Genomic DNA, 115,087 nt, shown 5'->3' with positions numbered 1-115,087 from the left:
AAGCGGGGTTCGATCTACGGCGAGGCACGACGACCGTGTGACGCCCATCGGGGCATTCATCCGGCGCACGAGCATCGATGAGATCCCGCAGCTGATCAACGTCCTGCGCGGCGAGATGTCAATCGTCGGCCCTCGCCCGCATGCTGCCGCCAGCCAAGCGGAGAAGCGGTATTTCTGGCAGATCCACGAGCTCTATTGGCAGCGGCACTGCCTGAAGCCAGGCCTAACCGGGCTCGCGCAGGTGCGGGGGCACCGCGGCGCGACCGAGCAGACAAAGGACCTGACCGATCGGGTGCAATCGGATCTGGAGTACATCGCCGGGTGGTCGCTCATGCGCGATTTCCGGATCATTCTGAAAACCTTGCGCGTGCTCACGCACGACAAAGCCTACTGATCGCGGCGAAAGCCGCTTTCGGCTTCGGCTAGTCTTGCGGTACCGAGAACGAGCCGGTCACTCTTCCTTCCGAACTTCCGGGCGAACCGGCCGTGCCCGAGGCCCTTCCATCCACGCTCGACACGCCGCTTTGCAGGTCGATCGTAAGGCGTCCACCGTTGAGCGTGTCGGTCCCGCGCCGCAGGCTCACATCGCCCGCCATCGTGATGATGCGCCGATTGAAATCGTAGATCGCCACATCGCCCGTCGCGCTCTCGTTTCCGCGCGTGACCCGCACGCCGCCGGTTGCCGTGATCCGCTGGATGTCGAGCGAGCCGTCATCCGTGAAGTTCACCAGCATCCGGTTGGATCGCACCGTCAGCCCCGCCTGCGTCACGATGACGCCTCCCGACAGAGTCACGCGGTTCTGGCGGTCCTGCAGTTCTATCGAACCTGCATCGTAAGTGACCGGCGCATTGGTGTTGTGCGATGCGATGCCCTGCGCCTGCAGCCCGATACCGCCCGCTACCGCCAGTGTCAGGGCAAACCCGCCCGCCATCCAGCCAAAGGCGATGCTGCCGAGAGGCTTTGTTGTCATCACGGTTTTCTTCATCGCTGTCATGGAATCCTCAATTCGCCGGGGATCATCTGCAACCGCGCATTTCCATCGAGTGTAATCGTGCGTTCTTCAAGATCGGCGCGCATCGTGTCGGCGGAGAAGCTTCCCGCCGGGACCGCGCCTTCGACGCCGTCATCGCCGCGCATCGTGCGCTCTTCGAGGTCGACCGAAACGCCGCGAGCCACCATCGAATAGCCATCGGCAGCCTTCAGGACCACCGCGCCGCTGATGTCGACGATCTCCTCATTGATGTCGTAGACACCGCCGGGCGCGCTGATGCGGGCCGGACCATCGGAGAGCAGCATTTGCGCGATCAGCTCATCCATGCGGACCAGTCCTTCGACGCTGGATCGCTGGACGGCCTCGCCTGCGCTGATCGAGAACGGCCGACCTTCATCGTCACGGCCGCGATACATCGCATTGTCGACGCTCAGTCGCTCATTGATCACGGCGACCTTGTTGCGGTCGAGCAGGAAGCTGACTTCGCCGCGCGGGCTCAGCGGCGTGATCACCATCAGCGCGGCTAGCACCCCTACTCCGACGGGCAGGGCGCGGGCGAGGAACCCGATCAGCTTGTCATGCGAGCCGCCCGGCGCGGCAAAGCGCTGCCGCTTGCTGCGCAGCTCCTTCGCTTGGCTGGTTTCGATGCGGCGCTTGATGACCATGACGGGACGGAGTGGACTTTCGCAGGCGATCAGGAGTGGTTGAAGATGTCGTGCTCGGCCCAGCCGGCAATGTCGAGTTCGGCGCGTGTCGGGAGGAAGTCGAAACACGCCTGCGCAATATGCATGCGCCCTTCGCGTTCGAGCCGTGTCTTCAGCTCATCACGCAAGCGGTGGAGGAAGCGCACATCGGATGCGGCATAGTCGCGCTGCGCATCGTTCAGTACCGGCCCGCCCCAGTCGGAGCTTTGCTGCTGCTTCGAAATGCTTTCACCCAGCAGTTCGTCGGTGAGGTTTTTAAGCCCGTGCCGGTCGGTGTAGGTCCGCACCAGCTTGCTCGCGATCTTGGTGCAGAACACCGGCGCTGCCATCACGCCGAGATAGTACGAGATCGCGGCGAGATCGAACCGCGCGTAATGGTACAGCTTCGTGCGGCTCGTATCGGCAAGCAGCGCGGTGAGGTTCGGCGCTTCGTACTCGCTTCCCGGGGAGAAGCGCACGAGGTGCTCATCGCCGGTCCCGTCGCTGATCTGGACGACGCAGAGCCGGTCGCGGTGAGTGATGAGGCCCATGGTCTCGGTGTCTACGGCGAGCGCGGCGGTTCCTTGAAGGACGCCTTCGGGCAGGTCTTCTTCGTGAAAGTGTACGGCCATATGCCTCTGCCCTACGCCACATGGGGATAGAGGGAAAGGGGCGAGTGGCGCGCCGCGCCCCCGCCGGTCTATGCTGCGACCCGCATGGCCCAGGACGACATCCCCGAAAGCTGGCGCCCGGCGCTTGAGCCGGCGCTGCAGACTACCGAAGCGCGCAAGCTTGGAGGCTGGCTGCGTGCCCAGGAGGATGCCGGGAAGACCGTGTTTCCGCCGCGCGGGGAGCGCCTGACCGCGCTGGCGCTGACCCCTCTGGAGGACGTACGCGTCGTCATCCTCGGGCAGGATCCCTATCACGGGCCGGGACAGGCGCACGGGCTGGCATTCTCGGTCAAGGACGGGGTGAAGATCCCGCCATCTCTTCGCAACATCTACAAGGAACTGGAGAGCGATCTCGGCATCGCGCAGCCCGCGAGCGGCAACCTGTCGCGCTGGGCGGAGCAGGGCGTGCTGCTGCTCAACAACACGCTGACGGTCGAGGCGGCGCAGGCGGGCAGCCATGCCGGGCGCGGCTGGGACGCGATCACCGATGCCGCAGTCAGGGCTGTGGCCGAACGCGGCGAGCCGACCGTATTCATCCTGTGGGGCAGCCACGCGCGCAAGAAGGCAGGGCGCGTGGCCGCGTTGGGATCGGCGAGCCATCACCTTGTCCTCACCAGCCCGCACCCCAGCCCGCTTTCGGCGCATTCCGGCTTCTTCGGATCGCGTCCTTTCAGCCAGGCGAACGCCTTTCTGGAGGCGCATGGTCGCGGCGCGATCGACTGGTCGCTGTAGCGAGCTTGCAGCGCAGGCGCGGACAATGTGCGCGTGGAGATATGGACCGCGCATCCCATACCTTTGGAAAAAACCGTCCGACCCCTCGCGCGCCCGGAAAAGCGCGGTTTTGGCCCGATCGGGCGGTGCGAAAGTGTCAGTTTCCATGATCGCAGTGTGACTTTCCAAATCCGTGTGCGCGGCACATGCCCGCCCGCTCATTCAGGCAGCGCGGAAAGGCGCGATCACCTTGCCCTGCGCGCACCGCTGTAGGAAAGTGCCGATAGGGAGCGACGCCGATGGCCGAAGACGATGCCAGAGCCGCCTTGCGCGCACGGGTGGCCGAGCTGGCCGAGAAGGGCCGCGTTTCGGGGGTCTGGTTCTGGGGTGAAAGCGGAAGTTACTGCTAGTAAAATGTCCCGCTCATATAGCCATGCCTCAAATGGAAGGCACTTGCGCCATTATCACGGGCTGATGTGCACCGGTTTCATCCGGCGAGAGTTTTCTGACGTCTATGAAACCGATCAGCATCAGGATCTTGCAAACTTCCTCGATAGTCACGGCGCGATAGCGGCTCACGAAATGTGAGTTGGACCAGCCGGAGGCGGTTTCTCTGCAGATGTGAAGGTGTAGCTCGTATCGTCGATCATCAAGCCAATCCCAGACTTGAAACACAATGCGCTTCTCATTCTCCAAATGATGAATGCGCGGCGGAGTAAAACTAGGCTTATCCTGAAGAAGTGGCGCGTAGTCCCTTACGCTGAGCGCCAATTTACCTCCGGGCTTCAAGCAACGCTTCATTGCGCTGAGCGCATTGGCTATCTCTTCATCCGAGGCGAGATGAGGTATCGCGTTGTCCATGCATAAAATTACATCATATTGTCTGTGACCAACTTCAGACAACGAGCGCATGTCATCCACCCATAGGTCAATTTCTAGTTTGCGCTGCTCAGCTTCGCGCTTTGCGCGCTCAATTGCGCCTTGGGAGATATCGCACCCATCAACAGTGTAGCCCATACTCGCCAAGCCCAAGACTTGGGAGCCGATGCCGCATGCGCAATCGAGTATTTGGCCAACGGCATCAGGCGGCCCAATCAGATTGGCGACGCAATTGCTTTGGGTGTAAATCCAACGCTCCCAGTCCTCGAAGATCAGATGGTACTGAGAAGATAGCTCATCATAAAAGGATTGGACTTCGTTCATTCTTCGCCTCTTGTGCTGCACAGCCCAAGCCCGACCACCGCTTTTTCCATTGCCAAAGCGCGGCAAGATTTATGGTTGAGGTGCTCGCCGAAGCAACACAATCCGGACAACACCGGAACCGAAGGCGACGATAAGCAAGGGTACGTTTATCCAGCTGCCGCGCTCAGGGTCAAGCAAGCGAGATACATGCGCCATACAAAACAGGAACCAGAGGTACCAACTGCATACGGTCGGCATCATTCGTGATGCACTCGCAATTCTCTTTCGGATCAAATCTGTAGCTATCCAGCCAAGCGCTACGAGCCCGGCCACTAGTGTCCCGAGTGCTGGCGTAAGCTCAGGAGGCTCCCCCAGAACAATGAAATATGCCACCACACAGATCATGTGCACGATGTGCGCCAGAACAAAGCTTCCCCATACTAGGGAATAGTGATTGCGCCCGAATTTGATCGTCTCAGCAACGAATGCGAACGCAAAAAGGACCAGGGAAATGCGCGCAGTGATGCGCGTTGCGACAGCAACAGTTTCAAACTCCATGGATGATCCCTTCATCCTTCCGGTAAGTTGCGCAGCCTCGGTGTACCCAGCATGCTCAAGCTAAGCCCTAGTGCTTTGTCTTCATAAGGGCCAGATGGAGCCGATTTGGTATCGCCTTGCCCCCGCATGTTCGCTACTCACCACAAATTTCAGACATTAGACGCCAATTGTCAGACGACCGCTTTCGGACACTGGTCCGGCAACTTGCAATGACCGGGATTAGGGTCGCAAGCAGACGCCTGTCGTTTTGAAACTCGTCGATAAGCATATCAGGCACTGATCCGAACGTGCGAGCATTTAGTTGGACGCTTTCACCCGCCCTGTTTGCCCAACACCGAAAGCACGAAATCGGTGCGCTGCTCGGGCGGAACTTTGGGCACTTCCACATGGGCAATGCCAAGCTGTTCGAGATCACGCTTGAGCGTGGCTGCCTCTTCGAGCGCGGCTTCGATCGGGAGCTGCCGATCTTCGGTCTTTTCGTAAATCTCAGGCCATGGCGGAACGTAAAACACTGGCTCCGAATAGGGGAAGGGCTGCGGCAGAAGCTCTTTCAGGTCCACCCTCCGGCGCGAAGCGAGGCCGGACAGGGCATCGAAGACACCGCGGTCGAAGAAGGTGAGATTTTCGCTTTCACGTGCCGCTTCCAGATCACTTTGGGCAAGCTCGAGCGCGGCGGTGATAAAGCCATCGAGATTGTCCCACGGCTTTGGCCCGTCCGCGCGGATCACTCGCAAACCCGGCTCCTCGATCACCGTATGGCCGCGCCGGGCAAGCACTCCGAGCAGCGTCGTCTTGCCTCCGCTCGAAAAGCCGGTGATGAGGATATTCCTTGCGATTATGCCCCTCGCCTCAAAACCTCGTCGAGAGCCGCATGCCGAGCAACACGCCGGTATCGTCGCTGCCGATGGCGCCGTTTACCACCTGCGCGTTGGCGGTCAATTCGAAGCGCTCTGCAAAGCCCAGCGTATAGAACACTTCCACGCCCTCCTCGTCTTCCAGATCGAGGAACAGCGCGACGTCATCGACCAGCTCGTCCGTCAGTGAATAGCGGAAATAGGCCACCCCGAAACGGTCCTGCGGGCGGAAGCGGGGGTTGCCCGCAATCCCGAAATATCCGCTCCAGTCGAGGAAAGTCGGATCGCCATCGGACAGCTGGAACCGCGCCAGCAGACCCCACCCCTTGCCCGGCGCCTCGGGATAGACCGAGAGGAATTGATAGGCCGAAAGCGAAACCGCGAGCTCGTCTTCCGCATCGCCGAACTGGCCGTTCGGGAGCAAGGGGAGGGGCAGCAACTCCTCGTTCGGGGCCGAGCGGGTCGATCCTGCAAGACCGATCGAATAGAAGCCGGGCTTGTTACCGATCCGGGTGATCTTGGTCGCGGCGGCAAGGAAGGCGACACCGTCTTCGAACGCGGTTTCGAAACCGGTCCGCTCGAACTGCGAATCCGGGTCGAACACCCAGGCCCTGAAAACCCAGCCATTCTTGGTCGGAACGGTCAGGTGAGCCCCGATCATGGTGTTCGGAATGATCGCGGTCGGCGGAAGCGCAACGCCGAGGTTCTGGAAACCCGAATGCCCGTCGCTTCCCACGATGGGCAAGGCCCCGGCAATCGGCAATGTGTTGATCTTCCCGATTTGTAGACTGACGCCGGAGCTCCACTGTTTCCTGAGATGGATCGAGACGTCGAAATCGCCCTTTCCAGCGGGGCGGAACAGGGCGGTGTTGGTGGGGATGACGCCGATCTCGCCGTTCGAGTCCTCGCCCCAGGTGAATTCCGGCTGGATGTTGAGCGTGAAACTGTCGTCGAGCCCGAATAGGCTGCCCCCGATATCGACATAGGCGTCGGCCCGCCCGCTGTAGCGAACGATATCCGGCGCATCGCCCGCCACCGGGATATCGACGAATTGCGAGACCACGAACTTCGCTCTGAAGGAATCGGTCATCGCGTCGGGCATGGGTCCGCCGACGGGCATGGCGACGACATTGAGCATCGGTGCCGATGGACTGCTTGCTGCCTGCGAGACGGGGGATGCAGAGGTCGTCGCAGAAGCGAGCGAGAGCGACGGGCCCATCTGGTATTCGGCATCGGAGAGCAGATCATCGGGCGGGAGCGCGAACGAGCCATGCTCCACGCTCGCCTCATTTGTGTCTTCGCCGGCGAGCGCAGGGGCCGCGTATACCAGCGAAGCGGCTGCGAGCAGCGACCAGCGAGCGAAATTGCGAGATGCGCACGGGCGATCAGCCCCGCAATGAGGTGAAGCAATGGCTGCCATTATCCTGTCCCGTCCTGTCGGCGACGGAACGCGATTCCATCACCTTCTGTATGATTTTCAGTTATTTGCAGTCATTGGCTGCGGACTGCGCCGATAAGGCTAACAGATTGCGGGAGGGAGATTTTTCGAATTCGCGTGCGAATTTCTCTAAAACGATGCTGACCGGCAATTTATTGGTGTGGGGATGCAATCTTGGCGCTTGATTTGGGTGAAGCGCGGTCAGAATCCCGTCGTCAGACGCATGCCGACCAGCACCCCGGTATCGCGCGCGGCGATGGCGCTGTCGATGATCTGAGCGTTTGCGGTCAGCTCGAATGTGTCCGCAACGCCGAGTGTGTAGAACAACTCGACGCCCTCTTCGTCCTCCAGCCCGATGCGCGGGGCGAGGACATCGACCAGCTCATCGGTGAGCGAATAGCGGAAATAGCCGGCGCCGAAGCGGTCCTGCGGGCGGCCGCGCGGATTGCCGGATATGCCGAAGAAACCGCTCTGATCGAGGAAAGTCGGATCGCCGAGCGAGGTGTAGACTTGGCCGAAAAAGCCCCAGCCCTTGCCCGGCGCTTCGGGATAGACTTGCAGGAACTGGTACGCGGCTAGGATGGCTGCAAATTCTCCGCGGGTGTCGCCGAAAGTCGTGCCGGGCGGCGGGATCAGGACGGAAGGCAGATTGTCGGCGGAAATATCGTCGCGCGTCGATCCGCTGAGTTTCAGCGCATAGAACCCGGGCGCGCCGCCGATCTTCACCGGGACGGTGATCGAACCGAGGAAGCCGACCCCGCTCTCGAACGCGGTCTCGAAACCGGTGCGCTCGAATTGCGAATCCGGATCGAACACCCACAGCCGGAACAGCGCATCGTCGGTCGGCACGGTCAGCAGCGCGCCGGTGATGGTGTTCGGAATGATGGCCGATGGCGGCAGGGCAAAGCTGAGGTTCTGGAAACCGTAATGTCCGTCGCTGCCGACCACCGGAAGCTGTCCGCCCAGATCGAGCACGTTGACCTTGCCCACGGTCAGGTTCGTGCCGGAGCTCCATTGTTTGGAGAGGCTGACCGAGACATCGAAATCGCCTGCACCCTCACCGCGGAACAGCGCGGTGTTGCTCGGGATCAGGCCGATCACTCCGTTCGAATCTTCACCCCAGGTAAATTCCGGTCGGATGGTCAGCGTGAAGCTGTCGTCCAGTCCGAAGGCCCGCCCCTTCACATCGATATAGGCATCGGCCCGGCCCGCATATCGCAGCGTGTCTTCGGCATCGCCCGCGACAGGAATGTCCACGAATTGCGACGCGACGAAGCGCGCGTCGATCAGCTTTGGCGTCTCGGGCAGTTTCGCCGGAGCCTCCGTCACAATCGGGGCGGGTGTGTCGCCCTGCACAGGCTCCTGATGAGCAAAGACCTCGTCGAAAGCATCGGCAATGTGGATTTCGCCATCTTCGGCGCTGGCATAAGCGGGCGCCGTGCAGGCAAGCGCCAGCGAGCCCGCTCCAGCAAGACGCGCCGCGCGCAGAAACGATCTGCGAAATGTTGGTGAATGTGCGACCGTCATGTCCCCGCCCTGACAAGCGGTTGCGATCCAGCCCCCGCCACTTACTACAACATCCTGTCGTTGTTCTCGCCCATTCCGCGCCAGGAGGCGGGACGTCGGCGCTTTCAAGATGCGCGAGGTATATTCGGGCATCCACGCCCGGCAGGATTGTATTCACGCGACATTTGATGCGGAATAGTGCGATTCCGGTAACCCGGCACTAACCCTGTCGGCTTGAGTGAGCGGATCAGCGCGGCAATTCCGTCACGCCCATCAGCGCTTCATCGACGCTGCGCGCGCATTGACGGCCTTCGCGGATGGCCCAGACGACGAGGCTCTGCCCACGCCGCATATCGCCGCAGGCGAACACGTTCTCGGCGCTGGTGGCGTAGCGATCGGTATCGGCCTTCACATTGCCGCGTCCATCCAGTTCCACGCCCGATTGTTCGAGAAGACCGGCTTTCTTAGGACCGACAAAGCCCATGGCGAGCAGGATGAGATCGGCGGGAAGAGTAAATTCGTTGCCTTCTATCTCGCGCATTTCGTGCTTGCCGTCTTTACCGGAGACCCATTCGACCCGCACGCATTCTAGCCCGGTGACTTTCTCGCCGTCTCCGACGACGCGTTTGGTCAGAACCGCCCAATCTCGCTCGACGCCCTCTTCGTGGCTGGAGGAAGTGCGCAGCTTCAGCGGCCAGTCGGGCCAGGTCAGCGCCTTGTTTTCCTTTTCCGGAGGCTTCGGCATGATTTCGAGCTGCGTGACGCTTTTTGCCCCTTGCCGGTTCGACGTGCCAACACAGTCGCTTCCGGTATCGCCGCCGCCGATGACGACCACGTCCTTCCCGGTTGCGAGCAGGCTGCCGCGCGGGGCGGCGCGCACTTCGTCATCGCCGGCATTGCGCTTGTTCTGCTGGGTGAGGAATTCCATCGCGAGCCGAACGCCCGGCATCTCGGCGCCCGGGATCGAAAGCGCGCGGGCATCTTCCGACCCGCCGGAAAGCACGACCGCGTCGAAATTCTCCTCGAGGCTCTTGAACGAGACATCGACGCCGACCTCCTTGGAGGTTTTGAACGTCACGCCTTCGGCTTCCATCTGGACACAGCGCCGGTTGATCAGGTGCTTTTCCATCTTGAAGTCGGGAATGCCGTAGCGAAGCAGGCCGCCGACACGGTCGCTCTTTTCGAACACGGTGACGCTGTGCCCCGCGCGCGCGAGTTGCTGTGCGCAGGCGAGCCCAGCCGGGCCGGAGCCAACCACCGCGACCGATTTGCCGGTCTTTTTCTCCGGCAATTGCGGCGTAACCCAGCCTTCGTCCCATCCGCGGTCGATGATCGCGCATTCGATGCTTTTGATCGTCACCGGCTGGTCGACGATATTTAGCGTGCAGCTTGCCTCGCACGGGGCGGGGCAGATGCGGCCGGTGAACTCGGGGAAGTTGTTGGTCGAATGCAGCAGGTCGAGCGCGTTCTTCCAATCGTCTTCGTAAACGAGGTGATTCCAGTCCGGGATCAGGTTGTTCACCGGGCAGCCATTGTGACAATACGGAATGCCGCAATCCATGCAGCGCGAAGCCTGCCCGGCCAGCGTCGCGTTATCGGGCTGAACCACGAATTCGCGGTAATTGCTCAGGCGTTCCTTGGGATCGAGATAGTCGCGCTCGCGCCGATCCAGTTCCAGAAATCCGGTGTCCTTGCCCATTATTCGGCGGCCTCCATTTCGGCATCGCGTCGCTCGGCTTCAAGCGCCTCGAGCGCATTCTTGTAATCGCGGGGCATGACCTTCACGAACTTGCCCAATGCACTGTCCCAATCGCCGAGCAGCTTGCCAGCGACGGCGCTGCCGGTGTGCAGCTGGTGCCGCTCGACGAGGATGCGCAAGCGCTCGGCATCGTGGCGCAGCATGTCGCCCATGCCGAAATCATGGACCGAGCGCGGACGCTGTGCCGGGCGGCCTGTACCCTCTTCGCTATCCGCATCGCTTGATACCGGCACGAGATCGACCTGCGCGTGGTTCACCAACTCGCTGAAAGCGCCATCGGGATCGTAGACATAGGCGACCCCGCCGCTCATCCCGGCAGCGAAATTGCGGCCCGTTTTGCCCAGCACGACCACCACGCCGCCGGTCATGTACTCGCAGGCATGATCGCCAGCGCCTTCGACCACGGCGATCGCGCCCGAATTGCGCACAGCGAACCGCTCGCCCGCGACGCCATTGAAGAAAGCCTCGCCTGCAATTGCGCCGTAAAGCACGGTGTTTCCGACGATGATATTGCTGTCCGATTGGCGCGGCGCGCCTTCGGGTTGGCGAACGATGATGCGCCCGCCCGACAGTCCTTTGCCGACATAGTCGTTCGCATCGCCCGACAGATCGAGCGTGACGCCGTGGGCGAGCCATGCGCCGAAGCTCTGCCCTGCAACACCGGTCAGGTTGATGCGAATGGTATCGACAGGCAGCCCTTCATGACCGTGCGCCTTGGCGATCTCGCCTGACAGCATCGCGCCGACCGTGCGGTTCACATTGCGCACCTCGTAATCGAGCTGGACCGGCTTGGCCGCTTCGATCGCGTCCCTCGCATCCGCGATCAGCGCATTGTCCAGCGCAGCGCCGAGACCATGATCCTGCGTTTCGGTGTTGTGGAGCGGCGCGCCCTCTTCGACCGTCGGCACATGAAGCAGGCGCGACAGGTTGATCCCGCGTGCTTTCCAGTGACGGTGCATGCGTGTCATGTCGAGCCTGTCGACCCGGCCGACCATTTCCTCAACCGTGCGGAAGCCCATTTCAGCCATGATCGCCCGCAGTTCTTCGGCGACGAAGAAGAAGTAATTGATCACGTGCTCGGGCGTGCCGGTGAAGCGCTTGCGCAGTTCCGGATCCTGTGTGGCGACGCCGACAGGGCAGGTGTTGAGGTGGCACTTGCGCATCATGATGCAGCCAGCGGCGATCAGAGGCGCGGTCGCGAAACCGAACTCGTCCGCGCCAAGCAATGCGCCGATGGCGACATCGCGCCCGGTGCGCAGTCCGCCATCGACCTGCACTGCGATGCGGCTGCGCAGATCGTTGAGCAGCAGCGTCTGCTGCGTTTCGGCGAGGCCGATCTCCCACGGACTGCCAGCATGGGTGAGGCTGGTGAGCGGCGATGCACCGGTGCCGCCGTCATAGCCCGAAATGGTGACATGGTCGGCGCGCGCCTTGGAGACGCCCGCAGCGACCGTGCCGACACCGACTTCGGACACCAGCTTCACCGAAATGCGCGCATCGTTGTTCACGTTCTTGAGGTCGTGGATCAGCTGCGCGAGGTCTTCGATCGAATAGATATCGTGGTGCGGCGGCGGCGAGATCAGGCCGACGCCCGGCGTCGAGTGGCGGACCGCGCCGATCCGCTTGTCGACCTTGTGCCCAGGCAGCTGGCCGCCTTCGCCGGGCTTTGCACCCTGCGCCATCTTGATCTGGATGTCGTCGGAATTGACGAGATATTCGGTGGTCACGCCAAAGCGGCCCGAGGCCACCTGCTTGATCCGGCTGCGCATCGAATCGCCATTTTCGAGTGGCGTAAAGCGGAACGGTTCCTCCCCGCCCTCGCCGGTGTTGGAGCGGCCGCCGATGCGGTTCATCGCGAGCGCCATCGTCGAATGCGCTTCGTGGCTGATCGAGCCAAGGCTCATCGCGCCGGTGGCGAACCGCTTGACGATCTCGCTCGCCGGTTCGACCTCGTCGATCGGGATCGGTTCCTCGGCAAGCTTGAATTCGAGCAATCCGCGAATGGTGAGCAGGCGTTCGCTCTGCTCGTTCACCGATTTTGCAAATTCCTCGTAATTGCTCGCATCGTTGCCGCGCACCGCGTGCTGCAATTGCGCGACATTGGCCGGCGTCCACGCGTGCTCTTCGCCGCGCAGGCGGTACTGGTAGATGCCGCCGACATCGAGCATGCCCTTGTAAAGCGGGTTGTCGCCATACGCCTGCGCGTGGCGGCGCACGCTTTCCTCTGCGACCTGCTCCAGTCCGACGCCTTCGATCGTCGTCGCGGTGCCGGTGAAGTATTTCTCGATGAACTGGCTGGACAGGCCGACCGCGTCGAAAATCTGCGCACCGCAATAGGATTGGTAGGTTGAGATGCCCATCTTGGACATGACTTTGCGGATGCCCTTGCCGATGGCTTTGATGTAATTCTGTTCGACATCCTCGCTGGGCGTGTCTGCATGTTTGCGCGCGCGGATATCTTCGAGCGTTTCGAACGCGACATACGGGTTTATCGCCTCTGCGCCGTAGCCTGCGAGCACGCAGAAATGGTGCACTTCACGCGGCTCGCCGCTCTCGACGATGAGGCCGGTCTGCATCCTCAGACCCTGGCGGACGAGGTGGTGGTGAACCGCAGCCGTCGCCAGCAGCGCGGGCATCGGCACGCGGTTTTCATCCTGCGCACGGTCGGACAGGACGAGGATGTTGTGATCCTGCAGCACCGCTTCGGTCGCGGCCCAGCACATTTCCTTCAACGCCAGCTCGATGCCCTCGACACCTTGCGAAGCATCCCAGGTCGTGTCGATTGTCTCGCATCGGAACGCACCATCGACCACCGCCTCGACCGAGCGGATCTTCGCCAGGTCCTGATTGGTGAGGATCGGCTGCTTCACCTCGAGCCGTTTGTGCGTGCCCGCGTCATGGCCGAGCAGGTTCGGGCGCGGGCCGATCATCGACAGCAGGCTCATCACCAGCTCTTCGCGGATCGGATCGATCGGCGGGTTGGTGACCTGCGCGAAGTTCTGTTTGAAATAATCGTAGAGCAGCCGCGCGCGGTCGGACAGGACGGCGATCGGCGTGTCGGTGCCCATCGACCCGATCGGATCGTCGCCCTTCACCGCCATCGGTTCGAGGAAGCGCGAAATATCTTCCTGCGTGTATCCGAACGCCTGCTGGCGCTGCAGCAGGGTGGTGTGCTCTTCGGGAAGCTCGGACAGCTCGGGCTCGATATCGTGAATGTCTTCGAGCCGCACCTGCGCCTGTTCGAGCCACTTTGCGAATGGCTCGGACGTCGCAAGGTCTGCTTTCAGCTCATCGTCTTCGATGATGCGCCCCTGTTCGAGGTCGATCAGCAGCATCTTGCCCGGCTGGAGACGCCATTTGCGCACGATGTCCTCTTCGGCAAACGGCAGCACGCCGCTTTCCGAGGCGAGGCAGACGATATCGTCTTTGGTCACGCAGAAGCGCGCGGGGCGCAGGCCGTTGCGGTCCAGCGTCGCACCGATCTGGCGGCCATCGGTAAAGCACACCGCCGCCGGACCATCCCATGGCTCCATCAGGGCGGCGTGATATTCGTAAAAAGCGCGCCGTTCCGGGTCCATCAGCTCGTTGCCGTTCCAAGCTTCCGGAATCAGCATCATCATCGCATGGGCGAGGCTATATCCGCCTGCGATCAGCAGTTCGAGCGCGTTGTCGAGACAGGCAGTGTCGGATTGGCCGTGCGGGATGATCGGCCACATCTTGTCGAGGTCCGGACCCAGCAGATCGCTTTCCATGGTCCGGCGGCGGGCATTCATCCAGTTCACATTGCCGCGCACTGTGTTGATCTCACCATTGTGCGCGATGAAGCGGAACGGGTGGGCCAGCCGCCAGCTGGGGAAGGTGTTGGTCGAGAAGCGCTGGTGGACAAGGCCGAAAGCCGAAACGCATTCGGGATCGCTCAGATCGTCGTAGAAGCTTCCCACCTGCGTGGCGAGCAGCAGCCCCTTGTAAACGATGGTCCGGCTCGAAAAGCTCGGCAGATAGGTTTCGGTAAGGCCCGGCAGGCTGTGCTTTTCGGCAAGTTTGGCCAGCGGGTTCAGCGTCTGCTTGCGGATCGCGAGCAGCTTGCGCTCGAATGCGTCCTGATCGGCGCAGTCTTCGCCGCGCGTCAGGATCGCCTGCTGGATGACCGGCATCGACGCGATGACTGCATCGCCGAGCCCATCGAGCGTAGTCGGAACCTCACGCCAACCCAGCACCGGCTGGCCTTCTTTTGCGGCGAGCGTTTCAAAGCGTTCGGTTACGAATGCGCGCGCGGCATCGTCCTGCGGCAGGAAGCACATCGCGACCGCGTAATCGCCGGGCTGCGGCAGATCGATGTCGTGCTCGTCCGCCCAACGGCGGATCAGCGCATCGGGGATCTGCATCAGCAGCCCCGCACCGTCACCCAGAAGCGGATCGGCACCCACCGCGCCGCGGTGATCGAGCTTTTCCAGGATTTCGAGCGACTGCTCGACGATGCCATGGCTGCGCGCACCCTTGATATGGGCGACCATGCCTACTCCGCAGGCGTCATGTTCGTTGGCGGGGTCGTAAAGACCCTGGGAATTGGGCGATCCCATGGCGAGGTTCCGTTCTGTCTGATGCCTTAGCCCGGGTCCGCCGAGGGGGTCCATCGCGCAGGCAGAATGTCGAGCGCACCGGGCAGCGAGCCCGGACCGCGCTTCGTTCGCCCTTCTATTGCCGATGGATTTGCTCTTTTGCAACCGCGAAAAGTGAAGTTTTATTTCGCAGTGCCAAGCTAAGTCTATGCGTTTAATACGCAGATCGAGCGGGCCAGTCGCCGATCAGGCCGCTCCGCGCAGTTCCTGCAGCTTGGCGAGCGCGGTGCGCAATTCAAGTGCGCTGTCCTGCAAGCCTCCCGTTTCTGCCGAGACCATGGCGGTCCGGCCCCCGGAAAGCACCGTGAGCGCTTTCAGGGCCTCGGCTAGCGCTTCCTCGCGGCGATTCGGTGCAGTGCGAGCGCCCGTTTGCTGACGCTCATGAAGCGCGGCGGCGACACGTTCCACCATCTGGATCAGGCTGAGGTCATCGGTTGCTATACCGCGCAACTTCGAGATTGCGGCTTGAGGGCCGACACGGGCAGGTTCTTTGACAGCGACCCGCTCTGCTTCGGCGCTTTCGTTCACCGCCACAGGATCAGGTTCGGCCAGTGAGGATTCTTCCTCTGCCGCTTCTTCGACGACCGCTGGAGGAGGTTCGGCGACCGAGGGTTCTTCCTCCGCCTCCTCCTGCACCCAAACGGCATTGCGGCCCGGCAGTTCGGCAAATTCAGCGAGGCTCATCTCTCGGGGCGCTTCACGGGCTTCAAGATGGTCGACCGTGTTCTCGGTATCCTCGAAGTGTTCGCCCGCAGGCTCCGGGGCATTGGCGAGCAGCTCCGCTGGTTCCAACACTGCCGGTTCATCGAGTTCAAATCCGCTGCCTTCCGGCTCGATCGCCATGTGGTCTTCGAGAGCGAGTGGCTCGTCCAGCGCCGCGCTGCCCAGTTCGGACATCGGGTCGATGGGCTCGACTTGAGCGTTGAATGGCTGAACGCTGGCGGGATTCGGCTGTTGCGCAATCTGGCGCTTCACCGCGGCGGCGAACCCTGCTGCGAGAATAGCTCCCACGCAGGCTGCGAGCGCGGCGATGGCTAGGGGCGGCAGGCTTTGCAAGGCGCCGAGGCCGATATCGGCAACAGATTGCATAAGCAGCCCGCTCGGCACGACAAGCACGCTCAACGCCGAAACCAGAGCGCCCCAGACCGCCAGCATCGGCACGAACGCTGCGTGCGAAGCAACGGTTTGCTTTTCGCGCCTCTGCCACGCACCGTCCGATCCGGCGCGGCCTGCTGATACTCGTTGGAAAATACCCATTATGCCCCTGCTGCGTCCACGCCTGCTCTAACGCAGCTTGGTAAAGGCTTGGATAACGATGAATCGGTGCTGCGAAGCGCGATTCGCATCGTACTGCGTCAGCTTGGTCATGGGCGCGCGACGCCGCGTTCATCGCGTCGCCGGCCAGATTCCCATTTCGGTACCGAGCGATGCCGTAACGGCAGCGTCTCCGCCCGACCTGACGCATTGCATCAACCCGTCTCGCCTGCCATGTAACGCCCCATCTAACGCTTACGTAAACAGCCATCCGCTCCCAATGCGGCGCGGCGCACAAGAAACGAGGAGAGCTCAATGACCCCGCAAGAATTGGCCGAAAAGACCGGCGAAAATATCGGCACTAGCGAATGGGTCGAAATGAGCCAGGAGCGCATCAACCAGTTCGCCGATGCGACGGGCGATCACCAGTTCATCCACGTCAACGAAGAAGCCGCCAAGATGACGCCGTTCGGCGGCACGATCGCGCACGGCTTTCTCACCCTGTCCATGATGCCGTATCTCGGCGCGAACAGTGACACGCCCAAGATCGACGGCGTGAAGATGGGCGTGAATTATGGCGGTAACAAATGCCGCTTCATCGCGCCGGTCCGCGCGGGCAAGCGCATTCGCGGCCACTGGAAACTGCTCGAAATGGTCGAGAAGCGCCCCGGCCAGTGGCAGCAGACCTCCGAAGTCACGATGGAGATCGAAGGCGAGGACAAGCCTGCCCTGATCTGCGAATGGATCACGATGTATTTTGTGTGATCGCCACGGCTTTTGTCTGATCCTGCGCGGCTGACTTCGCAGCGCCGCAATTTACACTTATCGTCGCCGAAAATCCGGCGCCCCCGACACTGATTGAAAGGTATTTCTGATGTCACGCGATGCAGTCATCGTTTCCACCGCCCGCACACCTATCGGCCGAGCCTACAAAGGCGGCTTCAACGCCACTCCCGGCGCGACGCTTGGCGCGCTTTCGTTCAAACCCGCGGTCGAGCGGGCCGGTATCGATGCCGGAGAGATCGACGACGTGGTGTGGGGCGCGGTGCTGACCCAGGGCACGCAGGCGGGCAATATCGGCCGCCAGGTCGCGCTGCGCGGCGGTGCACCGGTGACGGTCGCTGCACAGACGATTGACCGCCAATGCTCGTCGGGCCTGATGGCAATCGCAACGGCTGCCAAGCAGATCGTGGTCGACAACATGGATATCGTCGTCGGCGGCGGTCAGGACTCGATCTCGATGGTCCAGACGCCGGAAATGCGCGTCGCGCCCGATCCCTCGCTAATTGCGATGCACAAGGACGTCTACATGCCGATGCTCGGCACCGCAGAGACGGTGGCCGCGCGTTACAACATCAGCCGCGAAGCGCAGGACGAATACGCGCTGCAATCGCAGATGCGCACGGCTGCCGGGCAGGAAGCAGGCAAGTTCGACGATGAGATCGTGCCTGTCACCACCACGATGATGGTGAAGGACAAGGAAACTGGCGAAGTCAGCCAGCAGGAAGTCACCATCACCAAGGACGAGGGCAACCGCCCTTCGACCACGCTCGAAGGTCTGCAGTCGCTCAACCCTGTGATGGGCCCGGACAAGGTCATCACCGCCGGTAACGCCTCGCAGCTGTCGGATGGTTCTTCGGCGAGTGTCCTGATGGAAGCGAAGGTCGCCGAGCAGAAAGGCCTCCAGCCGCTCGGTCGCTATGTCGGCATGGCGGTCGCGGGCACCGAGCCTGACGAAATGGGCATCGGCCCGGTCTTCGCGATCCCGAAACTGCTGAAGCAGACCGGCCTGAAGATGGACGATATCGGCCTGTGGGAACTCAACGAAGCGTTCGCCGTGCAGGTGCTTTACTGCCGCGACAAGCTCGGCATCGATAACGACATTCTCAACGTCAATGGCGGCTCGATTTCGATCGGCCACCCCTATGGCATGACCGGCGCGCGCTGCACCGGCCACGCGCTGATCGAAGGCAAGCGCCGCGGCGCGAAGTACGTCGTCGTCACCATGTGCGTCGGCGGCGGCATGGGCGCAGCGGGCCTGTTCGAGGTGTTTTGATCGTGAGATGACGGAGCGGATGGCCCGGCATCCGTAAGAGGACAGATATGACAGACAGGCGTTGGCCACGGCTCGATTACGCCGCCGACAAGGCGGTGATCGAGACGTGCCACGCTTATCTGCAGGTCATCGGCAAGCTGCCCACCCGTGCCCGCGTCTGGTGCAATCACGGCTGGCACGTGGCGCTGCGCGTCGTCCCTCGCGGTTTTCGAACATATCCCGTTGTCGCCGGTGAGCGCGATGCGGAATTGCTGTTCGATTGCATCGCGGGCGAAGTGGTTCTGGAAACCTCCGATGGATTCCGCTCGGCAATGCCCATTGCCGGCCAGACCGTCGCCGCATTCCTGGACGAGCTGCAAGCGCTCCTTTCACAAGGGGGTATCTCGACCGATATCTCCGGCGCTCCCAACGAAGTCGAAACCGCTGTTCCTTTTGCGAAGGACGAGCGCGTCCGGCGCTGGGATCCGAATGCAATTCGCCGTATCCATGCCGCCTTCCGCAGCGCGAACCGTGTCTTCGAGCATTTCCGCAGCGGGTTCGTAGGCAAGTCCAGCCCGAGCCACCTGTTCTGGGGCAGCTTCGATCTCGCCGTGACGCGCTTTTCGGGTCGCGAGGCGCCGCTTCATCCGGGCGGGTTTCCGAACCTTCCCGACCGTGTCACTCGCGAGGCTTACAGCCACGAAGTCGCCAGCGCAGGATTCTGGCTCGGCGGAGGAGGAGTGGAAGAGGCCGCCTTCTACGCCTACGGCTACCCGTCGCCCGATGGGCTCGCCGATGCCGAGCTGACGACGCTGCATGCCTATTGGCACGGCGACCTGGGCGAATTCATCCTCCCCTATGCGAGCCTGCTGGAAACCGACGATCCGGATGCGATGCTGCTCGGCTTCCTCAAGGAGACATATTCAGCGATCGCTACGGCGGCTGGATGGGACAGGGCAAAGCTGGAGATCCCGATCGGGGACTTCGGCGAACCCTATGATGTCGCCGGGCGCCGATAAGAATCATGACGGCTCGATACTTGCGGGCTCTCCCCGCGGCCTGACTATCGGGCGCTTTGGTGACCAGGCTTGGAGAGAGGCAAGCGTCGCGGCGCGAACTCAGCCATCGTCCACACAATTGGCGCCGCCGAAACAATCCTGCGTCGGCCATACTTCGCAAGGGGCTGATTTGACATAGAACCTCAGCAACACTAGCCATTGACTACAAGTGTAATCGCAGGAGAGTGAGTTTGAGGATTTTGTACGCAGCGGCGGTTGCGCTGCTCGGAAGTTGTCCCGCGGTGCACGCGCAGAGCGATGCGCCGCCGTCTCAGCCGAGCGCCGACGCGCTGCCGACGCTCGAGCGAATTCCAGAACTGATGGAAACATTCGAAGTTTCCGGTCTTGCTCTGACCGTGGTTCAAGACGACCGGATCTTGATCGCAAATGGCTATGGCGAAACCGAAGGCGGTGAGGCGTTCACGTCATCGACCTCATGCGGATTGTTCTCCGCGACCAAGGTCTTAGCCTCTCTAACTTATTCGAAGCTGCATCATGAAGGCCAACTCGATCTGAATGCGCCCCTCGGCGCGTATATCGAAGATGCGCCCTCTGCTTGGGAGAACATTCCTTTTTTCCGGCTGCTTAACCACACCTCAGGTATACCGATGGTCGTCAACAGAGAGGATTTTGGGACTTTTGCAGCCGATTCCTCTTCCACCAATCGTGACATCTACCGAAAAGTTCGCGATGAGCCGCTCGACTATGAGCCCGGCGAATTCTCGCGTTATCGCCAATCGGGCTACGCCATTGCCGAAATGATTCTTCTCGATCGCTTCGGGCAGGATTTTCGGATATGGTCGGCGATTACGTGGCTGGGCCCGCCGGGCTGACCGAGACGGCACATCCGGGCGCGCGCAATGCAGACCAAGCTGCGTTTCTCCTTAGCGCTGGCGGTTATCAAACCACCGCCGACGATATGGGTAAGCTGTTCGTGGCGCTCAACAAGCACGCCGTCATCGATCCCACCGTCTGGCAATCGATGTTGACCGACGAGCGTTATCGCGTGGACCATTATAGCCTCGGAAGCGTCATCGAGACCGAGAACGACATCTTGACAGTCGGCCATAGCGGCGGGGGAGCGCGCGCGAACATTCGCTATGCTCCCGATGAGCGGGTAGGCGTGATGGTATGCACGGATGATCGCAGCAACAATTCACTGGCAATCCACCTGGCAAGAATGCTCATATACGAAGCGATTTCCGGCGAAGTAGCCCCATTGCCGTCGCAAGCTCGGTCGAAATAACGCGGTACATCTGGGTAACAGGGGCTCAATCCAAGTGTGCGATCCCCACGAAATAGGAACGGTGCTGTTTTCGAGCGAAGCGCTCGACCAACGACCGCTTCGTTCGACGAACAGGCACACCTAAAAAGCTGGCCGACTACAATCGGCAGGGTCTTTTCTTTAGGGGAATCAATGATTCGCACGTTTCTGGCGCCCGTCGCCGCGCTCGCCGCTGTCACCGGAATGCTCGCGCCGCAGACAGCCTCCGCCAACCCGCAGCTGGCTTATACGCCCGGTGCCCGCGCCAATATGGAGGTGCTGGAGACGCGCCGGGTCCAGTCCGACCGCTTCGAATACGAGCATGCCGTCACCATCGCGCTGCCGGCGACTTACGCGGTGAAGCCCGATGCCCGGTATCCTGTCCTGTGGGTGCTCGACGATCCACTGATGACGCGCAGCGCCATCGCTGCGGTCGACCTACTGGTGGCGGGCAACATGATGCCCGAGGTGATCGTGATCGGCGTCGGCAGCCCGAGCGAGGATGGCCTTGCCGGTGTAGGCCGCAGGGTCATCGAATTCTCGCCGCCCGGTGAAGGTTTCGCGGCACCCGGTCTCAACCGCGAAGCGGTGCGTTCGGTCGCGCCTTTCCCGCCCTATCCTCATCGCGCCGAGGATTTCCTCGCTTTCCTTGCCGACGAACTGCGCCCGGAGCTTGCGGCGGAATTCCGCTTTGCCGATGACCATATCCTGCACGGCCATTCGCTCGGCGGACTGTTCGCGGGCTACGCGCTCTTCACCCGGCCAGATCTGTTCGATCGCATGATCATTGGATCGCCCGCAATGGCGAATGTGGGCGATGCCGTGTTCAAGCTTGAAGAGGTTTTTTCGCAGGAGAATGACGCGCTGCCGGTCGAGATTTTTGTTGGCGCGGGCGGCGAGGAAGGGAACGAATGGTTCCTGAACGCAGGCGGCATTCTGACAGGCACGGCGCGTTTTATCGAAACGCTCAATCTGCGCGGCTATGAAGGGCTATCGGTCACGAGCCGGTTCTACGATGGCGAGGACCATTACACGGTCGCGCCGCGCATCATCAGCGATGCGCTTCGAAGCTTCTATCGCGAGGAAGCCGCGGCCACCGGATCGACGTGGCCGCAGAAACCCTGATCAGGAATGCGCTGCGACGAACTCCTCGACCACCGGCGCGACCTTTGTGCGCCAGCGGCTGCCGTTGAAGATGCCGTAATGCCCTGCGCCTTCGGCCATGTAGTACCGCTTCTTGCTTTCCTTGAGCCCTGTCGCGAGCTTTAGCGCGGCGCGTGTCTGGCCGAGGCCGGAAATATCGTCGCGCTCGCCTTCGATTGCGAGCAGCGCAGTGTCGGTGATCTGCGTCAGGTCAACGATCTCTCCCTTGTGGCGAAATTCGCCATTGGGGATCGAGTGTTTCTGGAACACCTCTTCGACCGTCTGGAGATAGAATTCCGCCGTCATGTCGCACACGGCGCGGTATTCGTCGTAGAAATCCTTGGTCGCTTGCGCGCTGTCCTGATCGCCGGCGGTGAGGTGTTTGTACATCTCGTAATGGCTCATCATGTGGCTGCGCAGGTTCATGCTCATGAACGCCGACAGCTGCATCCAGCCGGGATAGACCTTACGCCCCGCGCCGCGATATTTCATTGGCACAGTCGCGATCACCGAATTGCGAAACCATTCGATCGGACGGTTCATCGCGTGGTCGTTGACCGAGGTTGGGCATTCGCGGGTGTCGATCGGGCCGCCCATCATGGTGAGCGTCGCCGGAGCCGCGGGTGATTTGTGCTGGTTGAGCAGCGCGGTCGCGGCAAAGGCGGGGACCGATGGCTGGCATACGGCGAGCATATGCGGGCGTTGGCCGGGCTCCTGCGCCTCGATATACTCAAGGAATTCCATCAAGTAATCGATGTAAGTGTCGAGGTCGAAATCCCCTTCGTGCAGCGGCACCGTCTTCGCGTCGGCCCAGTCGGTGATGTAGACCTCATACTGTTCCAGCATCCGCCTGACAGTGCCGCGCAGCAGGGTCGCATAGTGGCCGCTCATCGGGGCGACGATCAGCATTTTCGGCCGGTTGTCGCTCACACCGTCGAGGCGGAAGCGCTTGAGATCGCCGAACGGGCGGTTGACGACGGTCGCCTCGATCACCGGATAGACTTGACCGCTGGTTTCCACTTCGGTGATGCCGAAGGCTGGTTTACCGTAATCCGCGGTTGCGTGGGCGAACACGTCGAGCGCGCTGGCCGTCAGAGGCAGCGAGCCCATCTTGCCGAACGGATTGGCCGGGTTGGTCAGGATCGACGAACTGATCGACGCCCACGAGCTGACGCTGTTCATCCAGCTGCGCTGTATTTCATAGGCGTGGTAAAGCATTCTGGGCCCCTTTCGGCTCGAACCGCACATGCTGCGGTGAGCTGTAATACGCCTTCGAAGAGGCGTGCGTTACATGACAGATGGGCCTTTTGCCCGTATTGTGCAACGCACAACGGAGCTGCTGGGGCCATTAAGCGGGGGACCTGTGTGCTTTTTGCACGTGAAATTTATGCAGGTCGTGGCTAGATCGGCGTCGAAATGAACGCGCAATCTTCCCCCGAAAGCGAAATCGAGGAACAGGACGCAGCCAATTCGCCGCGCAAGCCGCGATCGCTGGCGCCGCTGCGCATGGTCTATCGCGAGGCGGCGAAGTACCCGCAACAGGTCGCGCTTGCCCTGATCGCTCTGGTCGTGACCGCTGCGGGCACGCTCGCCATTCCTGCTGCCTCGCAGCTGATCGTCGATCGCGGGTTCGGCGGAGCAGGCGGAGAGGCTGGGGATATCGGCCGCTGGTTCCGGTATCTGCTTGTCATCGTCGTCGTGATTGCGCTGGGTACGGCGGCGCGGTTCTATTTCGTGAGCTGGATCGGCGAGCGGGTGGTGGCGGACATCCGGCGCAAGGTGCACCGCAACCTGCTGCGCATGTCGCCGTCGTTCTACGAAGAGAACAGTCCCAAGGAAATCTCCAGCCGGATGACCTCGGATACAACGATTATCGAGACGGTGGTGGGGACGACCGTTTCGGTGGCTCTGCGAAACATCTTCCTGGGCATCGGGGGGACAATCTACCTGTTCTGGCTGCTGCCCAGCCTCACCATCTGGCTGGCCATCGGCATCCCGGCGGTGATCCTCCCGATCGTGATTTTCGGACGCCGGATACGAAGCATCTCGCGCGATAACCAGGACCGCGTGGCGGATGTCGGCGCGATGGTTACCGAAGTGCTGGGCGCGATGAAGATCGTGCAGAGCTTCGGTCAGCAGGACCGCGAGGCGGGCCGGTTCGGCGATGCGGTCGAGCGGACGTTCGAAACCGCGCGTCGCAGGATCATCCTGCGCTCGGTCATGACGTCGATCATAATCCTCGCGATCTTCGGCTCCATCGTCCTCATCCTGTGGCGCGGGGCGGAGGGGGTTGCCGCGGGCGAGATAACCGGCGGCACGATCCTGTCCTTCATCATCGGCGCGATGATCGTTGCAGGCGCATTTGGCGCGCTGACCGAAGTGTATGGAGAGCTGCTGCGCGGAGCGGGCGCAGCGAGCCGCCTCGCTGAACTGCTCGAGGCCAAGCCGAGCATCGCACCGCCTGCTCGCCCGCAGAGCCTGCCACAGCCGCCGCGCGGCAGCCTGTCGTTCCGCAATGTCACTTTCCGTTATCCCGCGCGGCCCGAAACGCCCGCGCTCAAGGACTTCACGCTAGAAATCGAACCGGGTGAGACAGTGGCGATCGTCGGTCCATCGGGGGCCGGCAAATCGACGATCTTCCAGCTGGTCGAGCGGTTTTACGATCCGCAGCTCGGCACGATCCGGCTCGACGGAGTGGCGCTGACAAAGGCGGACCCTGCCGATATCCGCGAGCGGCTGGCGCTGGTTCCGCAGGACGGCGTGCTCTTCAGCGCCGATGCACGAGACAATTTGCGCTATGGCCGCTGGGACGCGAGCGACGAGGACATCTGGGAAGCCGCGCGCGCCGCCAATGCCGAGGGGTTCCTGCGCGACCTGCCAAAAGGTCTCGACACCTATCTGGGCGAAGGCGGCACGCAGCTTTCTGGCGGCCAGCAACAGCGCGTGGCCATCGCCCGCGCACTGCTGCGCGATGCGCCGATCCTGCTGCTCGACGAGGCCACCAGCGCTCTCGATGCCGAAAGCGAACAACTCGTCCAGCAGGCGCTCGAGACGCTGATGCAGCAGCGCACCACGCTCGTCATCGCGCATCGCCTGGCAACCGTGCGCGCGGCCGATCGCATCGTGGTGCTGGAAGATGGCGCAATCGTCGAGCAGGGCAATCACGCAGAGCTTTCGGCCAAGGGCGGGCTCTATGCGCGGCTGGCAAAGCTGCAATTCGCCGCCGATGAAGCTGCCTGAACGGCGGGCTCCCCACGCAAAGCGCGGGTCCACCCCATATCTTTTCGACCAGCGGGCCTTGCAGTCGGACGAATGACACCATTGCTGCGGACGTTGGGATAGGAAAACTTCGACCTAGGAAGACCACTGCAAACCGGGACGCTCCATCATGATACGAACCAATGCTCTTCTGGGCGCCAGCATCGCTGCGCTCGCCTTTACCGCGCCTGCCATGGCCGAAAGCCATGACGCCGCTGGCGCTCACACCATCGAAACGCTGCTGGAAGAGACCGAGGCCGGCGAATCCGAAACGCCGACAATGGACTTTGGCACGTGGGGCGTCGGCACCGAGCTGATCGACGAGACGGTCGATCCGGGCAATGACTTCAACGCCTACATCAATGGCAAGTGGGTCGCCGCGAATGAAATTCCGGCAGACCGCCAGCGCTTCGGCGCGTTCGACCTGCTGCGCGAAGGCGCGACCGAGGATGTCCGCAAGCTCGTCGAAACGCTGGTCGCATCCAACCCGGAGCCCGGCACGCAGGCGGCCCGCATCGTCGATGCCTATAACGCCTACATGGATGTCGAGGCAATCGACGCCAGCGGGCTTGCTCCGGCGCAGCCCTATCTTGCCGAGATCTACGGCGCGAACGATCTGACTTCGCTCGTCTCGCTGTTCGGAAAGCCGGGTTATCCTTCGCTCGTAAGCGCGAACGTGACGATCGATGCGCGCAACCCGACGGAATATGCGGTCGGGATCGGGTTCGACGGAATGGGCTTGCCCGATCGCGATTACTACCTCGTGGATTCGGAAAGCAATCTCGCGATCCGTGCAGCCTACGTCGATTATCTCGAAACGGTGCTGAACGCTGCGGGTTATGCCGATGCGCGCGGCGCAGCCGAAGCGGTCTACGCCTTCGAAAGCAAAGTCGCCGAGCTTGAATGGGCGCGGCCGATCCTGCGCATGCCGCAGCTGACCTATAACGAGCTGAGCCCGGAAGACCTGGCCGCGATGGCGGGCGATTTCCCGATAGCGACGCTGCTTACATCGGCGCAGCTTGACGGCCAGCCTCGCTTCCTTGCGCGGCAGATTCCGCCAACCGCTGACGAGATCGAAGCGCAGAAGCTGACGCCAGAACAGCTCGAGAGCATCGGCGGCGGCCTGCCTGCGATGATGCAGCTGATCACCGAAACGCCGCTTCCGACGCTGAAGGCCTATCTCGCCAAATCTTTCCTGAGCAACAACGCTGCGCTCCTGTCGAGCGAGCTCGATGACGCGACATTCGCGTTTTACGGCAAGACGATCAACGGGCGCGAAGTCCAGCAGGAACGCTGGAAGCGCGCAATCGCCGCGGTCGAGGGTGCTCTGGGTGAGCAACTCGGCGCGCTTTATGTCGAACAGTACTTCCCGCCCGAAAGCAAGGCGCGGATGGATGAACTGGTCGCCAACCTCCAGAAAGCGATGAGCGAAGCGCTCGACAACAACCAGTGGATGACGCCCGCGACCATCGAGGAGGCGCGGGCCAAGCTTGAAGGGTTCGTGCCGATGATCGGCTATCCCGACGAGTTCAAGGCTTACGAAGGGCTGGAGATTTCGGCCGACAATCCGCTCGCGAATGCGCTTTCCACCGCCCGCTGGTGGGATGAAGAAATGCGCTCTCGTCTGGGTTCGCCGGTCGACCCGACCGAATGGGGCATGACGCCGCAGACGGTGAATGCGTATTATTCGCCGCTCACCAACCGCATCGTCTTCCCCGCCGCGATCCTGCAGCCGCCGTTCTTCAATGGCAGCGCCGATCCGGCGGTCAATTACGGCGGTATCGGCGCGGTCATCGGGCACGAGATCGGTCACGGCTATGACGACCAGGGTTCGCAATTCGACGCCACCGGCACGCTGCGCAATTGGTGGCAGGACGAAGACCGCGCGGGCTTCGTCGAATTCACCGATGCGATGGGTGAGTTCATCGAATCCCATTGCCCGGTCGACAGCCCCGAAGGGCCGGTTTGTCTTCGCGCAGGCCAGTCGATGGGCGAGACCTTGGGCGATGTGGTCGGCCTGCAGATGGCTTACCGCGCTTACCGGATGTCGCTGAACGGTGAAGAAGCACCGGTGATCGACGGTCTCACCGGCGACCAGCGCTTCTTCCTCGGCTTCGGCCAGATCTGGCGCGGGATGGAACGCGAGGAATCACTGCGCAACCGCGTGATGACGGCGAACCACCCGCCGGGCGAATTCCGACTCAATAACGCGGTGCGGCATCTCGACGCATGGTACGAGGCGTTTAATGTGACGCCCGAGGATGAGCTGTACCTTCCACCGGAACGGCGCATCCGCATCTGGTGATTTTTACCCGCGATTTTCGCTAACGAATTGACTTGGCCCGCGCTTCATCCAAGGAGCGCGGGCCATGACTTTTCTTCAGCTTCTCATCATTGCGGTTGTTCAGGGGATCACGGAGTTCCTCCCGATCTCCTCTTCGGGGCATCTGATCCTGATCCCTTACCTGACGGACTTTTCCGATCAGGGCCCACTGATCGACGTTGCGGTGCATGTCGGATCGCTGCTCGCGATTATCGTCTATTTCTTCAAGGACGTGCTGGTCCTCGCGCGCGGCGGCTTTGCCAGCATCGGCGTTGGCACAGACAGGGCCAATGCGCCGGCAGAGCGCCGGTTGTTCTGGTGGATTGTGCTCGGGACCATCCCCGCCGTCGCGTTTGGGCTGGCGATCAAACTTGGTGCGTTCAATTCGCTCGCCGAGACTTGGCTCGGTATCACCGTGGTCGAGGACGACCTGATGTCATCGATCCGCTTCACCGATCTCATCGCGTTCAACCTGATCGTCTACGGCATCCTGCTTGGGCTCGCGGACTGGATCGGCAAGGAGGTGAAGTCGTTCGAGGATATGACGTGGCGTGACGGCCTGATCGTCGGCATCGCGCAGGCGCTGGCGATCATCCCCGGCACCAGCCGATCCGGCGTCACCATGACAGCGGCGCGGTTCCTGGGGTACAAGCGTGTCGAGGCGGCGCGGTTCTCGTTCCTGCTCTCGATCCCCGCGGTCGCGGGCGCGGGGGTGCTGATCGTGCCGGAGATTTTCGAGGCAGGGTCGGTGCTTGCATTCGACGCGCTGATCGCCGGTGTGCTCACCTTCATCGCGGCCTTCGCGACCATGGCGTTCCTGATGAACTTCCTCAAACGCGCGTCGATGATGGTGTTTGTGCTCTACCGTGTGGCGATGGGCTGCGCATTGTTCTATTTCTTCTAGGCGTGGCAAAGTACGCGTTTCTGGAACCACCGGGCGATACTGCGCGTTGTGCAATTGAATAGATATTAAGTAAACGAAGAGCGAAGTGATGGCATTGTTGGTGCTGATAGTAATGGGAGCGACACTGGGCTGGTTGGCCTCGATCATCGCGCGTACCGAGGATTCTCGTGAGATCCTGCGCCAGATCGGAATCGGTATCGCCGCGACGCTGCTCATCGGTCTCATCTTCAACAGCGGCACCATCCTCGGCGGACTTTCGCTGATGGCTCTGGTCGCAGCTTTGGTTTCCGGCAGTGCGGCGCTGATCCTTTATCACACGGTGCTAAGGCCCCGGCTCGAAGCCTAAAGCATTCGCAATCGATATTCGACAGGCTGGAGGGCACCTCCAGCCTTTTTTGTGTCGGTCAGACTGGCGCTGCGCCTGAGCCTCTGCCACCTCTCAGATGGTATTCCTGCGTGCCGCGGTGGACGACATTGTCGACGTCGATGATCGCGGAATTGGCGTAGGTGAAGCTTGGCGCGAGACTGCGATACAGCCGGTCGAAATCGCGCTCGACCGTCTGCTTGTAAAGGTCTTCGAAGCTTTCGATCACGAAATAGGTCGGCTGGAGATCGCTGATGACGTAATCGGTGCGCATCACCCGGTCGACATTGAGCATGATGCGATTGGGGCTTTCTGCCTCGACCGCGAACTTTGCCTCGGTCGGACCCGACAGGATGCCCGCGCCGTAGGCCTTGATACCGTCCGCTTCCTCGATCAGGCCGAATTCAACTGTGTACCAATAAAGCGCTCCCAAAGCTTTCAGCCGGTTGTAATGCATCGCCTTCCATCCGGCACGGCCATATTCCTGCATGTAGTCGGCGTAGACCGGATCGGTCAGCATCGGCACGTGGCCGAAGACGTCATGGAAGACGTCCGGCTCCTGGATGTAGTCGAAAGTTTCGCGCGTGCGGATGAAATTGCCCGCGGGGAAGCGGCGATTGGCGAGATGCCAGAAGAACACGTGATCGGGGATCAGCATCGGGACCGGCACCACGCTCCATCCCGTCAGCGCGCCCAGTTCTTCCGACAGCGCGCCGAATTCGGGAATGCCACCGCGCGACAGATCGAGCTTTTCAAGGCCTGCCATGAATGCGCTTGCCGCCCGGCCGGGCAGTACCTCCATCTGGCGTGCAAAAAGGTCGTTCCAGACTGCGTGATCCTCGCTCGAATAATCGGTTTGTGCGGGCTCGAGCCAGTCATCGCCCAGATGCGGCGGTTTTGCGAGCGGCGCGGTGAACACGTCGTGCGGAAGGTCGGGCAGACGCGAGAAATCGGTGTCGGGATCAGCAAGTGTAGCCATAAGCGCTTATTTGAGACTACCACTGAGCGGAAACAAGGACAAATTGGGGGACCGTATGGGCCTGAAAGGCAAGGAATACCGCAAGCTGCTCGAACCGATGACGGAAGAGCTGGTGATGATGGCGCGCTGGGCGCGGATCACCGGACAGCGCATTGTCGTCCTGTTCGAGGGACGTGATACGGCGGGCAAGGGCGGGGCGATCCGCGCGGTGCGCGACAAGCTCAACCCGCGGCAATGCCGCACTGTCGCCTTGGGCAAACCGACCGACGCCGAGCGGACGCAGTGGTATTTCCAGCGCTACATCGCGCATCTGCCGAGCGCAGGCGAGATCGTGCTGTTCGATCGCAGCTGGTACAACCGGGCGGGCGTCGAACAGGTGATGGACTTTGCCGACCAGGACGAAGTGGATCTGTTCCTGCGCCAGGTTCCGATCCTCGAAAAGCTGCTGACCGATGACGGTATCCTGCTGTTCAAATACTGGCTCACCACCGATCAGGAAAAGCAGGAAGAGCGCCTGCGCGAACGGCTCGACGATCCGCTCAAGCGCTGGAAACTGTCGCCGATCGATCTGGCCGCGCGCGAGAAGTACGACGCTTACACGCAGGCGCGCGAGGCCATGCTGAAAGCAACCGACGTAGGCTACGCGCCGTGGACGCTGGTGGATTTCAACGATCAGAAACGCGGCCGGCTGACACTGATCCGCAATCTGCTCGACCGCTTGCCGGATACGCATTGCGAGCTGCCGGAGATCGAGTTCCCGGATCTCGGGCGTGAGCCTAAGGTCGAGAGCTTCTCCGCCCTTGAGCCGATCGAGAATTATCCGATCGACGATTGACTAGCATGACCCTTCGATATAATGATGATATCATATTTATATCGAAGGGAGTGTTTATGAAGAATGAGAAGCATGCAATGGCGACCAGCCGCGAAACGCGCGGGTCGAGCTATAATGGCTACGTAATGCTGCTGGTGGTGCTTGCCGTGCTGGCTGGCCCACCCCTGCTGGCGATCATCTCCGGCGGGCCAGGCGGAGCGGTGATTGTCGGTTTGATCGTCGGCGCCGTCCTGTCTCTTCTGCTCAGCATCGGTTTCTTCATGATCCAGCCCAATCAGGCTGTCGTGATCACTCTGTTCGGCGAGTATCGCGGAACCACGCGCAAGGAAGGGCTGCACTGGGTCTGGCCGTGGATGATGAAGGAGAAGGTGAGCGTGCGCGCCCACAACATCCACTCGGAAAGGGTCAAGATCAACGACCTGCGAGGCAATCCGATCGAGATCGCCTGCAACGTGGTGTGGCGCGTGTCCGACACCGCGCAGGCGGTGTTCGACGTCGACGATTACAAGGAATTCGTGAACATTCAGATCGAAGCAGGCCTGCGCACCGTCGGCGCGCGCCATCCTTATGACGACATGTCCGACGAAGATGAAACGACGCTCCGTGGCAGCGCAGACGTGGTCAACCAGGAACTGATCGAAGAACTTAACGAACGGCTCATGGTCGCAGGCATCGTCGTCGATGAAGCCGGGCTGACGCACCTCGCCTACGCCTCCGAAATTGCCGGTGCGATGCTCCGCCGCCAGCAGGCCGATGCCGTGATCGCGGCGCGCCAGAAAGTCGTTATCGGCGCGGTCGGTATGGTCGAGGATGCGCTCGAGAAACTCTCGCATGACGGGATTGTCGAGCTCGACGATGAACGCCGCGCAGCGATGGTTTCCAACCTGATGGTTGTCCTTTGCGGCGACCGCGAAGCCCAACCGGTCGTCAACGCCGGTACGCTGTACCAGTAACCTGCCGCAAAGGAGGCAGCCATGGCTGCGCCTTCCCAGAAAGCCGCGAAGAAGAAAGCCTTCGCCCTCCGTCTCGATCCGGCAGTTCACGCCGCGGTCGAACGGCTGGCGGCGGCCGAGCTGCGGTCGGCCAATGCGGAAATCGAAATGTTGCTGCGCGAAGCCTTGTCGGCGCGCGGGATCGAGGTCGGGCAGACAAAACCACCGCGCCGGGGAAGGCCGCCTAAGCAGGACACCGACGATTAGGTTTCGGTAGCCGCCTTCATCACCTGCCGGCCATCTTCCGCAAACGCGCCCAGCTCATAGCCAGCATCATCTCCGCGCATAGCGAGGATCAGCGGCTCACCTGCAATAGCCGGAGACACGCCGCGAAATTCGAAACGTCTCAGGCGGTTTTCGCCGAGCTTGCTGGCCGCCAGTTGCAGCAGCAACGAGGCGGTGAGCGGTCCATGGACGACCAGGCCGCGATAGCGTTCGACTTCGCGCGCATAGGGGGCATCGTAATGAATGCGGTGTGTGTTGAAGGTGAGCGCAGAATAGCGGAACAGCAGGCGCGGATCGGGCACAATGCTTCGGTGTGCGTCCCACTGCGATGTGTCGAACGTCCCATCCGCCGGCGCTGCAGGAGCAAGCGGAGCATCGGGCGCCGCGGCTTCGCGGTAGACCAGCGTCTGCGTTTCCCTCACCGACAGTGCTCCGTTGGCGACCGTCTCATGCTCGACATCGACAAACGCTAGCTTCCCGGACCCGCCCTCTTTCTCCTTGATCGAGACGATGCGGCTGGTGCGCTTGATTGCTGCACCCAGCGCAATCGGAGCGAGAAACTGGATCGCGCTCGATGCCCACATGCGGCGTGGCATCGGAAACGGTGGGAGGAAGCTTTCGGCGCTGCCATCGCGCGCAGGATGGCCGTCTTCGCCCAGCGCATCGGTGCGGGCTTGCGGAGTGCACAGGGCAAAGTGAATGCCCTGCGGCATGATCCCGTCGCCGGGCCGCTCCAGGTCGAAGGTTGCGCACCACCGGAACGCGTGTTCGGGTGTCAGCCGGTCGCGGTCCGATTGCTCACGCCCGATCCAGGCCTCGAAATCGTTCATGCCGCCCGTTCGAACACCGCCGCAATGCCCTGTCCGCCGCCGATGCACATCGTCTCGAGGCCATAGCGCGCCTCGCGCCGATGCATTTCCGCGGCCATGTCGGCGAGAATGCGCCCGCCGGTCGCGCCGATCGGGTGGCCGAGCGAAATGCCCGAACCGTTCACGTTGAGAATATCGCGGCGGCTGTCGTCTGCACTCCAGCCCCAGCCTTTCAGGACGGCGAGCACCTGCGGCGCGAAGGCTTCGTTCACTTCAACCAGGTCGATATCGTCCCAGGAATATCCGCGCCGCTCGAACAGCCGCTCAACCGCCGGAACAGGACCTATGCCCATGCGCGACGGATCGCAGCCCGCCGCTGCCCATCCTCCGAACCAGAGCGCCGGTTCGAGCACCAGTTGCTCCAGCTTGTCTTCCGCTACCACAAGACAGGCAGCCGCCGCGTCGTTCTGCTGGCTGGCATTACCGGCGGTTACGATGGCGTCCGGATCGCGTTTCAGATCAATCGCACGCAATTTGCCGAGCGTCTCCATCGAAGCGTCCGCGCGGTACCCTTCGTCATGGTCGAAGATGACAGGATCGCCGCGGCGCTGCGGCACTTCGACCGGCACGAGATGATCGACGAACTTGTCCGCTTCCCATGCGGCGGCCGCGTTCTGGTGGCTGCGCACCGCATAGGCATCGGCCTCTTCGCGGCTGATATCGTAATCCTTCGCGAGATTTTCGGCGGTTTCGATCATCCCGGTGATGATGCCGAAGCGCTCGATCGGCTGGCTCATCAACCGCCCGCGCGACAGCCGGTCATGCAGCGTGATATCGCCCATGCGCGCGCCGCCGCGACCTTGCAGCGTGTAATGTTCGACATTGGACATGCTCTCGCATCCGCCCGCGACCACCACGTCCGCCATGCCGGTCTCGACCATCATCGCGGCATTGGCGACTGCCTGGAGACCCGACCCGCATCGCCGGTCCAGCTGATAGCCGGGCACTTCGAGCGGGAGCCCTGCGGCGAGCCAAGACCAGTGCCCGATGGCGGGCGCTTCGGCATTGCCGTATCCTTGCGAAAACACGACATCGTCGACCCGCGACGGATCGATGCCGCTGTGCTCGACCAATGCCTTGAGGATGATCGCGCCGAGTTCGCCGGCATTGAGGCTGGAAAGCCCGCCGAGGAATTTGCCCACTGGTGTGCGCAGGGGCGAAACGATTGCTGCTCTTCTGGTCATGCTCTGTCCTTGTCGCTCAATGCCACCGTGCCTGCGTCCAACAGTTTGCCGATGGCACCGCTGGAAAGGCCCAGCCGCTCGGCCAGCACCTCTTCGGAATGCTGACCGAGATAGGGCGCGGGTGCGGGATTGCCCGCTTCGTGCTCCGGCAGGTTCGCAAAGCTTCTGGTTGCCGGGTAATCGAACCCGCTGGGGTTATCCGGCGAGGGACCGAACAGCGGATTGTCATCGACAAGCACCGGATCGGTCGCGGCTTCGTGCGCGGTGCGGTATTTCTCGAACGTGCACCCATTGGCCGCCATCAGCGATTCCAGCGCTTTGTAATCGTGGCTGCCTGCAACCTTCTGAAACAGGTCGAAAAGCCGGTGGCGGTGCTTGAAGCGCGGATCGTCGCCATCGGCGAAGCGGGCGCCCACCTCCGCCTCTAGCTGGGCGATAGGCGTTTCCAGCCCAAACGCCTTAACCAGCCCCGCCCATTGCTTGGCCGTGAGCGCGGCGACCATGAAGCGCACGCCGTCTTTCGAGCGGAAATCGCGTCCGAATGCGCCCCAAATCGCGTTGCCAAGCCGCTCCCGGTCGCCGCCGCGATAAAGCATTTCGGCCATCATACCCGAGTTGGCGACTGTGCCGATGGCAACATCGCCCAAGGGCACGCGAACCTCTGTGCCGGTGCCGGTGGCATCGCGGTGCCGCAGGGCCGCCATCAGCGCGAAGGCGCAATAGGCGCCGGTGATGAAATCCCATGCGGGCAGGACCTGGTTGATCGGCGGCGCGGCCTTCATGTCCCAGTCTTCCGGGCCGGTCATCAGCGGATAGCCGCTTGCCGCGTTCACAGTGAAGTCCATCGCCTGTCGGCCATCGTGCCAGCCCATTATCCGCACCGAGGTCATGTCGGGCGCGCCATCAGGCTGTGCCGTCTTCATAGCATCGTGCGAAAGGAAGCTCTTTTCCGGCAGGTTGGTGATGCACTGCCCGGTCTTGGCGGCCAGTTCGACGCACAGCTCGCGTCCTTCACCGCTGCGCAGATCGAGCGCGACCGATTTCTTGGCACGGTTGAGGTTCTCCCAGCTCAGCGAGCGCCCTTTGTCTGTGAGCATGTAGCGATCGTAATCGAGCCCGCCCGCCTTGTGATCGACGCGGATGACCTCGGCCCCCATCTGCGCGCAATAGAGTCCGGCCGTGGGGGAGGCGACAAAGCTGGAAACCTCGATGATCGAGAGGTCGTTGAGGAGATTATACATTCGGTAATGAACTCACAATGATTGTCGCTCCAGACGGCTCACTGGTGAGCCGCAAGGGCAACTGCCCGGCCGCAGCGACGCGACCTTCAGGTCGCATGAGCGAGGATTTCGCGCGCCGGATGGCGTGCGGAAAAGCAAACTCCCATCACAAATTTTCCTTTTCCCACTCGCGCAGCATGTGCTTCGCGATCTGGAGCTGGAGGATCTGTGTCGTGCCTTCGTAGATGCGGTAGATGCGCGCATCGCGATAGAACCGCTCGGCATCGTATTCGGCGAGATAGCCTGCGCCGCCATAAATCTGCACCACCCGGTCGACCACACGCCCGCACATTTCCGAGGCGAAGACCTTGAACGCGGCGGCTTTGGTGATGATGTTTTCGCCGCGATCGGCACGTTCGGTGACGTCGCGCATCATGCATTCGGCGGCGTAGATTTCGGTCTCGCTGTCGGCGAGCATCGCCTGGATCAGCTGGAATCGCGCAATCGGCTCGCCGAACGCCTGGCGCTCATTGGCATAGCGCAGCGCGCTGTCGAGTGCTCGGCGTGCATAGGCGGTCGCCGCCGCACCCACCGAAATCCGGCCATTGTCGAGGCTCTGCATGGCAAAGCGGAAACCCTTGCCGGTTTCTCCGCCCAGCAGCGCATCGCCCGGCACTTTCACATCGTCGAGCATGATGTCGGAAATGTGCGATCCCGACTGGCCCATCTTTTTGTCCGGTGAACCGGTCGAAACTCCGGGCGCGTCCATCGGCACAAGAAACGCGCTGACATGCGCATTCTTGGGCAGGTTTTCCTTCTCGGTCCGCGCCATGATCAGCGCGACATCGGCATGCGGGGCATTGGTGATATAGCGTTTGGTCCCGTTGAGGGTCCAACCGTTGCCATCCGGATCGGGCTTCGCTGTTGTCTGGAGGCCAGCGCTGTCGCTACCCGAGCCCGGCTCGGTCAGGCCAAAACAGGCGATCTTGCCTTCGACCAGCTTGGGATACCATTCCTGCCGCTGTTCCTCGGTCGCGCCGTTTTTAAGGGCGCTGGCGAACATTCCGATATTGATCGAGAAGATCGATCGAAAGGCGGGCGCGGCATAGCTCATCATGTTGACCACCCGCGCATATTGCGAGGTGTTGAGGCCCGCGCCGCCATATTCTTCCGGCACGGAAATGCCGAACAGTCCCATGTCGCGCATCTCGTCGATGATTTCCGGCGGGACGGCATCGTTTGCGATCACTTCCTCTTCCGCCGGGATCAGCCGTTCCTTCACGTAACGCTCCAGCTGCTCGGCGAATTGTTCGAACGTGTCGCTGTCCATGCCGGGATTGGCGCGGACGGGATTGGTCGGGGCATTCATGGCAATTGGTCCTTTGAGCTGGGCCTGCCGCGGCAAGCTGTGCTTTGTGGCCGCATTTATTCGGCGCTGTCGCCTGTCAATTCGGCAGTTTTTTGCTCGGCCGCATCGCTTTCGGGATAGCGGCGTTCATCCAGCATCTCGGCAGCGTCTTCCAGAGCGCGCGCTTCGCTTTCGGTGACCGCGCCGGGCGCAGCGCCGGGCGGCTCGCTGCAGGCGGACAGAGCGACCAGCGCCAGACCCAAGGCTGCGCCGCTAGTTGCCACGCTTGGCTGCGCGCGCCCTGTCCGCTGCAAGCTCATTCCTCTTCGGCAGCGAGAGCGTTGGCTGTTTCGGCTGCCTCTGCGGCGTCGGCTGCAGCCGCTGCATCGGCAGCCGCGGCGGCTTCAGCAGCTTCGGCGGCTTCGACTGCCGCCGCGACATTTTCAGCGGCGTCCGCGGCTTCGTTCGCTGTCTCGCTGTCGACGGCTGCAGGTTCCTCGACTGCATCGAGAGTGGCGGCAGGATCTGCCACCGGTTCTTCGGTCACAGGCTCAAGCGCTTCATCGGCGGGAATCTCGACGGTATCGACTTCGAGATCGCTCGATGCATCGTCAGAACTTCCGCAGGCAGCAAGCGCTGCCGTGGCGGCGCCGAGCAAGGCGAGACGGGTGAATTTTTTCATGGGTTATCCTCCTGAGATTTTATCCTTGGCGCCCGCACCTGCCGGTCACGCAGCGCTGTACCCGAAGGGTGTAGCGAAGAGGGAGGGCACTCGCCAAGCGGGAATTGCGGCAAAGATGTGGCGCGGGTGCACGGCGGACCGCGCTATGGTTAACGCCTCGTCAACGCTTGCTTTGTAAAAGGGAGTATGTCTCGAACCAATTCTTCGGAGCGGCCGGTGCCAACGCTGTCGCGCGCATGGCTCTGGGCCAGTGCGAGTGTCGCGATCCTCTGCGTCGCGGCGATCCCGCTCGCGGCCTTCGTCGCCTGAGCGCGATCGGGCAAAATCCGTCAGCCGAAAGCGGGCGCGAAGCTGATTTCGCCCGCAGGCCATTCTCCATCGAGGAGCAGGCACTGAAAATATTCGGGCGGCGGTCCGGGATAGGTCAGCTGCGGCTTATGCTCGAAACCGAAGCGCGGGTAGTATTCGTTGCTGCCAAGCAGCGCGATGCCCTTCGCGCCGCGCTGGCGCAGATCGGCGATCCCGCGTCTGATCAGTGCACCACCTATGCCGCGCTTTTGCAATTCCGGCCAGACCGAAACTGGCCCCAGTCCGAACCAACCGCGTGTCCCATCGCTAATAATAACCGGAGAAAAGGCGATATGCCCGACGATCCTCGCCCCATCCTCGGCGACCAGTGAAAGGGCGAGGTCGCCCGCCTGGCGGAGCCGGTCCACCAGATGGTGCTCGTCGCCTTCGGAAAACGGCATGTCCCTGAATGCCGCTTCGGTCAGCGAGTAAATGGTGCGCTCGTCTCCGGAGGCTTCAGGCCGGATCGTGATCGGGATTTGCGGGCCTGTCATATGAGCAGGTGCCCTGAACGGTCGCGCTTGGTTGCGAGATAGCGGGCGTTGTGCGGATTATCGGGCAGCTGGTGCTGGACCCGCTCGGTGACGGCAATCTCGGCTTGTTCCAACGCTTCGACCTTGGCCGGATTGTTGGTCATCAACCGGATCGTCGTCGCGCCCAGCAATTCGAGCATTCGTGCGGCTGTCGGGAAATCGCGCGCCTCATCGGGCAGCCCCAGGCGCTGATTCGCATCGACCGTGTCGAAGCCTTCATCCTGCAACCGGTAAGCGCGCAGCTTGTTCACGAGCCCGATCCCGCGCCCTTCCTGCCGCATGTAGAGCAGCGCGCCCCAGCCGCCGTCTTTTTCGGCATGCTCGGCCATTGCGTGCAGAGCCGCGTCGAGCTGCGGGCCGCAATCGCATTTGAGGCTGCCGAGGATATCGCCGGTCAGGCATTCGGAATGGAGCCGGACCAGCGGCGCGCTGTCTCCGCGCTGCTCGCCGATGATCAGCGCGACGTGCTCGCGCGTATCCGCTGAAGATCGGAACGCGACAATCTCGGCAGTGTCGCTCGCACTCACCGGCAGCCGCGCCCGCGTGATGATGTCGAGCGAGCCCGCATCGCTGTAATGGTCGAGGTCGCTCGCCGTTACTGGCTGCGCTTCGCCCGCATCCTCGGGATCGACCATGAAGGCGGGAAGGATGCCAGCAATCCGCGCCAGCTCCATCGCCGCTTTCGCCGAGGCTTCCCATTCGATCGCCTCGGCCTTGAACGGCCCTTTCAAGGGGTTGCGAAGGTCGAGCGCCGGGTCCGCAATCGGCACCGCGGTGCTCATGTCGAACCGCTCTCCGCCGCGAATGAGGACCGGCTCATGCGGAGCCGCCGCCTCAAGCTGGTTGGCGAGTTTGAGGGTGACTGCGCGCGCCGATGAAATCAGCATGCGCCGCGCAGTCGCTCCGCTCGCGATTGCGGTCTCGACCGGCAGCAGGACGGGACCGTCCGCGAATGCGAGCGGCCAGCCATGGCGCAGGGCGTCCACCGCTTGCGCGGCGCGCCGGGCGGGGGTGGCTGACTCGATCAGAGATCGAACTCCGTGATGAGCGGGATGTGATCCGATGGTTTTTCCCAGCTGCGCGCCTCTTCGAGCACGCGGTGCGATATCGCCTGCTTGGCGAGATCGGGGCTTGCCCACATATGATCGAGCCTGCGCCCGCGGTCATTCTTGCGCCAGTCGGGCGAACGATAGGACCACCAGCTGTAATAGCGTTCCGGATCGCGAATATGTTCGCGCCCGATATCGGTCCAGCCATGCGCATCCTTGAATTTCTGCAGGGTCTCGACTTCTACCGGCGTGTGGCTGACGACCTTCAGCAATTGCTTGTGGCTCCAGACGTCGCTTTCGAGCGGGGCGATATTGAAATCGCCTACGATCAGCGTCGGTTTGTCGATGCTCTCGGCCCAGCGGGCCATACGCCCGAGAAAATCGAGCTTCTGTCCGAATTTAGCGTTGACCTCGCGGTCGGGGACATCGCCGCCAGCGGGGATGTAGACATTCTCCACGATGAAGTCCTTGCCGACGACTTCGACGCCGACATGGCGGGCCTCGCCATTGTCCTGCCAGTCATGGCGCGAGGTTTCGCGCAGCGGCAGGCGGCTGACCGTGGCAACGCCGTGATAACCCTTCTGCCCATGCACCGCCTGGTGCTCATAGCCCAGCTCCGCCAGGGCTTCGGCTGGAAACTGGTGCTCCTGACATTTGATTTCCTGCAGGCAGAGGATATCCGGCGCCTCTTCGCGCAGGTATTTTTCGACGAGCGGCAGGCGCAGGCGAACGGAATTGATGTTCCAGGTAGCAACAGAGACCATGCACAGCGACTTAGGGAGACATGCGGAGAAACTCCACCTTTCACTTTCCCGTAGCATTCGCATCCGATAGCGAAGGACAAACTTCAGGAGGTTCCAGCCCATGACACGCTCGATCAAACTCGCAATGCTGATGGCAAGCGCGGCGCTGCCGCTCTCCGCATGCACGTCGTCCGAAGGATCGGCTCCGCTGCAAAGCGCAAGCGCGCCGGTGCCGGAAGCACCGAAGACTGCGAAGAACGTGATCCTCTTCATTGGCGATGGCATGGGCATTTCGACCATCACCGCCGCGCGGATCTACGAAGGGCAGAAACGCGGCGAGAGCGGTGAGGAAAACCTCTTGAGCTTCGAGGGGTTCGAAAATGTCGCGCTGGTGAAGACCTACAACACCAACGCGCAGGTGCCCGACAGCGCGGGCACGGCGACGGCGATGCATTCGGGCCAGAAAACTAGGATCGGCCTTCTGGGCGTCGGCCCCGATACGGTGCGCGGCGATTGTGCATCGGGGCTTGCCAATCCGCTCCCGCTGCTGGGCGAAGAGGTCAAGGAGAAAGGCCTTGCGCTCGGTATCGTCTCCACCGCCCGCCTGACGCATGCGACACCCGCAAGCGTTTATGCGCGCAGCGCGGATCGCGGCTGGGAAGCAGACGCGGCTATCCCCGAGGACCAGCGCGGGCTGGGATGCGATGATATCGCAGTCCAGATGATCAACGCTGATTGGGATGTGGCGCTGGGCGGCGGGATTGCGGCTTTTTTCGGGCCCGACAATGGCGGTCGCCGCGCGGAAGCGGACGCAGACCTGCCGGCGCAATGGTCTGCGCGTACCGGCGGAACCTATGTGAGCGACAAGACCCAGCTCGCCGCCGCGCCGATGGACCGGCCCGTATTCGGCCTCTTCGATCTCAGCCACATGGATTACATGGCCGATCCGGAGCGCGACGAGAGCGAGCCCACCCTCACCGAAATGACCGCGCAGGCGATCAGCCGGCTCAAGGACGATCCCGAAGGTTATTACCTGATGGTCGAATCCGGGCGGATCGATCACGGCCACCATGCAGGCCGGGCAGGCTATGCGCTCGAAGAGACAGTCGAGCTCGCCCGCGCGGTACAGTACGCCATCGACAACACCGATCCTGCCGAAACGCTCATCATGGTGACGGCGGACCACAGCCACGTGTTCACAATTGCCGGTTACCCTCGCCGCGGCAACGATATCCTTGGCCTGGTCGTCCCACCGCCCGAAGGCGGCGAAGAGGTGACGGAGGCCGCGACGGCGGAGGACGGCAAGCCCTACACCACGCTCGGCTATGCCAATGGCCCCGGTTCGATTGCCAACCTGGCCGAACGGCCCATTCCCGAAACAGGGGTGCAGGCGCGCCAGCAGGCGGCAATTCCGACCGGCAGCGAGACCCATGCGGGCGAGGACGTGGCGCTGTACGCAACCGGCCCCGGCGCAGAAGGCGCACGCGGGGTGATCGAGCAGAACGTGATCTACGACATCATCCGCAGAGCTTTCGGCTGGGATTGAACCCCGCGAGCATCGCGTAACGCACTTACGTCGGATAAAAGAAAACCCCTGTCCCGGGGGCGGTGGGACAGGGGTTCCTTTTAGCGTTCGTCACGCTTGCACAAGGCGGCTTTTTTAAAAGGTGGGCAACAGGGGGGAAACCCTCCTCCGACCGACTTGTTCTGTATAAATACTAGGTTTTCTCTGTCACGTATATGAATTTCGACGTGAATTTGTCGCAATACTACCACCTATAGAGGGTGAAGCGTTCATCTTGGGCGACGAGATGATCGGCGCGGATCTCTGAATTCAAACGCGCTCTCCGCGACCGAAATCCCGTAACGGTGATTCGAGAGGCGCACTGTTGTGCGATAGTTCTGGGCATCGAGAGCCACCCAATGTGTCAGCTCGAGCCCGCCTGGCGCACGGGAATTGCGCACGAAGATAAGATTGATGACGCCGAATTCAGGCCGATCGGGATCGCGAACCTCGATGCTGAGGACATCCGGATTGCCCGTCGGGTTGAGCTTTCCGTACTTCTTCATGTCGCGGTTGGGATCGAGCAGCGCGCCGAGCGGCGACTTTCTGATCGGCCAGCGTTCGACCTGGTTGACCTCGTAATCGACCATGTAAAGCGAGCGGCCATTGGACACGACCAGCAGATCTGCGTCCTTCCCGTAATCGAACCGGATCTTGCCCGGACGTTTCAGTGTCATCGTGCCGTAAGCGACATTGCCCGCGCGGTCGGTCTGCGAGAAATCGGCGCGCATCGTCGAAATGGCGCGCAAGGCAGCCACAGCGCGGTCAAGATCGGCTGCGTTCGTTTGCGCGTTTGCAGCGGGCACAGCCCCGAACGGAGCGGCGACCGGTAGAGTGAGCGCAAGCGCCCCTGCGACACCGGCAATGGTGACCCGCGCAAGGCGGCTGGAGATGAAATTTTTCAGCATTGTCATGCCTCGATCGATAGGGATGAGGCGTTGAACTGCGGCTGAACTGGCGAGATTTCAAGGGGCAAGGCGAAATCGGCAAGTCCGCCGTCCACCCCGCTCACGCAGAAGATTATTTGATCTTCGCTTCTTTGAATTCGACGTGCTTTTTCGCGACCGGATCGTATTTGCGGAACACCATCTTTTCGGTGATGTTGCGCGGGTTTTTCTTGGTCGTGTAGTAAAAGCCCGTGCCCTCGGTCGAGACGAGCTTGATCTTGACGGTTGCGGGCTTCGCCATGGCGGTATCCTAAATCTGTCTGGTGGGCCGATCAGCGGCCAGAAAATATAAAGCGGCGCGCCCCTTAACGTGGTGCACCGCCATCAGATGCGCGCCAATTGCCGATTCACGGGGAAAAGTCAAGCATTGCAGCACCGCGGAGCTACCAATCCGATCGGCTGACCTTGCCGCGTTTGGCCTTCACTTCGCCGCGCGCCTTTTTCGATTTCAGCCGCTTGGTCTTGCCGACCCGGTTGATCCGAGTCTTCGCGCGCTTCTTGGGTTGGCGGTGCGCGGCTTCCAGCATCTCCTCCAATTTGTCGCGCGCGGCCTGACGGTTCGCGTCCTGCGTGCGGTGCTGACGGGCGGTGATCAGCAAATCGCCAGCCGCCGTCAGCTTCGATCCGGCAATATCGCGCAGGCGCGCAAACACCGGCGGCGGCAAGCGCAGCGCATAGATGTTCAGGCGCAGCTGCACTTCGGTTGCGACCTTGTTCGCATTCTGCCCGCCGGGGCCGGAGCCTGCGAGAAAGCTCTCTTCGGCAAGCGCGTGGGCGCGGTCGAGCAGCCCCTTATCCATCGTCCGCCGGTGTCGCTGCTGCCGGTTCGCGCACCGGCGGGGCGGGCGGCTCGGGCGCGGTCAGCCCGGCACGCACGAAGTCTTCGGGAAAGGGCGCGAAAGCGCTCACGGAATCCTTGCCCGGTCGCGTCATGTGGATTGCCTCGGCATGAAGCATGGTCCGCGGCGCACCCTTGTTCTGTCCGCGCACTGGCCCGTAAACGGGATCGCCAAGCAACGGCGCACCGAGGCCCTGCAATGCGTGGACGCGCAGCTGGTGTGTACGGCCGGTCTCCGGACGAAAGCGGATAAGCGAGCGTTTGCGGTCCCCTTCTCCGATGGTCTGGATCAGCTCCCAATGCGAAATCGCAGGCTTGCCCTTCTTCGCTGCGATCATGCGCCAGCCCTTTTCCGCCGAGCTGATTTTAGAAAGCGACAGCTCGATCGTGCCCGATTGCTCGGCCGGTTCGAAATCGATGACCGCGAGATAGGTCTTGCCGACCAGCCGGTCCTCGAATGCCTGGTTGAACCGCTTCAGCGCCTTCGGATTGCGCGCCATTAGCAGGCAGCCGCTGGTGTCCGTGTCGAGCCGGTGAACCGCGACCGGGGGACGCTGAAACCCGAGCTTCAATTGCTCGATATGGTCGAAGAGAGCCGGTCCTCCGCGCTTGGGCCGGTCGACCGGCAGGCCCGCAGGCTTATCGATGACAAGCGCCTCGCCGTCTTCGAACAGGATCGGGATATTCATATCAGCTTGCCTTTGAACAGGCCGCGCACGGCATTGCCGAGCAGGAAGCCTTCGGTGAGGTCGTCGAGCGTCAATTCGGCTTCTACCGCGCGCTCTTTTTCGATTAGGAATTCGCGCAGCACACCCGGCAGCAGGCCGAGCCGCGCGGGCGGGGTGAGCAGTGTCCCGTCGCGCTCGACAAAGACATTGGTGTAGCTGCCTTCGGTCACGAGGCCATCGCTGCGCAAGAGGATCGCTTCGGCAGCGTCCTCCTGCTGCGCCGCGGCGAGCGCATCTTCGTAGAAACCGCGATCGCTGGTCTTGTGCGAGAGCCGCCAGTCCGACGGATCGAGGGGGTTGGGGAGCGCTATCACCGAAACCGGATCGGTCAACGGTGTAGGCATAGGTGCAGTCTCCAACGCAGTCGCCCCGCTGCGCGACAACAGGAGGCGCAGCTTGGCCGGCTGATCGAGCTCGAAACACAGCGCCTGGATCTGGTTGCGCGCGGCGTGCCGATCGAATTCGAAACCGAGCGCGCTCGCGCTCTTCTTCATGCGCGCCAGATGCAGTTCGAGCAGCGCAATCCCGATTTCTGGGTTGAATTCCATCGTTTCGATAAGGTCGAACCCTGGGGCGAGATGTGCGGGCGAAGATCGCCGCGCAAAACCGGCTTTCACTTCGCATTCGCGCCTTTCGCCGAGCGCGTCGCTATCGGCGACGATCGCAGAACCGATGCCCAGCACTGCGGTGCCCTGCCCGTTTTCGATCGGAGTCAGACGCAGCGTGCGGATCGCGACATTGAAAGCGGCGTTTCCGTCCGCATCGATCCGGCCGATCGCGCCGCAATAGGGCCCGCGCGCATCGCGCTCATGCCGATCGATGAGCTCCATCGCGCGGATCTTTGGCGCTCCGGTGATCGAACCGCAGGGAAACAGCGCGCGGACGAGGTCGGCGGCATTCTTGCCGGGTGTTAGCTGTGCGCGGACGCTTGAGACCATCTGATGCACCGTGGGGTAGCTTTCGATAGCAAACGGTGCATCGACCCGCACGCTGCCCGGCACTGCCACGCGGGAGAGATCGTTGCGCATCAGGTCGACGATCATCAAGTTTTCGGCCTTGTCCTTGACCGACGAGGCAAGCTCTTCGGCAAGGGCCAAGTCGGACGCGTCGTCGGCGCCGCGCGGACGGGTGCCCTTCATCGGTTTGACCTTGGCCTGATCGCCATCGAGCGCGGTGAACAGTTCGGGAGAGAAGCTCAGCAGCCAGTGCGAACCATCGAACAGGACGCCGCCATAGCCAGCCTGAGCCGACGGGCGCAGCGCAGTGTAAAGCGCAATCGGATCGCCGCGGTATGATCCGGCGAGTGGATAGGTCAGGTTTGCCTGATAGATGTCGCCAGCGTGGATTGCTTCACGCAGCGCGGCGAACACCGCCTCGTAACCTCCTGGCGAAAGCTGCGGGTCAAGCGGCCCGATGCTTGCCTGTCCCTTGCTGCGCGACGCCAACCATTCGGGCACAGTCTCGGCTGCCATACTCTCTGCCCGTTCGAACAGGCCGAGCCAGATCAGTGGCCCCATGTCTCCGCTGCGCGCTTCAGCAAGGCCCGCGAGCTTCGGCTCCAGAGCGAGACCGGCTTCGTACGCGATATAGCCTGCCAGCGTCCCCCGACCCTCGGCCTGCGCATCGGCGGCCCGCGCCAGCACATCGGCGACTTCGTCTGGGCGATAGGCGACGAAGATCTCGCGCGGATTTTCATACAGCAGAGCGTCGGCAGCGTTCTCCGCCCGCGCGTCATCCAGCAATACGAATGGTGCATCCGAACCCATGCAACCCGCCTTAGCCCATTGGCGGATCAAGTCGAGTGCTTGACCGCGCGGATTTGGCTCTGCATTCCGGCTGGCCAAGGATGGATACGTAAAGAGGCTGCCGAAGCGATGAGCGAAATTTTTCTGGGACTGGGCGGAAACGGAGAAAATCAGCAGCTCGCATTGAGCCGAGCGAACCGGCACGGCCTGATCGCCGGTGCGACGGGAACGGGCAAGACGGTGACCTTGCAGGGTCTTGCCGAAAGCTTCTCCGCCAATGGTGTCCCGGTGTTCGTTGCCGATGTGAAGGGCGACCTGTCCGGCATTGCGATGCCCGGATCACCGACTTTCAAGCATGCCGATAAGCTGGAAGGCCGCGCGAAGGAGCTCGGCATGGAGGACTATGCGTATTCCGATAATCCGGTGATCTTCTGGGATCTGTATGGCGAGCAGGGCCACCCGATCAGGACGACCATTACCGAGATGGGGCCGCTGCTGCTGTCGCGCCTGCTCGATCTCAACGACACGCAGGAAGGTGTGCTGCAGATCGTCTTCAAGCACGCCGATGAGAATGGGCTGTTGCTGCTCGATTTCGGCGATCTGCAAGCGCTGCTCAAATGGGCTTACGACAATTCGAAGGAGCTTTCGGGCGTCTACGGCAACGTATCCAAGCAGTCGGTTGGCGCGATCCAGCGGCAATTGCTCTCTTTCGAGGCGCAAGGCGCGGACCATTTCTTTGGCGAGCCCGCGCTGGAGATCGACGATTTCCTCAAACTCGACGAGAACGGGCGCGGTTATGTGAATGTGCTGGCGGCGGACAAGCTTATGCGCAGTCCCAAGCTTTACGCCACTTTCCTGCTGTGGCTGCTTGCGGAGCTGTTCGAAAGCCTGCCCGAAGTGGGTGACCCGGAAAAGCCGAGCCTCGTATTCTTTTTCGACGAGGCGCACCTGCTCTTCGACGATGCTCCCGAAGCCTTGCAGGAAAAGATCGAGCAGGTGGTGCGCTTGATCCGGTCGAAAGGCGTGGGCGTTTTCTTCGTGACGCAGAACCCGATCGACATTCCCGAAGACGTCGCCGGCCAGCTCGGCAACCGCGTGCAGCATGCCCTGCGCGCCTTTACCAAGCGCGATCAGCGCGCGATCAAGGCGGCGGCGGAAACCTTCCGCATCAATGACGACCTCGACACCGAAGAGGTGATCACGGAGCTACGCGTCGGCGAGGCGCTGGTGTCGACGCTCGACGATGAAGGCGCACCGACCGTGGTCCAGCGGACCCTGATCAAGCCGCCTCGCTCGCGCCTCGGCCCAGTGACGAAGAAAGAACGCGCGATCATTCAATCGATCAGCCCGTTCGAAGGGAAATACGACGAAGCGATCGACCGCGAAAGCGCGGAAGAAGTTCTCGCGCAGAAAGCGAAGGACGCCGCCGAAACCGCCGAGGAGGTCGCGGAAAAAGGCGAGGAGGAGGTCCGCAAGCGCCCTCGCAAAACGAAATCGATCTGGGAAAAGGCAATCTCGCGCGGAACGAAAGTGGCCGCCGGGGGAATGGCCGGGGCGGCTGCCGCGGCAGTGCTCGGCAAGAAGAGCCGCGCCAATCCGATGCGTTCGGGCATTACCTCGGCAGCAGGATCAATCGCGACCGATCTTGCCGGCCCGATTGCCGGGCGCTTCGTGCGCAATCTTATCGGCGGATTGATGCGGTAGCCGAATGGACCGGGCGCTTGCGGAATTCCTGGCCGAGAATGATCTGTCGGAACCGGAGGATTGGAGCGCCATCCATGATACCCAGCGGATACGCGCGCTGTTGCTTGCGGCTGCGCGCGAAGAGCGTGCCGTCAGCTATTCGGAAATATTGGGCCAGCTTGGTTTCCGCTTTACCCGCCCGAAGATGCGGGCCCTGTGCCGCACGCTCGATGCGATCGACGCGGACGGGCGCGCGCGCGGCGAACCGGAACTGGCGGTTCTGGTCGTGCGTGAAAGCGACGGCCTGCCGGGCCAGGGGTGGTGGACGGGCCGCAAGGATTATTCGGGCGAATGGACGGGCGAAGCGGCCCGCCGGTTTGTCCGCAAATTGCAACGCGCCGCTTTCAAGTTCTGGCGCTGACGCTCCGCTATTCGCTGGCGATGACCATAGTATGGTTTTCGTAAGCAAGCCTGACCGGCAGCTCGAAATCGATCAGCTTTTCGCCGCCGCATTGGCGCAGCAGGTCGTCGCAGGCAGCGCGATCGTCGCCTTCGAGCGAGTGCAGGTAATCGAGCGCGCGCTGGAGCATCCACAGGCTGAAAGTGCGGGCAGCGCCTTCACCGGTAACACCTTCGATCTCGAACGGGGCCATGCCGACCGCGCGCGGGATTTCCGCTCCCGCATTCTCATCATGCCACGCACCGAACATACGGGCCGTTGTCTCCAGAAACGGCACATGCTCGGCCATCATCCTGCGCAGTATCGGCAGGAGCGTTTGCGGCACCTCGTCTCCCGGCAGAAACTCGCCTGAGAGCTTCTGCGCAGGCTTCACCATGCGTTCGACCCATTCCGCAACGCGCGGGGCGAGCCGCTCCATGATCTCGCCCGATGCGGGGTCGCGGTAAAGGTGAGCATAGAGCGGCCCGATCAGCCCGTAATCGCCGATGGAGGGGCGGCTGCCTAACAGGAAATCATGGGCCGCGAAATGAGCATCGAGATCGGCGAGCAAAGCCTCGTAACTTGCCTCGATACCGGGAATGGTCGCTTCGTTGATCCCCAGCATGGGAACGAAACCGCGAAATTGCTGCCCGATCATCGTGCCCGCCGCCACCTGCTGTTCGCGCGGTGCATCCGGCATCATGTTGCGGCCGAACTCTTCGAGGATCCACTCCTCGTTGTAGTTCCAGCGATAATGCATTGCGGGAAGTACGAGCCATTCGTCGCCAAAGCATTCGAGCAGCAGCGCGGCGAAGCGCTGGCGAGGCGTTTCGGGATAGACCGAGGGACCGCCTTCGGCTGCTTCGAAATGGTCGATGATGACGGACGTATCCTGCAGGATCGTGCCGTCTTCCAATTCCATGACCGGAATGATCATGCGGCCGACCGCGGGGACGATCACTTCGTTGCGGATCTGTAGATTGGGCGAAACCTCGCGGTAATCGACACCCTTCCAATCGAGATAGGCGCGCGCCTTTCCGGAAAAGAGGGAGGCGGGCGAGCCGTACATTATATGCGTCATGAAGGTCCTTTCGCGCGGTCGCCGTGTCCGGTTACGCGGGCCGGGACTATTTCGCGAGCGGAATTCTGATTTCTGCTCTCAACCCACCCTCCTCTCGGCTGTTGAGCACCAGGTCGCCGCCATGCTGCTGGGCGATGGCGCGCGCGAGCGTAAGGCCGAGCCCCGCCCCGCCGGTGGCGCGGTTGCGGGATGCTTCGCCGCGCGTAAAGGGCTCCATCATCTTGGCGATGCGATCCGGGGGAATGCCAGGGCCGTGATCATCGACTCGCAGGATTGCGTGACCCTTCTCTTCGATCACCGAGATTTCCGCGCTTTCGCCGTAGCGGACGGCGTTGCTGACGAGATTGCGCAGCGCGCGCTTCAGCCAAGTTACCTGCACCGGCGCGACTATGCGATTGAACTCCATCATCGCGACCGGCTGGCCCAAATCCTCGAATTCATCGACGATGCCGGCTGCCAATGCGCCGAGATCGACCTGCTCGAAAGTGTTGCGAGACCTGCCGACGCGGGCAAGCGTCAGGATATCGTCGAGCGTTGCTGTGATATCCTCGATACTCTCGGCCATGCGCTGGCGCTGCACGTCATCGGGCACGCTTTCGATCCTGACCCGCAGCGCGGCGAGCGGCGTCTTGAGATCGTGCCCGATCGCGCCGAGCATCACGTCCTTTTCATCGAGCAGCGCAGCGATGCGCGCCTCCATCGCATTGTGCGCGGCGATGAGCCTGCGTGTATCGGACGGGCCGCTTTCTTTCAGCGTCACCGATTTGTCCGGGCGTCTGGAGAAATCGCTCACCCGCTCGGTCAAGCGCGCGAGCGGCTGAGTGATCCGGCGCAGGAAGAAGAACAGCACCGTCATCAACACGATAAACAGGATCGCGGTCTGGACGACGATGCCGCCGATCACGCGCGGTTCGCGTCGTGGCACGGTCACTCGTGTCGTCCGCCATGGCCCTCCCTGTTCAAGCTGGATGCCTGCAACGACCAAAGTCTCGTCTGCCCAACCGGGGCGCGCAGCAAAGCGCGGGCTACGGCGCGCTCTCGCCTGCATGGCCGGATCGTCCCCGGCGCGCCTCTCTGTCAGCTGGACGGCCACCGGGCGAATGCCCTGGCTCGCAAGGATGTTAGCAAGATCGCTCGCGCGCCCGGCCATGTTCGCTTCGCCTGCCATCAATGGAGCTGTATCGCTAATCCGCGTGCGCATTCTCCGCCACGGTCCGCGTGTCGATGCAGCGAAACCGCTCGACCTCTCGATATCGATCCGCCGAATGCGTTCACGCGCTTCCGGGTCGACGAGCAGAGCGAGCGCCGCGCGGTTCAGAACGCTCGCCTCCAGCCTGCTTTCGGCTGCGCGGTAAAGCAGAGTTGCGGATACGAGCTGCGTGATCAGCAGCGCCGCGCCGATGGCGAACAGCGTCTGACCAAGCAGGCTTTGGGGCAGCAGGCGTTTCATTCCGGCGCGCTGCGGACGCTGCGACGAACATCGGCGGCAAAGCGGTATCCGCCGCCGCGCACGGTCTGGATGAATTGGGGGTTGCGGGTGTCGGCCTCCACCTTGCGGCGCAATCGGCTGACCTGATTGTCGACGGCGCGGTCGAAGAGGTGCGCGGTGCGGCCCTGGACGATATCGAGCAGCTGGTCCCGATCGAGCACGACTCGCGGGCGATCGAGGAATGCGCGCAGCAGGCGAAATTCCGCAGTGGAGATTGGCACCGTGACGCCTTCGGGATCGCTCAGCTTGCGCTTGAGCGGATCGAGCTGCCAGCCTTCGAATTCATAGAGCCAGTCTTCTTCATCTGCGGGGGTGGAAGCCCCGCGCGCGGCGCGGCGCAGGACCGTGCGGATACGCGCGACGAGCTCTCGCGGTTCGAACGGTTTGACCACGTAATCGTCGGCGCCGAGTTCCAGTCCGACGATCCGGTCGGTCGCCTCGCTGCGGGCGGTCAGGAAGATGACAGGCAGCTTGCGGGTCTCGACCAGATGACGGCAGAGCGACAGCCCGTCTTCGCCGGGCATCATGATGTCGAGCAAGACGATATCTGGCTGCGCGGAAGTCAGCTCGCTGCGGGCGGCCGGCGCGCTTGCAGCTTCGGTCACGGCAAATCCCTGCCCCGTCAGGTATTCGGCGAGCGGCTCGCGCAGCGTCGGCTCGTCATCGACCAGCAGGACCGAGATGGGGGTATCGTTGGTCATCTATCCTCGTGCGCACCGCGCCCCTGCTTCGTCACAGCCTCGAGCGGGGTCATGAAAGGAACCGGCCCGGCACGCAACCCGTCATGGGACGCAAGCCGAGCCGGTGGAAGCGAACCGGACCAGAGGGGCAACCCAATATCTGGCCATGTTCGGGCTTCGCGAGGGAGACTTAGTTGGAGCGATCACCGCGATTGGCGCGGCGTTCGGCGCGGGCTTGCTTGCGCGCCTCCTTGGCGGCGGCGCGTTCTTCGGCGGTTATGCTACCCGAACCGTCAGCATCGACGCGGTTGAAACGAGCGAGGATCGCTGCATCGAATTCCTCACGCGAAATCGCCTCATCGCCGTTCGTGTCCGCCTGGCGCAGCATGTGCATTGCGTGGCCGCCACGACGTCCGCCGCGCCTGCCTTCGCGCCTTTCACCGCGCGCCTGCATTCCGGCCTCGAGCTCGGTTTCGCTCACGCCGCCGCTATTGTCGGTGTCGAGCCTCGCAAAGCGCGCCGCCTGACGCTCAGCGCGGCGCTCGGATCTTTCGGCCTGGCGGGCTTCGCGCGCCGCGGCCATTTCGGCAGCAGTCAGTTCGCCATTGCCATCGGCGTCCGCCGCTTCGAAGCGCGCGGCGCGGCGCAGCGCGCGGTCTTCGCGGTTGAGAACACCATCGGAATTGGCGTCCATTTTCTGAAAGCGCTCGGCCCCGTGGGCTGTGGCTTCCGCGAGAGTGATGACGCCGTCATTGTCGGTGTCCGCTGCCATCGGACCGCGCTTGTCACCGTGATGATCGGCGAGAGCCACGCCAGCACCGCCCAAGGCGAGGGCCGCGGCAGAAAGGGTCAGGGTGAGTTTACGCATTATGGTTCTCCAGAAGGATTTCAGGAGAGCCGCGGCGAGAGGGCGATGGCTGACTTGGCGGCCCAGGGGAACAGCCGCCTCAGTTCAAGGGGAGTCGCAAAGCCACCGGGCTCTCTCACCGCAACTCGTGAAACCTGTTCTAGAGCGCGCATGTCGCAGGCTTATGCCGAAATCCGGCATAATTGTCGCAGATTGTATCAAGCCCGCCTGCGCGTTCACCTGCGTGCAATCATTCCGGCGCGGTCATGCAAAACACATTCAATTTGTTGCCGTCCGGATCGCGAAAGTAGCCTGCGTAAAAGCCATCATCGCCGCGCGGGCCGGGTGCGCCTTCGTCGGTGCCGCCATTGGCAAGCGCCGTGTCGTAAACCGCTTTCACCTTTTCCGGGGCGTCGACCTGCAGAGCCACCATGGTGCCATTGCCCACGGTCGCTTCCTTTTCATCGAAAGGCTTGGTCGCTGCGATGCCGGGTGCGCCGCCCATTTCACCCCAGGCGATGAACGTGCCGAAATCCATCATCCGCCCGACGCCGAAATGCTTCGCGACCGCATCGTAGAATTTCGCCGCGCGCGGCAGGTCATTAGTGCCAAGAGTTACGTAGCCGATCATGCGAATGTCCTCCTAAGGCGAGGCCGCTGAACTGCGACTCGCCAAATAAGAACATTATAGGAACATCATGATCTAAGCAAATGCATGCGATCAACTATTGTTTTAGCTCAATTGCCGCAAAGTGTAGCTGCGTCACTTAAGCCCCTCCGAGGCCCTCGCAATCCAGCCTTCCGGAGCAAAAGTTTATCGGCAATTTGCCGCCAGGCGACGTTGATGGGGGCGGATCACCTGGGCTTCCAGGGTCATCGACATCGTCGAACGTTACCTCAGCCAGGCACTCCTCAAATCCGCCAAAAAAATCCGCATTTTCCAGACAGAATGGAACGGGGTCAAAGGAAGTTGCAAAGGCCTCGGTCGAGTATGATGCAGAAAAAGCAACACCTGCTGATACAATGAAAGTCAGACAAAAAGTCTTAATCATTTTAGCCAACCCTTTATTATTCATGGGCATGTTATAGTGCAGGTAGGCTCTATACTTGTCAATTACTTATGATCAAAGCGGGGCGCAGTGACGCTCCAGCCACGCGAGGTCTTCGCCGTCCAGCTGCGGCGCGATCAGCGCGCGCACTTTCTCGTGATAGGAATCGACCCAGGCGATTTCTTCCTCCGTCAGCAGGCCCTTTTCGATGAGCGTGCGGTCGAGCGGGACGAATGTGAGCGGCTCGAAACCGAGATATCGTCCCTCCGCGCCGTCGATATCCTGCTCGACGATCAGCACAAGGTTCTCGATCCGGATGCCGTATTCGCCCGCTTTGTAGTAGCCCGGCTCGTTCGAGCAGATCATGCCTGCGAACAGCTCCTGGCTCGTCCCGGCCTGCCCGCCCGAAGGCTTTGCAATGCGCTGTGGGCCTTCGTGCACGCCAAGGAAACTGCCGACACCGTGGCCGGTGCCGTGGGCGTAATCGACCCCGGCTTCCCACAAATACTGGCGCGCGAGCGCATCGATCTGACCGCCATTGGTTCCTTGCGGGAAAATGAGTTGGTCGATCTGGATGTGCCCCTTGAGAACGCGGGTAAAGCGGTCCTTCATTTCGGCGGTCGGCTGCGCCGCGCCGTCTGCCGAATTGATCCATACGGTGCGCGTAATGTCGGTCGTGCCGGCGGGATATTGTCCGCCGCTGTCGACCAGATAGATCGATCCGGGCGGGATCGGGATATTCGTGTCCTCATCGACCTTGTAGTGCGGCAGCGCGGCATGCCCTGCCGCGGCGCTGATCGTGTCGAAAGATGTGTCGCGCAGGTCGCCGTGCTCGCGCCGGAACCCTTCGAGCTTCGCGGCGGCGGTGAGCTCGTCCACTTCGCCTGATGGCGCGGTTTCCTCAAGCCAGCGCAGGAACCGGCTTACCGCCGCGCCGTCGCGCTCCTGCGCGTCGCGCTGACCCTGTTGCTCCGCTGGGTTCTTGATCGCCTTGGCAAGGATCGTCGGGTCCCGCTTGAATACGAAGTCCGCGCCGCCTGCGCGCAGACCCTGCGCGATGCCGACCACGCCGAAATCGGGATCGACACTAACGCGCTTGCCGGAGAATTCGCCGAGCGCCGCTTCGAACTCGTCGCGGCCGCGCACGCTGACCGCATTGCCGAGGTGCTGGGCGACTTCGGGCGTCATCTTGTCCGGAGCGATGAAAAGCTCCGCCCGCCCGTCGCTATGCGCGATCACATAGGAAAGCGCCACCGGGGTGTGCGCCACGTCCGCGCCGCGAATGTTCAGAAGCCATGCAATCGAATCGAGCGCCGGGACAACCACCGCGTCCAGATCGTTCTCGCTGAGCCAGTCAGCGATTCCTGCGCGTTTCTCTGCCGAAGACTGGCCTGACAGCCCGTCATCATGGACCATCGCGGCCGCACCGGAGGGCTGCGGCTGGTCGGCCCAGACCGCGTCGATCGGATTGCTCGCCGCGGGCACCATCTCGATCCCCTTGGGGCCTACGACGTTCTCCAGCGCTTCCACCCAGCTCCACGTGTGCAGCCATGAATCGTAAGCGATTTTCGCGCCCTTATCCGCCTTTTCGATCAGCCATTCGCCGAGCGTATCCGCGGGGATGCTGCGATATTCGAACAGGCTTTCATCGACCTGGTCGCGCACCTGCACGGTGTATCTGCCATCGACGAAGATCGCCGCATGATCGCGCGTCACCGCCGCGAACCCTGCCGATCCGCCAAACCCCGTGAGCCAGTGCAGTCGCTGCGCGTAATCGCCGACATATTCGCTCATATGCTCATCGGAGATCGGTACGATGAACCCTTCAAGATCGCGGCGCTTCAGCTCCTCTCGCAGGGCTTTCAGGCGGGCTTCGTGGGTCTGCATCAGCATCGGTCTATCGTCCTGCTTCACACGCGGCATTGTGCTGCGCGAAATTGTCATTACTAACCCCACACATAGGCCGGATGGCGGCCGCTTTCCACCCAAGCGATCTGGCGTCGCGCAGACCCGAGCTTTCGATGAAGACCATCCCGATGACCCGCCCAAAGATGTGCGCCGCATTTGCCGCTGCACTTGCTCTTGCCCTGCCGTTTCAGGCCAACGCATCCAACAATGAGGACCAAACCGGCGTGACCACTTCCGACACCGCTGCTCCCACTTCTCCGCCCGTCGCCGAAAAGCGCGAGCACAGCTACACCCGGCACGGCATCACGATCTCCGATCCGTATGACTGGCTTTACGACAAATCCTATCCGACGGTGGATGACGAGGATGTGCTGGATTACCTCAAGGCGGAGAACGCCTGGTTCGAGACCAAGATGGCGCCGCACAAGGAATTGACCGAGGCGCTGTTCACCGAGATGCGCGCGCGGATCAAGGAGGATGACAGCACCGTACCGCAGCGCCGGGGCGATTACCTTTATTGGTCCGAATTCGAAGAAGGCGCGCAATATCGCAAGCACTGGCGCAGGCCCGTGGCCGGCGGCGATGACCAGTTGATCCTCGATGAAACCGCGCTCGCGGAAGGTCTCGAATATTTCCGCCTTGGCGCGGTTTCTGTGAGCAAGAATGGCCGCTACCTCGCTTACTCGACCGATACCAACGGGTCGGAGCGCTTCACGGCGCGGATCAAGGATTTGCAGACCGGCGAACTGCTCGCCGACGAAATTCCCGAAACGCTTTCGGGGCTGACCTGGCTCAAAGGCGATACGATCCTTGCCTACAGCAAGGTCGACGACAATTGGCGGGTCAACAACGTCCGCCTCCACACGATCGGTACGCCGACCAGCGAGGATGTCGAGATCTTCACCGAGGACGATATCTCGTTCCGCGTCGGCGCGGGCCTTTCCGCGCAGGAGGACTATCTGGTCATTTCGACCGGCGACAACGAGACCAGCGAAGTGCGTTTCGTTTCCGCCGATGATCCGACCGGCGAACAGGTGCTGGTGAAGCCGCGCGTGAAGGGCGTGGAATACAATATCGACATTCGCGATGGAGAGCTGTTCGTCCTCACCAATGACGATCACATCAATTTTCGGCTCGCCAAGGCATCAATCGACACGCCCGGCAATTGGGAAACCGTGATCGCAGGTAGGGACGAATTTTACCTCACCGATTTCGAGCTCTTCAAGGATTTCCTCGTCACCGAGGGACGGCTGAACGGGCTCGATCAGGTGCAGATCCGCAGCTACGATGCGCCGACCAGCGCTGCGCCGATCGCTTTTCCTGAGGCGAGCTACAATGCCGGTCTTTCGAACAATCCGGAATACGATCAGGCCAAGCTGCGACTCTCCTACGAAAGCATGATCACGCCCGACACGGTGTTCGATTACGACGTGGCGAGCCGTTCGCTCGAACAGCTCAAGCAGCAGGAAATTCCGAGCGGTTACGACGCCAATCTCTACACGACCGAGCGGATCGAGATTCAGGCACGCGACGGGACGATGGTCCCGGTTAGCATTGTGATGCGCAAAGACCGCGACCAGATGAACGGCGGCGAAGCAGGTCCGCTGCATCTCTACGCTTATGGTGCGTACGGTTATGCGGTTCCGCCGGGGTTCTCGACCACCCGGCTCAGCCTGATCGATCGCGGTTTTGCCTATGCCATCGCGCATATTCGCGGCGGCGATGATCTGGGGCGGCGCTGGTATCTTCAGGGCAAGCTCAACGAGCGGGCCAACACCTTCAACGATTTCGTCGATGTGGGCCGCGGCCTGATCGCGCAAGGCTACACGGCCGAGGGCAAGGTGACCGCGAGCGGCGGCTCGGCGGGCGGCGAGCTGATGGGCGCGATCATCAATCAGGACCCCGCGCAATACGGAGCGGTGGTTGCGCACGTCCCCTTCGTCGATGTGCTGAACACGATGCTCAACGAAGAACTGCCGCTGACACCGGGCGAATGGCAGGAATGGGGCAACCCGATCGAGAGCAAGCAGGCCTTCGCCTACATCCTTTCCTACAGCCCCTACGACCAGGTGACTGCGCAGGAATATCCGCCGCTGCTGGTGACCGCCGGGCTCAACGATCCGCGCGTCACCTATTGGGAGCCCGCAAAATGGGTCGCCAAACTGCGCGAATACAAGACCGACGACAATGTGCTGCTGCTCAAGACCAACATGGGCGCAGGCCACGGAGGCAAATCGGGCCGCTGGAATTCGCTCTATGAAACGGCGGAGGAATTCGCCTTCATCCTGTGGCAGATGGGTATGGCGGAAAGCGAGTGATACCTTGGTGAAGGCTCACAATTACACGAAGCCGGTGATCTTCATTGCGGTGATTGGAGCATACATCGGGTTCAAACCTGTTTTACGGCTGCGGATCTCGTGTGCCTTCAGTGAGGCCTGCCCGTGACCCTCTGCTTCTCGAAAACCTTCACTGCTGCGCCAGCGCACATCGATGAACTTGGCCACGTCAACAATTCGGTGTGGGTGCAGTGGATCCAGGATCTCGCCACCGCGCATTGGGACGCGGCCGCGCGGGCGGAGGACCATGCGCAGTTTTTCTGGGTCGTGATCCGGCATGAGATCGATTACCGCGGCAACATCGCGGAAGGCGATATCGCGCACGGCGAAACCTGGATTCCCGATCCGCCGCGCGGCGCGAAATCGGTGCGGCATGTCGACTTCACGAGCGCCGACGGAAAGCGGCTCGTATCCGCGCAGACGACCTGGGCCATGCTCGACAAGGAGACCAAGCGATTGGCGCGCGTCCGCCCCGAAGTGATCGCGCCGTTTCAGGCGGGTTCAGCCTCGCGCTAGGCGGCGCGTTTGCGTTTCGGGCGGCGCGATGGCGGCGCTTCGCTGAACACCTTGAGCCGCTCGAAATTCATGCGGTTGCGCCCTGCTTTTTTGGCGTCGTAGAGCAACTTGTCTGCGCGCGCATAGAATTCCCCGAACGTCATGTCCGCCGTGGCCGAGCGCGGCATTTCGACCACCCCCATACTTGCGGTAAGCGGCGCTTCGAGGCCGGGTATTTTGCGCGCGACATGAAGCGGGATGGCCTGCCGCAGTGCTTCGACACGATTGATGGCGTCCGGGCCTCTCAGCAGCACGACGAATTCTTCGCCGCCGAGCCGAACGGGGACACTGTCTCGGCTGCCGCGCACTCTCAGCGCTTCGGCCGCTGCGACCAGAGCGGCGTCACCAGCCTGATGTCCATGCTTGTCATTGACCTGCTTGAAGCGGTCGAGGTCGACAAGTGCAAAGGTGTCGAAGCCCTTTGCGATCAGATCCGGGAACCGGGCGGTGATGGCGCGGCGGTTCATGAGGCCGGTGAGCGGATCGCGTTCGGACAGGCGCGACAGCTCCATGGCGCTTTCGACAGCTTCGTCTCTTTCGCGGCGAATGGCGAAGAACCGATCTGCAATCGCAAGGCTGATTATCGTGACTTCGAATCCGGTCGCGACAAACAGCAGCAAATCGAGCTCGGGCGGGCCGACATATATGCCGAGACCGCGCCAGAGCCGCTCGATCGAAGCAAGGATCAGCGGAATCCACGCAACAGTCACGAACCGGGCCGATCGGCTGCCGCGCAGCACCGCCTCGACCAGGGCCGCACTGATCACGGCGATAGTGGGCAGGAAAGTGTAGAAATAGAGCCGGTCATCGTAAGCCTGCGTTGCATGCAATTGCAATGCGAAGAAACCGGGCACGATGATCGTCCAGATACCGGTGGCCTGCGTGAGGATGCGCATCTGTTTCGACTGCGCATCCTCTTCAAGGAATTTGGCGAGGAACAGCGCGGAGACCCCGCAGCCGATTGCCCACGCCAATGGTCCCGCTATGGCAACAACCGCCACCGGCAGGCTTACGACCAAGCTGATCAAACCTCCGGCGAACAGGACGTAGACCATCATCGCGATGACCATGACGGCATGAAGCGCGACGAAGCGTTCGCGCAAAACGGCGAAGAAACCCAGGTCGAAAAGCAGCGGCAACAGCAGCATGCCGATGACCATTGCGAGCACCATCATCTGCGTCATCGACCAGTGCAGGCTATCAGGATCGGCGGCCAGGCGGGCCTCGGCCAGAAGCGGTGCCGAGTGCGGACGGTCGATCCGCACCAAGAGCACCTGCGTTTCGGGTCGCAATTCAGGGAGGGGTAGCCGGAAAACCGGACCACCGGGAAAGGTCTCCGCCTCATCTTCCGCAAAACTCGCCGTGCGCATCGCGCCACTTTCGTCGATGGCCGCGAATGTAATCGTCTCGAACCTTGCGATCCGGCTGAAGAAAAACCGAGGGGACGCGCCATCCTGCCAGTAAGTGGCATCGAAACGCAGCCAGCCAACCGGGCGGTCGGTCTGGAAACCTCTGGGCTCGCAGGTCCACATGACTGCGGATGTCATGTCCGCAAATGTGCGCTCAGTGCCCGAGGCGGCATGGCAAGCGACCGCGGAATCCGCTCGACCCTGCTCCTGCGCGCTCAAAGGCGCCGACAGCAACACCATCTGCAAAGCCGCAAGGACGAGAAACAATCGGAAGAGGCAGGTTCTCAGCACGCAGGCAAACTAGGCCCGAACCCCTACCAATGGGTTTACATTGAGCCGCGTTAAGGCACAAAATAGCTGCAATTGCGGTGAATATCTGAGGTTCGCACGCGGATTGATTAACCACTGCGCGGCAGGCAGCCGATGGTCACGCGGCTGTCATAACACGGTATTAGCGGAATTCTCGCTTGGAGATGAGAATTGACGAACACGAAAGCTTTCATTCTGGGGTGCCTGGCCACTGCGGCCTTCACGCTTTCCGCCTGTGATGCCGGTGGCGGGGGCGGATCCCGCGATTCCATTCGCGCAGTGGGCTCCTCCACCGTATACCCTTTCGCCAAACAGGTGGCCGAAAGCTATGCGCGCTCCAACCCCGACAACAAGTCGCCGCTGATCGAATCCACCGGGACCGGCGGCGGCATCCAGCTGTTCTGTTCCAAGGTCGGCGCGGATTCGCCCGATATGGCCAATGCATCGCGCCGGATGAAATTGTCCGAATTCGAACGCTGTATGGCCAACGGTGTGGAGGAGGTGATCGAGCTGCAAGTCGGGCTGGACGGCATTGCCTTTGCTTCCGCGGCGGGAGGCATCGAGCTCAACTTGTCACCGAAAATCGTATACGAGGCGCTGGCGGCGAACCCATATGGCGAGGATCAAACCGCCCAGAACTGGTCCGACGTCGATTCCTCGCTGCCGGATGTGCCTATCCTCGTCTACGGCCCGCCCAGCACGTCGGGGACGCGCGATGCGCTCAAGGAACTGGTGCTGGAGGTAGGCTGCGATACCAATCCGCAGATGGAAGAGCTGAAGGAGCAGGATGAGGACCGTCACCAGCAGATTTGCACAGAAGTCCGCTCGGACGGCGCCTATGTCGACCAGGGCGAGCAGGACAATCTGATCGTCCAGAAGATCGAGAGCAATCCGCGCGCCATCGGCGTGTTCGGTTTCTCTTATCTCGATGAAAACTCCGACAAGGTGCTGGGCCTACCGATGAACGGGGTCGATCCGACCTATGAAAACATCTCCAGTTTCGCCTATCCGGGCGCTCGACCGCTCTATGTCTATGTGAAGAAAGCGCATATGCGCGCGATCCCCGGACTTGATGCCTTTCTGCAGGAATGGGTCAAAAGCTGGTCGGCAGACGGCCCGCTGGCCCGGATCGGCATGGTCGCATCGCCGCCCGACAAAATGGCCGAGAACGAGCGCAAGGTGAACGAGCTGATCGTGATGACACGCGCGGACCTGACCGGTGAAGCCGAGAGCGAAACAGAGGCTGCTTCGGCAAGCTGAGCGCGCACTCTCCACCACCAGATATAACACCTAATCCCTAGGGCTCGACACCTGCTTTCGCCACCCTGTCAGGCTCGGTGCTGTGATTGCCTATTTCTCGCAGCGCGACGTCACTTATTCACTTCGCCATCTTCTCTCAGAGCGGGTTGCCATCCTGATCGCGAAAGATCTCGCGTCGCCCGACATGGTTGGCTGGGCCGACGAGGCCTTCGCTTTCCATGCGTTCGATCCATTTGGCGGCGGTGTTGTAGCCAACGCCCATTTGCCGCTGGAGCCACGAGCCAGACGCTTTCTGGTTCTCGATCACGATCTGGCAGGCCTGGCGGTATTTGCGCTCTTCCGGGCTGTCCGATGCGGTAAGATCGTCTTCGAAATTGAGGCCGCCGCCATCTTCGGGTTCTTCGGTGACCGCATCGACATATTCGGGCGAGCCTTGCGCGCGCCAGAAATCGGCAACGGCTTCGACCTCCTCATCGCTTACGAAGGGACCGTGGACGCGCACCATCGCGCCGGTATTGGGCTTGTAGAGCATGTCGCCCTTGCCCAGCAGCTGCTCGGCGCCCTGTTCGCCGAGGATGGTGCGGCTGTCGATCCGGCTCGTCACCTTGAAGCTGATGCGGGTCGGCAGGTTCGCCTTGATCACGCCGGTGATGACGTCGACCGATGGGCGCTGTGTCGCCATGATCAGATGGATGCCTGCAGCGCGCGATTTCTGGCTGAGGCGCTGGATCAGAACCTCGATTTCCTTGCCCACCGTGACCATCAGATCGGCGAGTTCATCGACGATGAGCACGATTTGCGGCAGCGGTTCGTAATCGAGCTGTTCTTCTTCGAACAATTGCTCGCCCGTATCGGGATCGAAACCGGTCTGCACCCGCCGGCCAAGCGGCTTGCCGTTGGCCGCGGCGCTGCGCACTTTATCGTTGAAGCTGTTGATATTGCGCGAATTTACCGAGCTCATCATCCGGTACCGCTGCTCCATCTCCTCGACCGCCCATTTCAGCGCGCGAACGGATTTGTGCGGCTCGGTAACCACCGGGGAGAGCAGGTGCGGGATGTCATCGTAGCTCTTCAGCTCCAGCACCTTGGGGTCGATCAGGATTAGGCGGCATTCCGCGGGTGTGAAGTGGTACAGCAGTGAGAGCAGGATGCAGTTCAGCCCGACAGACTTGCCTGACCCGGTCGTGCCCGCGACCAGCAGGTGGGGCATCGCTGCGAGATCGGCGATGATCGGTTCGCCGGCGATATCCTTACCCAGAATGATCGGCAGATTGCCTTTGGACTCGGCAAAGGCAGCGCAGGCGGCAAGCTCTTTCAGCATCACCATCTGTCTGTCTTTATTGGGTAATTCGATCCCCATGACCGTTTTCCCGGGAATCGGAGAGACGCGCGCCGAAATCGCACTCATATTGCGGGCGATGTCTTCTGCGAGGCCTATGACACGGCTGGCCTTGATCCCCGGAGCGGGTTCGAGTTCGTACATCGTGACGACCGGTCCGGTGCGAACGGCCGTGATTTCGCCTTTCACGTTGAAATCGTCGAGCACGTTTTCGAGCAGGCGCGCATTGCGTTCGAGCGCGAGCTTATCGAGTTTCGGCCCGGAATCTTCCGGTGGCGTTGCGAGCAGATCGAGGCTGGGCAGGTTGTACGCCGCGAACATGTCGCTCTGTTTCTGCTTGGATGCAGCCGCTTTCTTCGGCGGAGACGAGGGATCGCTGATTTCCGGAGCGCGGCGCGGAGCGGGTTCAGGGGCGACCTGCGCTGCAGCCTTGCTTTTGCGGCGCGCCTTTGGAGCCGGAGCGTCCTCCCCTTCATCGATGAAGGTGCGCCGTTCCTGGCGTTTACCCCGCGCGAAGGGAAGGCGCGAGAGCAAAGCGCCACCGAGCGATCCTCCGCCGAGAAATTCGGGGAGAGTAAGCAGGGCGCGCCAATCGATCGCGAAAATCCGGGTGAGCAGGGTGACGCCAACGGCAAGACAGGCGAAGGCCGCGCCGAGAATGATCCAGCCGGATGCCTGGTCGCCGAACCGTTCGGCGACCGCCTGAATGCCGCGCGCGCCGAGTAAGCCGGAGGTTCCGCCCAGTTGTGCGGGCAGGGTTCCGCTCGGGCTGTCGAACGCGAGCGAGAGCACTGTGCCGAGGCATACCATTGCGACCAGCAGCAGGCCGGTTGGAAGCCACCAGCGCGTTGTTTCCTCGATGTTTTCCTCTCCATCGTCGTTTTCGACATCGCGCCATAACTTGCGCGCCGAGATGTAGAGGAGCGGCAGCAGCAGCACCGCGGGGAGGCCAAAAATGAACAGCGCGCGATCGGCCGCCCACGCTCCCGATAGCCCCATCCAATTGCTTACGTCGTCCGTAGAGGCGGCGGTGGAGGGGCTGGGATCGGTCTGAGTGTAGCTCGCTAGCGCCAGAGCGAGGAAGATCATGGCTGCCAGAAGAATACCCGCCCCGGTCATCTGCGCGGCGCGGCGCATGCTCCGGCGCAGCCCTGCGCGCCAGTCTGCGTTGGATTTCCGGGTATTGATAGCGCGGCTCGCCATATTGTGCTCCCCAAGGGCGGGACGATGAGAACACACCATGAATCCTTGGCGAGTCCGGGTCAAGCGTCTGCGGGGTAAACAGCGCCTTTGGAGAGACCGTCGATTGCGGCCCAACGGGGCCAATCGAGCGCGCGGGCGCGGCGCGCATCCATTCCCCCGAGCGCAATTACCGGCGCGCGGGAGTAGCGGGCGAGCGCTTTGAAGCGGACCGGCCCCAAGACTTGGCCGCCGGGATGGGAATTTGTGCTGAATATTGGTGAAAGGAGAACACCGTCTGAACCTATTAGGTTCGCTTCACCGATTTCGCGCAGATTGTGCGCCGTCGCCAGATGCAGCAGCTCGCGCCGTCTCGGCCATAGAGACTTGGGCGCACCGTAAATCCCGTCCGCACCCCAATCGGTCGCGGTGAGTGCGCTATCGGCCAAGACCACCGTGTGATTGCAGGCACGGGCGATCCGCCGCAGCTTACGAAAGCGAGCGTATCGCTTCTCCTCATCGAGATGATAATGGCGATAGATGAAGCCCGAACCGCGCGGCATGCGGCGCAGTGCGTCCTCAAGCACGGCGTCATTGCGCGCGTCGGATATCAGCCACAGGTTCGGGAGGGATTGGTCTTGCCGCACGCTGGCCCTATAGCCGCGCGCAATGGAAAATGCAGCCTCACGCCTCGCCGAAGTGGAAACCAATATCGCGCGCATCTGCAAGCCCGCGCGCCGCGAGCCTCAGGACATCACGCTGATCGCCGTCAGCAAGACCCATCCCGCTGAAAAGATCGAACAGCTGCTCGAAGCCGGTCACCGGGTATTCGGAGAAAACCGCGTTCAGGAGGCCCAGGAAAAATGGCCCGCGCTGCTCGAACGCTTTCCTGACGCCGAATTGCACCTGATCGGGCAGCTGCAATCCAACAAGGCCGACGATGCCGTTGCGATGTTCGACTACATCCACGCGCTTGACCGCCCGAGCCTGCTCAAGGCGCTCGCCAAAGCAATGGACAAGGCTGGAAAGCGCGTCCCGTGCTTCGTGCAAGTGAATATCGGCGACGAGGACCAGAAGGGCGGCTGCGCAATTGCCGAGCTTCCCGATTTCCTCGCGAAGGTTCGCGATGCGGATATTCCGATCGCCGGGCTCATGTGCCTTCCGCCAGCCGATATCGAGCCTGCGCCTTTCTTCGCGTTTCTGGCGAAGCTCGCGCAGGATAACGGCGTCGAGGGGCTGAGCATGGGCATGAGCGGCGATTACGAAACCGCCGTGCAACTGGGCGCGACTCATGTGCGCGTCGGCACAGCACTGTTTGGCGCGCGCGGCTGACGATGGCCGGCAAAGACGAACCGCTCGCCCTTTTCATCGACAAATGGCGCGGGCCATTGTCCGAGCAAGCGGATGTGCGCTTCGAGACCCGCCCGCTTGAAGACAGCTCGGGATTGCATTTCGCCATTGCAGACAGCTTCGCCGTGTCACTTGGGCTAAAGGCGATCGGCACAAACTGGGAATTGCTCGACCCGAGCGGTGATGCCGACGCGCCGCGATCGGCTGTCGCGGCTTTCGGGGAGGCGTTTGCCGTGAACATGGCCTTGCCCGGGACACCATGGCTGGGCGAGGAACGGGCGAGGGAATGCGGTAGAGATTTTTTGGGTGCATTCGATCCGGCGTCGCGTACGGTAATGACCAATCGCATGTATTTCGGCTGGCACCCGCTCACCGATGCCCAGATCGAGTGGGCTTTTGTCGGTTTCGATGACCGCTCCATCGCCCTGCTGCTGACGACGATGAGCGACTGAACCAAAAAGGGGCGCTCCGAAGAACGCCCCTTCCTAAATCTTGCGATTCAGATCGGATCAGAACTCGAACAGAGCCTCGATCCCGATGTTCCGACCGCGTGACAGCGGCGAGAACGTGCCGGCAGCGGGCGCATTGTCGAACGGCAGATTGACGCCGTTCGAGAGTGGCCCGCCAAACGGGACCTGAGTGTCGCCGCCCGCTTGCACTTCGTCGAACAGGTTGCGGCCATAGACCGACAGCGAGAACCCTTCGAGCGGCGTTACCCAGGTGATGTTCGCCTCGAGATTGTCGGACGATTGGATAAAGCCGAAATTGTTGTCGGTGAACGCGAATTCGTCCCGGAACTGGTAGTTCACACGGGTCAGGATCTCGTTCTCGCCGAGGAAGAGCTCGTGGATGAAGCCCATGCCCCAGGTGACCTCGGGTACGCGCGGAAGGCGCAGGTTGAGATCGTTTTCGTCCACCACACCGTCGCTCGAAATGTCGAAGAACACTTCGTCGTAATCGTCATCGATGATGCCGATATTGGCGGTTACGATGAAGGAATCCGTGAGGCGCATGCGCGCTTCGGCTTCGAAGCCGAGGATCGTCGCATCCGCGGTGTTGAGCACGTTCTGGACGACACCGGCACCCGGATCCGCGAGGTTGACCTCGCGCTGCAGGTCCGAAATGTCGGTTAGGTAACCAGCGACATTAAGCGTAAAGGCCCCGTCGACCGTTTCGAACTTGCCGCCGATTTCGTAGCTGTCGACGCGCTCTTCATCGAAGAAGAAATCGCCGGTCGCCTCGACCGCGCGCAGGAACACCGGAATGTCGGTGATGCGGAAGTTGTATCCGCCCGAACGGAAACCGCGCGTCCAGTGCGCGTAGACCTGGCTGTTGTTCCATTCATATTGCAGGCCGACTTTCGGCGAAACGTTGCGAAAGCGGACCCGGTCCGAAAAGCCATTCGGCTCCGTCGGGATGAACGGGTTGGTGCCTGTCGTCGGGCAGGTGCCATCGACCACAGAACATTCCGGACGCGGCCGGATGAAGGTGATGTCGGCGTCCTTCGTTTCCTGGCTCCAGCGGATACCGCCGATGACCGACAGCGCATCGGTCAGATAAAACTGACCGTTGGCAAACAGGCCGAGAACTTCGTGGTCCTGCGCGCCGCCACCAAAGAAGGTGAGCGGAGTGGCGACCGGAATGTCGCGGACCTCGGTGTATTCGAGCCGCTGGTCGAAATAGAAGCCACCGACAGTCAGGTCGAAGCGATCGGTCGACACTGCATAGCGGATCTCGTTCGAGATCTGGTCCTGCGCGGTTTCCGTGTTGGAATGGAACAGGAAGAGCGAGGTCGCGTCGATATCCGCATCGGTGGTCGCATCGTAATCGCGATAGCCGAACACGTTGGTCAGCGTGCCCGGGCCGATTTCCCATTCGGCTGTCACCGACACGTTGATCGTTTCGTTGGTGTATGAACCGGGATTGTCGATCGCGAAATCGAACGAATCGCGCTCGAAGATGCCGCGGTTCTGCGCGCTTGGGCCGTCGCCATCGCTGTCGAAATAATCGACCTTACCGGTCACGGTGAGATCGCCGACACGCGCTTCGAGCGCACCGCGAAGGATATACGTTTCCGCAGCACCGTGGTTCGATCCATCGAACAGATTGCGGAAATAGCCTTCGTCATTGTTGTAATACGCGCCGACCTTGAACAGCAGCACGTCTTCGATCAGCGGGCCCGAGATTACGCCCGACGCGGTGTAGTTTGCGCCGCCGCGTCCGCCGTCTACAAGCGGGCCGTCTACAGCTGCGCGGAACTTACCGGTGAGGAATTCGGTCGGGTCGCCGGTGTTGATGAGCACCGCGCCGCCCGTCACGTTGCGGCCGAACAGCACGCCTTGTGGACCGCGCAGGATTTCGACGCTTTCAAGATCGAACAGGTCGAAAACGACACCGCCATTGATGCCAAGATACACGCCGTCGACGAAAACGCCGACAGTCGGGTCGATCGACGGGATTGACGAGTTGATGCCGAGTCCGCGGATCGAGAAGTTCGCCTGACCGCGGCTGGTGCCGATCTGGTCGAGAGATACGTTCGGCGCCTGGAATGTCAGGCCCTGAACATCGCGAACCTTGAACGCTTCGAGAGTATCCGCATTGAAAGCGGTGACTGCGAGCGGGACGTCCTGAACGTCTTCGGGGTTCTGCGTCTTGGTGCCCGTGACGATGATGTTGCCGATATTTGCGATCGATCCGCGAGCCTCGGGCTGCTCTCCGGTGGTCGCTTCTTGCGATAGATCGGGCTCGTCTTCACCAGGAGCCTGTTGCTGGGCGTGGGCAGCGAAGGGGGTTGCTGTGGCGCTGCAAAGCAAAAGCGCGAGGGTACGCTTGGTTGCGGTACGAAAACTCATTTTTGGTCATCTCCCTGACGTAAGGGAAACGCCCATTAGCGATCAGTTCATGAATTGCAACCTATTTTGGTAAAGCATTCGACGAGCGGTCATTGCGAGGCGATGTCAGGCGCTTTCGAGCTGTCGCTGCTTGCGGTCGCTCGCTGCTTCGAGGAGCGCGGCTTCGATTTCTGCGAGCCTTTCCGGGGTCTTGATCTTGCTGCCGGTCAGGTCGGTTATGTAGAACGTATCCGCGGCGGACTCACCGTATGCGGTGATGTGCGCGGACTGCACGATCAGGTTCGCCTTGTAGAGCGCGTGGGCCAGCCGGTTCAGGAGCGCAGGCCTGTCGCGGGCGGTTACTTCCACCACCGTGAAATGGTTCGACGCCGAATTGTCGAAGTTCACGCTCGGAGCGACTTCGAAAGCCTTGGCACGCAAGTGCGACAGAGGCCGCGCGGCGAGTTTCGGCACCAGCTCGCCTTCGCCCTGCAAGGCTTTGCGGATCCCTTCTTTCAAGCGCCTGATCTGGGTGTCTTCGCGGAACGGCTGCGCATTGAGATCCTGCACCAGGAAGTTGTCGACCGCATATCCGTTCATCGCGGTATGAATGCGCGCGTCGATGATGTTCGCCCCGGCTAAGTGAATGCCGCCGGCCATGCGGTAGAACAGGCCGGGGTGATCGGGCGCGATCACGCTCACCAGGCTCGCGCCGCGTTCTTCATCGACCTCGCAATGGATCGACAGGTGATCCTCGATCCGCCGCGCTTCTTCGTACTGGATCAGGTTCTTGGCGATGATGTCTTCGGGTTCCGCGATCCAGTAGGCATCGGATAGCAACTCGCCCGCCTGCTCGACCAGATATGCCTTTTCGCCAAGCGCTTCAGCCGTCACCGCTTTCTTGGCATCGACACGCTCGGCCCGCCCGCGCCGTTTGTGGCCGAGACGCAGCCGCTCCTTCGCCGCATCGTAAAGCTCGCCGAGCAGCTGGCCTTTCCAGCTGTTCCAAGTGCCCGGGCCGACCGCACGAATATCGACGGCCGTCAGGATCGCGAGATTGCGCAGCCGTTCGAGCGTCTGCACCTCGGCCACAAAATCCTCGATCGTTTTGGGATCGGTGAGGTCGCGTTTTTGCGCGGTCGAGCTCATCAGCAAGTGCTGGAGGACCAGCCATGCGACGAGATCGGTCTCCTTCTGATCGAGGCCGAAGCGGGGGCACAATTCGCGCGCCACCTCCGCGCCCAGCACCGAGTGATCGCCGCCGCGTCCCTTGGCGATATCGTGAAGCAGGACTGCGACATAGATCGCGCGGCGCGAGGCGACCTTGTGGATTTCGCGGGTGTTGCGTGGATGGTCCTTTTCCAGCAGTCCGCGCTCGGTCTCGCTCAAGAGGCCGATGGCCCGGATCGTGTGCTCATCGACCGTGTAGTGGTGATACATGTCGAACTGCATCTGCGCGTTCACTCGCCCGAAATCGGGCACGAAGCGGCCGAACACCCCGGCCTCGTTCATCCAGCGCAGCGCGGTTTCAGGGTCGTTGCGCCCGCTTAGAAGCTCGATGAAAAGCGCATTGGCACGCGGGTCCTTGCGCACTTTGGACTTGATCAGCCGCGAATCCCGGTCGGCGAGACGCATTGTTTCGGGGTGGACCTCGACCCCCTCGGCTTCGGCTAGCTGGAATATCTCGATCAGGCGGACCGGGTCTTTCTCGAACCAGTCATCGCTTGGCGCGCGGATGCGTCCGCCGGAAATCACATAGCCTTTCAGATCGCGGCTCTTCGGACTCCATCCCGCGAAGAACCCTGTGCGCACCTTGGCCCGGGTCGTTTCCTCTTCGAGATGCGACAGGAAGACGCCCGTTAGGCTGCCGACGCGTTTCGCCTGCAGAAAATAGAACTGCATGAAGCGCTCGACCGCGCTCTTGCCCGGCCTGTCGGCAAAATTCATCCGCTCCGCGACCTGCCGCTGGAGATCGAATGTGAGCCGGTCCTCCGCCCGGTCGGTGATGACGTGCATGTGGCAGCGGACCGCAAGCAGGAATCCTTCGGCACGGCGAAAACTGCGATATTCGGTTTGGGTGAACAGTCCCACATCGACGAGGTCGGCGGCGGTTTCCACGCGGTGCTGGTTCTTGCCAATCCAGTACAGCGTCTGCAGGTCGCGCAGCCCGCCCTTCCCGTCTTTCACATTGGGTTCGACGACATAGCGGCTGTCGCCCATGCGCTTGTGCCGCTGGTTCCGCTCTTCGAGCTTCTGCGTGAGGAACTGTCGCTCGGTCCCCTTGACGACCTCCTGCCAGAAGCGCGCGCGCAGCTCCTCGTAGAGTTCCTGATCGCCCCAGACGAGACGCCCTTCCAGTAGAGCAGTGCGGATGGTGAGGTCTTCCTTCGCCATCCGCATTGTGTCGGCAATCGTCCGGCTGGAATGGCCGACTTTCAGGCCGAGATCCCACAGCAGGTAAAGCATCGCCTCGATCACCTGCTCGCACCACGGCGCGCGTTTCATCGGGGTGACGAATGCAATGTCGACATCCGAATGCGGCGCCATCTCCGCGCGGCCATATCCGCCGACCGCGACCACGGCCAAACGCTCGGCGGCGGTACGGTTGGGCACCGGGTAGACATGCGCGGTCACGTAATCGTGGATCACGCGCAAAAGCTGATCGATCAGGAATGCGTGACCCGCTACGCAATCGTGGCCTGCCGAAGGTTTTTCGAGCAAACGCCGCGCCAGCTCTTCGCGCCCGGCATCAAGCGCTTCGCGAAGCGCCGTGACGATGGCCTGCCGGTTGTCGTCGTCACCGCTCGCCAGCGCAGAAATGCGCTCGGTCAGCGCACGGCGATCGATTATGGCGCGCTGTCCGGGGACACGTCTGCGGGTCAAAAGTGGCTCCTTTGGGTCTCCCCGATGGTCAGTGCAGGTCGTCCGATCAGGCCGACGCCATCTGTTCGGTGTACTGGGCGCGCAGCGTCTTCTTATCGATCTTCTGCGTACCGAGGCGCGGCAGCACTTCGGTGACCGGCCAGATGTGCTCCTCCAGCGGGACCTTGAACGGCGCAATCTGGCCAAGCAGGAATTCGCGAAGCTGCGCCGCGCTCATGGGCTCGCGGCCATCCTTCACGCGAAACACCGCCGCTGGAACTTCGCCCATGCGTTCATCGGGCAGTCCGAACACCGAACATTCGGCGATGTCGTCATGCGCGTAGATCGCGTCTTCGACCTCGATGCAGGAAATGTTCTCCCCGCCGCGAATGATGATGTCCTTCTTCCGATCGACGATGAAGAGGTAATCGTCTTCGTCGAGATAGCCGAGATCGCCTGTGCGGAAGAAACCGTTATCGGTGAAGGCTTCCTTTGTTGCTTCGTCATTGTTCCAGTAGCCGCGGAAATTTGCGACCGAGCGGATGCAGACTTCGCCAATATCGCCCTGAGGCAGTTCGTTGCCGTCATCGTCGAGGATGCGCAGGTCGACGATCGGTTTTGACGCGCGCCCGGTGGAGCCGGGTTTCGCCATATAGTTCTCGTTGAAATTGCCGCAGCCGACCGCGTTGGTCTCAGTCAGGCCGTAGCCGAGCAGCGGGAATCCTTCGGGGAAGGCTTCCTTGATCTTGTTGACGTGTTCGACCGGACGCGGCGCGCCGCCTGCGGCGAAGCTCTTGCATGCAGAGAGATCGTATTTGTCGCGGTTCTCGTGCGTCGCGATTTCGTAGCTCATCAGAGGAACGCCGACGAAATAGGTTACGCGCTCGTTCTGCATCAGACGCAGCGCCTCTTCCGCATCCCATTTCGGCATCAGGACGAGTTTGCGGGCAATGGCATAGCTTTGCAGGAAGAGCGGCACTTCGCCGGTAACATGGAACAGCGGAACAGCGATGAGAGCGCATGGCTGATCGGAAAGGTCCTGACCCTGGCTTTCGAGCAGCACCTTGGCCATCGCGCTTTGGCTGACATAGCTCATGACCCCGGCGACAACGCCGCGGTGATCGGACCATGCGCCCTTTGAATTTCCGGTCGATCCGGATGTGTAGAGGATGGTGGCGATGTCGTCCGGGCCCAACTGGCCAAGCATCTGCATGGCGACAGAAGGCGTGTCCTCGTCAGGCTGGGCCCAAACGCTCGAAAGGCCTTCGGACGGCGCGCCGCCGTGATCGAACAGCACCAACTTGGCGGAATGATCGGTGCCATCCAGCCGCTTTGCGCGGCCGGCATCGGCGAGAACGATCTTACAATCGGCGAGGCGAATGCCGTAAGCAAGTTCTTCGCCCGACCAGAAACCGTTGAGCAGGGTGGCGCAGCCGCCGGCCATCACGATGCCCATGTAAGCGATCATCCAGTTGCCCGAATTGCGCGCGGCGATCCCGACCCGGTCTCCCTTTTCGATGCCGTGATGCTTCGCCAGACCTTCGGCAACGCAAACCGCAGCGGCGTAGGTTTCGCCAAATGTCAGCCGGGTCTCGCCGTCGACAATGAAGGGCACATCCTTATGCTCGTTACAGAAGTGCGCGAAATAGTGTGCGAGCGTGGGCGGGGCTGCGGCGAAGGCAGGCATTTCGACACCGCCGCGATCATAAGGCACGGTCATGAAAGGCTGGCCTTCCTTGGTCAGTTCGCCGATGATCGTTTCGAGCGCATTGTCCAACTGTGTGGGCATACCGGGATTCTCTCCTTCAGGTCTTTCTTCTCTCGCCGGCCCAGACACGAAATGGTGTCGGTCCGTTATTTGTTCCGCGGCAAATGCGCATCTGGCAGGCTTTCCCCAAAGCCCTTCCCCCGAACGCGCGGCTGTGCCACAAGCCGCGCGATTTGGTGGCCCGCGCGGCTTTTCCACGGCTATTAAGAGGTTCCTTTGTTGCTGTCACTACTTGCTGCAAGCGGCGCCGTCGCCGATCCGATCTACTGGTCCGACCTCGGCCTGCGCCCGGGCATCGATCTCGGCTTCTTCACGCTTCGGTTCTATTCTCTCGCCTATCTCATCGGCGTAATTTTCGCCTACTGGCACCTTTCGAAAATGATCAAGCAGCCGGGCGCACCGCTCGCGCAGCGCCATGCCGACGACCTGTTCTTTTATTGCACGCTTGGCGTCATTCTGGGCGGGCGGCTGGGCTATGCGATCTTCTACCAACCGGGTCTGTGGGAGAACCCGGTTGACGTCCTGAAATTATGGGAAGGCGGCATGAGCTTTCACGGCGGGCTTGTCGGCGTGCTGATTGCGATCGCCTGGGTGACGCGGCGCGGCAATCTCTCATTCCTGCGGGTGTGCGATTACATCGCGGTCAACGTGCCGATGGGGATGATGCTGGGACGGCTCGCAAACTTCAACAACGGCGAGCTGTGGGGCAGGCCGACCGATGTGGCGTGGGCGATGGTGTTCCCCGATCCGCGCGCAGGCGACATCGCGCGCCATCCAAGCCAGCTCTATCAGGCCGGTCTCGAAGGACTGGCCCTGCTGATTGTGCTCATGCTCTTGTTCTGGAAGACAAAGGCGCGCTATCGCCCTGGTCTGCTGGTTGGCGTTTTCACCGTCGGCATGGGGATCGCCCGCTTTGTTAACGAATTCTTCCGTGAGCCCGATACGCAGCTTGCGGAATTTGCAGCCCGAACAGGGCTATCGATGGGGCAATGGCTGACAATACCGCTGATCTTGATTGGGTTGATTGTAACGCTTTACGCCGCGACGAGGAAGCCGGTGGGAACCGGCAGCGTGAGCAGCACTCAGACCGCGTAAGCGATGAATACAGGGCGTGGCGTCCGCGGGCGCTCCGCCTGATCGAGCCCGACGGGACCGAAACCGAAGTTCCGCCTGCCGCGCTGTTCGGCACGGACGCTGACCCGGAATTGGCCGCCGCGGAAAAGGAAGCCGCTGCCAAGCGCGCCGCCGAAGAAAAGGCTGAGGCCGAAGCTGAAGCTGAGAAAAAGCGACAAGCCGACGCAAAAGCGAAGCTCGAGGCGGAGAAGAAAGCGGTGGCCAAGGCTAAGAAAGAGGCCGCTGAAAAAGCAGCGGCCGAAGCCAAGGCCAAGAAAGAGGCTGAGGCGGCAAGGAAAGCGAAAGCGGAAGCGGAAGCAGAGGCCAAGGCTAAGGCTGAAGCCGAACAAAAAGCGAAGGCTGAGGAAAAGGCTCGGCGTGAAGCGGAAGCCAAAGCCAAGAAGGAAGCGGAGGCTAAGGCAGCAGCGGAGGCGAAAGCTCAGAAAGAGGCAGAAGCAAAGGCCAAAAGGGAAGCGGAAGCACGCGCTAAAGCCGAAGCCGAGAAAAAGGCGAAGGCGGAAGCGAAGGCTAAAGCAGAAGCCGAGAAAAAGGCGAAGCTTGAGGCGGAGAAAAAGGCGAAGGCCGAGGCCGAGGCGAAAGCCAAGAAAGAAGCCGAAGCGAAGGCCAAGGAGGAAGCGGCGAAGAAGGCCGCCGAGGCAAAAGCCAAGGCTGAAGCCGAGAAAAAAGCCGCCGAAGAAAAAGCAAAAGCAGAGGCAAAGAAGAGAGCCGCCGAAGAGGCCGCAGCCAAAGCAAAGGCCGAAGCAGAGCAGAAAGCGAAAGAGGAAGAAGCCGCCGCACGCGCCAAGGCGGCCGATCTCGGCACGGTTTTCCGCCGCCTCATCCGCGAAACCGGTCCAATCAGCCTCGCGCAATATATGGGTGAGAGCAACGCGCGCTATTATGACAGCCGCGACCCGCTGGGCGATGAGGGCGATTTCATCACCGCGCCCGAAATCAGCCAGATGTTCGGCGAACTGGTCGGGCTCTGGATTGCGGATGTCTGGGTCAAGATGGGCGCGTCGAAAAACATCCACTATGTCGAGCTGGGCCCTGGCCGCGGGACACTCGCCAAGGACGTGCTCAGGACTGCCGGTAAATACGGGTTCGAACCGCAGATCCACTTTGTCGAGGGATCGCTGCAGCTTCGACAGGTTCAGCGGCAGGCCGTGCCGACGGTGCGGTTCCATAACGATCTTTCGACACTGCCCGAAGATCGCCCGCTGCTGATCGTCGCCAACGAATTCTTCGACGCGCTACCGATCCATCAGCTGGTGCGATCGGCCAATGGCTGGCACGAGCGCATGATCGGACTGGAAGGCGACAATCTGGCCTTCGTCGCTGGCGACAAGCCGATGGATTCGATCGTCCCGACGAGCTGGAAGAGCGCGGCTCAAGGCTCGATGATCGAAACCAGCCCAGCTGCCGCTACGATCATGGCCGAGATTGCGCAGCGCCTGAAAAACCAGGGCGGAGCAGCGCTGATCATTGATTACGGGGCGAGCGAATTGCGGGCCGGATCTACGCTGCAGGCGATCAAGGACCACAAGAAGGTCGATCCGCTCGACGCGCCGGGCGAAGCCGACCTGACCGCGCATGTCGATTTCGAAATGCTGCAGGAGGTAGCCGAGAAGAACGGCGCCGATGTGATGGGCCTGCAAATGCAGGGCGAGTGGCTGCGCCAGTTGCACATCGACACCCGGCTGGAGGCGCTCAAGCGCAAATCGCCGAACATGGCCGACCAGTTGCAGCGCCAACGCGACCGCCTTGTCGAAGACGATCAGATGGGCGCCCTGTTCAAGGTTCTGGGCGTATGCGGCCCGCGGTGGCAGCATGGAGAAGGCTTCGATTGAGCGGTGTAACCTTGCCGTGGCCGACAGCGAATGATGATCGTCGATCGATCTGGAGAATGACATGACAATGCGCCTCGCCGCCGCCGCGACCCTCACCGCGGCGCTTGCCGCCATTTCCTCGCCTGCCATCGCTGCCGATTCGATTGCCGGGCGCTGGCTGACCGAGGACGAGGACGCGATCGTGAGCATCGGGAAATGCGGAGAGAGCACTTGCGGGCGGATCGCCAAGTTCATCGTGCCGCCGCCGGACGGGCTGGACCAGCGCGACATCAACAACCCCGACCCGCGTCTGCGCAAGCGCAAGCTCCTCGGTCTGCCTGTCCTGTTCCAATTTGCCGAAGAGCGCGATCTCTGGCGGGGCCGTATCTACGATCCCAAGTCAGGCAAGGATTACCGTTCTGTCGTTCGGCGCAAGAGCGCCAATACGCTCGAAGTCAAAGGCTGCATCGGTCCGTTCTGCCAGACCCAGATCTGGCGCAGGGCGAAATAGAGCCCCTCAAAGGCCGATTGCCTCTGCAAGCTCGGCGGCTGCGGCTTTGGGGCTGAGCTTGCCTTCTCCCTCACGGTCGACGGCGAAATTCGCCTCGCGCATCGCTTCCACGCTGATTGCGCCGATCAGCGGTTCGAGCGCCGCGGCGATCTCCTCATCGTCGGCGATGCGCGGAGACATCATCAGCATAGCATCATAGGACGGCAAGGCCTCGCGCGGGTCCTCGAGTATGATGAGCCGGTCCGCCGCGATCCTGCCGTCGGAGGTATAGGCGCTGATCACATCCGCCTCGCCGGACCTGAGCGCGTTGTACATAAAGGTGGGCGCAAAATTGCGGGTTTCCCCGAAATCGAGACCATATGCCTCGCGCACAGCGGTCCATTCGGGCCGCTCGAAGAATTCCGGGTCGCCGCCGACTGTCAACTGACCGGCGACCGGCACCAGGTCATTCAGCGTCTCGACGCCAAGCGCACTCGCCCGTTCCTCACGCATGGCGAAAGCATACGCGTTTTCGAAACCGAGCCGCCCCAACACGCGGACGCCATGCTCCTCGGCCTCCCACTGCTTGATTGTCTCGTACATCGCCTCGCGACCCGGATTGTCGGTGCGCTTGAGATTGTTGGTCCAGATCGTGCCCGTGTAATCGACGGAGATGTCGATGTTGGACGAGGTCACGGCATTGTGCACCACAGCCGAGCCGAGCCCGTCGCGATATTCGACCTTGTATCCGGCCTTCTGCAGCTGCGATCCGATTAGCTGGGCGAGGATATATTGTTCGGAAAACTGCTTCGAAGCGATGACGATCGCGTCGTCATCGTCGCCGCCGGATTGATAAACGAGCGCCGCGATCAGGCCGAGCGCAACGGCGAGCATCCCCCCGGCCCATTGCCAGCGTTTTCGCGCGGCCAGTCCGCGCTCGATCAGGCCCAGCAGGATGTCGGTGACCAGCGCGAGGCCTGCGCTCGCGAAGCATCCGGCAAGCACCAATGCCCAGTTCTGGGTCTGCAATCCGGCGAAGATCGGGTCGCCGAGACTTGGTTGGCCGATCGTGGTCGACAAGGTCGCTGCGCCGATCGTCCACACGCTCGCCGTGCGAATGCCCGCCATGATGAAGGGCGCAGATAAAGGCGCTTCGACCAGCCGGAGCTTTTGCCAGCTTGTCATCCCGACACCGTCGGCCGCCTCGAGTATGCCGGGATCGAGATTGGCCTGCGCCGTCACCGCGTTGCGCAGGATCGGCAGCAACGCATAGAGCGCCAGGGCGAGCAGCGCTGGCAGGAAGCCGAGCGTCGGCAGGCCTTCGCCGAAGACTGCGCGCAGCGATAGGAGGATCGGAAAGAACAGCGCCAGCAAAGCGAGCGCCGGGATGGTCTGCACGAGGCTTGCGAAACCCAACGCCAGCCGGTTCACGGTTTGCGAACGGCTGGCCCACACCGCGAGCGGCAGCGCCACGGCGATGCCGAGGCCGATCGCGCTGGCAGCGAGCACTACGTGAGCGGCCAGTTTGTCGCCGAGGCCGAAAAGGATTTGAGCAAAGCTCTCCATCAGGCGAGCCGGCCTTCCATCGCGGCCAGCTTTTCAGCCTGTTGGCGCGGGACAGCGACGAGACCTTGCGCCACCTCGCCGCCGCCACCCTTTAGCAGCTCGCTCGGGCTCGCGTCGGCGACCAGCAATCCGGCGTCCATGACCAGCACCCGGTCGGCCAGCAGCAGTGCCTCGGCCATGTCATGCGTCACCATCACCGTGGTCAGGCCGAGGCGTTCATGGAGCTCTCTCACTTTCTCGCCCAAAGCATCGCGGGTGATCGGATCGAGCGCGCCGAATGGCTCATCCATCAGCAGCAGCTCGGGATCGCCAGCGAGCGCGCGGGCCACGCCGACGCGCTGACGCTGCCCGCCGGAGAGCTCATCGGGCATTCGGGCTGCCATGTCGGGCTCAAGCTCGACCAGGGTCAGCAGTTCCGAAATCCGCTCTGTAGAAAGTGTTTCGCCTGCGAGGCGCGGGCCGATCGCAATATTCTCACCGACGGTAAAGTGCGGGAACAGGCCGATGCCCTGAAAGACGTACCCGACCCGGCGCCGCAATTGCGACTGGCTCTGCTCCGTCACGTCCTCTCCTGCGAACAGGACCCTGCCCGCAGTCGGTGTGACAAGCGTGTTCACCATCTTCAGCAGCGTGGATTTGCCCGAGCCCGATGCGCCTACCAGCGCGACGAAGCTGCCGGATTGTATCGTACAATCGACGCCGCCCACAGCGATGACCTCGTCATCATCGCCGTATCGGCGTTCGACACGATCGAAGGTCAGGATCGGGGTGTCTGGCGGATCGGGCGCACTCATGTTGCAAAAGCGATAGCTTGCGCGATCCTATTCGGCCAGCCGCGCAGTCGGGAGCGTGATGACCATCGAAAGGCCCTCTTCGCGCCAGTCATGCTCGATGGAGCCTCCGAGCTGGTTGTTGATCGTCGCCATGAGCAGACGAGAGCCGAAGCCCGTTTTTTCGGGGGCCACCGCCGTTGGGCCGCCGCTTTCAATCCAGCCGATGACAACATCGTCATCCGAGCGTTTTATGGAAAGAGAGAGTTTGCCGCCCATCACGCTGAGCGCGCCATACTTGGCGGAATTGGTCGCGAGTTCATGGAATACCAGCGCCAGCGGCGTTGCAGCGCGGGCACCGACCATAGCCTGATCGCCCGTGATGACCACCGTGTCTCCGTCATTCGCTCCGTATGGAGCCATGAGCACCGCGAGCAGGCCATGCAGGTCGCTGTCGGCCGGACTTTCGACCTGCAGCGCGTATTCCTGCGCGCGTGACAAAGCGCGGATATTGTCCGACAGCATATCGCCGAAAACCTTCAGCACTTCGTCGCCGCGGGAATGCAGCGTGATAAGCCCGATCACGACGGAGAAGATATTCTTGATCCGATGCGCAAGCTCGCCTGCCAGAAGTTCGCGCTCCTGCGACATGCGGTATGCATCGTCGATATCCGTCAGCGTTCCGAACCATCGCGCTGTTTCGGGATCGTCGGTGGACGGGATTGCGCGTGACAACACCCACCGGTAGCTGCCGTCCGCTTGAATCATGCGCCACTCATCCTCGAACATCTCTGCACCAAGCACCGCGTCCGAAAACTTCTTGAGTGTCCTGTCGTAATCGTCTGGATGGATCGCCGCGCGCCAATCCTCGACGCTTTGCGGAGGGGTGAGCCCGGTTATCTCTTCCCAGCGGGCATTGAAATAATCGAATACACCGCCAGCGGCGGATGACCAGGCGATATCCGGCATCGAATCAAGCACGAACCTTACCCGGTCCGCGCTTTCCTCGATCTCATCCGACGCGCGGCTGAATTCGCGGTGCGCATCGAGCCGCCTGCGAACGGCCAATGCGAGGACCTCCAGTCCTTCGCCCTGAAACTCGTTGAGCCCTTCCGCACGCGGCTTGGCGTCGATCACGCACAAAGTCCCGAGCGGTGCGCCTTCATTGCTGATCAGCGGAATGCCGGCGTAGAACCGGATATGCGGTGGACCGGTCACAAGCGGATTGTCTTTGAATGTAGGATGCTCGCGGGCGTCGCGAATAATGGTCGTGTTCCCGCCGATCATGGCGTGTGCGCAGAAGCTCCATTCGCGCGGCGTTTCTTGCTCGTCCAGACCTGTCTGAACAAGGAAGCGCTGGCGATGCTCTTCCACGATGCTGACAAGAGCAATCGGCGCGTTGCAGAGTTTTGCCGCAAACGCGACGATCCGGGCCAGTTCCTCGTCACCTTCGAGCGCGTCCATCCCGTAACTGGCGAGCACCGTCAGTCGCTCATCCTCGGCGCAGAATTCGCGCGCGGGGGCGGTGCCGGTCGGCCAGGTCTTGGTTTGGATATCGGTCAGATCATGAAGCCTTTAGTCCTCGTATGGCGCTCGCCATACAGCAACGGGTCGCTCCGTCAAAACCGGCTGGCAGCTCTGGCGGAGGGTCGCTGCGCTTCAGAGCGTTGGCCTTTTCCACCCGCATTGCTAAGGCCGCAGCAGAGCAATTATCAGTCGCCGCTCTGTTCGTTTCGAATGCGCGGCGCACATGACCAGGAAACGGACAGACGTCACATGCGAGCCACCCCTGAATTCGACTTCCAGCTTGGCGAAAGCGCCCAGATGATCCGCGAGAGCGTCGGCCGTTTCGCCGATGAACAGATCGCTCCGCTAGCGGACAAGATCGATCGCGAGGACTGGTTCCCGCGAGAGCTGTGGGAGCCGATGGGCGAACTGGGATTGCACGGCATCACGGTTGAGCAGGAGGATGGCGGACTTGGTCTCGGCTATCTCGAGCATGTCATTGCCGTCGAAGAGGTCAGCCGCGCAAGCGCTTCTCTTGGGCTCAGCTACGGTGCGCACTCCAATCTGTGTCTCAACCAGATCCGCCGTTGGGGCAATGACGAGCAAAAGGCGAAGTATCTGCCCAAACTGATCTCCGGCGAGCATGTCGGCAGTCTTGCCATGTCGGAAGCGAATGCCGGGTCGGATGTCGTCTCGATGAAGCTGAAGGCGGAGGCGGTGCAGGGCGGCTACGTCCTCAACGGCACCAAGTTCTGGATCACCAACGCGCCGGAGGCCGACACGCTGGTCGTCTATGCCAAGACCGATAGCGAAGCCGGATCGCGCGGGATCACCGCTTTCCTGATCGAGAAGGGCGACGAAGGTTTCTCAATCGGCCAGAAGATCGAAAAGGTCGGCATGAAGGGCTCGCCCACGGCTGAGCTGGTGTTCGACGACTGCCACATCCCCGAAGACCGCGTGATGGGCCCGGTCAATGGCGGCGTCGGCGTGCTGATGAGCGGGCTTGACTATGAGCGCGTCGTGCTTGCCGGGTTGCAGCTAGGCATCATGCAGGCCTGTCTCGATACCGTCATCCCGTATCTTCGCGAGCGCAAGCAGTTCGGCAAACCGATCGGCAGCTTCCAGATCATGCAGGCGAAGGTCGCCGACATGTATGTCGCGCTGCAATCGGCGCGCGCCTACACCTATGCGGTGGCAAAAGCGTGCGATGCCGACCAGACAACGCGCTTCGATGCGGCGGGCGTGATCCTGCTTGCGTCGGAAAACGCCTTCCGCGTTGCCGCCGAAAGTGTGCAGGCGCTCGGCGGCGCAGGCTATACGCTCGACTGGCCGGTCGAGCGCTACATGCGCGATGCCAAGCTGCTCGATATCGGCGCCGGCACCAACGAAATCCGCCGGATGCTGATTGGGCGGGAACTGATCGGGGCGGCGGGGTGATCTTTCACTACGTCGCGGCCATTCAGATTTTAGTCGGATTTGTTGGCTGGGGATTGCTCATTGGTGTGTCGAGCTCGGTCGAGCGACTGACGAACGATCCGAGCAATGACCTCAAGCCAATCAGCCTGAAAATTCTTTGGCTAGCCGTAATGCTCATCTGCATCGCTTCTGCGCTAATCTTGATTTGGCCGCACGTGCCTGAATGGATTGAGATCGCCCTTTATCTTACTTGGGCAACGATGAGCGCGGCTGTGCTCGCCTTTGGTCGAGCTCAAGGAGCGAAGACCATTTATCTTTTGGTATCGACCCCAATCTTAATCGCTCTAGGCATCATGATATGACCGCACCTATTCTCACATCCAAGCTCGATCGCGAAGCACCCGACGCGAAGGCGCGTGTCGAGCACAACAAGGCGCTCGCAGTAGACCTGCGCTCGACCGTCGCCGAGGCCGCGCTGGGCGGGCCAGAGCGCAGCCGCGAGCGTCACGTCTCTAGAGGCAAGTTGCTCCCCCGTGAGCGGGTTGAGCGGCTGCTCGATCCGGGCTCGCCCTTTCTTGAGGTCGGTCAGCTTGCCGCCAACGGCATGTATGAGGGCGACATCAACGGCGCGTCGCTGATCTGCGGGATCGGGCGTGTCTCGGGCCGGCAAGTGATGATCGTGTGCAACGATGCGACCGTGAAGGGCGGCACTTACTACCCGATGACGGTCAAGAAGCACCTGCGCGCGCAGGAGATTGCGCAGGAGAACAGGCTGCCGTGCATCTACCTCGTCGATAGCGGCGGGGCGAACCTGCCGCATCAGGCGGAGGTCTTTCCCGACCGCGATCACTTTGGGCGCATCTTCTTCAATCAGGCGAATATGTCTGCGCTGGGCATTCCGCAGATTGCCTGCGTCATGGGCTCCTGTACGGCGGGCGGGGCTTATGTGCCCGCGATGTCCGACGAGACGGTGATCGTGCGCAACCAAGGCACAATCTTTCTTGCTGGACCGCCACTGGTGAAAGCGGCAACGGGTGAGGAGATTAGCGCCGAGGACCTTGGCGGCGGCGACCTCCACGCCAAGAAATCGGGCGTCGTCGATCACCTCGCAGAGAATGACGAGCACGCGCTTACCATCGTGCGCGATATCGTCTCGCATCTGGGGGACAACCATGCGGCGGCGAAGGATATCGACCTGCACGAACCGCGACCGCCCAAGTTCGACGGCGACGATCTCTACGCCATCGTGCCCGAAGACGTGCGCGCACCCTATGACGTGCACGAAGTTATCGCCCGGCTGGTCGATGGCAGCGAGTTCCATGAATTCAAGCAGCACTATGGCTCAACGCTCGTCTGCGGCTTTGCTCACATCTGGGGTATGCCGGTCGCGATCCTCGCCAATAACGGCGTGCTGTTTTCCGAAAGCGCGCAGAAGGGCGCGCACTTCATCGAGCTTGCCTGCCAGCGGCGCATCCCGCTGCTGTTCCTGCAGAATATTTCCGGCTTCATGGTCGGCGGGAAGTACGAGGCGGAGGGCATCGCCAAGCATGGCGCAAAGCTCGTCACCGCCGTCGCGACTGCGACTGTGCCCAAGATCACCGTGGTCATCGGCGGCAGCTTCGGCGCGGGCAATTACGGCATGGCGGGCCGCGCCTATTCCCCGCGCTTCCTGTTCACGTGGCCTAATGCGCGCATCTCGGTGATGGGCGGTGAGCAGGCCGCATCGGTCCTCGCCACCGTCCACCGCGACGCCGACAGCTGGAGCGACGAAGAGGCCGAGGCCTTCAAGGCCCCAATCCGCCAGAAATACGAGGACGAGGGCAACCCTTATTACGCCACTGCAAGGCTGTGGGATGACGGGGTGATCGACCCTGCTCAGACCCGCGACGTGCTCGGCCTGGCGTTTGCGGCAACGCTGGAAGCGCCAATACCAGAGCGGCCGCAGTTCGGTGTGTTCAGGATGTAACGGCTGAAACCCTCTCGCATTCCCCTGCGTAACTGCTAGGCACGTTTTTCAGGGGAGAGAGAACACATTGCGCCATAACGAAACTCGGCAGGTCACGCTGCTTTCGCGGATCGTGAACCGGATCATCCTGTTTCTCTACAAGTGGAAGGGCTGGAGGATCGAAGGCCACCTTCCGAGGAACCTCAAGAAATACGTGATCGCCGGCGCGCCGCACACATCCAACTGGGACTTCGTTTTCTTCGCGGGCGCGACCAAGCATGAGCGGGTGCAGCCCAATTTCATGGGCAAGCACACGCTGTTTCAGGGCATCATGAAGAACTTCATGCTCGATATGGGCGGCATCTCGGTCGATCGCACTCGCAAAGCCAACACCGTCGAGCAAATGAAAGAGGAATTTCGCCGGCGCGAGGAGCTTGCACTCGTCATGGCAGTCGAGGGAACCCGCTCTTCGGACGGAAAGTGGAAGTCCGGCTTTTACAACATTGCGCAGGCTGCCGGAGTGCCGATCGTTCCTGCCTATGCCGATAACGACAAGATGATCATCGGCTTTGGGGAACCGCTGGTCCCGTCCGGGAATTATGGCGAGGACCTGCTTAAGCTGGCGGAATGGTTCCGGTCAAAGCTGCCCGATTACGACCGTTTCAAGGTTCTCGAGGCGCAGGCGAAAGCGATTATCGAGGGGCGCAACGATGTTTGAAGCTTTGGCAATCAACGCCGCCGTGCTGATCGTGCTGGTGCTGATCCAGTGGCTGATTTCCGTGCGGATCAACGATGTGTCGTTCGTCGATGCGTTCTGGGGTGCAGGGATGGGCGTGATGGCGCTGGTCAGCTGGATCCAGCTCGATGAACCCGGCCCGCTCGCCACCTTGCTGCTGGCGATGACGACGGCGTGGGGTTTCCGGCTCGGCATCTATCTGTTCGCGCGGTGGTGGAAGCACGGTGAGGACAAGCGCTATAAGATGATCCTCAAGAAAGACCGCGAAAAGGGCAATTTCGTCATCGCCGCGCTGACGAAGGTATGGCTGGGCCAGGCGGTTTTGCTGTTCGCGGTGTCCAGCCCGGCTCAGGTCGGGATCCTGGCCAGCGAAGCGCCCGCGCCGATCACTGCGCTCGCCTATGTCGGCGTCGCCGTCTATCTGATCGGTATCTTCTTCGAATGGGTCGGCGATTGGCAGCTGACGCGTTTCAAGAACAATCCAGATAACGATGGCAAGGTGCTGGACACGGGCCTGTGGCGCTACACGCGTCACCCGAACTATTTCGGCGATTTCATGGCGTGGTGGGGCATCTGGATCGTCTGCGCGAGCGCGGGCTGGGACTATGCTCTTTATACCGTCATCGGGCCGCTGTTCCTGACCTTCACACTGACGAAGTGGTCCGGCGTCACCCTGCTGGAAAAAGGCATGGATAAATCCAAGGGCGACAAATACGCCGATTACAAGCGGCGCACCTCGGCGTTTTTCCCGATGCCCCCGAAATCGGCTGGCTGATGTAGCTGTGCTGACGCAGCGCGTCGCTGCGTCGCACAATTTTTTGCAAGGCGAAGCCTTTAAGCAGCGGTGATCGCACCCTATTTACCCGTCACTGAGGAGGTCGGGTCGCGAATGGTTTTGAGCGAAGAGACAAGAGAGAACGAGCGGGCGCGAATTGCGGAGCTGGTTCTCGATCTCGTAAAGGAGCGCGGTGCGGAGGTTCCGTTCGCGACAGCGATCAACGAAAGCGGAGTATCGCGTGCCCGCTTCGAACAGATATTCATCGATTACGATGATCTTTTCGATGCGATCGCGCAGAGTTGGCTGAAACCGCATATGGCGGCGATGGAAGAGGTCCTCGAAACCGATCTTCCGCCCAATCGCAAACTTTATGAATTTTTCCGTCGCCGCTTCGTCATATCGCGCGACCGGTTTCGCGAGGATCCTGAATTCTTCACCAATATCTGCGAAATGGGCGCTGCCAATTTCGAACGGGTCCGGTCCTATGTCGACCTGGCCGATCATTACCAGTGTGAGTTGATCGCCGAGGCGCAGGCCGAGGGATATTTCGCCGGCCTCGAAATCGACGAGGCGCTTTCGCTCATCAATCAGATGGTATCGAACTACACGGTGCCGGATTCGCTGATTTATCTCGGCGAAAAACTGACCGAGCAAAAGCTCGCGCGGATCGTCGATACCATGTTTATCGGCCTCTCGGCCGAGGCCGGAGGCGAGGCCACCGGCGTCAACACGATCCGGATCGCGACCTAGCTCTCACCAGCCCACCAAGCGTAAGACGGGTCGGCCGGCGCGCGTGCGCCTCGGCGACCTAGCGTATCGAACAGGCCGCCGCGGTCCTGCATGGTGGCAGCCTGCTGGCGGTTCCAGTCCATGATGTAGATCCGATTGGCTATGCGCCAGTCTCCATCACGCTTCACCAATCGGTCCAGATACCGCCCGCCGACGACCAGTTCGGTATCGGGTTCCTCGCCACCGCCAGGCAGGATGTGCAGCGCAACACAGTAAGTTTCCGCGCGCGCCTCATTGCCTTCCACCTCGCACATGACATTGCCGATATTGTGCTGGGTCAGCCGCATCGCGCCGAGCCCCGCCATCAGGCCTTCGATAGTCTCGCCGACAGGTTTCGGCCCATTTCCGTAATCGATCTGCGCGTCGTGGGCGAAAGCGCGTGCCAGCTCGTCCGGGTCGCAGCGGTCAATGCCGCGGCAATAGCGTGTGAGCACCTCCTCGATAGCGACGCGATCTGCGACCTTTTGTAGTGCGTTGTCGTCCATACCCTCAGGCTAGCGTGATACCGGCGGAGCGCCGATTATCACTTTCGCTCGGGCCGGATCGGACTTGCCTTAGCGTTTACGCTTGAACTGCAGCACGTTCGCGGGCGGCTTCGGAGGGCGGGCACGCAGACGTCTTTCATTCAGCGCATATTTCAGGCTCGCGCCAACCATCGTGACCGATGTGAGAAGCAGCAATGTCGCCCAGACCCAGTGCGGAAGGACCAGCGCGGCTTCGATCTGGCCCGTGTCCGACAAGATGCGATCGCCGCCGATCACCGCTTCTTCGGTGAACAGATAATCGAAGTCCGATATCATGCTCATCGCCGCCAATATGCCGATGAACTGGAGGGTAAAGCGCACAAATCCGGCGCGGGCGCGCCAGGCAATGACCGCCAAAATGGCACCAACCGATGGCAGCACGGCATAGCCCACGACCGAGCGGACATAGATGATGACGGAGATCAGAATAGCCGCCGCGACAGCCCACAGCATCGGGCGCCACAATTTGGGATGGGCGCTCGTCATGATAAGCCCCGCGCCAACGAAACTCGGCGCGAGCGGTCCGCCGGCTGCGATCGCCGCTCTCGTGAACACCGATGCGTCCAAAGACACCATGCTTTCCGCAACGCCCGATCCGTTGGCGAAGATCATCAGGCGCACGAAATCCTGGCCCAGTGCGAGCGCGGTCAGGCCATGGCCCATCTCGTGAAACCAAGTGGTCAGGATAACGAATGGGTAGATAAGGTAATTGCCGAATGGGAGTGCGGGCAGGAACAGGACGATCGCCACTGCTAAGAGGAGCCTGCCGACCTGTTCGGCCTGGCTGCCTGGTTCGACCAGCGACTGCACGGCCTATGCGTCCTCGTGTTGACGGACCGGCTCGGGGTCTTTCGGATCGTCGGTATCCGGCCGCGCTTTCCCGTCGATGCCGACCCGCGTTCGATATAGCGCAGCTGCTTCTTCGTCTTCGGCGCGCTGTTCCTGAAGGATCGACCAGCTGGCAAGAAACAGGCCCGCAACGAGCGGGCCGAGCACGATGCCGGAGAAACCTGCGATCGATAGGCCCCCCAGAGTGGTCACGAGGATGATCCAGTCGGGAATCCCGGTGTCGCGCCCGACCAGTATCGGGCGAAGGACATTGTCGGCAGAGCTGATCACGATGAAGCCCGCACCGAGAACGAAAATGCCTTCCCAAATCGATCCGGTTACGAGCAGCCAGACACCCACCGGCGCCCAGACCAGCGCGGTTCCGACCGCCGGGATCAGGGCAAGGATCGCCATCAACACGCCCAGCAGCAAGGCGGACTGCATGCCCACGATCGCCATGGTGATGCCGCCGAGTGTGCCTTGAACCAGGCCGACGACGCCCGACCCCTTGATCGTGGCGCGCACGATGCCGAGGAACCGTTCCGCGAGGCGGTCGGCAATCTCACGCTCGATCGGGGCAGAGTGCAGGATGGTTTCGCCGATGCGCGAACCGTCGCGGAGGAGGAAATACGTTACATAAAGCGCGAGACCGAAGCTGAGGATGAAGCCGAGCGCGCCGCTGCCGATGGATACCGCCTCGCTGGCGAGCATGCCGGCACTTTCGCCGAGGATTTCCTGCAGCCTTGTCTGCGCTTCGCTCATGTCGGTCCAGCCGCTGCGATCGACCATTTCCTGAACCACGCCGGGCAGCATTGCATAGACATCGCTGGCCATCGCAGCGAGATCGATGGGGTCCTCTTGCAAGGCAGCGATGAGCGTCAGCGCTTCACGGACGACCAGAGTTCCAATCCATAGCGCCGGGAGGATCACCGCCAGCAGGATCACCATGAGCGTGAGCAAAGCCGCGGGATTGCGCCGCCCGCGACACTTTATCAGCGCCCATTTGTACAGCGGCTGGAACATGATCGCAGCCAGTGCGGACCATAAAAGCGGCGTTGCAAACGGCCACGAAATCCACACCAGCAGGAACGTGACAGCCGCCAGCACGAGCAGGAAGCTGGCCTGCTGAAGCTCGCTGGTATGGTGTGGCTCGGTGCTCATAACGCTCGATGTCGGACCATAGAGTCCAAACATCAAGCGTCAAAGCGACTTATCAACGTGGCGCCCGGATGGGTTCCTAAACGTCCAGGTTCGCCACGTTCAGCGCGTTGTCCTGAATGAACTCGCGGCGCGGTTCGACGACGTCGCCCATCAGGCGGGTGAAGATCTCATCCGTCACGTCGGCGTCTTCGACTTTCACCTGCAGGAGGATGCGCGCTTCGGGATCGAGCGTGGTCTCCCACAGCTGTTCGGCGTTCATCTCACCCAGACCCTTGTAGCGGGCGATGGAGAGGCCCTTGCGCCCTGCTGCAAGGACGTTGTCGAGCAGTTCGGTCGGGCGGAAGATCGCGTCATCGGCGCTGGCATCGATAACCTCCTCATCGTCCTCGGCAACAACAGGTTCTTCCTCCTCCGCGGCCTTGGCCTTGGCGAGTTTTGCCGCCTGCGCATAAACCTCTGCGTGTTCGGCAGCCAGCAGGTGCAGCTTGCGCGCTTCGGCGCTGTCGAGGAACTTGGCCTCGATCTCGTGCGCATCGGCCACGCCGCGCCACACGCGGGCGAACATCACCGAACCATCGGCGCGCAAATCGGCGGACCACTGCGCATCGTCATCGGCATTGGCGAGCCGCTCTGCCGTCAGATCGAGCGCCTGCTTGCGGGTATTCTGATCGAGAGCCGGGTCGAGCGCACCCGACAGCGCCATCTGCTCGACGATAGCCGCGTCATATTTGCGCGGCACGAAAGCTATGAGATTGCGGATGCGCAAAGCATGCTCGACAAGAGTGCGCAGGTCGTCGCCCGAACGCGCGCCAGTTGCCGTCTCAAGCACGCGGCCCGAAAGCCCGGCATCGACGAGGTAGCGATCGAGCGCCGGCTGATCCTTCAGGTAGACCTCGCTGCGGCCCTTGGATACCTTGAACAAAGGCGGCTGCGCGATGAAAAGATGCCCGGCCTTCACGATCTCCGGCATCTGCCGGTGGAAGAAGGTGAGCAGCAGCGTGCGGATATGCGCGCCGTCGACATCGGCGTCGGTCATGATCACGATCTTGTGGTAGCGCAGCTTCTCCAGATCGAATTCGTCGCGAATGCCGGTGCCCATCGCCTGGATCAGTGTTCCGACCTCCTTGGACGAGATGATCCGATCGAACCGCGCGCGCTCTACGTTGAGGATCTTGCCCTTTAGCGGCAGGATCGCCTGTGTCTTGCGGTCGCGGCCCTGCTTGGCCGAACCGCCTGCGGAATCGCCCTCCACAAGGAACAGTTCGGCCTTCGTCGCGTCGCGTTCCTGACAGTCGGCGAGCTTGCCGGGCAGCGAGGCTACGGACATCGCGCCCTTGCGGCTCATTTCGCGGGCGCGCTTCGCAGCTTCTCGAGCCGCCGCCGCATCGATGATCTTCTGGATGATGAGCTTTGCATCGGCCGGGTTTTCTTCCAGCCAGTCATTCATCTTCTCGCTCATCAGCGACTCAAGCGGCTGGCGAACCTCGGAGGACACCAGCTTGTCCTTGGTCTGCGAGGAGAATTTCGGATCGGGCAGCTTGACGCTGACAATCGCCGTCAGGCCTTCGCGCATGTCCTCGCCTGACAGCGAGACCTTTTCCTTCTTCAGCAGGCCCGAACGGTCGGCGTAACCATTGAGCGTGCGCGTGAGCGCGGCGCGGAAGGCGGCGAGGTGGGTGCCGCCATCGCGCTGCGGAATGTTGTTGGTGAAGGTGAGGACGTTCTCGTAATAGCTGTCGTTCCACTCGAGCGCGACGTCGATGCCGATACCGTCCTTTTCGGCGGAGACAGAAATCGGCTCTGCGATGAGGGCGTCCTTGTTTCGGTCGAGATATTTGACGAAGGCCGCAATGCCGCCTTCGTAATAGAGATCGTGCTCCTGCACCTCCTCGTGCCGTTTGTCGCGCAGCAGGACGCGCACGCCCGAATTGAGGAAAGCGAGTTCGCGGTAACGATGCTCCAGCTTGTCGAAATCGAACTCGGTAACGTTCTTGAAAGTGTCGGTCGACGCCTGGAATGTGACGCGTGTCCCCTTCTTGAAGCCATTGTCATCGGGGTTCTGATCGACCTTGGGAGCGGGGCCTTTTACCTCGAGGCTGTTCACGGCATCGCCATGCTCGAAGCGCATCCAGTGCTCCTTGCCATCGCGCCAGATCGTAAGCTCGAGCCATTCGGACAGGGCGTTGACGACCGAAACGCCCACGCCGTGCAGGCCGCCCGACACCTTATAGGCGTTGTCGTCGGAAGTGTTCTCGAACTTTCCCCCTGCATGCAGCTGAGTCATGATGACCTCTGCTGCGGAAACACCCTCTTCCTTGTGCATGTCGACAGGAATACCGCGGCCATTGTCTTCAACCGAGACGCTGCCATCGGGGTTGAGTTCGATTAGGACGAGGTCGCAGTGTCCGGCGAGTGCTTCGTCAATGGCATTGTCCGAAACCTCGAACACCATATGGTGCAGGCCCGATCCGTCATCGGTGTCGCCGATATACATGCCGGGGCGTTTGCGAACGGCATCGAGACCTTTCAGAACCTTGATGGAATCCGCGCCGTAATCGCCCATTTGCTTTGTTTTTTCGGGCGGCGTTTCGCTGTTGTCGGGAGTGTTTTCTTCCATGCCGATTATATAGGCGCTGCGGTGGCGAAACCCAAACTTTGCAAGCGCCCCGCCGGAGCTTTTTCCACCGGCCAAATTTCGCACCTTCGCCAAGCGAGGAGGCCCGGCTAACTCGCACCCCTTGCAAACTCCCTGCACATCATGTAGTTAGCCAACTAATCAAATAGGGAGATGGAAATGGCAGGTGTGAATCGGCGCGGAATTTTGGCGGCAGGACTGGGTGGGACGGCGCTGGTAGCGATGGGCGGGGTCTGGCGGGTCACTCGCACACCGACGACCGCGTTCGAGCCGTGGGAGGTTACTGAAAACGCGGTCGCCGATCCGCGGCTCGATGCCTTTCGGTTCGCCATCCTCGCGCCCAACCCGCATAATCGCCAGCCCTGGCAAATCGAGCTGGTCGGCGCCGACACCGCAATCCTGACTTGCGATCCTGAGCGCCGGTTGCCGGATACCGACCCGTTCGATCGCCAGACCACGATAGGTTTCGGCACATTCATCGAAACGGCGCGTATCGCCGCGGCCGAAAGAGGACGGAGGTTGGAAATAACGCCATTTCCAGCCGGCACCGATGATGCTTCGATCGCCGCTGGGCCGGTGGCGGCCTTGCGCTTCGTCGAGGACGCGAATGTGCGCAGAGATCCGCTCTTCGCTCAGATTGCGAACCGCCGATCGAACAAGGAGGAATATGATCTCTCGCGCCAAGTCGGCGCCGAGACCCTGGCTGCCGCCATGGCGTCAGGCGGAGACTTCACCACCGACGCCTCCCGAATAGGTCTGTTTCGCGAGCAGATCGTATCCGCAATCGAAACCGAGATGCTGACGCCTGCGGCCAATATGGAAAGCGTCGAGCTGATGCGGATCGGGCACAAGGAAGTCGATGCCAATCCCGACGGTATCGAACTTTACGGACCCATGATCGAGGCGGGTGCGATGGTCGGCATGGTCGATCGTAGCAGCCTTGCCGATCCGCAAAGCTCCGCTTTTCAGCAAGGGTTGGACATGATGCGAACCACTTACGGATCGATCCCCGCGCTCGTGTGGATTACCACTCCCGGCAATTCCCGCGAGGACCAGCTGGAAGCCGGACGCCAGTATATGCGCGCCAATCTTACCGCGACAGCGCTTGGCCTTTCCATGCACCCGATGAGCCAGAGCCTGCAGGAATATGAGGAGGTCCAGCCGATGTTCCGCAAGGTGTATGAGCTTGCGGGAGCAAAGGCCGGTGAGCGCGTGCAGATGCTCGCCCGCGTCGGATACGGGCCCGAGACTGGTCCAACTCCGCGCTGGCCGTTAGACACCCATCTCGTATGAGCACAGATGATCCCCTCGCCTACCAGGTATTCAACGAGATCGGGATCATAGATCAGCTGGCGAGCCATACATTCACGCAAAGCCTGCCGCGCGGGATGACGATCGCTCAGTTCGGTATCCTGAACCACTTCGTCCGATTGGGCCATGATTACCGGACCCCGGCCCAGCTGGCTTCCGCGTTCCAGGTCAGCCGCCCGACAATGACCAACACGCTCGCCCGGCTGGAGCGGAGGGGGCTGGTCGAGATAGCGCCGGATCCCGCGGATGGGAGGGCCAAGCGTGTGTCCATTACAGCGTCCGGTGTCGCCATGCGGGAGGAGTGCCTGACGCGCCTTGCCGGCCCTCTCGCCGAGGTCAACGAGCAGGTTCCGGACGACCTGCTGCAACAATTGCTTCCCCTGCTTGCGGACTTGCGCCAAATTCTCGATCGTATGCGCGATTGACGCGCCGCGGAGAGCGTTTTGGGTGATATGATCGAGAGATTGAGCGCGGAATTCGGATCGTTTCCTGAAATTCTGGCCGCGTGGGCGGAAACTCAGCCGGACCATCCAGCGCTTCTTGATGATGCGGGCGCATTGAGCTGGGCGGAGATGCTCGACCGGATCGATCGGATAGCGGCGCGGCTGATCGATACCGGGCTGGAGCGCGGGCAGTCGGTTGCGATCCTCGGCACTTCATCGATCAATTACGCGCTGGTGTTCCTCGCCGCGATTCGTGCAGGGGGCGTGGCAGCCCCGCTGACCACCAGCGCCTCGGCAGAGCAGCTCGCCGGTATGGCGAGGGATTCCGGAGCGCAGCACCTCTTCATTGATAGGGCAAAAGCCGATGAATTGGGCTCCGACTTCATGGCGGACCTGATGCGGGTGCCGCTCGAAGACATCGGGGCGTGGATGGCTCCGCCCGGTACCACTGCGCCAGCTTTCGGTCCTGAACCAGGCGATCCGTTCAATATCATCTATTCCTCCGGGACGACCGGCATTCCGAAGGGGATCGTTCATTCGCATGCGATGCGCTGGCGCCAATTCGCCTCGACCGCGCTTTCCTATCTCGTAGGAGGCTTGTCGGTGCGTTCGCTTGCCTCAACGCCGCTCTATTCGAACACCACGATGGTGGCATTCCTAGCGCCGCTATTTGCGGGCGGAACTGTGCGGATCATGGGGAAGTTCGATTGCGCCAAGTGGCTGCAACACGCGCAGGATGACCGCACGACCGTCACCATGCTGGTCCCGGTGCAATATCAGCGATTGATGGATTTCGAAGACTTCGACGATTTCGATCTCTCTTCGCTCGCGATGAAATACTGTACCTCCGCGCCGTTTTCGCCGGAACTGAAACGCGAAGTGCTGAAGCGGATGCCGGGCGGTCTGGTCGAGATTTATTCGATGACCGAAGGCGGTGTGGTGTGCCTGCTGCAAGCGGACCAGTTCCCTGAAAAGCTCCACACTGTTGGCAGGCCTGCGCCCGGCAGTGTGATGAAAGTGGTCGATGACGATGACAACGAAGTCGCGCCGGGCACTCCGGGCAATCTCATCGGGCGCAGCGAGACGATGATGTCGGGCTACAAGAACCGCCCGGACAAGACTGCCGAGGCACAATGGACCGATCCTGACACCGGTGAGGTCTGGATGCGCATGGGCGATATCGGCCGGGTCGATGAGGACGGCTTCGTCGAGCTTGTCGGACGGGCGAAGGACATGATCATTTCCGGCGGCTTCAACATCTATCCGAGCGATTTGGAGGCCGAGCTGGAAAAGGAGCCTGACGTTGCAGAGGCCGCCGTAGTCGGCATCGCGTCGAAACAGTGGGGCGAAACGCCTGTCGGTTTCGCGGTGCTCAGGGAGGGCGCGCGCACGTGTGAGGAAATCTGCGGCGCGGTGAATGCCCGGCTGGGCAAGACGCAGCGGCTGTCGGCTCTGCACGCAATCGATGAAATGCCGCGCAGCCATATCGGCAAGCTGCTGAAAACCGAATTGCGGGACCGCGCGCAAAGACTGGGCTGATAAGAGTGGAGACGCGGCCGCCGGTTCGGGGGGGTGTGGCGGCCGCGTCTCGCTCGCTGCTTTGGTGCCGTGTCGGTTGGACGCAGAGGTTCGATGTACGAATAAGCGCTCATCCGGGCGCCCGGTGACATCGACGTCGCGTTTCCAACAGCAGCCTCAGCGTAGGGGGAGATACGCTGATCGCTAAGAGACTTGCCGCCGGATCCTGGAAGACATCCGGCCTGCGTCTCGCGTTCGGCTGCCTACGGGCAACAAGCAGACTGCGATCCCGATCCTTGTTTGAAGTCAGAACCGCATGTTCACGCCGAGCCGGAATGGAGAGAGATTGTCCCGGTCGCCGCTGAGAACCAAATGATGTTCGAATGCGTGAAACTCAAATGCGAAAACCCGCAAGTTTAATGCAAAATACGCAACACAAGCCATGACCCGACGACGTCAGCGCGCTGCCTGCTCGTGGGCATTCAAAAAGAAAACGGCCGCCGGATTGCTCCAGCGGCCGCATTCTTTCGGGTTTGATCGCAGTGCGATCAGCCAGGATCAGTTGGCTGCGACTTCGCGGCCGCCGCGTGCCCGATCGGCAGCAACGCGCTCGACCTTTGCCAGCGCGTCGGCGCGGGCATTGGCGAGGCATTTTTCATCGATGATGTCGCGGCCGTAGCCGTAACGCGAATTCGTTTCGATGGTGCAGGCCTTTTCGATCTGTGCGTCGATGCGCTGCTCGAGAGCGCTGCGGCCTTCGGCTGTGTTCAGATTGATGTCGGCAATCGCGATGCGTACGTCGACGACTTCTTCGCCGGACTGAGCGGAAGCAGGTGCTGCGATAGCCGCGAGGGCGAGGAGAGGGAGAGTGAAACGCATTAGAAATACTCCGGTTGAAGAGGTTTGCGACACCGTTGACCGGCATTCAGTTGTTCTTTGAAACCTTGGTGCATCGCACAAGATGATTGTGCAAATGCGAAGTGCGCAGGATCGGTTCCCCGTTTTGCAACGAAAATTCGAATTATTTTTCGCAGATTCCTGCGGCGCAGCGTGATATCTGTCGACTGCTGCCTCGATGACGTTACGGCATGCTGGACAGGCCGGGGCGGCCTCCGTAACTCGTCGCGAATGGACGCAGAGCATCTCCCAGATTCGATTTTGATTGTCGATTTCGGCAGCCAGGTAACGCAGCTCATCGCCCGCCGGGTGCGCGAAGCGGGCGTTTATTCCGAGATCGTCCCTTTCAGCAGCGCGCGCGAGGCGTTCGACCGGCTGAACCCGAAAGGCATCATCCTGTCGGGCGGGCCGGCAAGCGTGAACGACGACGATCCGCCGCTCGCTCCGGACGAATTCTACGAAGCCGGGATCCCGATACTCGGTATCTGCTACGGCCAGCAGGTCATGGCAAAACAGCTCGGCGGGAGCGTACTCAGCCACGACATGGGCGAATTCGGCCGCGCCTTCGTGGATGTCGATACCGACTGCACGCTGTTCGACGGTATGTGGAAGCCGGGAGAGCGGCACCAGGTCTGGATGAGCCACGGCGACAAGGTGACCGAGCTTGCCCCCGGTTTCTCGACCGTGGCGACCTCCGACGGCGCGCCGTTCGCGATAACCGCCGACGAGGATCGCCGGTTTTACGGCATCCAGTTCCATCCCGAGGTGGTCCACACACCCGACGGCGCGAAGCTCCTTGCCAATTTTGTGCGCCATGTCTGCGGACTTGCGGGCGATTGGACCATGGCAGAGTTCCGCAAGACGAAGCTCGAAGAAATCCGCGCGCAGGTGGGCGACGGGAAGGTCATTTGCGGTCTTTCCGGCGGGGTCGATTCGGCGGTTGCGGCGGTTCTCATCCACGAAGCGGTCGGCGACCAGCTGACCTGCGTCTATGTCGATCACGGTCTGATGCGGCTCAACGAAACCGAGCAGGTCGTCTCGCTGTTTCGCGATCATTACAACATCCCGCTCGTCGCGGTTGATGCGGAAAAGACCTTTCTCGATGGGCTAGCGGGCGTCACCGATCCCGAAAAGAAGCGCAAGTTCATCGGCGGTGCGTTCATCGACCTGTTCGAAGCGGAGGCCAAGAAAGTCGGCGGGGCGGATTTTCTCGCGCAGGGCACGCTTTATCCGGACGTGATCGAAAGCGTTTCGTTCACCGGCGGCCCCAGCGTCACGATCAAGAGCCACCACAATGTCGGCGGCCTGCCCGAGCGCATGAACATGGAACTGGTCGAACCGCTGCGCGAGCTGTTCAAGGACGAGGTCCGTGATCTCGGCCGCGAGCTTGGCCTTCCCGAAGGCTTCGTTGGCCGCCACCCCTTCCCCGGACCCGGCCTTGCCATCCGCATTCCGGGCGAAGTCACCAAGGAGCGCTGCGATATCCTGCGCAAGGCGGACGCGATCTATCTCGAAGAAATTCGCAATGCAGGGCTGTACGACGCGATCTGGCAGGCATTCGCGGTTTTGCTGCCGGTGAAGACCGTCGGCGTGATGGGCGACGGGCGCACCTATGACAGTGTTTGCGGCCTGCGCGCTGTGACCAGCACCGATGGGATGACCGCCGATGTCTACCCCTTCGATGCGAGTTTCCTGACGCGGGTCGCGACCCGGATCGTCAACGAGGTGCAGGGCATCAACCGGGTGGTCTATGACTATACGTCGAAGCCGCCCGGAACGATCGAGTGGGAATAACAGCCGAACCGAGCAACTATTGCCGCTGCGACGCGTTCTGGTAATCGGAACAAACATTCATTGTGAGCAAGGCCAGTCCCATGACCAATCATCTCAGCCTTCTTTCGGCCGCCGGAATTGTCGCCCTCGCCGGATGTGCGCAGCCGAGCGAACAGGCGCCATCGCCGCTGGTGGATGACGAATGGACAGTCGATAGCAGCGCGTCGAACCTGAGCTACGTTTCGGTGAAGTCCGGCGAAGTGCTCGAAGTGAACGAGTTCACGCAGCTGAGCGGAAATGTCACGCCGGAAGGTACCGCCACGGTTGAAATCGACCTTTCATCGGTCAGCACCGGTGTCGATATCCGCGATGAACGCATGCGCGAGGTCTTCTTCAACGTCGCGCAAAATCCTAAGGCCACCGTTACAGCGCAGATCGACCCGGCGGCGTTCGAGAGCCTTGCGGTGGGTGAAAGCACGGTTCAGCCGCTTTCCGCCACTCTAAGCCTCGCTGGCATCGAGCGGGACATCGATACTGAGCTGCGAGTGACGCGGGCGGGGGCTGACAGAGTGATTGCCACAACCACCGACCCGGTGATTGTCTACGCCGATGCCTTCGGGCTTGGCACAGGCATCGATCAGCTGCGCGAGCTGGCAGGGCTCGATACGATCACTCCGGCTGTTCCGGTCACCTTCTCGATTGCGTTCGAGCGGTAGGAAACTAATTCGAATTGCCGATAGAAACTCGTGGATGCGGAGCGGCTGAGATCAAGTGGGAGTGATCACGGAATGAAGCCTCGATCCTTGCGCATTCTGGAATTGTGTGCCGCTTCGGCAGTGTTGGTGTCGTCGGTCCCGTCGCTGGCGGGATCGTTCGCTTACGCCAAGCTCGACGGGAACGGTCAAATCACCAGTGATGTCGCTGGCGATGATGATCCAGGTGCGCTTTACGAATCCGGTTCGATCGGCAAGTTCGCGTGTACCTTGGCCGCCTTGCGGCTCGATGACCGCGGGGTCTTGTCCATCGATGATACGATCGGGCAATTGCTGCCGCAATTTGCGGGCTCACCAATCGGCCCGATCAAGCTTGCTGACGCGCTGGCGAGCCGCAGCGCAATTGCCGACGGCCTGCTCCCGGCGTTTCAGGCCGATCCGCGCTCTGTCATGTCGACACCGGACGCCGCCACTGCGGTGGAGCGGTATGCGACAGGGGAACTGACTGGCTTGCCCGGGGACCGGTGGTCTTACGATCTCGTCAATTGGGTTGTTGTCCAGGCCGTCATCGAGAAGCAGACGGGCAGACCCATCGCTTCGGTTCTGGAGGAACTGATCCTCCAACCAGCGGGACTTGGAGAGAGCCGCGTCTTTTTCGGACAGATAGGGGAGGGGGCACAGGCTCCGGCGTCTCCTCCGCGTCCGATGCCGGGTTTTCTTACGTGCGCGGGCGGCCTTGCCAGCACGCCGCGAGACCTGATCGCTTTGGCCCGTTTCCCGCACAAAGGCGGGCTGAGCGCCGGTTCGCTCGATCGGCTGATGACGATCACCACGCCCGAAGAGGGTTATACCTTGGGCGGACGCTTCCTTGAAACGAGCAATGGCCAGCTGCTCAGCTGGCAAAGCGGAAGCAACGGTGCCTATAAATCGGTCGTCACCTATGATCCGGCAAGCGATACCGGCTTCGCGGCGATGACAGCGAGCGGTTCGAACGAGGGTATCCAGGCGGCGCGCAGCGACTGGATGGAGCGCCGCACACCCTGATGGAACTGCCGCTCGGCTCCGATCCTCGCACCGAAATTCTGCGCCGCATGCAGGCTGCGTTGACCGAGAGGTTCGGGCGGATTGTTCGCCCGCCGGAAAAGCGCCGCTCTCCTGAATGGGTGCTCGTGCACGGCGTAATCGGTGCGCAGACCAAGACCGCCGCGTCGAACGCATCGACCGATGCCTTGCTCACCGAATACGGTTCGTGGGACGCGGTGGCAAAGGTAAGTGAAAGAAACCTCGAAGCGCGATTGCAGCGGCAAACTTTTCCGAGCGTAGCGGCCAAGAGGCTGAAACAGTGCCTGCTTGCGATCGTGGACAAGCGCGGAAGCGTCGATTTGCGGCACCTGTCCAATCTCGAAACGGCCGAAGCGATGGAGTGGCTCGAGACGCTGCCCGGCGTCGCGCGCAAGAATGCGGCGGGTGTGATGAACGCAAGCACGTTCAACCGCCGCGCCATGGTGATCGACGGACATCACCGCCGGATCATGCAGCGTATGGGGATCGTCCCGCCAAAGGCTGACACGGCGAAAACATATGATGCGCTCATGCCGATCGTGCCGCCAGAATGGTCTGCCGAGGACATGGACGAGCATCACCTGCTGCTGAAGAAACTCGGACAGACACATTGCCGGCCCCGTAAGGCTCAATGCGAAGACTGCCCCGTACGCGCCGACTGCAAAACGGGAACCGCGTGACGCGCCGCTCGCTGAACCAGCATGCTCAGCGAAAAACAGGTCGAAGACGTCTATCGCAAGCTTTCAGATGCGATGCCGGGGCGCACGAAGAATGCGAAGGGGCCGAAGGGACAGCCGGATGCTTTCCGTTCCTGCATTTCATGCATGCTTTCGGCGCAATCGCTCGATAGGAACACGGCGGCGGCGACCAAGGCGCTCTTCAAGCTGGCCAAGACGCCCGATCAGATGCTCGCGCTGGAAGACGAGGTTATAGCGCAAGCGATCAAGCCGTGCGGGCTCTACAACAACAAAACCAAGAACATCCGCAAGTTCTGCACCGCGCTTCTCGAAGAACATCAGGGCGTGGTTCCTAGCACCCGCGATGGGCTGATGAGCCTGCCCGGTATCGGGCGGAAATGCGCCGATATCGTGATGAGCTTCACTTTCGGCGAGGATGTGATCGCGGTCGACACCCATGTGCACCGGGTATGCAATCGCATCGGGCTGACGGAGGCAAAGACCGCGGAGAAGACTGCGCAGCAACTGGAAGAGCGCAGCCCCGAATGGGCTCTGCGCGATGGACATTTCTGGCTGATCCAGTTCGGCAAGAAAGTGTGCCGCGCGCGCATCCCGAAATGCGATATCTGCGTCGTAAGCGACCTCTGCGAGACTGGGCCGATCACGCGGGATGAAAAAGACGAGGCTAGAGGCTAGGTAACTTTCGCGGCTTTGCCGGCGAAGCCCGGTCGATCCCTCAAGGAGAAAACGCCATGCGGGGTGCTGGCCTCACACTCATCCTCGCCACCTTTGCGATCATAGCCTTCGCCGGAAACTCGCTGCTGGCGCGGGCGGCTCTCGCCGATGGTGCGATCGAAGCGGGCGCATATTCCGCGATCCGCTTGGCTGCCGGCGCGCTGGTCCTGTTGCCGGTAATCGGAGCAAGGCCCAGCATGAAGGATGCGCCGGGTGCAGCATCTCTCGCAATATATGTCGCAGGCTTTTCGTTGGCCTATCTCAGCCTGGGTGCGGCGATCGGGGCGCTGATCCTGTTTGCGTGTGTGCAAGCTACTATCATCGCCGCAGGATACGTGCGGGGTGAGCGGTTGAGCGTTCCGGGATGGCTCGGTCTGGTGTTGGCATCGGGCGGTCTCGTCACTCTGCTTGCGCCGGGCGGAGAGATGACGGGCTTTGCCCCCGCTGCCCTTATGGCCGTTGCTGGAATAGCATGGGGCGCGTACACGCTGATCGGCAGGTCCAAGGGTGATGCCACGGGTCGTACAGCGCGCAATTTCCTGTTGGCGACACCTTTGGTCCTGCCCATGCTGTGGTTCGATAGCGGGGTCCCGAGCTGGCATGGCGTGATGCTTGCGACGATCTCGGGCGCGCTTACCTCCGGACTAGGTTATGTGCTCTGGTACAAGGTGACGCCGCGGCTCGGGCTGGGCACGGTCGCCACCGTTCAGCTAGCAACGCCCGTTGTCGCTGCCTTGGGGGCGGCTGCTTTCTTGTCCGAGCCATTGACCTTGAGATTGGCGCTGGGCGGTGCGGCGATAATCGGAGGAATCGTGCTCACCTTGGTGAAACCGCGCGGCGATGCAGCCTGATCCGCGCGGCTGACGCTACGGCCTCCGCCCTCCTCAAAACCGCGCTTGCAAGGCAGGCAATTCTCCGCTTCTCTCCCGGCCAAACAGACACTCACGGGAGACAAGAACCATGAAAACCGCCATCACCGAAATGTTCGGCATCCAGCATCCCATCATTCAGGGCGGGATGCATTATGTCGGTTTTGCCGAGATGGCGGCGGCGGTTTCCAATGCGGGCGGGCTCGGCATCATCACCGGCCTGACGCAAGGAACGCCTGAAAAGCTCGCGAACGAAATCGCGCGCTGTCACGACATGACGGACAAACCGTTCGGCGTGAACCTCACCATCCTGCCGACGCTGACGCCGCCCGATTATCCGGGTCTTGTCAAAGCGGTGATCGATGGCGGGGTGAAAGTGGTCGAGACGGCCGGGCGCAATCCGGTCGAGCTGCTCGGCCCACTCAAAGATGCCGGGATCAAGGTGATCCACAAATGCACCAGCGTGCGGCACTCACTCAAAGCGCAGGAGATCGGCTGCGATGCGGTGTCGGTCGACGGTTTCGAATGCGGCGGCCATCCTGGCGAAGACGACATTCCGAACTTCATCCTGCTGCCGCGCGCGGCGGACGAGCTTGAAATCCCGTTCGTTTCCAGCGGCGGCATGGCCGACGGGCGTAGTCTCATCGCCAGCCTTGCCATGGGCGCGCAGGGGATGAACATGGGCACCCGCTTCATCGCGACGAAGGAAGCGCCGGTCCATGACAACGTGAAGAAAGCAATCGTCGAGGCGAGCGAGCTCGACACGCGCCTCGTCATGCGCCCGCTGCGCAACACCGAACGGGTGCTGCACAACGAAGCGGTCGATCGCCTGCTCGAAAAGGAAAAAGAGCTTGGCGACGCGATAACCATCCAGGACATTCTGCCGGAAGTGGCCGGTGTCTATCCTTCGATCATGATGGAAGGCGACATGGATAAAGGCGCGTGGAGCTGCGGCATGGTCGCCGGTCTCATCAACGACATCCCCACGTGTCAGGAACTGATCGATGGCATCATGAGCGAGGCCGAGGATATTCTTGGCCGCATGACTGCCATGTCCAAAGGTTAATACCGCTCTCCCCTCGGTAAAATTGGTCGACCCGGTGTTATTACCTAATCGCCGGTCAAACCCTCTTTAGTTTGCCTCTTCGTAACTATCCCTACCCGGTCCGGTGTCGTCTGATCGATCGCCGAAACGGGTATGGGATCAATTTGGGGATGGCATTGCCGGCCACGGATGCGTGGGCCGGAGAGGGAGCATTTATGTTGCAGAATTTGTCGCTTGAAATGTGGCTCGTGCTTATCGCGGGGGTCAACATCTTGAGCTGTCTTTCGGGCGAGATTTACAGCGCGTGGCGAGTTGGAAAGCAGCTTGAGGCGATCGAAGCCGAGCAGGTGGCCGGTGGCTCTTCTTTCATACTGAAAAAAGTCGCCAAGAAAGCGCCTTCGAGGCAGTCAGCGCCCGCACAGCTTCCCGATCACGAGGGTGATCGGCACGGTCGCAGGACCGGCTGGCAAGCGGAGACAGGTATCCGGGAAAGCGGCGATCCGCATTGGCAGCCGCAATCATCGCGCAAACGCGGCAATGGGCGGTTCGAGACCGGTATCGATGAGACATACGACCATTATGCAGCGGAAGCGGAGCGGGCGCAGGCGCAAGCCCTCGATCGCTATCGGGGCTCAATTCGCACTCGCGAAATTGAGGCTACGCAAATCGCTTGCACCGTTGTCTATGACGATACGGCCCCGCGTTTCGAAGTCCCGGCCAAAAGAGACCGCGCCCCGCGTGAGCCGGGTGCAAACTCAAAGGTGCAGCTGGAAAGTGCCGCAGTATTCTAGGCAGCGACGGCGCGAGGCTTGGCTTTAGCTGGCCTCGCCATCCTCTTCGACACGGGTGTACGGAACGAAGTCTTCGAAGAATACCGCGCCTCTAAACAACCCCGTAAGCCGGTCGACCGCGGTAACCACATCCAATTTGCACAGTCTTGTGCCGTTGAATTGCTGCGAAACAAGAACGTTGCTGCGGTCGATTTGTCCAGGGTCGCGGGTGCGCTGAACATAAATGGTATTGCCGCGGCCATACACATAGGCGGTGTCTTCGATTGTGCGCAGCTGACCGTTGAGGCGGTTGCGGATACAGCGCACCGGCTCGCCAGCAACGCGCCCTTCGAGCAATTTGGCGAGCTTTTCCTCGCCCTTGCTCAATTCTTCGGTTTCGACCTCGGTCTCGATGTCGCTCTCGCTCTGCTCATCTGCTGCGACAGGGGCGCTGGCGAACAGGGCAAGCGCTGCTGCGGTGCCGGCACAGGCGGATGCGATCGGGGCTTTGGAAAGGAAGCGCGTACGGGGCATGGCAATCTCCTCTGGTCTGACCGCGGCAGTACAGCATTTCAGGCCTGAATGCACGCTGACCAGCAGAGAGCAGCCACCGGGCAACCCATGCGCTAGCGGTGGCCGGGATCGGCACCTTCGGAAATGTCGGGCAGCTGCGAATGGTCTGCCCCGTCAGCCGGGCCGCCTTTCAGAACGAAGCGGCGGTCGCAATATCCGCAATCGACATAGCCGTGCTCGTCGATTTCCAGATAGATGCGCGGATGACCGAGCGCGGCAGGACGGTAATCCTTGCCGCCGCGAATACCGCTTGCGCCGTCGCAGCTCACACGCCTTGTTTCGACCATCAGCACTTCGGGAGGAGGTGTATTCATGGGATGAGCGGATAATAGCGGGCGCCGCTGAATTCAATTGCTGTTTGCGCTAAATCGCCTCGACCCTTAGGGCGGCGTCCATGTCGACACCGCCTGCCATCCGCATCGATAATCTCGTCAAACGCTACGCTGCGCCGAAGGGGGCGAAGGGCGAAGAGGCGCAGGGCAAGCTGGCGCTGAACGGGGTCAGCTTCGACGTGCCGCAAGGTTCCATCTTCGGCTTGCTCGGGCCCAACGGTGCTGGCAAATCGACGCTCATCAATATCCTCGCCGGACTGGTGAACAAGACCAGCGGATCGGCGGAGATCTGGGGCTTCGATATCGATAGCCAGCGCCGCAATGCCAGCCGCGCGATCGGCATCGTGCCGCAGGAAATCGTCTTCGATCCCTTCTTTACACCCTATGAAGTGCTCGAAAACCAGGGCGGGTTCTACGGCATTCCTAAAAAGGACCGGCGCAGTGACGAACTGCTCGCTGCAGTGCGTCTCGCCGACAAGCGCAACGCCTACGCCCGCACGCTGTCGGGCGGGATGAAGCGGCGCCTGCTGGTGGCAAAGGCGATGGTGCATTCGCCGCCGATCCTTGTCCTCGATGAACCAACTGCGGGCGTCGATGTCGAACTGCGGCGCCAGCTGTGGGAACTGGTCACGGAAATGAACCGCGAGGGCGTGACCGTGGTGCTGACGACGCATTATCTCGAAGAAGCCGAAGAGCTGTGCGATCGGATCGCGATCATCAACCACGGCGAATTGATCGCCAACAAACCGACACGCGAATTGATCGAGATGGCGCGCGAAAAGATCGTGCGGGTCGAAACCGAGGCGGACATTTCCGCTACGCCGGCACACGAAACCTTCACGAAGGTGGAGCGCCTGGATGACCGCGCTCTGGAAGTGACCTACGACAAGGACAAGCTGAGCGCGGGACAGGTGCTTGCGATTTTGCAGGAACAGGGCCTCACGATCGAGGATGTAACCACCCGCGAAGCCGATCTCGAAGACGTGTTCGTCCAGCTCACGGGCACAGGCGCTTAGTAAATCAAGGTATTACTGCCAAATCGCATGTGATTCCACCGTGGCCAGGCGCTAGGAATGCTTGCCATGGTCATGGCAGCGACATCTTGAGCCAACCGCAAGCCATTCAGCCTGCGAGGGGGCGCTTCGGAGATAGCGGTGTTTCCGCGTCCGACGGTGCGATCATCGCTGCGCGTCCCGCAGACGGGTCGCGGCTGCATTTTCTCGACACGATCAGGGCGGCGGCGATGCTGCTGGGTATACCGTTCCACGCGGCGCTTATCTACGCGGCGGGGCCGGGCTGGTTCGTTTCGTCCGATGTGAGCCATATCTTTTACAGCTATCTCGGCGGCTTGGTCAGCGGTGTGCGCATGCCGTTGTTCTTTTGCGTCGCCGGTATGCTCAGCGCGATCGTGCTGGCTGAGCGTGATGCCGCTGCCTGGCTTCGCAGGAGGTTGTTCCGGCTCGGGCTTCCCCTGATCGCGGCGACCTTGGTTATCGGTCCCTTGGTCATGCTGGCCAAGGCCTCCATCGACCCGTCGCCAGGCGTGATCGACCGCTGGGTTTCACTGGTTTTACAGCCGGGCGAGGACTGGATCGGGCATCTCTGGTTCCTGCAGGTGCTGCTCGGCTGTTCGGTCCTCGCGGCAGCGCTTGCACACTTCGGCACACGGCGTGCGGGTGAAACGAATAGCCTCGGCTTCCTCCAGTTCGTCACGCCGACCGTGGGCTTTTTCATCGCGGCCAGCTTTGCCGTTTCGCTTTGGCGGCTGGGGGTCAACGGCCTTTTCTACGTCGGCGAAACCCGGTTCGGGCTTGGCGGGTGGGTGCATGAAATGGTGCGGGCCGAAGCCTTGCTCGAATACACACCTTATTTCTTACTCGGCCTCATCATTGCAGGCCGCCCCGTTCGGAAATCCGGTCTTACGCCGCTCGCATGGGCCCTCTTTGCGGCGTGCGGGGCGATTTATGCGGTCGTCTGGAATACCCCCGAAGTGCCCGCTCGCATGCTGAAATACGCGGTGCTCGGACCCTTCAGCGTGCTGGGCTCGGTGCTGATACTCGATCTACTTCGCGGGATCATTTCAGAGCGATCGGATGTGACCGACTATTTCGTTCGCGCATCCTACAACGTCTACCTGTTCCATTATCCGATCGTCGTCGGGCTCGGCGTGATGTTTCTGCGGGTCGACCTGCCGATCCACCTCGAATTCCTGACCATCGTCGCGGTCACCTTTCTGGCGACGTTGGTCATTGATGCGATCATTCGGCGCACCGCTTTGCTTGAGTTGCTCTTCAACGGAGTGTTGCAAGAAAAGCGTTTTTCCAACAATTGAGTGCTGTGCCTGCGCGCGGATCAGCCGCGCAGCCGGGCCGATAGGGAGCGAGCACATGCACTTTGCCGGTTGGTTCGGAATATCCAGCGCAGCAGCGATCCTGGCAGCGTGCAGCGCACCTGCCGAAACTGCAGACGAGCCCGCATCGTCCTCACCGGCATCCAGCACTGAGTGCCCCTTGGAAGGCGCGGCAGTGCAGGTGCTGGGTAGCGGCGGTCCCATAGCGGAGGCGGCGCGGGCGGGGACGTCCTACCTGCTGTGGATCGATGGCGAGCCGCGTCTGCTGATCGATGCGGGCGCGGGCAGCTTCCTGAGGTTCGCCGAAGCAGGCGGAAAGCTGGCGACGCTCGATGCAATCCTGCTCACGCATCTTCACGCAGATCACGCAGGCGACCTTGCAGGCGTGCTCAATTCGGGCGGGTTCGAAGGGCGCAGCGAGCCACTGGCTGTCATCGGCCCGGACGCCGCGCCGCGCTTTCCCGGAACAGCTGAGTTTCTAGAGAGGCTGGTGTCTAAGGACAGCGGCGCGTTTGCATATAATGGCGGCTATCTCGACGGCACTGAGAACAAGCCGCTGCTCGAGGCGCGCGATGTGACCACCGCCGGCGGCAATGCCGAAGCGGAGGGCTTGGACATCTCCAATGACTTTTCGGTTACCGCTCATCCCGTCAATCATGGTGTGGTTCCGGCGCTGGGATATGCCATCGAAGTCGGCGGCAAGGCGGTTGTCATCACGGGCGATCAAAGCTCCGCGAGCGAGGCGTTTGCCGCAGATCTCACGGGGAGCAGACCTGCGATCCTGTTCGCTCACCATGTCATCAATGGGGAAGCGGGCCAGCCGCGCGGATTGCACCGCACGCCGTTTGAGATCGGAGAGCTGGCAGGCGCGATCGAGCCTGAAAGGCTCGTCCTGACCCACAACATGGTGCGCTCCCTCAGCCGTGTGGACGACAGTCTCTCAGCCATTGCTGAGAGTTATGATGGCGATGTGAGCATCGCCACTGACCTCGATTGCTATCCGCTTTAGCGGAGAGCCACCCCAAAATTCATCTCGCCTTAATCGCCGGCAAGCCGCTCGATATCCTGCCGCAGCTGGCTCTTGCGAAATCCGCCGCCGGATATCAGCCGCTTCCAGTCCGACAGGTGATCGAAATGCTGAAGCTGGCGGTGGTAGTAATTTACGTATTCGAGCGCAGCGAGCAGCGCGGCGACGGTCGCGACCCAGCGATCTGCGAGGCCGACAGCAAGCCCTTCGGCAGTCCAGGCCGCTATCGCAGCCAGAATTGCAGCGGCGCTTGCAACGAGCATCGGCGTGTCCAGCGCCGCGATCTTTCGAATGGTGTCGTCGGGGGATGTGCCGTGCCGGATCTGGTGCAATTTCGCGCGCCAGTAGATCGCGCCGATTGCGAGCAAGGCCATCATCGGGATCATCGCGGCGATCGATGCGGCACCGATCTCGCCGCCCGCCAGGAACACCATGATGGCGGGCATCAACACGACATTGCCCGCCTCCATCTTCCAATATCCGGATAGCCGGGAAATCAGCGCCTGACGGTTTGATCGCGGTTGCGAGCTGCCCATGCTTAGTGCGTGCAGTGCATTTGGCTTCCGTTCAAGCCCCTGTTCCAAACTGCGTTCGCAAAACCGGACGCGCCTTCGCAATTCGCGCTCCAAGCTTGCCCGGTTCCGTGGTTCTCGGCATGACGCGCTGATGAATAACGCACAATACGATGTGATCGTCATCGGCTCCGGCGCCGCGGGCCTCACGGCAGCGCTCGAACTCGCGGAATCGAAGAGAGTCCTGGTGCTCGCCAAGGGGACGCTGACGGGTGGTTCGACCGCCTGGGCACAAGGCGGGATTGCGGCGGTGCTCGATGCAGGCGACACCTTCGAAAACCATGTGCGCGATACCATGGTCGCGGGCGCGGGCCTCAACGACCGCGAAACGGTCGAATTCGTGATCGAGCGCGCGCCTGCGAGCATCGACCGGCTGTGTGAGCTCGGCGTCCCTTTCAACCGCGACGCGGATTCGCTGCACCTCACCCGCGAAGGTGGCCATTCGCATCGCAGGATCGTCCATGTCGACGATGCGACCGGTTGGGCGGTGCAGGAAGCGCTGCTGAAAGCGGCTGAGGCGAGCCCGAACATTACCATGCTGGCCGGGCGCACCTGCATCGATTTCATCACCGACCGCCACCGGGAAAAGTTCTCCGCAGCCGGGCGGGTCTGGGGTGTCTATGCGCTCAACGAGGAAACCGGGCGGGTCGAGCGGCACATCGCAAAAGCGACAATCCTCGCCGCGGGCGGCGCGGGCCGAGTCTACCAGTTCTCTACCGCCCCGCGCGGCGCCACGGGCGACGGGATCGCGATGGCTTGGCGAGCGGGCGCGCGGGTTTCCAACATGGAAATGATGCAGTTCCACCCGACCTGCCTCTACAATCTCGAGGTCAAGAACTTCCTGATTACAGAGGCCGTGCGCGGCGAGGGCGGGCACTTGCTCCACCCGGAGACCGGGCGCCGGTTCATGGCGGATTACGATACCGAGCGGATGGAGCTGGCCCCGCGTGATGTGGTGGCGCGCGCGATCGACGATCAGATCAAGCGCTTCGGCCTGGACTTCGTGCATCTCGATATTAGCCACCAGCCGGCCGAATTCGTGACCGAGCATTTTCCGACCATCCATGAAAAGCTATCGGGCCTTGGCATCGACATGACGAAAGAGCCGATCCCGGTCGTCCCGGCGCAGCATTACACCTGCGGGGGCGTGGTGGTGGATCTGTATGCGCGCACCGATCTGCCCGGCCTTTGGGCAGCGGGCGAATGCACCGAAAGCGGGCTTCATGGCGCGAACCGGCTGGCATCGAACAGCCTGCTCGAATGCTTCGTATTCGGCGAAGCGGCGGCGAGCGACATCATCACGATGTGGGACGAACTCGATGAACCGCCTGCGATCCTGCCGTGGGATGAGAGCCGCGTGACCGATTCCGACGAAGAGGTGGTCATCAAGCAGAACTGGACCGAAATTCGCCGCTTCATGTGGAATTATGTCGGCATCGTGCGCACGACCAAACGGATGGAACGCGCGCGCAACCGCATCGCGCTTTTGAAGCAGGAGGTGGAGGATTATTACGGCAGCTTCCGCGTGACGACCGACCTGATCGAGCTCAGGAACCTGCTGCAGGCAGCCGAGCTGATCGTCGACAGCGCGCTGAGCCGCAGCGAAAGCCGCGGGCTGCATTACACGCTGGATTACCCCGAGACCGACGAAACGCCGCGGGATACGGTGCTGGTGCCGTAAGCAGCGTTTTGACTGGATTCATCGCAGTTCGGCATTATTGAAATCCCCGAAGGAAACTCGAGCGCCCGCATGAAAACTGGCATATTCACTCTCGCTGCGCTTGCCATTTGGGCGGTACCGGCGACGGCGCAGGACACCTCTGCCGCGCCGACCACCCAAAACCAGATCGTCGTCACCGCCCAGCGTTCGGGTGCGCCGATGTGGTTCATTGAGACCGAGACCGGCACTGTCATCCTTGTTGGAGAAATCCGCGCGGTTCCCAAGTCGACGCCGTGGCAACCCGACCGGCTCGAAGAGGCGACCGCCGAAGCCGACCGGGCGATCATCCGCGCGCGGCCCAAATTTTCGCCCGGCGACGTCTTTCGCCTGATCTTTCGCGGAGGGCGCTTTACTAGGCTGCCGGACAAGGGTGTTGCCGCCGACTACCTGACGATAGAGCAGCGCGCCCGGCTCGCCGCGCTCGAGGAAGAGTACGATATCGATTACGATCGCCGCTCCTTCCTGATGACCAGTTTCGATCTGCTCGCGCGGCGGCTCGATTTCGACGACGATACTACCGATGATGCGACCGATATTGTGCGAAAGGCGGCGGACAAGGCCGACGTGCCGATCACGCGCCCGGAGCGTTTTCGCGGCGAGGACCTGCTCGACGATCTCGCCGAAGCGGACCCGCGCGAGCACATTCCCTGTCTCGAGGCAGCGATGGCGGCCACCGAAGCCGGCCAGTCTATTATCGAGGCGCGGGGCAATGACTGGCGCAAATTCGATGTGCCTGCAGTCATGGCAAACCCGCTCGAAGTGGCGCTGGGCCGTTGCTGGCCTTGGGCTGATGCGGAAGTCGGTGAGGAAATCCGCGCGCAATGGGTCGGCTTGATCGAAGAAGCGGCTGTCGAGGAGGGCACCAGCGTCGCCGTCGTGCCGCTGCGGGTCCTCGCCGAAGAGGGCGGCGTGCTTGACGAGCTGGAAGGCCGAGGCTTCGCAATCGGCGGTCCGACCTGGCGCTGAGCCCTTTTCGCCGTTTACGCCCGTCGAGACCCGTGAGCAGTTTATCGATGGCCAACGCCGCTCAGGCGACATAAAAAGCCTTTTGGCGATGCATAATTGTAATCTTCGTTCAATCTGGCACTTTGCCTATCGACGCGGTGGGCGGCACCTTGAAACCCCTTGAGGTGAATTTGCGACATCTGCTCACCGCGTCTGATCGACCGACAGGGCCAATGCACGAGTAAACGGGACTGGTGTTCGGCATGTCTTTGCGATCGATCATCTTCGAGATTTTTGGAAGAGGATGATCCGATGAATACCGTGACGAAAACCATCTCCGCTGCCGCTATGGCCGCTGCCTTGGCGCTGCCCTTGTCCGCTCCTGCATCTGCCAGCGAAAAGGCCGAGGGCGCGTCCGACGATATCGTCGTGCTGTCCGCCAGCGCGATGGAGCAATGGCAAGAGGACACCACGAAAGACCTCAACCGCGCGCTCGCAAGAGAGCCGATCACGCGCAAGGTTCAGCCCAACAACGCCATTGTCGAGGTAGCGTTCACCATGGGCGCGGACGGGACCGCAGAGAATATCGAAGTGCTTAGAGGCAGGGGCAATTGGGCTGCGCGGCGGGTCGCGAGGCACGCTGTTGCGAAGCTCGATACGCTCGCCGAAGTACCGGTGGCCAACGCCGAAAACATCAAGTTCCTGGCGCGGATCGTGTTTGCCGACAATATCGAGATCAAAGAGCAGCTTTATGCCGAGATGAAGCGATCCCGGCCCGAACGCTTTGCCGCGGGCGAGAACAAATACATCCTGCTTGGCGGCTAAGGTAGACACGCATCTCCTGACGCCGAGGCCGGCCCCCTAATCAGGGCCTGCGCGCCGCATCCCCCTGCCTCCAGTCCCGCTTGGTTAGTACCGAGGGTCAGGGTGGGTGCGGCGCGTTTTTGCGCGCGCTTTCGCACCGGGACTTGGGTAATGAGCCGTTTTCGGGCATTCGGGCGAATGGAAAGCCAACTCACGGAGCGAATGAATGCCGACCATTACCGCCAACGGCGTCGAATTGTTTTACGAAGAGCAGGGCAACGCGAACGACGAGCCGATCCTGCTCGTCATGGGGCTGGGCGCGCAGATGATCCTGTGGCCGGACGAATTCGTCGAAGCGCTGAAGGGCCATGGCTACCGCGTGATCCGCTATGACAACCGCGATATCGGGCTCTCGCAGAAATTCGAAGGCGCAAAGGCTCCGGGGATCAAGACGCAAATCCTGCGCAAGCTGATCGGCTTCCCCGCAAAGGTGCCCTACACGCTGGCCGACATGGCGGGCGATGGTGCGGGGCTGCTCGACGCCTTGCGGATCGAGCGCGCGCATGTGGTCGGTGCCTCGATGGGTGGAATGATCGCGCAGCTGATGGCGATCAACCACGCCGACAAGCTGCACTCGCTCACCTCGATCATGTCGACCACCGGCCACCGCAAGCTGCCCCAGGCGGACAAACCGGCCATGGATGCGCTGGTCGCACCGTTGCCCTCGATGAAAGAAGGGGACCTCATCGCGCACGGGATCAAGGTGCAGCAGGCCATCGGCAGCCCCGGCTTTCCGGCGGACCCCGAGCGCCGGCGCCAGCGCGTGTCCACACTGGTCAGGCGCAGCGTCTATCCCGCTGGCCTTCCGCGCCAACTTGCAGCGATCATCGATGATGGCGACCGGCGCGAGCGTCTGAAATCGGTCACCACGCCCACGCTCGTGCTGCACGGCGAGGCCGATCCGCTGGTCAAGCTGGAAGGCGGAAAGGACACCGCCGCGCATATTCCGGGCGCGAAGCTGGTCACTCTGCCCGGCTGGGGCCACGACCTTCCGCCAGAACTGATCGACCGGCTGGCGCAAGAGATCGCGGCGCATGCGAAGGGCGCGACGCAGGATAATTCCGTCGCAGCCTAACCTTCGAGCTTTTCAAGCGATCGCGCGAGGTTTGCGCGCGCGAGCTTCGAACCGGTCCTGTCCCCATGGGCTGAAATACAGCTGTTCGCGCTGCGAGAAGTGGCGCAGGACTTTGGCGCGGCCTTCGCGAAAGGCGTCGTCCGGCACGTGGGCGTACTCCGCGCGGATTTGCTGCTCGTAGATGTCGAAGCGGCTCGCCGGCGCGCCGAGGATCCCCAGGTCCATGTCGAGAAAGTGCGCGCAGTCCTGCTGCGCCGCCTCGGACAGGTCGCTCGGCAGGTAATGCCCTTCGGTTGCCTCTATCATCCTGCGTGCGGCTGAGAGGCTTGCGGGCGATAGCGGGGGCGCGCTTTCGATCAGCAAAGCCGCGCTGCGCCGTTCATTGTCCTTGGCGCGCGGATCGTAAATCGCATCGTGAAACAGGATTGCGTAAAGCACCGCTGCGCGGTCGCTGATCCGGTCCTCTACGGTTTCGAAATGAGCCAGCAACGCTTCGACATGCGACCAATCGTGATAATGGCGCGGCGCCTCGCCATGACGATCGAGCAGATTTTCGAGCAATGCGGATGGGACCGATTCGAGCATCGGGTGAGGTTAGCCGCGAGCGCGCGCTGCGTCGCCGCATTTCGCGTTTTCGACCTTGCGAGGTGAGCGTTTTGGCGCCGCCCTCGGCGCGATCTGGATTCGATTGTTGCGCCCTCGGATTCGATTGATTCACAAGCCCGCTCGGCAGCTTTTGCCCGCTAAAATTTTTTCGCAGATTCCTTTTTGGGGTTGCGTGTTCGAGAAGCCTAGGAATTCTGCTGCGTCGCTGCGTTGCAGTAACGTAACACAGTGCGAAATCGGCGTGTGGATTTGCGTTAATCGGTATTTACCCTCTTGCGCTGCGGAGTCCTGTGATTCATCATTTAGTGGTTGTTCGGGGCTGCATACCCACAAGACCTAGTGATCGCAGCGCATCGACCCCATATTGATACTTGGGGCTTTCGCGCAGGGGATCGGAGTCTCAAGCGTGGGTCAGATCGGCACCGGACAGGGTGATCATGGGGATAAAATGCAGGACAGGCTGTGGCTTTCCTGCGGAGATTCTGTTGATCGGGCTGTAGAGAACAGAATCGGAACATGCGTATTTCTTCGCTAGAAGGTCGCATGGCTCTGATTCAGGGACACGAACGGGGCTGAGATGGAATTTAAAGCGAGTGATAGCGTGCCGAACGAAGCGACAGGCGATGTGCTGACCGAAACGGATACGGGCGTGGCAACCGATGCCCCCGCTGCGAAAGCGAGCGCCACGAAGAAAAAGGCTGTAAGCATGAAGACGAGCGACAAGGGCAGCGAAGAACTGGTCGCGGAAAAGGCCGGAGAAGCGCTCGCCAGTGCCATCGGCGAAGCGGCCAAGAGCGCTGCCGACACCAGCAGCAAGAAGGTCAACGATCGCCGGTTCGACATCACGATCGATGAAAGCCGCGATGCCAACCTGACCGAATTCGGCAAGGAAACGCTGACCGATCGTTATCTGCTGCCCGGTGAGAAATATCAGGACCTGTTCGCGCGTGTTGCCGATGCCTACGCCGATGATCAGGAGCACGCCCAGCGGCTTTACGACTATATCTCGAACCTGTGGTTCATGCCGGCAACCCCGGTTCTGTCCAATGGCGGCACGTCGCGCGGCCTGCCGATCAGCTGCTATCTCAATTCCGTGTCCGACAGCCTCGATGGCATCGTCAACACCTGGAACGAGAATGTCTGGCTTGCATCCAAGGGCGGCGGCATCGGCACCTATTGGGGCAATGTCCGCGGTATCGGTGAGCCGGTGGGCCTGAACGGCAAGACCAGCGGCATCATCCCGTTCGTACGCGTGATGGACAGCCTGACGCTGGCGATTTCGCAAGGCTCGCTGCGGCGCGGTTCGGCGGCGTGCTATCTCGATATCTCGCACCCTGAGATCGAGGAATTCCTCGAAATTCGTAAGCCTTCTGGCGACTTCAACCGCAAGGCCTTGAACCTGCACCACGGCGTGCTGCTAACTGACGATTTCATGGAAGCCGTGCGCGAAGGCGCCGAGTTTGAGCTGAAATCGCCCAAGACCGGCGAAGTGCGCGGCTCTGTCGATGCGCGCTCGCTGTTCCAGAAACTGGTCGAAACCCGCCTTGCCACGGGTGAGCCCTACATCGTGTTCAACGACACGGTGAACCGCATGATGCCAAAGCATCACCGCGAGCTGGGCCTGAAGGTCTCGACCTCCAACCTGTGCTCCGAAATCACCCTGCCGACCGGTGTCGACCATCTCGGCAATGATCGCACGGCAGTGTGCTGCCTCTCCTCGCTCAACCTTGAAAAATGGGACGAGTGGAGCGGCGACAAGCAATTCATCGAAGACGTCATGCGCATGCTCGACAACGTCCTGCAGGATTATATCGACCGTGCGCCGGACGAGATGGCCCGCGCCAAATATTCTGCCGAGCGGGAGCGCAGCGTGGGCCTCGGCGTGATGGGCTTCCACTCCTTCCTTCAGCAAAAGGGGCTGGGCTTCGAAAGCGCGATGGCCAAGGCGCTGAACCTCAAGATGTTCAAGCATATTCAGGCCAAGGCATCGGAGGCCAGCATGCTCCTCGCGCAGGAGCGCGGACCGTGCCCGGACGCTGCCGAAATGGGCGCGATGGAGCGGTTCAGCTGCAAGATGGCGATCGCGCCGACCGCGTCGATCAGCATCATCTGCGGCGGTACCAGCGCCTGCATCGAGCCGATCCCGGCGAATATCTACACGCACAAGACCCTGTCGGGCAGCTTCATCGTGAAGAACCCGTATCTGGAGAAGGTGCTCGACAAGAAATCGAAGAATTCGAACAATGTCTGGAATTCGATCCTGGAGCAGGGCGGCAGTGTCCAGCACCTCGATTTCCTCACCGCCGAGGAAAAGGCGAGCTTCAAGACCAGCTTCGAAATCGACCAGCGCTGGCTGCTCGAATTCGCCGCCGACCGCGCGCCCTATATCGATCAGGCGCAGTCGCTGAACCTGTTCATCCCGGCCGATGTCGACAAGTGGGATCTGATGATGCTGCACTTCCAGGCGTGGGAGAAGGGCATCAAGTCGCTCTATTACCTCCGCTCGAAATCGGTCCAGCGCGCAGGCTTTGCCGGCGGGGTCGAAGCGGACAACACGAAAGACGCCCCCGAAATCGCGCTGAAAGCCGAACTCGGCGAACAGCAGACCGATTACGAGGAATGCTTGAGCTGTCAGTAGGCTCTGTCGGCGTGCAATTCCAAACCCCGCGAGGCACCGGTCTCGCGGGGTTTTTCTTTGCCCGCCTGTCACGTTTACGCCGATTTAAGCATCATCGCGTTACGCCCGCGATGTCATGCGCACCCGTCAGACTTCTCGTAAAACGATCACGCTTCCGGGCCGGTACTTCACCGGGCTCGGCAGTCAGGTCGACGTTACGCTGACCGAACTTTCGGTTGGTGGGTGCCGCTTTCCTGCATCGGGCAAGAAGCTGATCCCCGGCGCGCCGCTGCAGATCTATATCGGAGCCTCTGGCCCGCATCGCGCAAATATCCGCTGGTCGGAGAACGGCGAGGTCGGTGTGACATTTGCGACGCCGCTCAGCGAGGAACAGCTGGGCCGGTTGCAGGACGATCAGGCCGCTGCCGCATCCGCACCGGCTCCGCCGGGTGAAGGCGACGACCTGCCCGGCGCGATGCCGCACCGCTTCTGCTGATCGCCGGCCTCTCGCGCAAACCTCGCAAGGCGCTACGATCTGTGTCATAGTCCCGCTCTGGACACACGGAGAGGGAAGGCACGCAAACATGACATCCACACTTTGGATCGGGCTCGCCGGGACCGTTTTGGGCCTCGCATTCCTCATCAACGCATACCGCACCTTGCGCGTCAGCATCCATGGCCACGCCGCCAACGCCGCGCGCATTCACATACCGGTGGTGATCATGTTC

The 115,087-nt window shown here is 61.6% G+C and carries 106 protein-coding genes (2 of these 106 running past the window's edge); 53 read left to right on the top strand and 53 right to left on the bottom strand.

What is annotated here, in order from left to right:
• Positions 1-394 carry the end of an exopolysaccharide biosynthesis polyprenyl glycosylphosphotransferase gene (locus IB285_RS12360; RefSeq protein WP_190788452.1) on the top strand. 1,010 nt of this gene lie to the left of the window's left edge, so the window shows 394 of its 1,404 coding nt (coding positions 1,011-1,404); its start codon lies off the left edge, out of view; its stop codon occupies positions 392-394.
• A gap of 28 nt (positions 395-422) precedes the next feature.
• Here IB285_RS12360 and IB285_RS12355 read toward each other — a convergent pair whose 3' ends face one another.
• From IB285_RS12355 to IB285_RS12345, 3 genes are read right to left on the bottom strand one after another with little or no spacing between them, the layout of a single operon-like run.
• Positions 423-971, bottom strand: coding sequence for an LptA/OstA family protein (locus IB285_RS12355; RefSeq protein WP_234033147.1), 549 nt, complete (start codon positions 969-971; stop codon positions 423-425).
• Between the two features lie 20 nt (positions 972-991).
• Complete coding sequence (lptC, locus tag IB285_RS12350) at positions 992-1,657, bottom strand: LPS export ABC transporter periplasmic protein LptC (protein WP_190788450.1); 666 nt, start codon at positions 1,655-1,657, stop codon at positions 992-994.
• Positions 1,658-1,686: 29 nt separating this feature from the next.
• Positions 1,687-2,307 carry a ribonuclease D gene (locus IB285_RS12345; protein ID WP_190788449.1) on the bottom strand — a complete coding sequence of 207 codons (621 nt, stop codon included), beginning with the start codon at positions 2,305-2,307 and terminating at the stop codon, positions 1,687-1,689.
• Positions 2,308-2,391: 84 nt separating this feature from the next.
• Here IB285_RS12345 and ung point away from each other — a divergent pair, with 84 nt between their 5' ends.
• Complete coding sequence (gene ung / locus IB285_RS12340) at positions 2,392-3,078, top strand: uracil-DNA glycosylase (protein WP_190788448.1); 687 nt, start codon at positions 2,392-2,394, stop codon at positions 3,076-3,078.
• Positions 3,079-3,495: 417 nt separating this feature from the next.
• Here ung and IB285_RS12335 read toward each other — a convergent pair whose 3' ends face one another.
• From IB285_RS12335 to IB285_RS12300, 8 genes are all read right to left on the bottom strand, one after another.
• A complete protein-coding gene (locus IB285_RS12335; protein ID WP_190788447.1) occupies positions 3,496-4,260 on the bottom strand; it encodes a class I SAM-dependent methyltransferase in 765 nt (254 codons plus the stop codon).
• A gap of 69 nt (positions 4,261-4,329) precedes the next feature.
• Positions 4,330-4,797, bottom strand: a complete 468-nt coding sequence (locus IB285_RS12330; protein ID WP_190788446.1) for a hypothetical protein — start codon at positions 4,795-4,797, stop codon at positions 4,330-4,332.
• Positions 4,798-5,108: 311 nt separating this feature from the next.
• Positions 5,109-5,615: an AAA family ATPase gene (locus tag IB285_RS12325; RefSeq protein WP_328705911.1), complete on the bottom strand. Its 507-nt coding sequence runs from the start codon at positions 5,613-5,615 to the stop codon at positions 5,109-5,111.
• 31 nt (positions 5,616-5,646) lie between these two features.
• Positions 5,647-7,071, bottom strand: coding sequence for a carbohydrate porin (locus tag IB285_RS12320; protein ID WP_190788445.1), 1,425 nt, complete (start codon positions 7,069-7,071; stop codon positions 5,647-5,649).
• A 219-nt stretch (positions 7,072-7,290) separates the two neighbouring features.
• Positions 7,291-8,616, bottom strand: coding sequence for a carbohydrate porin (locus IB285_RS12315; protein WP_190788444.1), 1,326 nt, complete (start codon positions 8,614-8,616; stop codon positions 7,291-7,293).
• A 226-nt stretch (positions 8,617-8,842) separates the two neighbouring features.
• Complete coding sequence (locus IB285_RS12310) at positions 8,843-10,294, bottom strand: glutamate synthase subunit beta (protein WP_190788443.1); 1,452 nt, start codon at positions 10,292-10,294, stop codon at positions 8,843-8,845.
• On the bottom strand, positions 10,294-14,934 hold the full coding sequence (gene gltB / locus IB285_RS12305) for a glutamate synthase large subunit (protein ID WP_190788442.1): 4,641 nt from the start codon (positions 14,932-14,934) through the stop codon (positions 10,294-10,296). The genes IB285_RS12310 and gltB overlap by 1 nt, the downstream gene beginning before the upstream one ends.
• 225 nt (positions 14,935-15,159) lie before the next feature.
• On the bottom strand, positions 15,160-16,230 hold the full coding sequence (locus tag IB285_RS12300; protein WP_190788441.1) for a hypothetical protein: 1,071 nt from the start codon (positions 16,228-16,230) through the stop codon (positions 15,160-15,162).
• A gap of 312 nt (positions 16,231-16,542) precedes the next feature.
• On the opposite strand from IB285_RS12300, the gene IB285_RS12295 reads away from it, so the two are divergent.
• The 6 genes from IB285_RS12295 to IB285_RS12270 all read left to right on the top strand — a co-directional run bounded on the left by IB285_RS12295 (position 16,543) and on the right by IB285_RS12270 (position 21,709).
• Complete coding sequence (locus tag IB285_RS12295) at positions 16,543-16,992, top strand: MaoC family dehydratase (RefSeq protein ID WP_190788440.1); 450 nt, start codon at positions 16,543-16,545, stop codon at positions 16,990-16,992.
• Positions 16,993-17,101: 109 nt separating this feature from the next.
• The gene (locus tag IB285_RS12290; RefSeq protein WP_190788439.1) at positions 17,102-18,283 is read left to right on the top strand and encodes an acetyl-CoA C-acyltransferase; all 1,182 of its coding nucleotides are present in this window, start codon (positions 17,102-17,104) and stop codon (positions 18,281-18,283) included.
• A gap of 47 nt (positions 18,284-18,330) precedes the next feature.
• Entirely contained in the window at positions 18,331-19,281 is a 951-nt protein-coding gene (locus IB285_RS12285; protein WP_190788438.1) for a DUF5996 family protein, read from the top strand.
• A gap of 230 nt (positions 19,282-19,511) precedes the next feature.
• Positions 19,512-20,153: a serine hydrolase domain-containing protein gene (locus tag IB285_RS12280; RefSeq protein WP_190788437.1), complete on the top strand. Its 642-nt coding sequence runs from the start codon at positions 19,512-19,514 to the stop codon at positions 20,151-20,153.
• Entirely contained in the window at positions 20,117-20,566 is a 450-nt protein-coding gene (locus IB285_RS12275) for a serine hydrolase (RefSeq protein WP_190788436.1), read from the top strand. Before IB285_RS12280 ends, IB285_RS12275 begins: the two co-directional genes overlap by 37 nt.
• Before the next feature lie 171 nt (positions 20,567-20,737).
• Positions 20,738-21,709, top strand: a complete 972-nt coding sequence (locus tag IB285_RS12270; protein WP_190788435.1) for an alpha/beta hydrolase — start codon at positions 20,738-20,740, stop codon at positions 21,707-21,709.
• Here the strand turns inward: IB285_RS12270 and IB285_RS12265 are convergent, their stop codons facing one another.
• Positions 21,710-22,945: a polyhydroxyalkanoate depolymerase gene (locus IB285_RS12265; RefSeq protein WP_190788434.1), complete on the bottom strand. Its 1,236-nt coding sequence runs from the start codon at positions 22,943-22,945 to the stop codon at positions 21,710-21,712. It abuts the gene before it with no gap.
• A gap of 198 nt (positions 22,946-23,143) precedes the next feature.
• Between IB285_RS12265 and IB285_RS12260 the strand changes: the two genes are divergently transcribed.
• From IB285_RS12260 to IB285_RS12245, 4 genes are all read left to right on the top strand, one after another.
• Positions 23,144-24,967 (top strand): ABC transporter transmembrane domain-containing protein, encoded by a 1,824-nt coding sequence (locus tag IB285_RS12260; protein WP_190788433.1) that lies wholly within the window; start codon positions 23,144-23,146, stop codon positions 24,965-24,967.
• A gap of 148 nt (positions 24,968-25,115) precedes the next feature.
• Positions 25,116-27,290 carry a M13 family metallopeptidase gene (locus tag IB285_RS12255; protein ID WP_190788432.1) on the top strand — a complete coding sequence of 725 codons (2,175 nt, stop codon included), beginning with the start codon at positions 25,116-25,118 and terminating at the stop codon, positions 27,288-27,290.
• 64 nt (positions 27,291-27,354) lie between these two features.
• Positions 27,355-28,212, top strand: coding sequence for an undecaprenyl-diphosphate phosphatase (locus IB285_RS12250; RefSeq protein ID WP_190788431.1), 858 nt, complete (start codon positions 27,355-27,357; stop codon positions 28,210-28,212).
• Between the two features lie 88 nt (positions 28,213-28,300).
• Entirely contained in the window at positions 28,301-28,558 is a 258-nt protein-coding gene (locus tag IB285_RS12245) for a hypothetical protein (RefSeq protein ID WP_190788430.1), read from the top strand.
• Positions 28,559-28,616: 58 nt separating this feature from the next.
• On the opposite strand, the gene phhA is transcribed toward IB285_RS12245, so the two are convergent.
• Positions 28,617-29,555, bottom strand: coding sequence for a phenylalanine 4-monooxygenase (phhA, locus tag IB285_RS12240; protein ID WP_190788429.1), 939 nt, complete (start codon positions 29,553-29,555; stop codon positions 28,617-28,619).
• A gap of 55 nt (positions 29,556-29,610) precedes the next feature.
• On the opposite strand from phhA, the gene ppk2 reads away from it, so the two are divergent.
• Genes ppk2 through IB285_RS12225 form a run of 3 tightly spaced genes read left to right on the top strand, consistent with a single transcriptional unit; the run spans position 29,611 to position 31,589 of the window.
• The gene (gene ppk2 / locus IB285_RS12235) at positions 29,611-30,390 is read left to right on the top strand and encodes a polyphosphate kinase 2 (protein WP_190789109.1); all 780 of its coding nucleotides are present in this window, start codon (positions 29,611-29,613) and stop codon (positions 30,388-30,390) included.
• Positions 30,391-30,446: 56 nt separating this feature from the next.
• Positions 30,447-31,343: an SPFH domain-containing protein gene (locus IB285_RS12230; RefSeq protein ID WP_234033146.1), complete on the top strand. Its 897-nt coding sequence runs from the start codon at positions 30,447-30,449 to the stop codon at positions 31,341-31,343.
• 21 nt (positions 31,344-31,364) lie between these two features.
• Positions 31,365-31,589, top strand: a complete 225-nt coding sequence (locus tag IB285_RS12225; RefSeq protein ID WP_190788428.1) for a toxin-antitoxin system HicB family antitoxin — start codon at positions 31,365-31,367, stop codon at positions 31,587-31,589.
• Here the strand turns inward: IB285_RS12225 and IB285_RS12220 are convergent.
• From IB285_RS12220 to IB285_RS12180, 9 genes are all read right to left on the bottom strand, one after another.
• Entirely contained in the window at positions 31,586-32,437 is an 852-nt protein-coding gene (locus tag IB285_RS12220; protein ID WP_190788427.1) for an FAS1-like dehydratase domain-containing protein, read from the bottom strand. The two genes, IB285_RS12225 and IB285_RS12220, sit on opposite strands and share 4 nt — an antisense overlap.
• Positions 32,434-33,660 (bottom strand): acetyl-CoA C-acetyltransferase, encoded by a 1,227-nt coding sequence (locus tag IB285_RS12215; protein ID WP_190788426.1) that lies wholly within the window; start codon positions 33,658-33,660, stop codon positions 32,434-32,436. The genes IB285_RS12220 and IB285_RS12215 overlap by 4 nt, the downstream gene beginning before the upstream one ends.
• Positions 33,657-34,901, bottom strand: a complete 1,245-nt coding sequence (locus IB285_RS12210; protein WP_190788425.1) for a CoA transferase — start codon at positions 34,899-34,901, stop codon at positions 33,657-33,659. Before IB285_RS12210 ends, IB285_RS12215 begins: the two co-directional genes overlap by 4 nt.
• Positions 34,902-35,046: 145 nt before the next feature.
• Positions 35,047-36,249: an acyl-CoA dehydrogenase family protein gene (locus IB285_RS12205; protein WP_190788424.1), complete on the bottom strand. Its 1,203-nt coding sequence runs from the start codon at positions 36,247-36,249 to the stop codon at positions 35,047-35,049.
• Positions 36,250-36,305: 56 nt separating this feature from the next.
• Positions 36,306-36,512, bottom strand: coding sequence for a hypothetical protein (locus IB285_RS12200; protein WP_328705889.1), 207 nt, complete (start codon positions 36,510-36,512; stop codon positions 36,306-36,308).
• Positions 36,513-36,544: 32 nt separating this feature from the next.
• A complete protein-coding gene (locus IB285_RS12195) occupies positions 36,545-36,910 on the bottom strand; it encodes a hypothetical protein (RefSeq protein ID WP_190788422.1) in 366 nt (121 codons plus the stop codon).
• Between the two features lie 329 nt (positions 36,911-37,239).
• Positions 37,240-37,752: a GNAT family N-acetyltransferase gene (locus IB285_RS12190; RefSeq protein ID WP_190788421.1), complete on the bottom strand. Its 513-nt coding sequence runs from the start codon at positions 37,750-37,752 to the stop codon at positions 37,240-37,242.
• The gene (gene ribA / locus IB285_RS12185) at positions 37,749-38,777 is read right to left on the bottom strand and encodes a GTP cyclohydrolase II (RefSeq protein ID WP_190788420.1); all 1,029 of its coding nucleotides are present in this window, start codon (positions 38,775-38,777) and stop codon (positions 37,749-37,751) included. The genes IB285_RS12190 and ribA overlap by 4 nt, the downstream gene beginning before the upstream one ends.
• Before the next feature lie 38 nt (positions 38,778-38,815).
• Positions 38,816-39,604 carry an exodeoxyribonuclease III gene (locus IB285_RS12180; RefSeq protein ID WP_190788419.1) on the bottom strand — a complete coding sequence of 263 codons (789 nt, stop codon included), beginning with the start codon at positions 39,602-39,604 and terminating at the stop codon, positions 38,816-38,818.
• Between the two features lie 100 nt (positions 39,605-39,704).
• Here IB285_RS12180 and IB285_RS12175 point away from each other — a divergent pair, with 100 nt between their 5' ends.
• Positions 39,705-41,129 carry an alkaline phosphatase gene (locus IB285_RS12175; protein ID WP_190788418.1) on the top strand — a complete coding sequence of 475 codons (1,425 nt, stop codon included), beginning with the start codon at positions 39,705-39,707 and terminating at the stop codon, positions 41,127-41,129.
• A 248-nt stretch (positions 41,130-41,377) separates the two neighbouring features.
• Here the strand turns inward: IB285_RS12175 and IB285_RS12170 are convergent, their stop codons facing one another.
• The 5 genes from IB285_RS12170 to pabB form a co-directional block, all read right to left on the bottom strand.
• The gene (locus IB285_RS12170; RefSeq protein WP_190788417.1) at positions 41,378-42,061 is read right to left on the bottom strand and encodes a LolA family protein; all 684 of its coding nucleotides are present in this window, start codon (positions 42,059-42,061) and stop codon (positions 41,378-41,380) included.
• 106 nt (positions 42,062-42,167) lie between these two features.
• Positions 42,168-42,335 carry a 50S ribosomal protein L33 gene (gene rpmG, locus IB285_RS12165; RefSeq protein WP_142787457.1) on the bottom strand — a complete coding sequence of 56 codons (168 nt, stop codon included), beginning with the start codon at positions 42,333-42,335 and terminating at the stop codon, positions 42,168-42,170.
• A 142-nt stretch (positions 42,336-42,477) separates the two neighbouring features.
• On the bottom strand, positions 42,478-42,894 hold the full coding sequence (gene arfB, locus IB285_RS12160; protein WP_190788416.1) for an alternative ribosome rescue aminoacyl-tRNA hydrolase ArfB: 417 nt from the start codon (positions 42,892-42,894) through the stop codon (positions 42,478-42,480).
• Positions 42,887-43,621 (bottom strand): RluA family pseudouridine synthase, encoded by a 735-nt coding sequence (locus IB285_RS12155; protein ID WP_190788415.1) that lies wholly within the window; start codon positions 43,619-43,621, stop codon positions 42,887-42,889. The genes arfB and IB285_RS12155 overlap by 8 nt, the downstream gene beginning before the upstream one ends.
• A complete protein-coding gene (gene pabB / locus IB285_RS12150; RefSeq protein ID WP_190788414.1) occupies positions 43,618-45,426 on the bottom strand; it encodes an aminodeoxychorismate synthase component I in 1,809 nt (602 codons plus the stop codon). The genes IB285_RS12155 and pabB overlap by 4 nt, the downstream gene beginning before the upstream one ends.
• A 108-nt stretch (positions 45,427-45,534) precedes the next feature.
• On the opposite strand from pabB, the gene IB285_RS12145 reads away from it, so the two are divergent.
• Together IB285_RS12145 and IB285_RS12140 are read left to right on the top strand one after the other, a co-directional pair.
• Entirely contained in the window at positions 45,535-47,109 is a 1,575-nt protein-coding gene (locus tag IB285_RS12145; protein ID WP_190788413.1) for a helicase HerA-like domain-containing protein, read from the top strand.
• Between the two features lie 4 nt (positions 47,110-47,113).
• Positions 47,114-47,509: a ribose-phosphate pyrophosphokinase gene (locus IB285_RS12140; RefSeq protein ID WP_234033145.1), complete on the top strand. Its 396-nt coding sequence runs from the start codon at positions 47,114-47,116 to the stop codon at positions 47,507-47,509.
• A gap of 7 nt (positions 47,510-47,516) precedes the next feature.
• On the opposite strand, the gene IB285_RS12135 is transcribed toward IB285_RS12140, so the two are convergent.
• From IB285_RS12135 to IB285_RS12105, 7 genes are all read right to left on the bottom strand, one after another.
• Positions 47,517-48,608: a glutathione S-transferase family protein gene (locus IB285_RS12135; protein ID WP_190788412.1), complete on the bottom strand. Its 1,092-nt coding sequence runs from the start codon at positions 48,606-48,608 to the stop codon at positions 47,517-47,519.
• A gap of 46 nt (positions 48,609-48,654) precedes the next feature.
• On the bottom strand, positions 48,655-50,058 hold the full coding sequence (locus IB285_RS12130; protein WP_190788411.1) for a sensor histidine kinase: 1,404 nt from the start codon (positions 50,056-50,058) through the stop codon (positions 48,655-48,657).
• Positions 50,055-50,798: a response regulator gene (locus IB285_RS12125; protein WP_190788410.1), complete on the bottom strand. Its 744-nt coding sequence runs from the start codon at positions 50,796-50,798 to the stop codon at positions 50,055-50,057. The genes IB285_RS12130 and IB285_RS12125 overlap by 4 nt, the downstream gene beginning before the upstream one ends.
• A 169-nt stretch (positions 50,799-50,967) precedes the next feature.
• Positions 50,968-51,645, bottom strand: a complete 678-nt coding sequence (locus IB285_RS12120; RefSeq protein WP_199803368.1) for an EF-hand domain-containing protein — start codon at positions 51,643-51,645, stop codon at positions 50,968-50,970.
• A 229-nt stretch (positions 51,646-51,874) separates the two neighbouring features.
• The gene (locus IB285_RS12115; RefSeq protein WP_190788409.1) at positions 51,875-52,255 is read right to left on the bottom strand and encodes a VOC family protein; all 381 of its coding nucleotides are present in this window, start codon (positions 52,253-52,255) and stop codon (positions 51,875-51,877) included.
• Positions 52,256-52,391: 136 nt separating this feature from the next.
• On the bottom strand, positions 52,392-52,700 hold the full coding sequence (locus tag IB285_RS12110) for a hypothetical protein (protein WP_190788408.1): 309 nt from the start codon (positions 52,698-52,700) through the stop codon (positions 52,392-52,394).
• A 48-nt stretch (positions 52,701-52,748) separates the two neighbouring features.
• Positions 52,749-54,566 carry an aminopeptidase P family protein gene (locus IB285_RS12105; RefSeq protein WP_190789105.1) on the bottom strand — a complete coding sequence of 606 codons (1,818 nt, stop codon included), beginning with the start codon at positions 54,564-54,566 and terminating at the stop codon, positions 52,749-52,751.
• Between the two features lie 143 nt (positions 54,567-54,709).
• Between IB285_RS12105 and IB285_RS12100 the strand changes: the two genes are divergently transcribed.
• Positions 54,710-56,899: a S9 family peptidase gene (locus IB285_RS12100; RefSeq protein WP_234033144.1), complete on the top strand. Its 2,190-nt coding sequence runs from the start codon at positions 54,710-54,712 to the stop codon at positions 56,897-56,899.
• Between the two features lie 21 nt (positions 56,900-56,920).
• Here IB285_RS12100 and IB285_RS12095 read toward each other — a convergent pair whose 3' ends face one another.
• A complete protein-coding gene (locus IB285_RS12095) occupies positions 56,921-57,085 on the bottom strand; it encodes a hypothetical protein (RefSeq protein WP_190789160.1) in 165 nt (54 codons plus the stop codon).
• Here IB285_RS12095 and IB285_RS12090 point away from each other — a divergent pair.
• Complete coding sequence (locus IB285_RS12090) at positions 57,023-57,433, top strand: acyl-CoA thioesterase (protein ID WP_190788407.1); 411 nt, start codon at positions 57,023-57,025, stop codon at positions 57,431-57,433. The genes IB285_RS12095 and IB285_RS12090 overlap by 63 nt on opposite strands.
• On the opposite strand, the gene IB285_RS12085 is transcribed toward IB285_RS12090, so the two are convergent.
• Positions 57,430-59,019, bottom strand: a complete 1,590-nt coding sequence (locus IB285_RS12085; protein ID WP_234033143.1) for a GGDEF domain-containing protein — start codon at positions 59,017-59,019, stop codon at positions 57,430-57,432. The genes IB285_RS12090 and IB285_RS12085 overlap by 4 nt on opposite strands.
• Positions 59,020-59,361: 342 nt before the next feature.
• Between IB285_RS12085 and IB285_RS12080 the strand changes: the two genes are divergently transcribed.
• A complete protein-coding gene (locus tag IB285_RS12080) occupies positions 59,362-60,450 on the top strand; it encodes a substrate-binding domain-containing protein (protein WP_234033142.1) in 1,089 nt (362 codons plus the stop codon).
• Between the two features lie 136 nt (positions 60,451-60,586).
• On the opposite strand, the gene IB285_RS12075 is transcribed toward IB285_RS12080, so the two are convergent.
• Both IB285_RS12075 and IB285_RS12070 read right to left on the bottom strand, forming a co-directional pair.
• Positions 60,587-62,992: an FtsK/SpoIIIE family DNA translocase gene (locus IB285_RS12075; protein WP_190788406.1), complete on the bottom strand. Its 2,406-nt coding sequence runs from the start codon at positions 62,990-62,992 to the stop codon at positions 60,587-60,589.
• Positions 62,993-63,051: 59 nt separating this feature from the next.
• Positions 63,052-63,615, bottom strand: coding sequence for a thiamine phosphate synthase (locus tag IB285_RS12070; RefSeq protein ID WP_328705888.1), 564 nt, complete (start codon positions 63,613-63,615; stop codon positions 63,052-63,054).
• Positions 63,616-63,637: 22 nt separating this feature from the next.
• Here IB285_RS12070 and IB285_RS12065 point away from each other — a divergent pair, with 22 nt between their 5' ends.
• Together IB285_RS12065 and IB285_RS12060 are read left to right on the top strand one after the other, a co-directional pair.
• Positions 63,638-64,300: a YggS family pyridoxal phosphate-dependent enzyme gene (locus IB285_RS12065; protein WP_190788404.1), complete on the top strand. Its 663-nt coding sequence runs from the start codon at positions 63,638-63,640 to the stop codon at positions 64,298-64,300.
• A 2-nt stretch (positions 64,301-64,302) separates the two neighbouring features.
• Positions 64,303-64,770, top strand: coding sequence for a hypothetical protein (locus tag IB285_RS12060; RefSeq protein ID WP_190788403.1), 468 nt, complete (start codon positions 64,303-64,305; stop codon positions 64,768-64,770).
• A gap of 57 nt (positions 64,771-64,827) precedes the next feature.
• Here the strand turns inward: IB285_RS12060 and IB285_RS12055 are convergent, their stop codons facing one another.
• From IB285_RS12055 to IB285_RS12045, 3 genes are all read right to left on the bottom strand, one after another.
• Complete coding sequence (locus tag IB285_RS12055; RefSeq protein ID WP_190788402.1) at positions 64,828-67,170, bottom strand: TonB-dependent receptor; 2,343 nt, start codon at positions 67,168-67,170, stop codon at positions 64,828-64,830.
• A 105-nt stretch (positions 67,171-67,275) separates the two neighbouring features.
• On the bottom strand, positions 67,276-70,032 hold the full coding sequence (locus IB285_RS12050; RefSeq protein ID WP_190788401.1) for a [protein-PII] uridylyltransferase: 2,757 nt from the start codon (positions 70,030-70,032) through the stop codon (positions 67,276-67,278).
• Between the two features lie 46 nt (positions 70,033-70,078).
• Positions 70,079-71,800 carry a class I adenylate-forming enzyme family protein gene (locus IB285_RS12045; protein WP_190788400.1) on the bottom strand — a complete coding sequence of 574 codons (1,722 nt, stop codon included), beginning with the start codon at positions 71,798-71,800 and terminating at the stop codon, positions 70,079-70,081.
• A 198-nt stretch (positions 71,801-71,998) separates the two neighbouring features.
• On the opposite strand from IB285_RS12045, the gene lgt reads away from it, so the two are divergent.
• The 3 genes from lgt (at position 71,999) to IB285_RS12030 (ending at position 75,232) form a co-directional block, all read left to right on the top strand.
• Positions 71,999-72,874 (top strand): prolipoprotein diacylglyceryl transferase, encoded by an 876-nt coding sequence (gene lgt / locus IB285_RS12040; RefSeq protein ID WP_190788399.1) that lies wholly within the window; start codon positions 71,999-72,001, stop codon positions 72,872-72,874.
• Positions 72,769-74,742, top strand: coding sequence for a class I SAM-dependent methyltransferase (locus IB285_RS15145; RefSeq protein WP_328705887.1), 1,974 nt, complete (start codon positions 72,769-72,771; stop codon positions 74,740-74,742). Before lgt ends, IB285_RS15145 begins: the two co-directional genes overlap by 106 nt.
• Positions 74,743-74,803: 61 nt before the next feature.
• Complete coding sequence (locus IB285_RS12030) at positions 74,804-75,232, top strand: DUF2147 domain-containing protein (RefSeq protein ID WP_190788398.1); 429 nt, start codon at positions 74,804-74,806, stop codon at positions 75,230-75,232.
• Between the two features lie 6 nt (positions 75,233-75,238).
• Here the strand turns inward: IB285_RS12030 and IB285_RS12025 are convergent, their stop codons facing one another.
• The 3 genes from IB285_RS12025 to IB285_RS12015 are packed head-to-tail and all read right to left on the bottom strand — an operon-like array spanning position 75,239 to position 79,011.
• A complete protein-coding gene (locus IB285_RS12025) occupies positions 75,239-76,777 on the bottom strand; it encodes an ABC transporter permease/substrate-binding protein (protein WP_190788397.1) in 1,539 nt (512 codons plus the stop codon).
• Positions 76,777-77,571, bottom strand: coding sequence for an ATP-binding cassette domain-containing protein (locus IB285_RS12020; RefSeq protein ID WP_190788396.1), 795 nt, complete (start codon positions 77,569-77,571; stop codon positions 76,777-76,779). Before IB285_RS12020 ends, IB285_RS12025 begins: the two co-directional genes overlap by 1 nt.
• Positions 77,572-77,598: 27 nt before the next feature.
• The gene (locus IB285_RS12015) at positions 77,599-79,011 is read right to left on the bottom strand and encodes a PAS domain-containing protein (protein WP_190789100.1); all 1,413 of its coding nucleotides are present in this window, start codon (positions 79,009-79,011) and stop codon (positions 77,599-77,601) included.
• 312 nt (positions 79,012-79,323) lie between these two features.
• Here IB285_RS12015 and IB285_RS12010 point away from each other — a divergent pair, with 312 nt between their 5' ends.
• The 6 genes from IB285_RS12010 (at position 79,324) to IB285_RS11985 (ending at position 84,678) form a co-directional block, all read left to right on the top strand.
• A complete protein-coding gene (locus IB285_RS12010) occupies positions 79,324-80,490 on the top strand; it encodes an isovaleryl-CoA dehydrogenase (RefSeq protein WP_190788395.1) in 1,167 nt (388 codons plus the stop codon).
• Positions 80,487-80,831: a hypothetical protein gene (locus tag IB285_RS12005; protein ID WP_190788394.1), complete on the top strand. Its 345-nt coding sequence runs from the start codon at positions 80,487-80,489 to the stop codon at positions 80,829-80,831. The genes IB285_RS12010 and IB285_RS12005 overlap by 4 nt, the downstream gene beginning before the upstream one ends.
• Complete coding sequence (locus IB285_RS12000) at positions 80,828-82,435, top strand: carboxyl transferase domain-containing protein (protein ID WP_190788393.1); 1,608 nt, start codon at positions 80,828-80,830, stop codon at positions 82,433-82,435. Before IB285_RS12005 ends, IB285_RS12000 begins: the two co-directional genes overlap by 4 nt.
• A gap of 67 nt (positions 82,436-82,502) precedes the next feature.
• Complete coding sequence (locus tag IB285_RS11995; protein WP_190788392.1) at positions 82,503-83,132, top strand: lysophospholipid acyltransferase family protein; 630 nt, start codon at positions 82,503-82,505, stop codon at positions 83,130-83,132.
• Positions 83,125-83,925 carry a DUF1295 domain-containing protein gene (locus IB285_RS11990; RefSeq protein WP_190788391.1) on the top strand — a complete coding sequence of 267 codons (801 nt, stop codon included), beginning with the start codon at positions 83,125-83,127 and terminating at the stop codon, positions 83,923-83,925. Before IB285_RS11995 ends, IB285_RS11990 begins: the two co-directional genes overlap by 8 nt.
• A gap of 114 nt (positions 83,926-84,039) precedes the next feature.
• The gene (locus tag IB285_RS11985; protein ID WP_190788390.1) at positions 84,040-84,678 is read left to right on the top strand and encodes a hypothetical protein; all 639 of its coding nucleotides are present in this window, start codon (positions 84,040-84,042) and stop codon (positions 84,676-84,678) included.
• Here IB285_RS11985 and IB285_RS11980 read toward each other — a convergent pair.
• The 4 genes from IB285_RS11980 to gyrB form a co-directional block, all read right to left on the bottom strand.
• Positions 84,675-85,202 (bottom strand): nuclear transport factor 2 family protein, encoded by a 528-nt coding sequence (locus tag IB285_RS11980; RefSeq protein ID WP_190788389.1) that lies wholly within the window; start codon positions 85,200-85,202, stop codon positions 84,675-84,677. The genes IB285_RS11985 and IB285_RS11980 overlap by 4 nt on opposite strands.
• 69 nt (positions 85,203-85,271) lie before the next feature.
• Positions 85,272-86,051, bottom strand: coding sequence for a M50 family metallopeptidase (locus IB285_RS11975; RefSeq protein ID WP_190788388.1), 780 nt, complete (start codon positions 86,049-86,051; stop codon positions 85,272-85,274).
• Positions 86,052-86,054: 3 nt separating this feature from the next.
• Positions 86,055-87,230, bottom strand: a complete 1,176-nt coding sequence (locus IB285_RS11970; RefSeq protein ID WP_234033141.1) for an AI-2E family transporter — start codon at positions 87,228-87,230, stop codon at positions 86,055-86,057.
• 76 nt (positions 87,231-87,306) lie between these two features.
• Positions 87,307-89,847, bottom strand: coding sequence for a DNA topoisomerase (ATP-hydrolyzing) subunit B (gene gyrB, locus IB285_RS11965; RefSeq protein WP_190788386.1), 2,541 nt, complete (start codon positions 89,845-89,847; stop codon positions 87,307-87,309).
• A gap of 177 nt (positions 89,848-90,024) precedes the next feature.
• Here gyrB and IB285_RS11960 point away from each other — a divergent pair, with 177 nt between their 5' ends.
• Genes IB285_RS11960 through IB285_RS11950 form a run of 3 tightly spaced genes read left to right on the top strand, consistent with a single transcriptional unit; the run spans position 90,025 to position 93,158 of the window.
• The gene (locus tag IB285_RS11960) at positions 90,025-91,158 is read left to right on the top strand and encodes an Acg family FMN-binding oxidoreductase (RefSeq protein WP_190788385.1); all 1,134 of its coding nucleotides are present in this window, start codon (positions 90,025-90,027) and stop codon (positions 91,156-91,158) included.
• Positions 91,155-91,601 (top strand): MarR family winged helix-turn-helix transcriptional regulator, encoded by a 447-nt coding sequence (locus IB285_RS11955; protein ID WP_190788384.1) that lies wholly within the window; start codon positions 91,155-91,157, stop codon positions 91,599-91,601. Before IB285_RS11960 ends, IB285_RS11955 begins: the two co-directional genes overlap by 4 nt.
• A gap of 27 nt (positions 91,602-91,628) precedes the next feature.
• Positions 91,629-93,158, top strand: a complete 1,530-nt coding sequence (locus IB285_RS11950; RefSeq protein WP_190788383.1) for a class I adenylate-forming enzyme family protein — start codon at positions 91,629-91,631, stop codon at positions 93,156-93,158.
• Between the two features lie 537 nt (positions 93,159-93,695).
• Here IB285_RS11950 and IB285_RS11945 read toward each other — a convergent pair.
• Complete coding sequence (locus IB285_RS11945; protein WP_190788382.1) at positions 93,696-94,016, bottom strand: UrcA family protein; 321 nt, start codon at positions 94,014-94,016, stop codon at positions 93,696-93,698.
• A gap of 249 nt (positions 94,017-94,265) precedes the next feature.
• Between IB285_RS11945 and guaA the strand changes: the two genes are divergently transcribed.
• From guaA to IB285_RS11905, 8 genes are all read left to right on the top strand, one after another.
• Positions 94,266-95,828 (top strand): glutamine-hydrolyzing GMP synthase, encoded by a 1,563-nt coding sequence (gene guaA / locus IB285_RS11940; RefSeq protein ID WP_190788381.1) that lies wholly within the window; start codon positions 94,266-94,268, stop codon positions 95,826-95,828.
• Between the two features lie 80 nt (positions 95,829-95,908).
• Positions 95,909-96,523 carry a YceI family protein gene (locus IB285_RS11935; RefSeq protein ID WP_190788380.1) on the top strand — a complete coding sequence of 205 codons (615 nt, stop codon included), beginning with the start codon at positions 95,909-95,911 and terminating at the stop codon, positions 96,521-96,523.
• A gap of 126 nt (positions 96,524-96,649) precedes the next feature.
• Complete coding sequence (locus tag IB285_RS11930) at positions 96,650-97,564, top strand: serine hydrolase domain-containing protein (protein ID WP_190788379.1); 915 nt, start codon at positions 96,650-96,652, stop codon at positions 97,562-97,564.
• A complete protein-coding gene (locus IB285_RS11925; RefSeq protein ID WP_190788378.1) occupies positions 97,564-98,262 on the top strand; it encodes an endonuclease III domain-containing protein in 699 nt (232 codons plus the stop codon). Before IB285_RS11930 ends, IB285_RS11925 begins: the two co-directional genes overlap by 1 nt.
• Positions 98,263-98,283: 21 nt before the next feature.
• Positions 98,284-98,955 (top strand): endonuclease III domain-containing protein, encoded by a 672-nt coding sequence (locus IB285_RS11920; RefSeq protein WP_190788377.1) that lies wholly within the window; start codon positions 98,284-98,286, stop codon positions 98,953-98,955.
• Positions 98,956-99,011: 56 nt separating this feature from the next.
• Positions 99,012-99,845 carry a DMT family transporter gene (locus IB285_RS11915; protein ID WP_190788376.1) on the top strand — a complete coding sequence of 278 codons (834 nt, stop codon included), beginning with the start codon at positions 99,012-99,014 and terminating at the stop codon, positions 99,843-99,845.
• A 109-nt stretch (positions 99,846-99,954) separates the two neighbouring features.
• A complete protein-coding gene (locus IB285_RS11910; RefSeq protein ID WP_190788375.1) occupies positions 99,955-100,929 on the top strand; it encodes an NAD(P)H-dependent flavin oxidoreductase in 975 nt (324 codons plus the stop codon).
• 194 nt (positions 100,930-101,123) lie between these two features.
• Positions 101,124-101,699: a hypothetical protein gene (locus IB285_RS11905; protein ID WP_190788374.1), complete on the top strand. Its 576-nt coding sequence runs from the start codon at positions 101,124-101,126 to the stop codon at positions 101,697-101,699.
• Between the two features lie 24 nt (positions 101,700-101,723).
• On the opposite strand, the gene IB285_RS11900 is transcribed toward IB285_RS11905, so the two are convergent.
• The gene (locus IB285_RS11900) at positions 101,724-102,212 is read right to left on the bottom strand and encodes a hypothetical protein (RefSeq protein ID WP_190788373.1); all 489 of its coding nucleotides are present in this window, start codon (positions 102,210-102,212) and stop codon (positions 101,724-101,726) included.
• A 92-nt stretch (positions 102,213-102,304) separates the two neighbouring features.
• On the bottom strand, positions 102,305-102,565 hold the full coding sequence (locus tag IB285_RS11895) for a zinc-finger domain-containing protein (protein WP_190788372.1): 261 nt from the start codon (positions 102,563-102,565) through the stop codon (positions 102,305-102,307).
• 80 nt (positions 102,566-102,645) lie between these two features.
• Here IB285_RS11895 and IB285_RS11890 point away from each other — a divergent pair, with 80 nt between their 5' ends.
• The 3 genes from IB285_RS11890 to IB285_RS11880 all read left to right on the top strand — a co-directional run bounded on the left by IB285_RS11890 (position 102,646) and on the right by IB285_RS11880 (position 105,942).
• Positions 102,646-103,599: an ABC transporter ATP-binding protein gene (locus IB285_RS11890; RefSeq protein ID WP_190788371.1), complete on the top strand. Its 954-nt coding sequence runs from the start codon at positions 102,646-102,648 to the stop codon at positions 103,597-103,599.
• An 86-nt stretch (positions 103,600-103,685) separates the two neighbouring features.
• A complete protein-coding gene (locus IB285_RS11885; protein ID WP_190788370.1) occupies positions 103,686-104,915 on the top strand; it encodes an acyltransferase family protein in 1,230 nt (409 codons plus the stop codon).
• Positions 104,916-104,970: 55 nt separating this feature from the next.
• Complete coding sequence (locus IB285_RS11880) at positions 104,971-105,942, top strand: MBL fold metallo-hydrolase (protein ID WP_190788369.1); 972 nt, start codon at positions 104,971-104,973, stop codon at positions 105,940-105,942.
• A gap of 29 nt (positions 105,943-105,971) precedes the next feature.
• Here the strand turns inward: IB285_RS11880 and IB285_RS11875 are convergent, their stop codons facing one another.
• Complete coding sequence (locus IB285_RS11875) at positions 105,972-106,496, bottom strand: hypothetical protein (RefSeq protein ID WP_190788368.1); 525 nt, start codon at positions 106,494-106,496, stop codon at positions 105,972-105,974.
• A 130-nt stretch (positions 106,497-106,626) separates the two neighbouring features.
• Here IB285_RS11875 and nadB point away from each other — a divergent pair, with 130 nt between their 5' ends.
• From nadB to IB285_RS11855, 4 genes are all read left to right on the top strand, one after another.
• Complete coding sequence (nadB, locus tag IB285_RS11870; protein ID WP_190788367.1) at positions 106,627-108,213, top strand: L-aspartate oxidase; 1,587 nt, start codon at positions 106,627-106,629, stop codon at positions 108,211-108,213.
• A 69-nt stretch (positions 108,214-108,282) separates the two neighbouring features.
• Positions 108,283-109,218 carry a TraB/GumN family protein gene (locus IB285_RS11865; RefSeq protein WP_190788366.1) on the top strand — a complete coding sequence of 312 codons (936 nt, stop codon included), beginning with the start codon at positions 108,283-108,285 and terminating at the stop codon, positions 109,216-109,218.
• 291 nt (positions 109,219-109,509) lie between these two features.
• Positions 109,510-110,022, top strand: a complete 513-nt coding sequence (locus IB285_RS11860; protein WP_190788365.1) for a hypothetical protein — start codon at positions 109,510-109,512, stop codon at positions 110,020-110,022.
• Between the two features lie 205 nt (positions 110,023-110,227).
• Positions 110,228-111,136, top strand: coding sequence for an alpha/beta fold hydrolase (locus tag IB285_RS11855; protein WP_190788364.1), 909 nt, complete (start codon positions 110,228-110,230; stop codon positions 111,134-111,136).
• Between the two features lie 12 nt (positions 111,137-111,148).
• On the opposite strand, the gene IB285_RS11850 is transcribed toward IB285_RS11855, so the two are convergent.
• The gene (locus IB285_RS11850; protein ID WP_190788363.1) at positions 111,149-111,721 is read right to left on the bottom strand and encodes an HD domain-containing protein; all 573 of its coding nucleotides are present in this window, start codon (positions 111,719-111,721) and stop codon (positions 111,149-111,151) included.
• Between the two features lie 598 nt (positions 111,722-112,319).
• Between IB285_RS11850 and IB285_RS11845 the strand changes: the two genes are divergently transcribed.
• The 3 genes from IB285_RS11845 to IB285_RS11835 all read left to right on the top strand — a co-directional run.
• Positions 112,320-114,380: a ribonucleoside-diphosphate reductase subunit alpha gene (locus IB285_RS11845; protein WP_190788362.1), complete on the top strand. Its 2,061-nt coding sequence runs from the start codon at positions 112,320-112,322 to the stop codon at positions 114,378-114,380.
• A 115-nt stretch (positions 114,381-114,495) separates the two neighbouring features.
• Complete coding sequence (locus IB285_RS11840; RefSeq protein ID WP_190788361.1) at positions 114,496-114,855, top strand: PilZ domain-containing protein; 360 nt, start codon at positions 114,496-114,498, stop codon at positions 114,853-114,855.
• Positions 114,856-114,943: 88 nt separating this feature from the next.
• Positions 114,944-115,087 carry the 5' portion of a hypothetical protein gene (locus IB285_RS11835; RefSeq protein ID WP_190788360.1) on the top strand. It continues 48 nt past the right edge of the window, so the window shows 144 of its 192 coding nt (coding positions 1-144); the start codon lies at positions 114,944-114,946; the stop codon falls past the right edge of the window.

The sequence above is a fragment of the Erythrobacter rubeus genome (assembly GCF_014705715.1).
Taxonomy (GTDB): domain Bacteria; phylum Pseudomonadota; class Alphaproteobacteria; order Sphingomonadales; family Sphingomonadaceae; genus Erythrobacter; species Erythrobacter rubeus.
The sequence above is the reverse complement of the archived record's forward strand: the minus strand, read 5'-3'. Positions and strand labels throughout refer to the sequence as shown.

Coding starts and splice junctions, on each gene's coding strand:
- IB285_RS12045 (WP_190788400.1), bottom strand. CDS start 71,800: ATGCCCACACAGTTGGACAATGCGCTCGAAACGATCATCGGCGAACTG.
- IB285_RS12315 (WP_190788444.1), bottom strand. CDS start 8,616: ATGACGGTCGCACATTCACCAACATTTCGCAGATCGTTTCTGCGCGCG.
- IB285_RS11910 (WP_190788375.1), top strand. CDS start 99,955: ATGAAAACCGCCATCACCGAAATGTTCGGCATCCAGCATCCCATCATT.
- IB285_RS11850 (WP_190788363.1), bottom strand. CDS start 111,721: ATGCTCGAATCGGTCCCATCCGCATTGCTCGAAAATCTGCTCGATCGT.
- IB285_RS11990 (WP_190788391.1), top strand. CDS start 83,125: ATGTTTGAAGCTTTGGCAATCAACGCCGCCGTGCTGATCGTGCTGGTG.
- IB285_RS12195 (WP_190788422.1), bottom strand. CDS start 36,910: ATGAAAAAATTCACCCGTCTCGCCTTGCTCGGCGCCGCCACGGCAGCG.
- IB285_RS12295 (WP_190788440.1), top strand. CDS start 16,543: ATGACCCCGCAAGAATTGGCCGAAAAGACCGGCGAAAATATCGGCACT.
- IB285_RS12100 (WP_234033144.1), top strand. CDS start 54,710: ATGACCCGCCCAAAGATGTGCGCCGCATTTGCCGCTGCACTTGCTCTT.
- IB285_RS15145 (WP_328705887.1), top strand. CDS start 72,769: ATGGCTGACAATACCGCTGATCTTGATTGGGTTGATTGTAACGCTTTA.
- IB285_RS11880 (WP_190788369.1), top strand. CDS start 104,971: ATGCACTTTGCCGGTTGGTTCGGAATATCCAGCGCAGCAGCGATCCTG.
- IB285_RS12345 (WP_190788449.1), bottom strand. CDS start 2,307: ATGGCCGTACACTTTCACGAAGAAGACCTGCCCGAAGGCGTCCTTCAA.
- IB285_RS12125 (WP_190788410.1), bottom strand. CDS start 50,798: ATGACCAACGATACCCCCATCTCGGTCCTGCTGGTCGATGACGAGCCG.
- guaA (WP_190788381.1), top strand. CDS start 94,266: ATGGACGCAGAGCATCTCCCAGATTCGATTTTGATTGTCGATTTCGGC.
- IB285_RS11950 (WP_190788383.1), top strand. CDS start 91,629: ATGATCGAGAGATTGAGCGCGGAATTCGGATCGTTTCCTGAAATTCTG.
- IB285_RS12105 (WP_190789105.1), bottom strand. CDS start 54,566: ATGCTGATGCAGACCCACGAAGCCCGCCTGAAAGCCCTGCGAGAGGAG.
- IB285_RS12025 (WP_190788397.1), bottom strand. CDS start 76,777: ATGGAGAGCTTTGCTCAAATCCTTTTCGGCCTCGGCGACAAACTGGCC.
- IB285_RS11945 (WP_190788382.1), bottom strand. CDS start 94,016: ATGCGTTTCACTCTCCCTCTCCTCGCCCTCGCGGCTATCGCAGCACCT.
- IB285_RS12115 (WP_190788409.1), bottom strand. CDS start 52,255: ATGATCGGCTACGTAACTCTTGGCACTAATGACCTGCCGCGCGCGGCG.
- IB285_RS12285 (WP_190788438.1), top strand. CDS start 18,331: ATGACAGACAGGCGTTGGCCACGGCTCGATTACGCCGCCGACAAGGCG.
- IB285_RS12205 (WP_190788424.1), bottom strand. CDS start 36,249: ATGAATGCCCCGACCAATCCCGTCCGCGCCAATCCCGGCATGGACAGC.
- IB285_RS11925 (WP_190788378.1), top strand. CDS start 97,564: ATGGAACTGCCGCTCGGCTCCGATCCTCGCACCGAAATTCTGCGCCGC.
- IB285_RS12065 (WP_190788404.1), top strand. CDS start 63,638: ATGGAAAATGCAGCCTCACGCCTCGCCGAAGTGGAAACCAATATCGCG.
- IB285_RS12330 (WP_190788446.1), bottom strand. CDS start 4,797: ATGGAGTTTGAAACTGTTGCTGTCGCAACGCGCATCACTGCGCGCATT.
- IB285_RS11970 (WP_234033141.1), bottom strand. CDS start 87,230: ATGAGCACCGAGCCACACCATACCAGCGAGCTTCAGCAGGCCAGCTTC.
- IB285_RS12355 (WP_234033147.1), bottom strand. CDS start 971: ATGACAACAAAGCCTCTCGGCAGCATCGCCTTTGGCTGGATGGCGGGC.
- IB285_RS11935 (WP_190788380.1), top strand. CDS start 95,909: ATGACCAATCATCTCAGCCTTCTTTCGGCCGCCGGAATTGTCGCCCTC.
- ung (WP_190788448.1), top strand. CDS start 2,392: ATGGCCCAGGACGACATCCCCGAAAGCTGGCGCCCGGCGCTTGAGCCG.
- IB285_RS12190 (WP_190788421.1), bottom strand. CDS start 37,752: ATGACAGGCCCGCAAATCCCGATCACGATCCGGCCTGAAGCCTCCGGA.
- IB285_RS12265 (WP_190788434.1), bottom strand. CDS start 22,945: ATGCTTTACCACGCCTATGAAATACAGCGCAGCTGGATGAACAGCGTC.
- IB285_RS12030 (WP_190788398.1), top strand. CDS start 74,804: ATGACAATGCGCCTCGCCGCCGCCGCGACCCTCACCGCGGCGCTTGCC.
- IB285_RS11915 (WP_190788376.1), top strand. CDS start 99,012: ATGCGGGGTGCTGGCCTCACACTCATCCTCGCCACCTTTGCGATCATA.
- IB285_RS12245 (WP_190788430.1), top strand. CDS start 28,301: ATGGCATTGTTGGTGCTGATAGTAATGGGAGCGACACTGGGCTGGTTG.
- IB285_RS12320 (WP_190788445.1), bottom strand. CDS start 7,071: ATGGCAGCCATTGCTTCACCTCATTGCGGGGCTGATCGCCCGTGCGCA.
- IB285_RS11845 (WP_190788362.1), top strand. CDS start 112,320: ATGGAATTTAAAGCGAGTGATAGCGTGCCGAACGAAGCGACAGGCGAT.
- IB285_RS12145 (WP_190788413.1), top strand. CDS start 45,535: ATGAGCGAAATTTTTCTGGGACTGGGCGGAAACGGAGAAAATCAGCAG.
- IB285_RS12010 (WP_190788395.1), top strand. CDS start 79,324: ATGCGAGCCACCCCTGAATTCGACTTCCAGCTTGGCGAAAGCGCCCAG.
- nadB (WP_190788367.1), top strand. CDS start 106,627: ATGAATAACGCACAATACGATGTGATCGTCATCGGCTCCGGCGCCGCG.
- IB285_RS11955 (WP_190788384.1), top strand. CDS start 91,155: ATGAGCACAGATGATCCCCTCGCCTACCAGGTATTCAACGAGATCGGG.
- rpmG (WP_142787457.1), bottom strand. CDS start 42,335: ATGGCGAAGCCCGCAACCGTCAAGATCAAGCTCGTCTCGACCGAGGGC.
- IB285_RS12335 (WP_190788447.1), bottom strand. CDS start 4,260: ATGAACGAAGTCCAATCCTTTTATGATGAGCTATCTTCTCAGTACCAT.
- IB285_RS12130 (WP_190788411.1), bottom strand. CDS start 50,058: ATGAAACGCCTGCTGCCCCAAAGCCTGCTTGGTCAGACGCTGTTCGCC.
- IB285_RS12110 (WP_190788408.1), bottom strand. CDS start 52,700: ATGAATAATAAAGGGTTGGCTAAAATGATTAAGACTTTTTGTCTGACT.
- IB285_RS12015 (WP_190789100.1), bottom strand. CDS start 79,011: ATGGACGCGCTCGAAGGTGACGAGGAACTGGCCCGGATCGTCGCGTTT.
- IB285_RS11890 (WP_190788371.1), top strand. CDS start 102,646: ATGTCGACACCGCCTGCCATCCGCATCGATAATCTCGTCAAACGCTAC.
- lptC (WP_190788450.1), bottom strand. CDS start 1,657: ATGGTCATCAAGCGCCGCATCGAAACCAGCCAAGCGAAGGAGCTGCGC.
- phhA (WP_190788429.1), bottom strand. CDS start 29,555: ATGGCTACACTTGCTGATCCCGACACCGATTTCTCGCGTCTGCCCGAC.
- IB285_RS12170 (WP_190788417.1), bottom strand. CDS start 42,061: ATGACAATGCTGAAAAATTTCATCTCCAGCCGCCTTGCGCGGGTCACC.
- IB285_RS12180 (WP_190788419.1), bottom strand. CDS start 39,604: ATGGTCTCTGTTGCTACCTGGAACATCAATTCCGTTCGCCTGCGCCTG.
- IB285_RS12300 (WP_190788441.1), bottom strand. CDS start 16,230: ATGGGTATTTTCCAACGAGTATCAGCAGGCCGCGCCGGATCGGACGGT.
- IB285_RS11920 (WP_190788377.1), top strand. CDS start 98,284: ATGCTCAGCGAAAAACAGGTCGAAGACGTCTATCGCAAGCTTTCAGAT.
- IB285_RS12270 (WP_190788435.1), top strand. CDS start 20,738: ATGATTCGCACGTTTCTGGCGCCCGTCGCCGCGCTCGCCGCTGTCACC.
- IB285_RS12230 (WP_234033146.1), top strand. CDS start 30,447: ATGAAGAATGAGAAGCATGCAATGGCGACCAGCCGCGAAACGCGCGGG.
- IB285_RS12075 (WP_190788406.1), bottom strand. CDS start 62,992: ATGGCGAGCCGCGCTATCAATACCCGGAAATCCAACGCAGACTGGCGC.
- IB285_RS12290 (WP_190788439.1), top strand. CDS start 17,102: ATGTCACGCGATGCAGTCATCGTTTCCACCGCCCGCACACCTATCGGC.
- IB285_RS11875 (WP_190788368.1), bottom strand. CDS start 106,496: ATGGGCAGCTCGCAACCGCGATCAAACCGTCAGGCGCTGATTTCCCGG.
- IB285_RS11980 (WP_190788389.1), bottom strand. CDS start 85,202: ATGGACGACAACGCACTACAAAAGGTCGCAGATCGCGTCGCTATCGAG.
- IB285_RS12255 (WP_190788432.1), top strand. CDS start 25,116: ATGATACGAACCAATGCTCTTCTGGGCGCCAGCATCGCTGCGCTCGCC.
- IB285_RS11855 (WP_190788364.1), top strand. CDS start 110,228: ATGCCGACCATTACCGCCAACGGCGTCGAATTGTTTTACGAAGAGCAG.
- IB285_RS12135 (WP_190788412.1), bottom strand. CDS start 48,608: ATGACGCATATAATGTACGGCTCGCCCGCCTCCCTCTTTTCCGGAAAG.
- IB285_RS12060 (WP_190788403.1), top strand. CDS start 64,303: ATGGCCGGCAAAGACGAACCGCTCGCCCTTTTCATCGACAAATGGCGC.
- IB285_RS11895 (WP_190788372.1), bottom strand. CDS start 102,565: ATGAATACACCTCCTCCCGAAGTGCTGATGGTCGAAACAAGGCGTGTG.
- IB285_RS11840 (WP_190788361.1), top strand. CDS start 114,496: ATGCGCACCCGTCAGACTTCTCGTAAAACGATCACGCTTCCGGGCCGG.
- IB285_RS12225 (WP_190788428.1), top strand. CDS start 31,365: ATGGCTGCGCCTTCCCAGAAAGCCGCGAAGAAGAAAGCCTTCGCCCTC.
- pabB (WP_190788414.1), bottom strand. CDS start 45,426: ATGGGTTCGGATGCACCATTCGTATTGCTGGATGACGCGCGGGCGGAG.
- IB285_RS11865 (WP_190788366.1), top strand. CDS start 108,283: ATGAAAACTGGCATATTCACTCTCGCTGCGCTTGCCATTTGGGCGGTA.
- IB285_RS12120 (WP_199803368.1), bottom strand. CDS start 51,645: ATGCGTAAACTCACCCTGACCCTTTCTGCCGCGGCCCTCGCCTTGGGC.
- IB285_RS12215 (WP_190788426.1), bottom strand. CDS start 33,660: ATGACCAGAAGAGCAGCAATCGTTTCGCCCCTGCGCACACCAGTGGGC.
- arfB (WP_190788416.1), bottom strand. CDS start 42,894: ATGGATAAGGGGCTGCTCGACCGCGCCCACGCGCTTGCCGAAGAGAGC.
- IB285_RS12020 (WP_190788396.1), bottom strand. CDS start 77,571: ATGAGTGCGCCCGATCCGCCAGACACCCCGATCCTGACCTTCGATCGT.
- gltB (WP_190788442.1), bottom strand. CDS start 14,934: ATGGGATCGCCCAATTCCCAGGGTCTTTACGACCCCGCCAACGAACAT.
- IB285_RS11905 (WP_190788374.1), top strand. CDS start 101,124: ATGTTGCAGAATTTGTCGCTTGAAATGTGGCTCGTGCTTATCGCGGGG.
- IB285_RS12220 (WP_190788427.1), bottom strand. CDS start 32,437: ATGAACGATTTCGAGGCCTGGATCGGGCGTGAGCAATCGGACCGCGAC.
- IB285_RS11860 (WP_190788365.1), top strand. CDS start 109,510: ATGAATACCGTGACGAAAACCATCTCCGCTGCCGCTATGGCCGCTGCC.
- IB285_RS12055 (WP_190788402.1), bottom strand. CDS start 67,170: ATGAGTTTTCGTACCGCAACCAAGCGTACCCTCGCGCTTTTGCTTTGC.
- IB285_RS12260 (WP_190788433.1), top strand. CDS start 23,144: ATGAACGCGCAATCTTCCCCCGAAAGCGAAATCGAGGAACAGGACGCA.
- IB285_RS12210 (WP_190788425.1), bottom strand. CDS start 34,901: ATGTATAATCTCCTCAACGACCTCTCGATCATCGAGGTTTCCAGCTTT.
- IB285_RS12310 (WP_190788443.1), bottom strand. CDS start 10,294: ATGGGCAAGGACACCGGATTTCTGGAACTGGATCGGCGCGAGCGCGAC.
- IB285_RS12250 (WP_190788431.1), top strand. CDS start 27,355: ATGACTTTTCTTCAGCTTCTCATCATTGCGGTTGTTCAGGGGATCACG.
- IB285_RS12085 (WP_234033143.1), bottom strand. CDS start 59,019: ATGACATCCGCAGTCATGTGGACCTGCGAGCCCAGAGGTTTCCAGACC.
- IB285_RS12275 (WP_190788436.1), top strand. CDS start 20,117: ATGGTCGGCGATTACGTGGCTGGGCCCGCCGGGCTGACCGAGACGGCA.
- IB285_RS11900 (WP_190788373.1), bottom strand. CDS start 102,212: ATGCCCCGTACGCGCTTCCTTTCCAAAGCCCCGATCGCATCCGCCTGT.
- IB285_RS11985 (WP_190788390.1), top strand. CDS start 84,040: ATGGTTTTGAGCGAAGAGACAAGAGAGAACGAGCGGGCGCGAATTGCG.
- ppk2 (WP_190789109.1), top strand. CDS start 29,611: ATGGGCCTGAAAGGCAAGGAATACCGCAAGCTGCTCGAACCGATGACG.
- IB285_RS12140 (WP_234033145.1), top strand. CDS start 47,114: ATGGACCGGGCGCTTGCGGAATTCCTGGCCGAGAATGATCTGTCGGAA.
- IB285_RS12155 (WP_190788415.1), bottom strand. CDS start 43,621: ATGAATATCCCGATCCTGTTCGAAGACGGCGAGGCGCTTGTCATCGAT.
- IB285_RS12000 (WP_190788393.1), top strand. CDS start 80,828: ATGACCGCACCTATTCTCACATCCAAGCTCGATCGCGAAGCACCCGAC.
- IB285_RS12175 (WP_190788418.1), top strand. CDS start 39,705: ATGACACGCTCGATCAAACTCGCAATGCTGATGGCAAGCGCGGCGCTG.
- IB285_RS11960 (WP_190788385.1), top strand. CDS start 90,025: ATGGCAGGTGTGAATCGGCGCGGAATTTTGGCGGCAGGACTGGGTGGG.
- gyrB (WP_190788386.1), bottom strand. CDS start 89,847: ATGGAAGAAAACACTCCCGACAACAGCGAAACGCCGCCCGAAAAAACA.